Here is a 98,852-nt window from a genome sequence, read left to right as displayed (position 1 = left end):
CCAAACCTTTAGGATGGTGGCGGGGGGCCCCCCGCAATCTTTGGGCTTTTTCCTCTTCTTTTCGTTTGGGTCATGTCGGGGGTGTGGGGGGGGGGGGGCCCCCGCCCCGTCTGGTCGGCACCGACGCCTAAGGCGGGAACCGGTTAGGCCAGGACGCTGGTCTTAGTACGGATCAGGTCCAGGGCCTGACCGAGGTACCCCTTGAAAACCGGGTAGTTCTCGCTCATCGGGAAGTGCCCGATAGCCTTCATTTCGATGAACTCCGCGCCCGGGATCTGGCTGGCGGTGCGGGCTCCGTCTTCAGGGGTGGTGAGGTAGTCGTATTCGCCGGTCATCATGACCACTGCGCATTTGTCGGTCTGGATTCCGCCCAGTTTGCCGCGCAGGTCGTGGTCCACCGAGTAGAAGTACAGGTCACCCTTGAACGCCTCGGAACCCTGCGTGTAGTAGAACCACGTTTTCCAGCGGTCCGCCTCCGGCGATTGGGGGGCCATGAGGTCCCAGGTGCCGCTGCCGCACACCTGAGCGGCGTTGGCGTGCGGGTGCTGCCACCAGTCGAGGTAGAACCCCGGTGAGTAGTCTGCCCCCTCTACGGGGATGACGGCGGCGAACCTCTCCGGGGATCGGTGGGCGAGCTGCAGCGCGATGTTGCCGCCGAAGGAGGATCCCATGAAGATCGGGTCAACCAGTTCCAGTGCATCGACAAGAGCGATGATGAAGTTGGCGTAGTGGTCCGCGCTGAGCTGGTACTCCTCGGTCCACCACTCCGTGTTTTCAGGGGGGTCCGATTTGCCGTGGCGGGGAAGATCGTAGGCGATGACGCGGTAGTTGGCGGTGATCTCCGGGTCCTCCAGCAGGCCGCGCCACTGATGGTTGTGGGCTCCGGCGGTGTGCTGGCAGACCAGGGGCTGGCCTTGGCCGTTTTCGAGGTAGAAAACCTTGTATTCAAGGCCGTCCACGTCGACGGTGACGTAGTGGCCGGTGACGGGGGAAATTTTACTCATGTCAGTAACTCCTATGGTCTAGACGGGTGCGCCGGTGGAGCGCAGCAGTTCGATCTGGCGGGTGATGCAGCGCACGTTCTGCATCAGGACGAGGACCTCGCCTTCCAGCTTCATGTCCCGCTGGAAAGTGGCGGCCCAGATGCCGTGGTACATGGGAGCGGGGACGGCCTTGCCGAATTCACACCAGGTGTGGGCGCTGGCCCGGATGGCGAACTGGTAGGGCACCTCAATGGGTCCCGGGTCCACGGAAATCTGGGCGATGGTGCCAGATACCACCCGGACAACAAAGGTGTGTGTCTCCATGTCCAAGAGGTAGGAGCAGGTGAAGTACTTTCCGTGGGCCTGGATTTCCGGGTCCTGGTTGTTGGCCTCAGTGAAGCTCTGAACCCAGGATTCTACGGAAGGGGCACGTGTTGCGACCGTCATGTCATTGTTCCTCTCGTTGGACTCGCGGAGGGTCGGGCTTCTCTGCCCGAGCCTCGGAAGCGTGGTTCCTGGAGTGCTTGGTGGCTATCTCCGTTGGCAACCCTTCGCTGTTTCCATTGCAGCCCCCGCAACCCCGACCGGTCCAATACCTGTGCCCTATCCGTCAATAGGCCGAAACTATTGGACCCCGATTGTGGCGGAGCCTACAGTTGAACGATGCAGCAGCCACAGCTAGACCTGCGCGTACTGCAGTACTTCGTCGCCGTTGCGGAAGAACTGCATTTCGGGCGAGCCGCTGCGCGGCTCCATATCGCGCAGCCATCCCTCAGCGTGCAAATACGGAAGCTTGAACATGCCCTGGGCACTCCTCTGCTGCTCCGGACCAGCCGCAGCGTCTCCCTGACCAGTGCCGGGGATGTCCTGATGGGTGAAGCCAAGCGTCTTCTGGCCGCCGCCGAGCGTGCCGTTTCGCTGACGCGTGAGGTGGCCAGCGGGGTGCGGGGCACCCTCATAGTCGGCTTTCAGGCCAACGCGGCTGCCGAGCTCACGCCGCGGATCCTCTCCGCTTTCAAGAACAACCACCCGGAAATCCACGTCCAGATGAGGTCGTTCGATTTTGCCGACCCCACTGCGGGGTTGGCCGACGGAAGTGCCGACGTGGCATTTGTGCGGCCGCCCCTGCCCGCGGCTGACTGGCTCGCCATGGAGACACTGTTCATTGAGCCGCGCGTCCTCGTAGTTGCCAGCAGTTCCCGCTTTGCCGGGCTGTCCGAGGTTTCCGTGGAACAGGTCGTTGATGAGTCCTTCGTCGCCCGCAAGGCTCCGGAAAAATGGCGGGATTTCTGGCTCGCAACCCAGGCCCGCGGAGGACAGCCGGTCCGTATGGGCACGCAGGTCGCTACTGTTGACGAGTGTTTCGAAGCCATCATGGGTGAGCGGGGCATCGCATTCACGCAGGCATCCACCCAGCGTTTCTATGACCGTCCGGGGCTATCATTCATACCGGTCAGGGACGTCCCGCCTTCTCCGCTGTCCATTGCATGGCGCACGGATGTCAACGACGGGCTGGCACATGAGTTCGTGGAGACCGCCCGGACCTTGGCCTCCTTCGGAGGGGTACCGAACCTCGTCGACTCCCGTCGGGCTGCTTAGCTATCCTCTTCGCCCCAGTCCAATTGGCGCACTGACTGTGCCAATGCACAAGCCGCCCCCCGTCGTCCGCTGTTTTGTGTTACTTCGTGAGTGCATCTTCCAGCCAGGACCTCAGCACGGGGGCGGGAGCTGCCCCGGCCTGCCTTGCGACGATCTTGCCGTCGACGATGACTATCAATGTGGGCACCGCCTGTATGGCGAACCTGGCGGAGAGCTGCGGCGACTGGTCCACATCGACCTTTACGAGCTTGATTTGTCCGGCGCGTTCGTGCGCCAACTGGTCCAGCACGGGGCTCACCATCCGGCAGGGCCCGCACCAGACCGCCCAGAAGTCCACCATGACCGGAACGCCCGACCTTTCGGCGATTTCGCCGAAGTCGTCGTCGCCCGCTTCAACCACCCAGGGAAGCTCCCGGTGGCAATTCCCGCAGCGTGGCCGGCCCTCGGCGGCGGCTGGCACGCGGTTGGACTTGCCACAATGGGGACATTTGATGATGGCCTTGTTCATGCGGTTCCAGCCCCCTCCAGCTCCCTCTCGCTGTAGTCAACCACGAGTTCCCCTCCGGACGCGGTCACCGTGACCACTCCGCCTTCGGCGATACTGCCGCGCAGGAGGGCCCGGCCCACCTCCGTTTCCACCACACGGGAGATAAAGCGGCGCAGCGGTCGCGCCCCGTAGATCGGATCGAAGCCGCGTTCGGCTATCAGTTGGCGTGCCCCCTCGGTCAGGCGCAGCTCGATTTGCTGCTCGGCGAGCCGCTGCCGCAACTGGTGAAACTGCAGGTCAACGATGCGCTCGATTTGCGGCAGTCCCAAGGGTGCGAACAGGACGGTGTCGTCCACGCGGTTGAGGAACTCGGGACGGAAATGGCCCCCGAGCTCCCCCATCACCAGGCTCCGTGCCTGCTCGGTGACCGTTCCGCCCTCAGTGGAACCCTCAAGGAGATATTGGGAACCGATATTAGAGGTCATGATGATCACGGTATTGCGGAAATCAACGGTGCGGCCCTGCGAGTCGGTAACCCTGCCGTCGTCCAGGACCTGCAAAAGGGTGTTAAAGATGTCCGGGTGGGCCTTTTCCACCTCATCGAAAAGCACCACCGAGTACGGCTTGCGGCGCACGGCCTCGGTGAGCTGGCCACCCTCGTCGTAGCCGATATAGCCCGGAGGGGCACCCAATAGCCGGCTCACGGTGTGGCGCTCCTGGTACTCGCTCATGTCCAGCCGGATCATCGCGTTCTCACTGTCGAAAAGGGCAGCGGCAAGGGCCTTGGCGAGTTCAGTCTTCCCGACGCCGGTCGGCCCCAGGAAGATAAACGAGCCGATGGGCCGACGCGGATCCCGTATACCGGAACGTGCGCGGATGATGGCATCCGTAACCGCACTGATTGCTTCTTCCTGACCGATCACACGGGCGCGCAGGATCTCGTCCAAATGCAGGACTTTCTCACGTTCGCCCTGCTTCAACCGTGCCACCGGTATGCCTGTCCAGGCCGCGACGATGTCGGCGATCTCATCCTCCGTCACCACCTCGCGCAGCAGGCGTTTCTCCCCCTGTTTCGCGGTCAGCCGCTCCTCCTCAGCGGCCAACCGCCGCTCGAGGTCGGCAATCCTGCCGTAACGCAGTTCCGCCGCCCGGTTGAGGTCATAATTCCGCTCAGCTTCTTCAGCCTCCTGCCGCGCCCGCTCCAGTTCACTGCGGATTTCCTGCAGCTTGTGGATCGCCTGGCGCTCGGATTCCCATTGGGCCCGCTTCGCGTCGGCCTCCGCGCGCAGGTCCGCCAATTCACGCCTCAACTCCTCGAGCCGGGTCTTGCTTGCCGGATCGGTCTCCTTGGAGAGAGCCGCCTCTTCTATCTCAAGCCGTGTGACCCTCCGGGTTAGCTCATCCAGTTCCGCCGGCATCGAATCAATTTCCGTCCGCAGCCGGGCGCACGCCTCATCCACGAGATCGATGGCCTTGTCCGGAAGGAACCGGTCAGTGATGTACCGGTGGGAAAGGATGGCAGCAGCGACCAGAGCGCTGTCCTGGATCCTCACGCCGTGGAAGACCTCCAGCCGTTCCCGCAGCCCGCGAAGGATGGATATGGCATCCTCCACATCGGGCTCCTCAACGAGGACCGGCTGGAAGCGGCGTTCCAGGGCCGCGTCCGACTCGATGTGTTTACGGTATTCGTCGAGGGTGGTGGCTCCGATCATGTGCAGCTCCCCGCGGGCCAGCATTGGCTTGAGCATGTTCCCGGCGTCCATCGACCCCTCGGAGGCGCCTGCCCCGACGACGGTATGCAGCTCGTCCACGAAGAGCAGGATCCTGCCTTCTGCAGCCAGCACCTCGGCCAGCACCGCCTTCAGCCGCTCCTCGAACTCGCCACGGTACTTGGCACCAGCCACGAGGGCGCTCAGGTCGAGCGAAAAGATGGTCTTGTTCTTCAGCCCTTCCGGCACATCTTGCCGCACGATCCGCTGGGCCAGCCCCTCCACAATGGCGGTCTTGCCGACTCCGGGCTCGCCGATCAGCACCGGATTGTTTTTGGTTTTGCGCGAAAGTATCTGCACGACCCGTCGGATTTCCGCGTCTCGGCCGATAACCGGATCCAGCTTTCCGGTGCGGGCGTCCGCCACCAGATCGCGGCCGTACTTCTCCAGTGCCTCGTAGGTCTGCTCCGGCGTTGCCGAGGTGACGCGCTGGTTTCCCCTGACCTGGGTCAGGACCGACAGGAATGCCTCGCGGGTGATGCCGTGATCGGCCAGCACCCTGCCGGCCGCCGTGGACCGGCCTTCCTCCGCCAGCGCGACCAGCAGGTGTTCCACCGAGACGTACTCGTCCTTGAGGCGCTTGGCTTCACGTTCGGCGGTATCCAGGAGTGTGCCCAGCCTGCGGCTCACGTACACCTGGCCCGGTGCCGCCCCCGGGCCGGTGATCTTTGGCTTGCGCCTCAGCTCGGTTTCAACGGCAGCCCTCAACTCATCCACATCCACCTGCATGCCCACGAGCAGGCGCGGAACAAGGCCATTTTCCTGCTCCAGCAGGGCCAGCAGCAGGTGTTCGCCGTCGGTCTCAGTGTGCCCACTGCGTTGGGCTATCCGCTGAGCCTCTGCCAAGGCCTCCTGCGACTTTTGCGTCAAACTCTCCATGTTCATCGTGAACCGGTCCCTTCGACCTGCGTGATTTCAACCAGTCGTCGTTCAAGCGAGTCAACCCGCACCAACAGATCGAGTACCAACGGAATTGCCGCGTAGTTCAGCGACAGCTCTGAATGAAGTCTCATGACGCGGGCTATGAGCTCCGGAGCCCGAGGGCTGAACCAGGGCCCGCCCGAGGCATCGCCCAACGGCCGGATCAGATCCAGTTCTACGAATCGCATAACGACGTCGGGGTGTACGCCGCTGCTGCCTGCCACCGCCTCGAGATTCAGGCGCCACGGATAGGCGAGCGGATATTCTCGGCTCATAGAAGGCCCTCCCTCGGGTGAAAGTCGGATACATCGGCAAGCTGCTCGTATAGCTTGCGCACCTTACTGCTCAGCCGCGGGGGCACCATGACGCGGATCTCCGCGTAAAGGTTCCCCGGCTGGCCCCTCGGGTCGGGCATTCCCTGGCCTCGAAGCCGAAGTCTGCGCCCGCTGGAAGACCCCTCGGGAACGGTGATGGTGACCGGTCCCGCAGGCGCGTTGACCTTGATCTTGGCCCCCAGAGCTGCTTCCGACGGCGTGACGGGAAGGTCGAAGTGAATGTCCCGGCCCTCGAGCCGGTATCTGGCGTCCGGCTGGATGCGCACGGTCAGGAAGAGATCCCCCGGCGGACCTCCGTCACGGCCACCGGCGCCCTCCCCCGCCAAGCGGACACGCTGACCGTCCAGCACGCCGGGGGGCACCTCGACGTCATAGTTCCGCGTTTCGCCGCCCGGCTGGGCCAGGCGGACGGTGCGCCGTCCGCCACGAATCGCCTCTTCGAGGGTCAGCCGAAGCTCGGCTTCATGGTCAGCACCCTGGGCCCGGCCCCCTGCCTGTTGCCGGAACCAGCCTCCGAGCAGATCCTCCCAATCGACGTCGCCTCCCATATCGACGTCGGCGTTGCCGTACCCGCCGCGTCCCGGGTGCGGGCCAGGGCGCGGGCGGGGCCGCGGGCCGCCGGAACCCCACTGCCCGCCGCTGCCCCCCGGGCCGGAGCCGCTGCCGGCGTACTGCCGGTAGTCGGCGCCGAACCGGTCATAACGCGTCCTGGTCTCGGGATCCGACAAGGTGTCGTAGGCCTCGCCTATCTCCTTAAACTTGTCGGCGGCATCCGGCTCGCGGTTGACGTCCGGATGGTATTTTCTTGCGAGTTTGCGGTAGGCGCGCTGGATTTCGTCGGGCTTCGCTGTGCGCGGTACTCCGAGAACCGAGTAGTGATCCTTAGCCACGGTCCGGGGTCACCGCCCGGCTCACCACGACGGCGGCGGGCCGGAGAGCGTTTTCAGGGCCTCCGTAGCCAGGACGCAGCACGCTTACTAGGGTCCCGGGGGGAACGTCGTCAGTTTCCACCACGCTGACAACCTCATGGAAGCGGGGATCGAAGGGGACGTTCTCGGCGTCGATCCGGGGGTAACCCAAACGGGCCAAGGTATCGATGGCCTGTTTCCGGATGGAGGCTATGCCCTCCACGAGCGGGTCCTCCGCCCCCGCCGGTGCGTGGGCCAGGGCCAGTTCGAGATTGTCCAAAATCGGTAACCATGCCAAGGCAACCGCGGCGCGCTCCTGGGCCCGTTGCTGGGTGCCGTCGCGGACGGCGCGCTTCCGCAGGTTGTCGTTGTCGGCCAACGCGCGACGCCACTGGTCCTCCATCTTGGCCAGCGCTTCCGCCTGGGCTGCCGTTCCTGTTTCCTTTTCATCGGGTGCGGCCGCGGCTGCCGCGTCACTTCCTGGATGGGCCTGTTCAGCCGGCCCTGCCTGGTCGCTCATGACCACTCCTAGCCACGATCGAATTCTGCATCGACTATGTCATCGTCATCTACGGCGTTTGACGCTCCGGATTGAGATGCGGCTCCCTGGGCCGCCCCTGCACTGGCCGCGGAGGCAGCCGAGGCACTCAGCGCTGCCTGCAGTTGCTGAAGCTCGGAGATGAGTTCCCTCGCCGTGGACACCTCAGCCTGGTTGCTGACCGCATCGCGTGCCTGTCCGATCAGCAGTTCCGCCCGGGCTTTGTCGTGCGCCTGGAGTGCGTCACCGAGTTCGTTCACCGTCCGCTCAACGCGGTAGGCTACCGCATCGAGCTCGTTGAGGGTATCGATCCGCTCCCGGTTCTGCACATCCTCGTTCCTGTGGGAATCGGCCTCTGCAATCATGCGCTCGACTTCCTTGGCGTCGAGGTTGGAGCCTTCACTGATGGTGATGCCCTGCTCCTTGCCCGTGTCCTTGTCGCGCGCGGTGACGTTCAGGATGCCGTTGGCATCGACGTCGAACGTGACCTCCACTTGCGGTTCCCCGCGAGGCGCCGGCCGGATATCACTCAGCTGGAACCGTCCCAGCACCCGGTTATCCGCCGCCAGCTCACGCTCGCCCTGGAGGACCACTACGTCAACGGCGGGCTGGTTGTCCTCCGCTGTGGAGAAGACTTCACTGCGCCGGGCGGGGATGGTCGTGTTGCGTTCGATGATCTTGGTCATGACGCCGCCGCGGGTCTCCACACCCAGGGAAAGCGGTACAACATCCAGCAGCAGGACGTCGGACACCTCGCCCTTGAGCACGCCGGCCTGGATCGCCGCACCGATGGCCACGACTTCGTCCGGATTGACGCTCATATTCGGCTCTTTGCCGCCCGTCAGCCTCCGCACGAGGTTCTGTACCGCAGGAATGCGAGTGGAGCCGCCCACCAGAATCACTTCGTCGATGTCATTGGCCGTGACTTTGGCGTCCGTCATCGCCTGCTGCACCGGCCCCATCGTGCGCTCGACGAGGTCGTGGGTAAGGTCCTCGAAGACGGACCGCCGAATGGTGCTGGTCAGGTGCTTGGGGCCCGTCGCGTCAGCCGTAACAAAGGGAAGATTGACCTGCGTCTGGGCAACCGAACTGAGTTCAACCTTGGCCTTCTCGGCCGCTTCGAACAGGCGCTGCAATGCCTGGGGGTCCGTTCGGAGATCGATGCCGGACTCCTTCTGGAAGTCATCGGCGAGGTAGTCGACAAGCCGGCGGTCAAAATCGTCGCCACCGAGGTGTGAGTCGCCCGCGGTCGAGCGGACCTCCACTACCCCGTCGCCGACGTCCAAGAGGCTCACATCGAAGGTTCCGCCGCCCAGGTCGAACACCAGCACGGTCTCATGCTCACGCTTGTCAATGCCGTAGGCCAGGGCCGCGGCAGTGGGTTCGTTGATGATGCGCAGGACTTCCAACCCGGCAATCTTGCCCGCGTCCTTGGTCGCGGTGCGCTGTGCGTCGTTAAAGTACGCGGGAACCGTAATAACGGCCTCCGTTACCTTCTCGCCCAACTGCTTCGCGGCGTCGTCCACTAGCTTGCGGAGGACGAGCGCACTCACCTCTTCGGGTGCGACCTTCTTGCCCTGGACCTGAAAACGCGCCACGCCGTTGTCGTCCGCCACGACGTCGAAACTCACGGCCTTGGCTTCATCCGAGATCTCATCATAGTGCCGGCCGATAAACCGCTTGGCCGACGTGATGGTTCCCTTGGGGTTCAGAATCGCCTGCCGCCGGGCCAGTTGCCCCACAAGGCGTTCACCGCTGTCCGTGTACGCCACAACTGACGGAGTGGTCCGGGCTCCTTCCGCGTTGGGTATGACGCGGGCTTCCCCGCCTTCCCAGACGGCGATCACCGAGTTGGTTGTTCCAAGATCAATTCCTACTGCTTTGGCCATGACTCGCTCCGGTCCTAGAGGGCGCGTTCCTGTCCTGCGGCGACGAACGCCCGAAATTGCACTGCATGATTCCGCCCCCTGTCCTGGTGGGCCGTGAGGCTCAAGGGCTGTGTCATGGGGCCTTACAGGTTGAGTCTGCCCCGTGGAGGGGAGCGACGGCATGGCCCTCGAGGGTCCAAATATGCTCCAGGGCATTGACCTAGCAGGATAGTGTCCGCCGGCGTAGTGTCGAAGATAAGGGATCATCGGGGATCCGCCGCCGCCCATCTCGCCCACAGACGTGGCCCTCAGCTGCGGACATAGAACTGGCAGGTAACCTGGATGCTCGATCGACTAAGGGCCGAGGAGACTCTTGGCAAGGCCGTACGATCTGTTTCTGCACTGGAATTCTGCCATGTGGCCGCTTTCTATCTAGTGGTGGACGGTCATCTGCTTCCGGGCCCGAACCGGGCACCGCCCGCCCAGGACCCCGATGTCCGCCAGCTCGAAGGCAGCGCCGCCGAACTTCCCATCACGGGGCCGGGTTGGCGGTACGCGCTCTCGACCTTTGACGACGGCGGAGAACTGAACGGGTGCCTTGTCCTGCATGCCCGCACAGCTCCGAGTCCGGCGCAGATGATCGAGCTACGCGCAAAGGCCCGAGCAACTGCCCCTGGCGCAGTCGAGGAAGCGGCAGGAGCACACCACCAGGAGCACACGGCCCTGCTACCCGCCGCCCCGAGCGTGGACGATCGCCTGCGTATCCTCACCGCTACGGTACTGCAGCTCGAAACCCGAACGTCGATCCAGAACGCCCTCAATGGCACTCTTACAGCCCCCCTCGGACAAATGAGCTCCCGGGAGTCCCTTCTGGCAGAAGTGCTGTCAGTGCTGACGGGGCGCCCGGTCTGCACTGAGGACGGCTTCGGCAACATCCGCGCCGCCGCCGGTACCAAATCCGGGCATCCCTATTCCCGGCCCAGTGCGGCCGACAGGGCCCGGACGGTGCAGCTCTGGCACGCCTTCGGACTGCCGGTGCAAGAACCCAGAGGGCTCGTGGCGCTGGTTCTGCCTGACAAGGACGTGCTCGGGGCAGTGTGCTTGGTTGAGGACGGCAGGCCCTACACGGCCGACGACGTCTTCGCCCTGGAGTATGGAACGCGGCTCTTGCAGGTCGAGTTGTCGCACCGCCGCAGCGTGGCCCAGCTGGAACTGAAACTGGGCGGCGACCTGGTGCATGAACTGGTGTCGGGAATGGATGAAGAGACCGCAGCCGTGCGTGCCGGGGTGATGGGATACGACATCACAGGTCCGCAGCACGTCATCGTTGCTCAGTGGCAACCGCCAAGAACCGACGATACGATCGTGGTCGCCCTGCGCAGAGCGCTGCGGGAACTGCAGACGCCTGCCCTCGTTTCCCGGCGTTCGGACATAACAATTGCCGTGGCTACCGGAGATCCGCTCGATACAAAGCTCTTTACCGTTGCGGCAAGGACTCTGCATAGCGCCACCGGAGCAGTGGGCATCGGAGGTCCGAGCCACGACGTCACGCAGCTCCCACGCTCTTACGAGCAGGCCCTGCGTGCGCTGCAGATCCGGGTACATTCCATCGACCCCTACGGGTGCACGCGCTACGACCAGCTGGGGATCTACCGCATCCTTGACATGCCCGGCAGCGAAACTGAGCTCTCCGACTACGTCGCGGAGTGGCTAGGTGCACTGCAGAGCAACGACGCCCGCCGCAGCTCCGATCTGGTGCACACCTTGGCGCAGTACCTGGATCATGGCGGCAACTACGACGACACCGCCGACAGCCTTGCCATTCACCGGAGCACGCTGCGATACCGGCTAAAGTCCATCCGGCAGATCACCGGCTTAGACCTTGCTGACCCCGAGACCCGCCTCAACCTGCACGTTGCCACGCGTGCCTGGCGCCTACGATCCGCACGGCAGCGCTGACGGCTTGGATCACGCTGAAGCTGACGCGCGCACCAGCTGCCTGCGCTTGGACCTGGGGGACTCAAATTCGGGCAGTCTTTGGGCGTCGCGGGGCCATGCAGGCACAACGGCGGCGGAGGAGACTCAGACTGGTACATGTCGCCGTAGACATCCAGCGAAGGCAACGGGGATCCGATGAGTATGAGCAGAACAACAGCCGCCGAGGGCAGGGCCTCGCACCCGTCTCCAGGACGCAGGAGGGCGTGGGCCGCCATTCTCGGCACGGGGTTGCTTATATTCGGATCAGCGTGCACAGGGTCGCCCCCGGCTCCGGCATCACAATCCGCCAGCGCTGAGGGTTCCAATTCCACGGGGGACCTTTCAGCCGTTCCTGGGATAGTCAAAGAGGTCGAACCCTCTGTGGTCACGATCCAGACATCAGGCGGCGTCGGCAGCGGAGTGGTCTACCGCAGCGACGGCACCATTGTCACGGACGCCCACGTGGTGGAGGATCAGCAAAAGAAGCCGTTCAAAAGCATCCGGATCCGCTTCGCCGACGGATCTCAGGCTCAGGCCACCGTCATCGGAGTTGACGACCCAACCGATGTGGCGGTGGTGAAGGCTGACCGGGACAACCTTCCGGCCGCCAAGTTCTCGACGGCGCTTCCCGAAGCTGGACAGCTGGCGGTTGTTATTGGCAGTCCGCTGGGGCTGGAGCAGACCGTCACGGCGGGCATCGTTTCCGCACTTCACCGCAATATGCCACCGTCAGAGGGAGCACCGCAGGGGCTAGTCGACCTCATCCAGACGGACGCGCCCATCTCCCCGGGCAATTCCGGCGGAGCCGTGGTCAACAGCAACTCGGAGGTCATCGGGCTCTCAGAGGCCTATCTGCCGCCCAGTTCGGGCGCCGTCTCGATCGGGTTCGTAACTCCCACGGCGACCGTGATCGATGTAGCGGACCAGATACTGAAGAGCGGGGTGGCCACGCACGCGGTCCTTGGGATTATTCCGACCGACATCTCTCCTGAGGTCGCAAGACGCTTTGGCCTCGCCACGACATCGGGCGCGCTGGTCATCGAAGTCGCCCAAGGAGGACCGGCAGCCAAAGCAGGATTGCAACCCGGAGACATCATCACCCAGTTCGACGGGCAGAAGATCGACAGTGTGACCGACCTTCTGGCCGCCCTACGCAAAAAAGACCCGGGACAGCAGTCCGATGTCGAGTTCCAGCGCGGGAAAGACACAAAGACCGTGAAAGCCACTTTGGGGAGCACAGGAAAGGAATAGGGCTGTTCGTACAGCCCGACCATCAAAGTCACGAATAACCCATTTCCAGAAACAGAGGTCTGGCCATGTCTGACGCATTCACGAAAGAATTACATAAGGGATCAGGAAACACGTTGATTATCAGGGGCATCGCAGCCGTCCTGTTCGGAATTTTGGTTGTCGTCTGGCCCGGCGTCTCCATACTCGCACTGGTGATCCTCTTCGGAATATACGCATTCATTGACGGCATCACGAACATCGCGCACTACGTCAGGCACAAGGGGCGCCGGTCCGCTTGGCAAATAGTGGGCGCGGTCATTTCCGTGCTCGCAGGTCTCGCCGCCTTCTTCTGGCCGGGCATCACCGCCCTTTCGCTGGCGCTCATCATCGGCGCGTGGGCCGTCATTCTCGGTGTCTCCCAGATAGCACAGGCCTTCGAAGTAAAAAAGACCGACGAACAATGGTGGCTCTGGCTGATCACAGGCATCGTCACCACTCTCTTCGGCCTCTTCCTGGTCATTCTTCCCGGCGCAGGCATACTTGGTCTCCTGGGGCTGCTCGCTTCCTTCGCGATTCTGTTCGGAATACTTCTGATTGCCACCGGAATTGACCTGCGGAGGAGGGGTGAAAACCCCATGGGAAAGCTCGCTGCGGGCTAGAAGAATTCCCACGTCCAGTTTCACTACTTGGGCGCTTACGCCAGCGGATTACATTCCGGAACAACGACGACGGCCCAAGCGTCCCGCCGTCGGGTTACCTGCCCCGCGCGGGTCTGCCCAACACATCACTTCACTGGCAAACCAATGAGCCGGGTACATTGCCCGGTGCCCGGCTGCCCGCGCTGGTCCGGTGTTTTCAATTCCGCCGCACAATGCCGACGGCACACTCAGTGCGGGCTTTTCCGGAGGCCGATTTCACGGCCGGAGCGAGGTAGGAGCCAACATGATTCCTGGAATTCGTGATCCGCATCTCGGACAGATCCGTCCGGTTCGCGTGCGCACACCGCGGGGCTGCGAGGAATGCCTGGCTTTAGGCACTCCCTGGGTGCACCTGCGTTTGTGTCTGACCTGCGGCCACGTGGGGTGTTGTGATTCCTCACCCATGCGGCACGCCCGGGCTCACGCCACTGAATTGCATCCAATCGTTCGTTCCCTGGAGCCCGGCGAAGACTGGCGCTGGTGCTATCCCCATGAGGCATTTGTCTAGGACGCGGAAAGGTGGAGCCGACTGATGGAACCTGTCACGGACTCGACTCTGATCGAAACACCGGATATCTCCGGCGCCTATCCACGGCTCAGCCAGGCCCAGATCGAATTGCTTAGCCGTGCCGGCACCAGACGGGATACCTCCGCCGGGGAAGACGTCATACACGAAGGAAACATCGACGCTGACTTCTTCGTGATTCTGCAGGGTAAGGTACTGGTCGTGGAGGGGCTGCACGCCGACGGTGAAGGACAGCCTGCTGGGCCGGGCCGCGGGACGCGGATCCTCGAAGTTCACGGTCCCGGACGTTTCCTCGGGGAGCTGGGCCTGGTCGAGGGGCAGCCGGCCTTTGTCAGCGCAGTGGTAGCCGAGGCGGGAGAAGTGCTCCACATCAGCGGGGACGATCTGCGCCGCATGGTTTTAACGGACGCCACGGTTGGTGAGCCCATCCTGCGGGCATACCTTCAGCGCCGGATCCTCCTGATCAGCGCAGGCGCGGGCATCCGCATCGTCGGGTCCCGTTTCAGCCGTGACACCCTTCGGCTGCTGGATTTTGCAGCAGCCAACCGCCTGCCCCACCGCCTGGTCGATCTGGAGGATGACGAGCAGGCACAGGCGATCCTGGACCGGGCTGGGATCCTCGCCAGTGACCTGCCGGCGGTGGTGCTGAACGCTTCGCATGTCCTAAAGAACCCGTCCAAAGCGGAACTGGCCCTTGCCTTGGGCCTGCGGGCGGTGAAAGAGCATTCTGCCTCGTACGACCTTATGGTGATCGGGGCCGGTCCGGCCGGTCTGGCGGCCGCGGTGTACGCGGCGTCCGACGGCTTGTCGGTGGTCCTCAAGGAAGGGCATGCGATAGGTGGGCAAGCCGGCACGTCACCACGGATTGAGAACTTTCTCGGCTTTCCCTCCGGAATCTCGGGTGGGGAACTCACTGAAAGGGCGATCATGCAGGCCCGAAAGTTCAAAGTCCAGGTCAACGTCGGCTGCCAGGCACGCTCCATCACATTGCGGGACGGTGAATTTCGTGCCGAGTTCGACGAGAGCGGTCCTGCTTCATCACGTGCCGCGCTCCTCGCCACCGGGGTTCACTACCGCCGCCTGCCAGTCCCCCGGCTGGAGGAATACGAGGGAATCAGCGTCTTCTACGCCGCCACTGTCCATGAGGCCAGGCTCTGTGGAACGCAGCCCGTGGCCGTCGTCGGTGGCGGGAACTCCGCGGGCCAGGCCGCCCTTTTCCTGTCTGGTATGGGAACACAGGTGCGGCTGGTGGTGCGCGGGGAGGACCTCCGGGCGGACATGTCGGGGTACCTCGCGGATCGAATCGAAGAGCACCCCGGCGTAGAGGTACTGCTGGGGGCGAACATCGTGGGCCTGGTTGGTTCAGACACCCTCGAACGTATCGTCGTAGATCTGAATGACACGGGCGAACAACGGAGTTTCCCCTCGCGATACCTCTTCATTTTCATTGGAGCCAAGCCGCACACAGAATGGCTGCAGGATACCCTGGCCCTGGATGACCACGGCTTTGTTCTCACTGGGGCTGACCTCGAGGACTTTCCTGCCGGGTTCAGCCACCTGGGCCGCAGGCGGCTGCCCTTGGAAACCAGCGTGCCCGGCATGTTCGTGGCCGGCGATGTCCGGCATGGATCGGTGAAACGCGTAACGGCAGCCGCCGGTGAAGGCTCAACAGCAGTGGCAATGATCCACGAGCACCTGCGCCTCCTCCGGGATGGACCGTCCGGTGCGCGTCAGTGAAGGACAGCACGGCCCGGCCTTGACCGGCCGCATAGTTCACGTCGACGGCTGCATCCATTTTTGCCGGTCGAAGACCATAGACACATTGAACCGTAGGAGGCCGGGGTGCCAGAAAGTTCAGGTGACGCGCCTTCTTCCGGTGACCGCAAGTTGGGGGTGCTCGCAGAGCCGGAGGTCACCGCCGAGTTTGCCGAGCGTAACGGCCGCGAAGTGGGCCATCTGCTCAACCTTGCCGACGAACGCCACAACTGGTCCGTTGTGATCGAGTACCGGGACTTTACGGCTGGCAATGGGTTGACGCCGATGTTGGACTCTTTGGTGAAACACCGGGTCCGCCGTTCATGGGATGTCATGGTCTGCCTGACCGATCTTCCGATTCGTCTTGACGGCCGGACTGTGGTCGCGGAAGTTGCGCTTGGGGAGCCGATCTCCCTGGTTTCTTTGCCCGCGCTCGGCGCCGTCAACATCGACCGCCGGGTCCGCGCTGCCGTCACCGACCTCGGCTGGGCGATGCATCGCCACTTCGATCCCGAGGATGACGCCGGGGAGTTCGGTCCACCCTCACTGCACCAATCGCGGCGCGTTGAGACCGCGGTTCTTGATGAGGGGCCGATTGGGTTCCGCTACCTGTCAGCAACCCGTCTCGGGCGGGGTCGGTTGCTGGCAGGCATGCTGCGGGCGAACCATCCCTGGCGGCTGGTCTTCGGATTAAGGAGCGCAATGGCCGCAGCGATCGCCACAGGCGCCTTTGCACTTGTCACGGACACCATCTGGCAACTCGCGGACCTGCTGGGGGCGCCGAGATTGACGCTACTGACGGTCCTTTCGATCAGTACGATGGTGTTCTGGATCATCACCCAGCACGATCTTTGGGAAAGCGCGCGTCGAGACGGTCTCCTCGAGAGATACAAGGCTTCCCTCTACAACACCTCTACGGTGTGGTCCTTGACGATCGGCGTCGTTATCAGTTACGTCCTGCTATTCGTCGCCGTGCTGCTGGCAGCGGCCTTCACCATTGACGACGGTCTGTTGGCGCAGACCCTGCAACACCCAGTGTCCGTTTGGGACTTCGCGGAAGTCGCCTGGATGACGACATCGGCGGCGCTCATCGGTGGTGCGTTGGGCTCGGGATTCGAGTCAAAGGATGACATTCTTCGGGCGGCGTACGGCCAACGGGAACGTCATCGTCGCCAGTCTGTGGATGCAGGCGAATAGTCCGGCCTTCATGCGAACTGGGGGCGGCTCCGGTGGCCTTAAAGAGCATTTTCCGATGGGTGCATTTTAAACGTGATTTAACACCTCGGCGGCTCATGCCTGCCGTTTTAGCCTACACGCCGCGGAGGAAGGTTGGCCGATGCTCGAACCCATGGCTGGTGAGGCCGTAGAAAACGGGCAGGATCACGAAAATCACCGATGCGACCAGTGGATGGACGAGAACACCTACCGTTCCCGCCGCAAGGTACAGCACGACCCCGGCAAGGGCACGCGGTCGCTCGCGTGCGAAGTAGGAATCCTCCACCTCGTCCTCGGTGAGCTCGGGATGCCGGGCCAGGTGCGAGAAGAACACCAGCCACGACAGGCACAGCAGCGCCCCGACGAACGCGTACAGCGCGACCGCGACCCGTTCGTCGGCCAGATTGTCCGTCTTGGCGGTATCGATGATCACAGCTGTTGGCCACGGTAAAAGCGCGAGCGTGGCGAGGATTCCGAGGTTTGCCCAGTGCAGGCCGATGTCCATCTCCCGGATGCGGGAGAAGGCGGATTTATGGTTGAGCCAGATCACGGCCAGGTAGATGTAGGAGGCCGCATACGCCAGGTATGTCGGCCATTGACCCAGGAGCCCGGCCAGCAGCCCCCCGGGCTCGGTCTCCGGCGGCGTGAGCTCAAGGACCAGGAGCGTGATAACGATCGCGATAACGGCGTCGCTGAACGCCTCGGCACGGCTCGTGTCCCAACGTGTCACCGTCTGCTCCTACGCCTGCGCATGAGGTGGCCCTCCTGCCCGGCGCCCCGGGCTACCAGGCGACGTCTGAGGAAAGCCGTGGCCAAATATCGTGCCAGAGCCACGGGCGACAGACGGTAGATGGACGTGGGAAGGCAGCATCGTGGTGCTTTGACGGCGGGGTGGGAGACCTCTATCCGCTTTCACCGGGCAGCTTGTACGCGAGCACGTCGACGTGCTGTATGTTCGGTTCCGCGCTGAACAGCTCTCCTCCCTGAGCGGCAAGTGCTTGCCCGACGCCCCCTGATAGGTGGGTCCGGCGGGCGTCGTCATCGGGGAATACGTCGAATACCCCGAACGTCGACTCGTCGAACTGGAGGGCGAACCAGGCGCGCGTACCCTGCTCCTGTTCGACGACGGAGCGCGCGCTGCGGAGGAAATCCGCGACGTCCTTCTCCTTGCCGGGCTTGGCCTTCAAGATCACCGACAATGCAACCTCAATCATGCACCCTCACCCGGCCCGAATTGGCGGAGTTCATACTGCACGACAGTTTTCATGGCGAGTCCCCTTGGAACGGTACTGCGTTGGGATGGTGCGGACCGAACTGGCCTCGTGGCACCTCCTCAACCTATCGAGGGAGCGGCGCGACGCACTGCCCAGTCTCCCAGTGATCGCCGGTCACCACAAGAGACGATTCCTTCTGCCAGCGCCAGTGGATGAAGGCGACAGTGCCGAGGCACGGCACCTGGTGGGCAGGTGCTGTCGCACAAGGTTAACGGCGCGTGGCATCAAGGGACTCGATTGCAGCGGACAAAGTTTTTCGCCTATGGTGCCTGGCCAATCACCGGCAATGTCGATTCCCTTGCGCCGACACGGGGTCGATCCCCACTTCCCTGGAACTGGGAAGCCCCCGACCGAGATTTGTGCGTGGGTGGCCGAATCTTCCGCGTTCGCGAGGGCCGCACGCGTTCTCGACGCCGCCCGTTCCGCGCTGCGGCGGGCGGATCCGTTAGCCTGAGTGGGTGTGATCAGGATGCCGACGAGCGCTCGTTCTACGGCGTTGCGGGCGAAGGCCGGGGTGAGCAAGGATGTCGGCGCTGATGGCCGGGGTGTGAGGTTCCCCGTTGTGCGCCATTAACCAGTTCCGGGTTTCGGCTCTGATCAGGGGCCACCACCCTTGCATCTTCGCGGGTGCACCCTCCCACCTCTCCGGCGAGCGTCCCCTTGACTTTCCTGCTGACCGTCGTCAGTCTTGTCGACAACAGGAGGGGGCATCCGTCCGCTACTGCTCCAGTGGAGGAAACTGATGTTCCGTGCCAGGTCGCTGAAGCGCTCGGCGACCTCCGGAGAACCGGTCACGCGCATTGAGCTATTCTTCGATCTGGTCTTTGTCTTCGCGCTAGCGCAACTGTCCCATCATTTGCTGGAATATCCCTCCTGGGTGGGGGCCGCTGAGACATTTGTGCTTCTTCTTGCGGTCTACAAGGTGTGGGTGTACACGACCTGGTCGGCGACGTTGCTGGACACCTCGCGGCTTGAGGTGCAGTGGATGCTGCTGATCGTCATGCTTGTCACACTGTTCATGAACGCCTCAATCGGCTCGGCGTTTGGCGCCTTCGGATGGCTCTTCGCTGCGAGCTATCTCCTGGTCCAGCTGGGCCGGGGTGCGTGGATGCTCACTGCCGGACTTGACGGCACTACCCACAATCATTTCGTGCGCACGCTGATCTGGGGGTTTATGAGTGCACCGTTTTGGATTGCCGGCGTCTTCTTCGGTCCGGGGCCCCGCTTGGTGTTCTGGGGTGCAGCTGCCGCGATCGATCTGGGCGGCCATATGCTGGCGCACCGGTTGCCGGGCCGGAAAACCGAAGGAAGCCGGGTCCCGCTCCCGGGAGAGAGGATCTTTGAGCGGTTCGGGTTGTTCTACCTGATCGCGCTCGGCGAGACAATCCTTTCGACCGGCCTGGCGATTTCAGGCAATCTGGAGGACCCTTTGATATTTCTGACCGGGGCCATAAGTCTGGCCGGAAGCGTCGCGATCTGGTGGTGCTACTTCCATGGTCTCGAAAAGGAAATTTTGGAAAAGCTTGCTTCTGTCGATGATCAGTTCCGGCCCGGCATTTTGGCTGGCAACACGTTGGTTGTGTTGCTGGCGGGCCTGATCCTGGTGGCGGTTGGTGATCAGCTTGTGATCAGCGCGCCGGCCGCCCGCCCCGATGCGTCCACCATTCTACTTCTGTTCAGTGGGCCGGGTCTCTTCCTTGCCGGCCGGGGCTTCTTTATTCGACAGGTACTGGGCCTACGCCACCCATCTGATCTCATCGGCATTGGAGCCTTGCTGGTGTTCGCTGGTGTGAGCCTTCTCCTGCCCGCCTTCGTTGCCGCCATGGGGGCCGTTCTTCCACTCATCGGCGTGGCAGTTTCCGACACCGTGAACCGCCGCCGCCGAACGCAAGAGGCAGCACGCTGACGGACTATTGGATGCCAGGGGATTTACCCTGGGCCAGCTTTGACAGCCCACGCAACGGCATCACGCTTTGATTGGCATCGTGACCAGGCAAGCTCGCGAATACACTCCCAGGTCTGGTACGTCCAGCGTTGTCAACACGTTAAAGCAAAAAACCCTCTGACGAGGGAATATGCCGTGCCCGAGGTGGGACTCGAACGCGATTCCAGGCCTTGCTACTGCTGGGAAGTGCTGGAAACATGCGGAATCCGGGACAGTCCGGCCGCTGTACGGGCCAGTCCGCGGCGAAAGGTGTGCACTTTGTGCACACCTTCTTTTGGCCAAGGGGTTGGCCGTCGCGACCACATCTTCGACCGCGGGAAGCCAATACCCATTTGAGAAGGCGGCGCATACAGGTTGGCCGTCGGCAGCGTTGGTTAGAGCCGAGCAACACATCTTCACCAGACTCCCTCCTTTCGGACTTTCATCTCGGCTCGACGCAGAGCCAACATGACTTGGACAACCTACTCCGAGGAACTGCCCGATACGCCAGCGCCGGATTTTCCGCAATATTGACTCGGGAAGCTAGAGATGCGACAGAACCATATGCACCGCTGTGTCCCGCACTAACCATGGAGGATCCGAACCCGCTTACGGTGCATCTCATCGCCGCAATCGCTTCACCGCCTGTGCGTAATAGAGGTTGAGGACGTCAAATGTGATCAACCGCCCTGAGCCGCCCTACTTGCCATCGAAGCTTAGTAGTGGACCTTGTCCACGACGTTCATATCTTCCACCCCGCAGCTACGGTGATAAATAATAGGAACGCTGCGCCCAAGATTATCGATCGGCAGAAAGGTGCATTCCACCGTCATGCCAGTGAGGCGAATTGATTTAACGGTGAAGTTTGGACACGTGTTGATCACCTTATCTAATGTCCTTGCTATGAGCCAAGAGATATGGGGAAATTAGTTTTATCCTCCAGAAAGCGGCAGGACTTATTCACACCTAACCTTCCCCTATTTGCACAACCGTCTTAGACAAAGGCCAATCATGGCGGAGTAAATGAAAATCCCGGCCCGCTGGTTTGTTCGCCTATCTCCACCGGGGTTCTCTGCGTCTTACTTCGTCCACAGGCGCCGGTAATATAGCTTTCAACCAAGTTGCGCTGCTGGGGAAAGCTGGCTGGGCTCTTGTTCCTCGTTCTGCTTGCACCCTAAGGAAGCACGTCCATGCCTACCGAAACCACACCAGAAGTAAAACCTCCGGCCAGCCGGAACAAGTTGCTCATTATCATCGGCGGGGCCATCGTCGTCCTACTGGCCATCATCGCCATCGCCGTTTCATCCCAGGCCATCAGGGCGGGCAACGAGGCCGAAGCCAAGTCCAGCGCGGAAGCCAGCGCCAAAGCCATGCTTGCGGCGGCGGACGAGGCGCAGAAGGTTATTGACGACCAGCTGGCCGAGGATGCTAAGAGCGCCAATTACGTATGCGAGCAGCGGCTGTTGAAGGTTCACCCGACCGCCACCGTCCAGGCCGGCAAGACCAAGTCAACCTACAAGAAATCAGACGGCAGCTGTGACACCGTCGGCGCGTATACCGACGCCCCCAAGGGCAACACCATCCCGATGCAGTTCAAGTGCTCCTCCATCAAGCAGCCCAATAGCACGACTTGGAACGTCTTCTTGAGCAATGACGGACACGGCGACCGGATCCCGGGAACCTGATAAGTGAGACCGATGCGGGCCAAGTGGGCTGAACCAACCGTCCGGACTATCAAGATTCCAAGCGTTCAGACCCTGTTGTTGATTCTGCTTTTGGTGGGATCAATTGCAGCCATTGTTTGGGTGTCCATCGTCGTCCAGGGAGAGACGCTAAGTCCTCTTGCCAATCAACCGCCGGCGCAAGGACAGGAAGGGCCAGCGGCCTGGCTCAGCGCCTGGTCGACGTTCGCGGGGGCCGTGGCTACTACAGTGGGCGCCCTGCTGACCGGAGGGGCACTCCTAATTGCAGCTCTGACCTATCGCCGTCAGGTAGCGGATAAGCACCGGGAGGCAAAAGACAAACGTGAGGAACAGGCGGGAAAAATTATCGTCCGAGTGGTGCGGCGTATGAATGGCCAGTCCTTGGTAGATCTTAAGAATCCGACCAGCTTGCCGATCTTCAAATTAAACCTTTACGCGATTGATGAGGATGGGAAGGTCATCGACGCGCAGCCACTCTCTAAAGAGGTAGTTGTGGGAGACTACGAAGGCCACCTTTTCGACGACTGGTGTCGAGTTCAAAGCGCGTATGCGGAATTTACTGACAGTGGCGGGGTGGCATGGATTCGTACTTCCAAAGGGACGCTGGTAGAGAAAGGGAAGGAGCCAGAAGACTTCGACCCCAGGGAAATGTGGCAACCGGGTGATCTAATGCACACGTGGGAGACGTGGTACGGCCCTGCTGGCAAGTGACGGTCCAATTTGTCTCAGGCAACTGACTGGGTCAGTTGGGATCCAACGTCGCCGCGGCTAGGGGCACTTTGGGAGCCCACTTCCCGCCCCTTTCCTGATCGAAACATTCAGTGAGTCCGTCGCTCGATCCTTGCTGCCAACCCCTGAGACCTCCCGGCGGAAGAATGGATTCCCTGGGCGCGCGTGCATCGCTTGGAACGGGACAGAGTTCACACTTGGTCGGCAAACCTCGGGGCATGACGAACCAACCCGCACCTCTACCTACATCTGCGTGCAACCAGCCGCGCTCTGGGCAGGACATGGGCGGCGCCAGCAAGCTCGGGTTCTCCGCAAATTCCGATCCCCGCAGTAACCGACGCCAGTGCTTCCCGTCTCGCGGCAGTACTTATTCAGCTGTGGCTCGAAACTATTTTCGTCAACGCTCCAAATAGGAGGTTCAACTCATGACCAACAGTCTTTCTCTGGCGACCTTCGCTCGGGTCATTTCGTTGACGGAGTCGATGGGACGCCCTTTCCATCGTGCAGCCTGAGCACGAACCCTGTGTAGGGCCAGTTCTGTCCATCACTTACGTCAGAGGCGTTGAGCTATTCTCAGCAACGACAAGCCGCTTCGAAGGGGAGCCTCCGTCGTCGCGTATATTCCAGGACAAGGTGTTGTGAGTACAACGCACCGAGCAGAAACTATCAGCTCCCAAGCACATCGATTATCAACTTAGTCCAAGAATTGCTATAACTGACATATGGGGTCCAACTTACGATTTTCGAATACTCAATTGTGCCTGCACGACCTGTCCGCGACTGACAACACTCCCCGGGATGAGGCTTAGTGGTCACCGTTGACGAAATCTCCGTTTCTACCGGTCAGCTTGTCCGTATTCGAGCCATCATCGATGATCCGCATGGAGCCGTTATCGAATACGAGAACGGGCTCACAGGAAAAATATCCACGAAGGAGCCACTGCCGTATAAATCCGGCAGTATACTTCTTGTATCCGGAAACCAGGCCTCCCTCGTCCCTGAATCCGCATGGTCTGAATCCACAAGCATCGCGGTCGTGCGACGCATCCTAGATGATGATCGTGTACTCATCGACGCCAGCGGAAATCTCAAAGTCGTAGCAACAAGAGTTAGTGTCACTCCCGGAAACACCGTTGAGTTTGCACCGTTCAGTGGAATAACCAAGGTCCTTTCCGAGGATCCTATCCGAACTCAAGATACACTATTTGGCGATGATGCAGGTTCTAAGTACAGGTTGCCTACTGGCGACAGCTCACTGTCATTTGCCAAATTCGGTGGATACAAGCACGTCGTAGAGCGCGCAAAATTACTTATCGAAACTCAGCTCAACGACAAAGAGCGCTTGGAGAGTATCGGCGCTCGACCCATTAAGGGCGTGCTACTTACTGGGCCACCTGGTACCGGCAAGACTTATCTAGCCCGAATTATTGCCAAAGAGTCCGATGCGGCGTTCTACCTAATCAGTGGGCCGGCCGTACTCAGTAAGTACGTTGGCGACAGCGAAGACACTCTGCGGAGTATTTTTGAAGATGCCTCCCGTCAGGAAAAAGCCATCATCTTCTTCGACGAGATCGACAGCTTGGCTTCCCGTCGTTCCAGCAGTTCTCATGAGCACTCCAAGCAGCTCGTAGCTCAACTCCTCACGCTTCTCGACGGATTCGATAAGTCAGGCGGCAACATCGTGGTCATTGCCACTACCAATCGAGTCGACGACATCGACGAAGCGCTGCAGCGACCCGGGCGGTTCGACTGGGAGATTGAATTCGGTCTACCAACCCTTGAGGACCGCCGCGAGATCCTTCGCGTCGGGGCGGAGGATCTTCGAACCGCAGACAACCTGCCCTTGGAGGAGGTCGCTCTGCTTACTGAAGGATGGTCGGCCGCTCGCCTGTCCTCGCTTTGGAGTGAATCAGCGCTTCTCTCTGCAGCCGACATGCGCTCCAGGATTACGAGCGAAGACTTTGTAATCGGCTACGACCGCGTTGCATCACGCCCGGTCCGAACAGCAAAGGAAAGAGGTGACGGTAAGGATGCCTAGTCATAAGCCGCGGTGGATCAAGAGGGCATGGGCGTGGCTTTCTAGGCCGGCTGCCTCCTTATGGCGTTGGCTTTGGGCTTGGAAACGAAAGAACAAGAAGCACCCATCAAGCGTTCCGTTGCGCGAGTTTGTCTATCTCGATGAGATGACGCTCCGAAGCCTGCTCGCGTCCCAAGATGGTGAGGAAAAGGACCAGGTCACTCGGGCAGATACGTATGCCGAGCAGGTAGAACTGAATAGCAAGATCACCGGTTCGAACCTGGCGCTTAAGGCTGAGGTTGGCTCTCGCTTCCAGACGACGAGTACCCAGAATGTTCAGACCACGCGTAAAGCAATCGTGCAGTCACGATTCAGAGATTTTCTCGGGCTCGTTGAAGATCAGCTCGTGCTGTCGGTTGAATCCGGGCGGTCGAATGAAGTCCAAACGTCATCTGAGACGAAACTGATCAAGCACACAGCATCGCGGAAACCTGTCGCGCTCCCTCGTGGTTCACTTCTCGAAGTCGAAGTCGAGCTCTCCGCCGATCCCATCTACAAGATGAGCGCGATGTTCACAGAGATCGCCGAGATCTCCAAGGACTCTCCGGGGTTGGTTGCGAACCCCGGAACTGCAAAGACCATTGGCGAGATCGACCCTGCAAACAAGATCCTTCAGCGACTCCTCGTAGGACTCGTGCCCATCCGGGCCCACGTCGTAAGTCACGTCGTTGTTGTCGAAGATGGTGTTGAGCTGATCGTTCCCCGAAAGCTTGCCGAACACTCCAAGCTCCACGGCCTGCCCATCGAAGTCGTTGGAGTCACAGAACAGCAAAGCTACTGGAAAGACCTCCGTCGCGTCCTCTTTTCCAACTCCCGCTTTACGATGCTCTGTCGAGTCGGCAGGAGCGGGCTGCAGAATGAATGGATGCCTGTCAAGCTGCAAGGCCTTTTCCACGAGATCAGCCCAGAACTGTCCCGGCAGATCGGGGCGATTGGCAGTATCGACCTTGCAGCCTCACAACCGTCCGGTGACGCCACTGCGGCACACCGTATATTCAGTGCCGCCCTGACCAGTTACGCAAAACAGCTGCTCTTGCAGCACTGTCCGAATCTGAAGGCGCGCAAGACCACAGAAATGTACGACTTCGTAACAGCACTAGATGTCACCGATGTATCGGCATCTGCGCAGCGCTCTGCATTCAGAAGCATCGAAGACTATTTCAAGGACACTCTGGAGGTCAACATTCCGTCGGACGAGGCATCTGTCCATCGTGAACGCGTTCGAAGAGAGACCGGGCTTGGGCTGCTCGGGATTGATTCACCGGCCGCAACCAATCCTCCATCCATTGATCGGCCAGAGTCTTCTCGACTGCTCGACACGGAGATTATCGCCATCTACTGGTAGGGCCGTTCTCGCTTTGCCGCCGTCAGCTTTGCGAGCGGGAAAGCGAGGCACCCTGCCAAGAGTCACCCAGTATGACCAGTTTCAACGACACCCACCCTTGCAGGACATCTAGGTAGAGCCGCCAGCTCGAGTCTTTCAGCGCAGCTGGCGCCCAATCAGCCACGACAGATCCTCATGTTGTACAGACCAGAGGACTTCCCGAGCTTTGCCGAGTTCAAGAAGTACTTGAAACTCACCCATCCAGAAAGCCGGGCCTGGTCCATGTGCTCGGAATTCTCATAGTCATCCTCGACGCCGACGCGCAGCTAAGAATGACGTCTGACCCGGCGCGGACGAACTAGATCTCGGACACATTGAGCCGGGCCGCTGCCCTCCTTCGTTCGAACTATCCCCTGCCCCAAGAACAGAAGGTCCTGCGATCGCCAGAGACGGACTCCGCGGACCCATGCATGGGCCCACCCCGACCGCCGCCCGTTGACCGGCTGTCCGATCATCGCGGGGTGACGGGCGGCCAGTCCTTCAAACGTCCGCAGACCCCTCCTCGCAGACGGTTTGGTCTAGCCCACTGTCTAATGCCCGTTCGGTGGGGGTCTTCTCGATGCTCAGGACACGGCGGGACTGCAGGTAGCCTCTGGCAACGAACCGGACTAGTGGATTGCTGTCCTGGCTCAGGGCGCAAAGGACGTCCTGGGGGACGTCGGGGTTCATCGCTACCAGAACTGCGAGGTCGACTCTGTTGCCTGCAAGATCAATGAGTAGATCGGCTGGTGTGGCACCGTTGAAGGCGACTGCCTGACGGACCTGGTCGTTGTCGTCGCCGGCAAGTGCGCGCAAGACGGCGACAGGAGTGTTCGGGTTGGCCGCCACGGCGCTGCGCACATGGGAGCTCCTCAGTTCGCCCCCGAGCATCGTTAGCAGGTCGGCGTCGGCGGCCGGGCTGAACGCGACGCTCATGCGCACCTCCGCCTTCTTATGCGCGACTTTCTGCTCCAGAGCCGCACGACTTGGTCGGATCTGCTCCAGGGATCGTTCTTGTTCGGCTTTCACATCCCTTACGAGGTCCTCGGGCGCTGCAGGGTTTTCTAGGGCTGGAGTCCTGACACTGTCCACTGAGTCGTTGAGCAGGCGAACCAGGACGATTTGCGGAAGATTATGGTTCCCGGCCACCTTGGCTCGGACGCGCGGCTCCTGGTCGGAGGCAAGCCGTTCGAGAACCGGCATGGGCGTTCGCGGGTTGGCAGCTGCGGCCGCCCGCACGCTTGCCTCGGCGTCTCTTGCGAGCTGCTCTATCACGGCGTCAGAAGCGCTTGGATTTGATGCAACTTCCCGGCGAACGCTGTCATCCGTGCTTCGGCAGAGGCGTGTCAGAGTCTTCTCTCCCGCGCGTTCATCACCAGCGACCACCAGGCGCATGTCCGGGTCCCGCCGTCGACTCTTCGAGAGCCTGTCCAGGGCGCCTTCGACGACACTGTGCGGCACACCGATGTCCACCCGTTCACGTATAACTTCGAGCACTTCGTGCAGGTCCTCATCAAGGTCAGCCTGCAGCAGGGATTCGGAGACGGATCTGGCCAGTTCTTGGGTACTGGCAGGGTTCTTCAGTACCGCCAACTGCACGGCGCGCTGAGGGTCCCCTGCCAGGCGCACGAGGGCGGACGTCGGCGTCGCGTGATGCTGTGCTACCGCCACTCGGACCTCGGGATCTCTGTCCGATGCCAAGTCGTTCAAGGCCGTCGCAGGAGCGGAGTTCAGCGATGCGAGCATCGCACGGACCGACGCCGATCTCCTGGCCTGCAGTGATCCAACGAGTCGGTCCCGGTCCTCGGTCTTCAGGGTCGGGTTTTCAATTAGGCTGGCAATGACCTCTGGTCGTGAGTCGTCCATCAGGGGCAGCAGCGTGCTGTAGGGGGTCGCCGGGTGCACGGCAATGACACACAGTGTTTGGTGCTCGAACTCGGCCGCGGTGTATGGCCACTCACGCCGGGCGCCGAGCCCTGAGGTGCGGAACCGCAGCCTCTCTTCCCGGGATGCCCCGATGCCGGCGAGGAGTGCGGTCAGGTCTTCGCCTTCTGAGCTGCCCGAACGCTTGAGAGTTGACCAGCGAATCCCAGGATCGGGGTCGTTGAGCAGCTTTGACCGCATGACCGGGTCTGAGAGCGAAACTTCGCCTGCTGCCGCGCCCCGCACCCAGGCGGGGCGGTCCGGACGAAGCAGGTCGGTCAGGACGTCGTCAGGGAGACCGGCATGCATCCACTCCTCCACCCGGAGAGTACGGCCTGATTGCCAGCCCCAGCGATAGCTCTCCCGGGGTATCGGCAACTCGGGGTTTCCCCACACAACTGTGCGGAGAAAGTCCGAGAACCAGGGCGTTGCCAGGACGGATTCGTCCCGGTCTTGGTTGATGTGGACCCGGCTCGGGTCGAGCGCAGTGTCCGCTCGCATCTCAACATCCTCCGACCTGACTAGGGCGCTTGGAGCGTGAGCCGCCTTAAGATCCTTGTCGCCGTGTCCGCTAACGCCAGCCGTCACAGCCTTCAAGGGTGGCCGCGGAGCGCGGGGATTCGCTGCTGCGGCCCGTCTTACCGCGATGCTGCGATCCTGAGACAGGGCCTCCAGCACCTCCTCAGGCGCCTTCCTGTTGGTGGCAACCCCCTGGCGGACCTGCCAGCGGGCATCACTGGCCAGCATCCGTACGATGGGCTCGGGTGTTGACTCGTTCCGTCCCGTGCGTCGAAGGAGGTCCGGGTCCTCGTTCGATGCCAGGTTCTCCAGAATATGGAACGGCGTGTGGCGGTTATCGGCGAGATACTGGTGTAGGCGCCTCTCCGGTATCGGTTCATGCCAGGCAAGCTGCGTCTTTGCCGTCGCCTTGATGAACCCTTCCCGCAAGGATGGCAGCAATTCTCCAGCGTCCCCGCCCAGGAGGTGGGTGAGGCTCCACGTGGGCATCAGCCGCTGGCGTGGGAGCCAGATGCCGACGCTGCGGATTTCGAGGCTGTCATCGGTGTCGAGCATGACGTAGCCGAGCAGCTGGCGCAGGAAGTCCCTGAGCTTGCTGATCGTCAGGACGCTGTAGACCTTACAGTCGATGAGTGTCTGCCCGATCATCCAGTCGGCATCGGCGCCACCGACGAGACGGGAGCCAGCGAACTGCGGGTTGGGTTCGTAGCGGACGCCCGCGGCGATCTGCTCCTGCCAGGCTTCCAACTGGTCACCGTTCGAGGCCACCAACGATCTGAGGTTTGCCAGCAGGCCCGGATCCACGCCATCGGCCAATGCCTGTCCGTCGACGGCCCGGTCACATGCGCCTCCCAATGCGCCGTTGATTGCCGTGGCGCCCGTCCGCGCCACCTGCTCGCAGTGCGCCAGCAGAATTGCCGCCCTGTCAAGGTCCAGGTGGTTGGAGGGTTCCTGTAGCAGTGTGGTCGCCACATCGAAGGCTTGAGCAAGGACCCGAGTGCGGTGGCCGCCATTGTCGATGATGGGGGTTAGCACATCCAGAAGTGCAACGCCGTCGGCCGCCACGGACTGGCGGGGGTTGAAGCCGCCCAGCTCGATCCGGGCGCGGAAGTCGAAGGCAGTGCCGGCCAGCCGAGGCTCGGCCCCCGGGAACGGTGACACCACCGTCACGCTGCTGGCAAGCTGTGGCAAGCCAAGCGCCTCGGCGGCGGCACGGGCCCCGTCGCTGTGACCGCCCGAAGCTTCAAGGGCCGGTGAAATGCGGTCCAGGTAGGCACGCTCCGGCGACTGCGGGTCCCGGAGAAGGGAAGTAAGGCTCATCGTCTGACACTCTATCCGTGAACGGCACAGCCTCGGCGCACCGGATCCGCAGACCCGAACCAGCTCCAGGCCGCCTGACCGCCGCACTACGACGCCAAGGTCAGGATCGGTGCTCCTTGGCTTTCTCTTGTCCCTACAACCAGACACCATTGGGAACCCTGGCAGCTTATTTCCGCATCGTGAGGAGGACTTCGAACACGGCTGGATCCCTAATGAGGTCCAGACCATGCTGGGTTCAGGAGCCTCGGTTTCTGTGGACGACGGCGCGCAGGTGTCTGAGCTGGCGCAAACTGCGGAGACAGACATCGAGCTGATCCGGTTCACTTTCGCATCTGACTCTCCACGGACCTCGTTGCCTGGCACTATTAGGCTTCTGGGAAGTCGTCGATCACGACGCTCTTCTCGGGCCAGGCACGTTCGGACGAGACGGTCCCACCCCCGCTGTGATGTGTTTCGGAGCGTCCTGGGTGGGACACGAAGGTGGATCCGTCCAATGAATAGAATCCGAGGTAGGTGCGCCGCACTGGTATTCCATCCCGGGGCAGGCTGTAGTCGCGTTCGACTGTCTCCTTGGCCGCTCTGACGGTCCAAAAAAGCGCTTTGGAGTGTTGCTGAAGCATCGTGACCACGCTGGAGATCTTCATGTGCGCTGTGTTTGGGCCTTCGTTCCGGACGGAGAAGTTTTCAATGATGAAGCCGTCCGCCCTAGTCCCCCAACGGAACTCCTCTAGCTGCGCGACGCCAAGTAGTTTGCATATGGCCGTCGAGGGGATTATTCCGGACAGATGGCGGCTCTCTGACTGGTCCCACTCCCCGCTGGTGCCACTGTAATTAGTGGTGGTGATCTCGATCGGGACTGGGACCCTCCGACGATCCCATCCGTCGCGAGTGGATACTTCCGGCCACGCCGATCCGTAGGGGTGATCCGCCAAGAAAAGGCCGTATGGATCACTGCTTGTCGGCACATCCGCTTGGGAATCGAGGTTGGCGGCCCAGTCCAACAGCTCGGGCAGCTTCTCGGCGTCGATCAGGTACGAATCCACCTGAATCCAAATCTGATGCCGAGATGGTTCGAGCGCGGCCTCCTCCGGTGGCAGCGGCTGGGTCCAACTGAAATTTCCCTCCAACAGGATCCATTTGGTGCCGTCCTCGGGCCTTGTCACCATCATGAGGGTCTCAATGTTTGGCATGGACGCGTCGTCTACTGGCCACTGCGGGTCGAGGTATGACGGAAACTCAGGCGAAACAGGCGCGAACCAAGACTTCTCGCTATCCCTGAATGATCTATTTTCCTGGGCCTTGAGAAGAACGCTCGGGTCTATGTCGGGCGCCCGCACATCAATCGGACGCTGATACTCTGTCCGCTTGTCATCGTTTGATCGGGAGTCCAGCGGATAACGGTCGAGAATCCGTCCCAATGTTTCGAAGTACGCGATCCACTGGTACTTCTTTCCGATCCGTTCGATCCTGTTTTCAGACGAAGGCTGCCATGAGACGGCCTTGTCAAGTTCTAAGAAACGTTCTGGGGTCCACCCAAGGTCTAGCACCCGGTCGAAAATAAGCCGGGAAACAAGGCCGTTATCCACATCCGCTGGAAGATCAACATTCCTCAGGGACGTGTCAATGACGTACTTCCGGAAGTCGTCGAAGGACGACATCACGCCTATGGTGGAGTACGCGTAATCCGGGGGGCCCGTCATCTCTCTGATTTCTTCCGCCGATCGCACGGATGCCGGCCACTTGGACTCGTATGGCGGGCAAACCACGTCGCGGAGGGTAGTTTTCGGGGACTCCCAACCCAAGTCCAGAGCCCTATCCAAGACACGCCGGGCGTAGTCCCTCGAGAAGATATGCACGGGCCAATAGCCCCGTCCGACGGTGTAGTCGAATACTGCCTCAGCGACCAGAAAGACGGCCGCTGTCTCCCGAGTCCTCAGGCTTAGACCACAGGCTGCCGCCAACAGTCTCTCCTCAACGTATGGGTCATTGACGTCGCGGAAGGCGTTGAGAACGGTACCGACAAGGGCTGGGGCCGCCTCCAGCACCGAAAGAAGCGCTTTCGTGGCATTGTCCCGGGTCGGGCGATGGCTGGATACTAACGCCCAAGCCAGAACGTGGGCCGTGAGGAGCCTCGCGTCGTCGTCTGCTGATTTGGCAGCCGGCGACCAGGCCCACGAAATCAGTTTCTGCAGGGGTGCACGCTCGCCCGGCTCCGCGTTGCAGTATTGAGTCCACGTCGCATCCCGATCCGGAAGACCGCAATCGAACAGCACGTCATGAAGCCAAAGGGCATTGGTGGCATGGTCCGGAATCGTCGCCACTCGGAGCAGAGCAGTCATGGCTTCGTGCGAGTAAACCTCACTCTTCCACAGTGAAAGAGCGATTTCCCTGGTGCGCTCGTTTAGGGCGGACCGCGACCTCCACGCGAGGCTTTGCAGAAACCCTGTGCTCAGCTCGTATTGAATGGAGTTGGAAGTATCCTTCACGGCGTCCAACAGTTCAACACCGTGCACCTCAGGAAGGATCGTCGCCAGCGCATCCAGCTCCCCAGCGTGCGAGTACCACCGTGATGCCATTTTTTGGCACCGTTCAATGGTCTCAACGGAGTCGGCACTGCAAATCAGGCGCGCTATCGCAGTATCACCTAGACGTTCGTAGGCAAACCTGATCGAGGCCCCATCGCTCGATTGCGACTCAGTGAAGATTCCTTCGTGGAGTAATCCTCGTAGCAGGCTGCTGCTCCAGCTACGGTCTGGCAGGGAGGTCTCAATGATCTTGCTGGCGGTTGCCCTCGGCAGGAACCGTCCCTGATCGCGCATTGCGAGGGCAATATTCCTGACGGCCGCCTGGACGAGTGCGTCCTCGGAATCATAGTCGCAGCGATCCGGATTACTCAGGGTGCGATTAACCGACTCCAGCAGGATGTCGTAAGTCCAGCTCAGCCCGAGGCCCGTCCGAGGAAAACTTCTGGCACCGCTCCTTTGCAAGGCAGTACACAGCAACTTGAGGAAAAGAGGGTTGGTAAACTCGAGATCCAGCAGAGGGAACGACGGTACTTCAATGTCGTACCAGCCAAGGAACTCCACAATGGCGGTGTCAGCGACCTCAGCGAATCCTTCATGCACCTCGCTTGCCAGTTTCTCGAGGACATGCTCGGGAATGGTGTCCGCCAGGAACTCCGTGCGGCAAGACATTACGACCCTCAGATTGGGAAAAGCCCTGGCCCGGTCAAGGAAACTGGCCAGGTGCCGCGTCCAGATCCGGCGGTCTTCTGACTCATTGAGCGCATCGATGATTATGAACCCGACCTCCCCAAGAGATTCACATGCGACGCTAAATGTCGCGAGGAGCTGGCTCGCCGCCCCGTTGAACCCAACAATGCGTCCAAGCTCCGCCTCGACGGACCCTGATTGAAAGTGCTCGCCCAAAGCAATCAGCGTGGGCAGGCCCTTCTGCGTTCTCTGGCTCGCCAGATCGCACAAGAGATGGGTTTTGCCTGAACCCCCGGTACCCTCAATCAACAGCGTTGAGTCCGAGGAATGCTGCCACCCGCGGCTCCGGCTGAATCGTTCTATGCCCTGCAGCGCAGACGCTATTTCCCTGACTCGCGAGTGAAGACTCGCAGCCTTGTCATAGTAAAACCCGTCGCGTTCGGAATGCTCTGACAGCAACCGGGCCAGCGTCCACAGATGCGTCTTTGCGGCCTGAAGTGCGACACTGACATCGGGCAAGTTGATTTGAGGGTTAAGCGCAACATCTCGAGCAGTCTCCAGAAGCCCGTCAACGTGGTCCAGTGCGGCGTCCGCAAGTGTAATCGCGTCGCTGAACTCGTCCCGGTGTTCGTCAGGAATAGTGAAACCATTGCGGCGAGATCTGCGGAGGGCCGCGAGTTGCTCGCGGACTAGAGACTGAAGGCCTATTGTGCGGCCCAAGCCCTCGAACGCTTCAGACAGCGGCAGCACAACGTTGAGTTCGGGTGTGTAACGGGGACCAGCAGACGCCACGCATTCGGCTGCAATTCGCTCAAAGTCGAGCAGAGAGAAGCCATCAAGATCAAACCAGTACCGCAGGCGTCCGACCTGGTCGGGCTGGCTCAAGAAGTGATGGAGTTCCGACTCTCCAACGTATTCAAACAATACTTCGCGACCGATGGCCGCCGCGTCCGCAGTCCACTTCTCCACGTGCTCGCTCCACTTAGTGTGCGCGCTCTTCGACCGGGCGGTATCGCCTGCCGGCCGATCGTATGGCAAGACGACAAGATACTTCGTAAGGGTTGGCTCCCGATCGAGCGTCCGCTTGATAGATTCCCCAATGGCCGCGAACTCCGCAGAATCGAGTTGGAAGAAGAATTTGGTCTGCCATGCCCATATCTCGCCGTTGGGCAAGAGGGCTCGGCCTTCCCGACCGCCGTCCGGGTTGCCAAAGCGCTCAAATCGCGTCCCCGTCGGAAAGCCGATAAGGCCCTCACGCATTAGCTGCGAGACCAGTTCCTCAAAGCCTCCCGCTTGAGATGGCGGATTGCCCCAGGAACGGATATCACGGAAGTTGATGCCGGGTAGGAGCGCCATCCCCAAAATCCTCTCTGTACCCAGCGTTTCCAGGTGCCTCCCAAGAATATGTGGCGACGGACTCTGAACACCGGGCCGGTCGTTTTCGTCGATAGCGTGTCGAGAAATTGCCTCCGCATGGATGACGCCACGGAGAGCTTTGCAGCAGTGCTCTTGGAGTAACCGTCACTATGCCCCCTCAGCGGATTTCAGAGGCGACGGCCACACTAAAACTGGGGGTGTCCAACAACCCAACGGGCCCGTTCGCAAGCGCCGCATCAAGGTGACCGTAATGACTGCGCCCCGCTCCCAGGGTTTCGCTGCATCCTCGACGCTGGCACAACAATCGTCTCGCGCGCTCGAACCCAAAGTCGACGCAAACCGATCATGGTGAGGGTTAGGTCTAGCGTCCATGGATGGCTGAAGCCCTTAGCAGAGCGGGGCCTAACAGCAACAGCCAAAATGCAAGAGGAGACCTGACCATGAATGCGCTCACCATCAAGGACCCCGCCGACCTGCTCAGCTTCATCGGCCACACCCTCGGGTTCTGGCCACAAGAAAGCCTCGTCTGCATCACACTCGACAAAGAAAAAGTCGGCGCCACCCTCCGCATCGACCTCCCCAAACAACCAGGCCTGGAGGTCCACTTCGCCCGAACCGTCGCCGCCTATCTCACTAGCGACGAACGAGCCAACGGCATCGTCTTCGCCCTCTACACCAGTGAACGCCCAGAACCAGGCGAGGCAAGACCACACCGCGCCACCATCGCAGCCCTCACCGGAGTGCTCGCAGCCGAGGGCATCACCATCCGCGACGGCATCTACGTCACCAACACCACCTACTCCCCCTACGACACCCGCCCCGGTGAGAACATCGCCATCCCTGTCAGCAACACCGAATACTCACAGGTCAACGCAGAATTCATCTACCACGGCAGCAGCATCGCACCCACCAACCACATCACCCTCCCCACGGCGACCCACAGGCGGGAGGACGCGGCCGCCGTCGAACGCCACATGAAGGCCATCACGGACTGGCCGCCGGCGGCAGCCACCGAGGACGCGCACGAGCTCTGGAACGGCATGCTCAGAACCAAGGACTATCCCACCGATCAGGACGTCCTGAAGCTCATCGCCTACTATCAGTTCCCGCACATCCGGGACCAGCTCATGGCCGACATCCCCGGCATCGACGAACCACCCGAACACATCCTTTTCGCCCAAACCACCACCGCACCGGACTGGTCCAGGATCGGATGGGCCAAACAACTCCTCACCCACACCTACACCCTCACAGCCCCAGAGCACGCGGCACCTATCCTCACCGCCATCGGCTACATCAACTGGTGGGAAGGCCGAGGATCCAAAGCCCACCAATACCTCCAACTCGCCCTCGACGCCGACCCCGGCTATCGCTTCGCACGCCTCACCGACCACATGCTCGGCGCTGGCATCATCGCCGGCTGGAACACGAACAAAAACACCGCCTACCGAACCCACCTCGATATGCCCTGAATTGGGTGCACCTTCGAAACCATGCGGATTGCCGAGTGCCCCGGCATTCAGCCTTGGTCGAGCCGGCGAGGTGGCGCCGTCGACTCCCGCCAGACAACGGTCGTCAAAGTACCCTCGGGCTCAGGCAGCGCCCCAGAACGCATCAATACCAGGAGCTCACTCATGCCGCGGCTTCCGAGGCGTTCATGGTCCACAGCGACGGTGGTCAGGGACGGTGCCATGGCGGCGGCGACGCGGTTGTTATCCCAACCGGTAACACTGACGTCGTCCGGCACGCGCCACCCGCGGTCCAAGGCTCCGCGAATGGCACCGGCGGCGAGGACGTCATCGGCGCCGATGATTGCCGTTACCCCACTGTCCTCCGGGAGCTGGGCGACGGCACCCCGGGCGGCCTCCGCTGACCATTCGCAGTCCACCACTCCATAGCTTTCCAGCCCCATGGCCTTGATGGTGTCCTCGTAGGTGTCTCGTCGGCTGCGTGCGGATGTGTGGCGATAGTCGCCGCCCAGGTGCATGAACGTCCGGTGACCCATGGCCGCCAAGGCGGTGATGATGTCCGCAATGGTGGAGCCGTCGGCCAGTCCGCCGATGCTTCTCAGTTCGTGGTCATAAACGGGTAGAACTGTGATGGGGCTGCCTCCATCAGCAGCGTCGCCCAGATCGAGTGGCGTGAAGGACACCAGCCCATCGAACAGCCCGGAGTGGACGAGCTCGACGGCACGGTCCCTCCGCACATCCGGTACACCGTCGAGGATGATGACGTCGGCGACGTAGCCAGCTGCGTGGGCTGCGGACGTGGCTCCATGCAATACCTCCAGGGAGCTGATGGACGTGCCACTGGGCAGCAACACTCCAAGGCGTCCGGTGCGGCCACCTCGCATGGCCCGGGCTGCCAGATTCGGACGATAGTTGAGGTCCGCGACGGCGTCGCGGATCCGTTCCCGCGTCGCCTGCTTCATGCCGGCATTGGCGCGGAAGTAGCGGGAGACGGTTTGGTGGGAGACTCCCGCCATTTGGGCCACTTCCATGATGGTGGCCCTGCGCTTCGGTTGGGCTTCCCCCATGCCGCGCACCCCTCATTTCCTGGATCGTCAGTACGGACCATTCTGCCATCGATTCTCCACTGATCGGCCGAACGCTTCAAAGCCTGCCTTGAAAAGAAAGCGCACGTGCGCCAAGAAAAAAGTGAACGTGCGCTTGACGGGTGCTGCGGCTCACATTTACTCTGTGAGAAACCGCTTTCTAGCCTCGAAGAAAAGCCCCTACCCTAGGACAAACGATGGTGTTTCGCGCCCAAAAATCGATACTCAAACTCGCCGCCGCTGCCGCCGTCTTGGCGCTCGGCTTGACCGGTTGTGGAGGAGGATCTTCCCAGCCGGCCTCGGACGGATCGGTCACTTTGCGCATGTCGTGGTGGGGTTCGGACTCCCGCCACAAGATGACCCAGCAACTCATTGAAGAATTCGAGGCCGAGAACCCCAACATCAAGGTTGAGGGCGAATATGGCGACTGGTCCGGCTACTGGGACAAGCTGGCCACCCAAGTTGCGTCGCAGGCAGCGCCCGATGTCATTCAAATGGATGCCTCCTACCTCGGCGAGTACGCTGACCGCGGCGCCCTCCTGGACCTCAAGAGCGTGGACCAGTCGAAGTTCGACCAGGCCGTTGCCGATGCCGGCAAGATCGATGGCAAGCAATACGCCGTCACCGCAGGCATCAATGCCCAGGTCGTGCTGGCCAACCCTTCACTGTTCGCTGCCGCAGGTGTCTCGCTGCCGAATGACACGACATGGACTTGGGACGACTACGACAAGATTGCTGCCGACATCACCGCCAAAAGGGGCGGGAACGTTTACGGCTCCGGACCGTTGAGCCTGGATGCCCAGGTGAACCTGTGGCTGCGCCAGCACGGCAAAGCCCTTTTCACCGGCGACGGGAAGCTGGGCTTCGATGAGTCCGACCTCAAGCAATGGTTCGAGTACCAGGCCAAACTCCGCGATTCCAAGGCCGTTCCCCCGGCATCGGTCATGACCGAGGACGCCAGCGCCTCGGTGGACCAGCAGGGCTTGGCGACCAACCACTTCGCCATGGCCTTTTACTGGTCCAACCAGTTGGGCGCACTGAGCAAGGCTTCCGGGCAGAACCTGGAGATCCTCCGCCCACCGAGCACCAAGGGCAACGCCGCCGACGCTGAGCAGTATTACAAGTCCAGCCAATTCTGGTCCGCCAGCTCCCGAAGCAGGCACCCCGCCGAGGCACAAAAGCTCGTCGATTTCCTGGTCAACAACACCAACGCCGGCGAAATCGGGCTCGCGGACCGTGGCATCCCCGCCAACTCCGACGTCCGCGCGGCCATCACGCCCAAACTTAGCGCCGCCGATGCAGCAACCGCCAAATTCATCGACGAAATCTCCATGGAACTCGGCGACGCCGTTCCTGTTCCACCGGCAGGATCCAGTGCCGTCACCGAAGTCCTGACCCGTTACACCTCCGAAGTGCACTTCCAGCGCATGTCACCGCAGGACGCAGCCAAGAAAGCAGTCGACGAAGCCAAGAGCTCCCTATCCTGATCCACGACCGACGTCCTGAACCGGGCCTTCGCCTTGACCCACCACCAAGGCGGAGGCCCGCATTCTTGCCGGCAACGCCGTCGAGCCCCGACCCCTGCCACCACACCACCACAGCCAGACAACCACGGAGGAACAATGAAGTCCCCACTCACGGTTTTCAGGAAATGCGGCGCCGCCGCAGCCGCCACAGCCATCCTTGCCAGCACCATGGTGGCGTTCACCCCACCGGGCGCGGCCGCCGACGCGCCGCCCGTGCCGCCGTCGTTCGCGGGCTTCACCAGCAAGGCCGCCTTGCAGGCCGAGGGCCGCGCAATTTTTGCGGCAAAAGAACTCGCAGTAACGGACGCGGGCGCCCCGGCCGGCACCGGCGTCACCTATTACGTTGATTCCGCGGGCGGCAGCGACACCGCCACCGGAACCACACCGACCACTGCATGGAAAAGCTTCACGAACGTCAATACCAAAGCCTTCGCCCCGGGCGACCGGATCCTGCTCAGGGCCGGGAGCTCCTGGTCCGCCGAAGGGACCCAAGTGGCCAAGGAAGCGTACGACTACACCCAATGGGACAACGGCGTAGCCACCGACGTCGCCGGGCCGGCCCCGAGCTCGCTGCTCGCACCCAAGGGATCCGGCACCGCCGAGCACCCCATCGTTATTTCAAGCTACGGGACAGGGGCCGCGCCGGAACTGAATGGGCGCGGCGTGGTCAACGACGTGCTGCAGTTGACCAATCAGCAGCACTGGGACATCTCCAACCTCGAGATCAGCAACGTCACCGACGGGTTCAACGCCTCGAAGTTCGAACCAGGCGCCAACGCGGGACTCAAACCCGGCGAAGAGAACCCGAAGACCGGCGACCTGCGCGGGATCCACGTGCAGGCCGAAAACGCTGGAACCCTTAGCGGCTACGACATCCACAACGTCTTCATCCACGACGTCAGCGGCGTCATGTGGTCCATCGGCAACTCTGGACTCGACCGTTCCAAACGGACCGGCGGTATCCTCTTCGAAGGGCTCAAAGGCAACGCGACCACCGCGTCCCAGTACACGGATGTCTCGATCCGGAACAACTACGTCGCCAATACCGCGTTCGCGAACATCATGTTCAAGCAGTTCTCCGGCATGGGTGAAAACCGATACAAGGACGTCAAACCAGGCTGGGGTGACCGGGCTGCCGCCAAGGCCGCCGCCGATGGAACCATCACCGAAGACCCGGACTGGCGACCACACACCAACATCGACATCTCGGACAACTACCTGACCAACCGAAACACCCAATACGGCTGGGACTCCCTCTACCTGACCAGCGTCCAACGCGCCACGGTCAGCAACAACCTGATCGATGGCACCGGCGTCTCCGGCATCGAAATGTACTACGCGGATAACGTCGTCGTGCAAAACAACGAAGTCGCCGAAGTGGAAATGCGCGCCAACGCCGCCGACTCGAACGGCATCGACCCGGACCGCGGCACCTCCAACATCCTCATCCAAGGGAACTACGTCCACAACTCCGGCGAAGGCATCCTGCTCTGCGGCTTCAGCTTCAGCACCGCGATCGTCCGCTACAACGTCATCCAGGACGTCGACAAGAACTACATCAACCCCCACGGGGACTCCGGCGTGAACCTGATCTACAACAACCTCATGTACAACACCCAACAACCGGCAAAGAACAACACCGTCGGCTTCTTCGAATCCTCCGGCAGCGCCGCCAGCTACCTCGTGGAGAAGAACCCCCACTACGTCTTCAACAACGTCTTCTACAACACCCGCCAAGACATCAACGCAGCCGCCTTCCGCGCCGAATTCCCCGGCGTCCACTTCAGCAACAACTCCTACTACGGACCCAAAGTCACGCCCCCCGCCGCTGACGCCACCGCCACCACGAGCGACCCCAAGCTCGGCGGCAACCCCGCCGACGACATCCTCAACGCGGCCCCGGCATCGGGCGCTTCATCCCTGATCAGCGCCGGAAACCCGGTGGACGTCGCAGCCATCGCCAAGGGATTCGCCATCACCGGTAACGGTTCCGGAAGCCAACTCCCGATGGGCACGGATTTCTTCGGGCACAACATCACCACACGGCCAACCATCGGCCCCGCCTCGTACCAACCACCCCACGGCTCCGCCGTCGTGACAGGCATCATCGCCGACAGCTACGGCCAGGCCGTCCCCGGAGCCGCCGTTGCCTACGGATCCTCCACCGCTACCAGCGACAGCCGTGGCCGCTACGCCATCGAAGCATCCGCCGGCACCTACACCCTCACCCCATCAGCCAACGGATACTCCAACGGCACCCCGGTCACCGTCACACTCTCAGATCGCCAAACACTCAACGCACCCCTGACCCTCGGCGCCACGACCACCACAACCGGAACCCTCACTGGCACGGTCAAGACCTCACGCGCCGGTCTCACCGGTGCCACGGTCACCATCTCCAAAGGGACTGAACAACTGGCCCACACCACCACCGACACATCGGGCGTTTACGCAATCAACAACATTCCCGCCGGGAATGGCTACACCGTCACGGCCACCAAGGCAGGCTACGAAACGGCTACCCAGCCTGACGTGACCATCCAGGCGGCCCGGACCACAACCACCAACCTGACCCTCTCGGCCACCCCAGGCAACACCCACTACACGATCAACGAAACCTTCGACAACGAAACCACCGGCGCCTTCACCGGCACAGCCGACGGCGCGCTGCTGGCCAAAACGGCCGACGCCGCCGGAACCATCAGCATCGAAGAGGACCCCGCACGGTCGGGGAACAAATACCTCAAGATCGCCAAAACCAGCAGCACCTCGGCCACCCTCGCGGTGCACAACGCCATCGAGCAGAACCTCACCGGAACAGTCACCATCGAAGCCCGCGTCCAACGCACCTCGACCAACGGCACCCCGAATCAACTGGCTATGTACTCCTTCACGGAATCGAGCTGGAATGCCACCAACCCGGCCTCATCCACCAACCCGTCAGCCACCTTCGGATTTTCCAACGGCAAGATCATCACGCACAACGTGACCGGCTCCAGCTCCCTCAGGAACGTCGCAGACTACAAAACCGGCCAGTGGTACACCATCCGCAACGTCGTCAACCTCGACGCCGGAACCTTCGACTTCTACATCGACAACATGGACACCCCCGCCCTGACCAACCAGCCGCTGCGAACCCTGGTGGATGACCTGGACTACTTCAGCTTCTTCATCAACGGCACCAACGTCGGAAACCTGCTGCTGGACTACTTCCGCGTCAACACCGGCACCCCGTTCAACTACAGCGACACCTCGCTCGGCTCGGTAACGGCACAAACTCACGACGGCGACATCGGCCTGACTGCCTCGGCGGACGGCCACACGTACTCCGGAACAGTGGACCCTTACACCACCACCGTCTCCCTGTCCGCCAGCGCCGGAAGCGCCTTTGCAAAGACCGGAATCAACGGCACACCCACCAACCAAGCCGTCGAAGTCACCCTGAACGAGGGCTTACCCAATGATTCGGTCATCGGGACCAACGTGCCCGTGGTTGTCACTGCCGAAGACGGCACCACCGAGACCTACACGATCGCGATCTCACGGATCAACCGCAACCAATCTACGCAGCTAAGGAACTTGGCCGTCAGCGGGTATGAACTCAACCCCGGATTCACCCCCGAGCGGCAAGGCGACGACGTCCCCTATCAGCTCGGCACCGAACTGGAATCCTCTGTTCGCAGCATCAAACTGACCTGGCAGGCCGGCTGGACCGGCCAACAGGTCCAGGTCAACGGCACGGCTATTCCGGCAGGAACGACCGAAGCCACCGTGGACCTCCAAGACGGCGAGAACACCATCGACGTGGCAGCCAGCTCCTACCCCGGCGACTTCGGCAGCTACGTCATAAAGGTCACGCGGAAAGCGGCGCCCTGGATCCTGCAGGGCTTCACCGCACCCGTGGACATGGGCAACGTCTGGAACAGCGTCAAGGGCGGCAGCACCGTTCCCCTCAAGTTCAAAATGTTCGATCACGGCATCGAGATAACCGACCCCTCGAAGGTGAAGAGCTTCATCGCAACCCAGGTCCAATGCCCCGGCAACAGCGTTCTCGTCGAGGAGATTGAATTCCTGACCACCGGTGGGTCCCAGCTCAGCTACCAGGAAGGGCAGTTCATTCAGAAATGGCAAACCCCGAAGAAGCCGGGCAGCTGTCTGCAGGTCACCATGACCGCAGGCGACGGTTCGCAGCTCAAAGCCAACTTCATCATCAAATAGACGACGCCCAGCTGCCCGGAGCCATTTCCGAGCGGCTGGGCGTTCAGCACGACTCCGGGCGCACCAGTATGGCGGCATCGTCTGCCGGGCGTGGCTTCGCCGTGGGAATCTTATGGGTGTGTTGCTCCGTGTCTCTTAGGGAGGCCACCAGCCTGCTCCCACGGCCCTGCTGCCAGTTCCAGCAGTTTCACCAGCCCCCGATGATCGGACCCCGGCCAGTTCCAGTCACTCTCGAACGGACTCTCGTGATAATCCACATGATCGGTGAAAATCGCGGCAATATCCTGGGGTCGTTCCTCTCCCGTTCCACCCAGGCTCAATCAGGAAGGCCCCCAGCCCACCAGCTGTTCCCAACGGCATCGTCGAATTACCCGAGGTCGCTTTAGCCCGGTTGAGAGCGGTGTAGAGGCGGTCCTGAGCTTCCCGAGAGCCCGAGAAACAGGCTTGATGCTTTCAAATCGGTAGCACGGGATATGAGATCAGGGCTTCAGCCATGCGCGAGCAGTTCGAGGCCGACGACCGCCGCACCCAAGGCACATTCAGCCCCCAAAGCGATCAACCTCTGCCACCAGGACATCTTCACCCGACGAACCGCGAGGTAGCCGATTAGGACCAGAGACACGATCAGCGCGATGGTCGAGGCGCGCAACGCAGTTTCAATACTCCACCGGCCCACGGCCGCCACAGCAATAAAGATCAGCGGCAAAACGATCGCCCCAAACGCCCCAAAGCTGACACGCACCATCTTCGACAGTTCAGACCGGGTCGGCGTCTTTGCGTGCACGGCGAGGTAGGAGACAAGATCAGCAACGAATACCGCCAGCAGTGTGCCTACGACCGTGATGGCCAGCGTTGAGGCCGCTTCACCTGGCATGAGTGCTTCCGAGTGGGAGGCCAAGGCAAGAACAACGGCCAAACCTGTGAAGGTAACATATACCCGTTCTTTGAGGGCTTCGGCGCGGTGGCTCGCGCTTGATTGAACTCTGGAATTCACGCGATGAGACCTCCGATGGAAGGCGCTGAAGGCTCTGGCCACAGCGATAAGGGTATCGGCTTACGCCGCCGATCGTAGCGGAACTCGCTACATAAGGGGTGGACCCGACATTAGCCCGACCGCCGGGCCTTACCTGGCGGGGACAGCAGAAAACTAGCGACTCTATGGAACCCATGGCCGTGATGCGGCCTCATCCAGGCAAATTTCGGAGTGGCGGAGCTGACCCAACAGGCTGTGGCTCGTCCACTTGCAATGCCCGCAGGCCGCTGATGGTGGCGCGAACGAGGAATTCGAACTGCCTATCGTCGTAGGTGCTGAACCCGGACGCGTACAAATGGCGCAGTACCCTGAGTTTTTCGGTTCCGGAAACGTCCAGCACGCGGTGAAGTTCAGGCTGTTGTGGGTGGCCGTCGGGGTCGCTGTTGAGGATGACGTCCCGGGCGAATCCCATTTCAAGATTGGTCATCATCGACAAGGCGTGCCCGGCATCCTCCTCACGGAAGCCCACGTCGGTCATCTACTTAAGCACGACCTAGGCCGGCTCGACCATACCGAAGTCCGTTTTGCCCGCAAGCCGAAAGTAGCCCCCACTGAACCGGAGGCGATGAGGCTATTCGCTACGGAACTTGCGTATGCCGCCAGCGCCTCGTCCCAAGTTGCTCTTGGGGCGATGTTCGTGCTCCGGAAGCGAGTCTTGAACGCGTCGACGGGCAGCAAGGGAAGCATATGCTCGCGGTCTGTGACGTGGTAAGTGGTTGCCTTTCGATCGACGCCGAGTTCGGTTGCCACCGCTTGCATGGCCAACGAGCTCGGCTCGATCGTACGGGCCGCGGCGACGATGCGGTCTCGGGTGATTCCTGCAGCGGCCCTTCCTCCACTGACATTGCACCTCCGTTTGCTCTTGACATCCTTGCTCAACACAGCATACATTTCCCGAATGGGAATTTAATTCCCTTTCAGGAAATCACTTCAACGCAGAAGGACCCGCCATGGCAAAGACGCATGACATCCCGATCATTCCTCGGACGCCGCTGCCCATCACTGGCGAGGCAGCGTCGGTTACGGGCCAGCTTGCTCCGAGCGATGGTCCCACGACCATGCAGCGACGGCTGTGGTTCCTTCTCCCACTGGCGTTGCTGAGCGTATCGATCATCTGGGGCGGGGTACTTCAGGCGCTTCTTGCTCGGCAGGTCAATGCCTTTGTACCTGACGCGTCGGCGCAAGCAGGGACTCTTGGACTCGTTCTCACCATCGGCGCGATCTCCTCTGTCGTCTTCACTCCGATCGTCGGTCTGCTCTCCGACCGCACCCGTATCCGCTTCCTCGGGCGCCGCAACATCTGGATCCTAGGGGGCGCGATTGTGAGCGCGGTGACGCTACTCGCAACCGCCTTCGCACCCAACGCGATCGTCCTCACAATCGCGTGGGCTCTCGCCCTGATCCCGCTGAACGGCTACCAGGCGGCTGCGGCCGCTGTGGTACCGGAACGCGTTCCAGTGCGGATCCGCGCCCGTCTGACAGCGGTTAATGGAATGGCGGCATTGGTGGGCGTGGGAGTCGGCGCGGTCATCGGCAACCTGGCTGGCGTAAGCCTGGCTTACGTCATCTTTGCCCTGCAGCTCGTTGTGATCGGCGCCGTGTTCGCGTTCTTCACTCGAGACTTCACACCTCCCACGATCGTCAAAGGAGTCAAGGCAGAGAAGACAAGGCTGCCCGGGTTCCGGACCGCACCAGACTTCTGGTGGGTGTTCATTGGCCGCTTCCTTGCCTTCCTCGGCTACGGTCTCGCCACCGGGCTCGCACTTTATGCGCTGCGTGACTGGTTCAGGGTAGGCGAAGGTACCATCGACGCAGCAACGACGCTCAATGGAACGGTGATCGTACCGATCAGTACCCTGCTCCTGATCGTCTCCGCTATCACGGGCGGAATCCTCGCCGACAAGTTCCACCGGATGAAGCCGTTCGTGATCGGTTCCTCGCTGCTTTTCATCCCGGCTGCGCTGGTCCTGATGCTCGTTCCGAACGAGACGGGAGCAGTCATCGGAATGTGCCTGCTCGGCTTCGGCTTCGGCTCCTACGTTTCGGTAGATGGTGCGCTCGTGACGCTGGTGATCCCAAAGCTTGAGGACGCGGGGCGCGACCTCGGAATCCTCAATATCGCCAACGCCGGGCCGCAGGTCATCGCACCGGTCATCGCGGGCAGCGTCGTCGCCTTCGCAGGCTTCGGTTGGCTGTACGCACTGGTAATAGCCATCAGTAGCGCGGCATCCATCGCCGTTATGTTCGTCAAATCCGTACGATAAGTAAGAGAGCTTCAAAATGCTACGCACCTCCTTCAATGACGGTTGGACCGTCCACGCCGAGCACGACGCGGACGCTTTGCCGGTCGGTCCGGTCACCCTCCCGTACGACGCGATGCTGCACGAGTCCCGCGTCGCCGACACCCCCGCGGGCATGGGCACCGGCTTCTATCCCGGAGGGCGCTACCGCTACACCAAGTCGTTCCGGGCGCCGGAACAATGGCGCGACCGCTCCGTCCTGGTCGAATTCGAGGGTGTTTATCATCGTTCAAAGGTGTACCTGAACGGGGAGCTCATCGGGGGGCGTCGTTCCGGATACGCCGTCTTCCACGTCCCCCTCACCGCGCATTTGCGGTTCGATGACGAGAACACGCTGGAGGTGGTTGCCGACACCACAGATCAGCCGAACTCACGCTGGTACTCGGGCAGCGGGATCTACCGGCCCGTGAACGTGATGGTCGGTGACCTCGTGCACGTCCCTCCCTTTGGGGCGCGATTTGCCACCACCGACGTGGATTCGGAGGGCACAGCTAGTCTTGTCTCCACCGTCGACCTTGTTAACGACGATTCAAGGGAGCACGAGGTGCGGGTAGAGGTGAGTATCTCCGCGCTTGGCGGCAGGGAACTGGCCTTCGTCGCGGAGACCGTCACGCTCTCGCCAGGGGCGCAGACGTCCGTTCGGCTTCCGATATCCGTCGAGAACGCTGAACTGTGGTCGCCGGATTCCCCACGGCTACACCATGCGAGCGTTCGCATTACCGATGGCGGGGACCTGCTCGATGCCGTGGAGACGCAGATCGGGTTTCGGACGATCACGGTGGACTCCACTCATGGGTTCCGCATCAATGGCACCCCGTACAACCTCCGAGGCGCGTGCATTCACCATGACAATGGCGTGATTGGGGCCGTGGAGTTGGATGGGGCGGCGGACCGTCGTGTGCGAATCCTGAAGGCTGCGGGGTACAACGCGATCCGATCCTCACACAACCCGACCTCCCCGGCGATCCTGCGTGCCTGCGACAGGCATGGACTGATGGTCATGGACGAACTCAGCGACGCGTGGTACTTCCCGAAACTCAGCTACGACTACGGGCTCGACTTCGAAGCGGAATGGGAAAAGGATCTTGAGGCCATGGTCGCCCGCGGGTTCAACCACCCGTCGGTGGTGATGTGGTCCATCGGCAACGAGATCGCGGAAACCAGCCAGCCCAAAGGAATCGCCCTAGGCCACCGGATCGCAGGACGTACCCGAGAACTAGACCCCACCCGGCCGGTCACCAACGGTATCAACCTGCTGCTAAACACGGTCGCGCCCGACGACGTTAAGAAGGCCCAATCCGTTGCCAAAGCCCGCGAGAGCGGGCATAACGCCAGCAAGAACATGATCACCGTCTTGAACTTCGCGATGAGCGCGCTGGAGAAGGTGATGCCGCTGGTCGTGGCGGGAAAGCGAACCGACGCACGCACGAAGGACGCTTTTGCTGCCCTTGATGTAGCCGGCTACAACTACGGCGCCGGGCGCTACCGCAAGGACCACCAGACTCACCCGGACCGGGTCATCGTGGGGAGCGAGACAGTTCCTCCACAGCTGTTCAAGAACTGGTCGCTGGTGGACGAGCTGCCATGGGTGATCGGCGACTTCCAGTGGACGGGGTGGGACTATATCGGCGAGGCCGGCATCTCGGTCATCCGATACGGCGAACCCCGTAGGCTCTTCCTGCCGTACCCGGCGCTCCTCGCCGGCACACCCGTCGTCGACATCACCGGCCACCTGCAAACCCAGGCACACGTGAACCAGATCATCTGGGGGCTCCGCACCGGTCCAGTCATCGCCGTTCAGCCTGTCAACCATGCTGGCGAGAAGCAGAGCAAGACCGGGTGGCGCTCGACCAACTCCATCGCGTCATGGAGTTGGGAAGGGTCCGAAGGCACGAAGGCAGTGGTCGAAGTGTACGCGAACGCACACCGCATCGACCTGAACCTGAACGGCCGGACCATCGGATCACGGAGCATGACCGTCAAAGACCAATACCTCGCTACATTCGAGGTCCCATATGAACCGGGAGAACTGACCGCTATCAGCTACGACAGGTCCGGTCGGGAAATCGCCAGAGACTCGCTCAACAGCGCCGGGACGAGCCTACGAATCCAGCTATTGCCTGAGGCAGACACTGTCACATCTGGTGGAGAAGACCTGCTCTTCGTCCCCATCGCGTTCACCGATGAAGACGGGATCGTGCGGCCGCTCGCTGATCGCGAAGTAACGGTCCACGTCGAAGGGGTCGGGGAACTGCTCGGCAGCGGCAGCGCCAACCCTATCACCGCGGACGAGTTCAGTCGTGGCCAGTTCACCACCTTCCACGGTCGGGGATTGGCAGTTATCCGTCCCACCGCCGTCAGTGGGACCATCACCGTTACCGTGACCGCCTCGGGATGCAAACCCGCATCGGTAACCGTACCTGTCGCGAACGGAAACCCGTCGCGGACCGAGAACAGCCTCCCGGCAGGGGCGTCACGAACATCCAAGAAGGAGCCCATCCATGGCTAACACGACCCACCAGCCCAGTCGATTCCCATATCAGGACCCGGCGCTGTCCACTGACCAACGGGTTGAGGACTTGCTGGGTCGGATGGAACTGGCCGACAAAGCCGGCCTGATGTTCCAGCCCCTGGCAAGCATGGGAGACTTCGACGCGCCTGGCGCGTTCGGATCGCCCTCAACGCGCACGCTGTTTGACAAGCGAATCAATCACTTCAACATCCTGCAGGCACCGACAGCTGGCGCTCTCGCCCAGTGGGTCAACGCCGTTCAGGAGCATGTGCGTGCCCAGCCGTTGGGGATCCCGGTGACGGTGTCCACAGACCCGCGGCACTCGTTCGGCAACAACCCAGGCACCGCGATCATGGCTGGCCCCTTCTCACAGTGGCCCGAGATGCTTGGCTTCGGCGCACTCGATGACGCCGAGCTCGTTGAGCGGTTCGCGGATACGGTTCGCCGGGAATACTTGGCCGTGGGAATTCGGCTGGCGCTGCACCCCCAGATCGATCTCGCCACCGACCCGCGGTGGGCACGAGCCAGTGCCACCTTCGGCCAGGATGCTCAAATCACCGGCCGCCTCGGCGCGGCCTACGTGAAGGGTCTGCAGGGAGCGAGCCTTGGCCCCTCGTCGGTGTCGGCGATGGCCAAGCACTTCCCGGGCGGTGGCCCGCAGAAGGACGGCGAAGACCCGCACTTCGCCTATGGCCGCGAACAGGTGTACCCGGGTGGAAAGTTCGACCTGCACCTGCAGCCCTTCCGTGACGTTATCGCAGCCGGCGTCTCGCAGATGATGCCTTATTACGGTATGCCTATCGGAACCGGCTACGAGGAGGTCGGGTTTTCGTTCAACAAAGAGATCGTCACCACACTTCTGCGCGAGACCCTCGGATTCGACGGCATTGTCTGCACCGACTGGGGCGTCCTGTCCGCCACATTCTGGGGTGTCGAACATCTCTCCTATGAGGAGAGGATGCTCAAGGCGCTGGATGCCGGAATCGACCAGTTCGGCGGCGAGTTCGCCCCGGACGTGCTGATGGGACTCGTCCGCGGCGGGTCGCTCTCCGAGGCTCGACTCGACCTCTCGGTGCGACGCCTGCTGCGCGAGAAGTTCACTCTGGGCCTGTTCGATGACCCGTTCGTCGATGCCGACGCCGCTGTCAGCCTGATCGGCACCACGGAGGCTCGGGAAGAGGGGCTCGCCGCTCAGGCTGCCGCCACCACGCTGCTCCTAAACCCAGACGGAGCCGCGCACTTGCCGTTGGCGAAGAAGATCAAGGTCTACACCGAGGGTATGAACGTCGAGGCGTTCGCCGGCCGCGCCGACATCGTCGCAACCCCGGTCGAAGCCGATGTCGCCGTGCTGCGTCTTGTCGCACCGTGGGAGAAACGCGGCGCACCCGGTACGATCGAATTCTTCATGCATGCCGGACACCTGGACTTCACCGATGCGCAGGTCGCACACTTCCGCGACATCGCCGCCCAGGTCCCGACCGTGTTCGACGTATATCTGGACCGACCTGCGATCCTCACCCCATTGAAGGACCTCGGCGCCTCGTTGATCGTCAACTACGGCGCTACCGATGAGGCGTTCGCCCGGGTATTGTTCGGCGAAATGGAACCAAAAGGACGGCTGCCGTTCCAACTGCCGTCCTCGATGGCGGAGGTCGTAAAGAACCGGCCGGACGTACCCGGCGACACCGCGAACCCGGCGTTCGAGTTCGGAGAAGGGCTCCGCTACCAGAACTGGACCGCGTCGCCACCTCCCACCGACCACGACCGCGCCGCCACAACAGTACAGCGATCCAGCCGGTTCGATTTCACGATCGCCACTCTCGCGGACGTGATGGACGACCCTCAGGCCGGGCCGATACTCGCCGAGACGATTCCCGGCCTGGACCAATTGCCGATGCTGGACATGGTTCGGAACATGGCATTCACCAATGTCCTCGACATGGCCGCCGACAACCTTGGCGGCGACGCGATCGATGACCTGAAAGAGCGGCTTGCCGCCGTCTGATTCACCGCGGTTTCGTCCGGGCGGACCAGCTCCGCCCGGACGACACCCCCCTCCCCCACGGCGTCCATGGTGTCGTGTACACCCCGACGAGGAGTTGTACCGCTCACAGCCCAGAACGTGCGAATCACCACCGAACAGATGAGAAACCTCCCATGAGCAGAACCCGTCCAGTCAACACCTCTGCGGCTTCGGCGACGTTCGTGGACCGCCGCGTCGACGGACGTGACGGCGCTATTTCAATCCGTGATTATCTCCCCGTCGCAGTGGATTCCTCTGCCAGGCCCTTTCTCTGGGTGCACGGCGGCGGGTTCCAAAGTGGTGGTCTTGATCAGCCCGAATCGCACGCTACCGCTCTCGCCTTGGCATCGAAGGGGCGGTGGGTTCGCACTGTCGACTACCGGCTCGCTCCGCGCAGATGGCCGTGGTCGAAGGTCGAATTGACCGTGCGGCCGGGCCGATATCCCGCGGCTCTGCACGACGTTGTCGACGCGGCGCTCGACTTGACCAGGGTTACCGGTGCCATCACTATTGGCGGAGCCAGCGCCGGAGCGTGTCTGGCCGCAGGAGCGGTTCTCTATCTTCGTGACCATCAGGAACAACTCCCGCTCGGCGCTGTGCTGGCATATGGCACCTACCACGCTGAACTCCCCGCGAACCCCGCGCTTGAACTGGAACTCCACGGTATAGGACGACTGTTCTTTAGGTCGAGGATGGTACGGAACATGAACCTCAACTACGTCGGCGACTCTCAGCTCTTACTCCCTGGGTACGCGTTTCCAGGTGGTGCAGACCTGACCGGATTCCCACACACACTGCTGGTGGATGCGATGAACGACCGGCTGCGCGCTTCCGGCCAGGCCTTCGCCGCCGAACTGTCCGATGCCGGAGTGGACACCTCACACCACGTCCTCCCCCGATCGATGCATGCGTTCTTAAGCTCGCCCCGGTCCGACCATTTCGCCACGGCCGTCACGATGATAAGTGACTGGCTCGCCGACACCGACTCCCGTCAGTCCAGCCACCCCGCCTGACCGTCCCCGTCCCCTCACCGGTCGCTCGAAAGGAACGCCGTGAACTTCCCCCATTACAAGGACACACAAGACGACGCCATCGCGGACGAATTCATCTCATCCCGCGTCCGCATCTTCATCAAAGATGCGCGAAACCGAGACGAGGAGCTCAGCGACGCAGTCAACCGGCTCATACCCCTAGCTCTGGAAACCCGGCATGGCATCTTGGTCACCCAACACAGCCCATCGGTCTACACACTCGAAGTGCACCCGCCCACGCCCTTGGGAATGATCCGCGAGAAACGCCTAGAAGGGGCTGCAGAACTCTGCGCATCTGTCACGAGTTCAGCCGACCGGTTCTTAGATACGCAACCCCGCGCACGGCAGCGGTAACAGACACTCCAACGGCAACCGCGCGACAACACGCTGCGGACGACCATTCAAAAATACTCCAAGGAGAAATTCATGACTCAGACAACTGTCATTACCGGTGGAACCGGAGGAATGGGGCTCGCTACGGCTCGGATTCTTGGCCGGGACCATCGCATCGTCATCGCCGATCTCGATCAAGGTCGTATCGATCAGGCCGTGAGCGATCTGACCGGCCTCGGCATCGACGCCGTGGGCTTCGTCTGCGACATTACCGATAGCTCCGCGGCGAACCGGCTGTTCGAGAACGCCGAAGAGGGCGGCCATCACGTCCGCGCCGTCGTGCACACCGCTGGCATCAGCCCGCAGATGGGCACCCCCGACCGGATCGCGCGCATCAACGGCACCGGCACGGTCAACATCGCCCAAGCATTCCTGAAACGGGCGTCGGAGGGCGACGCCCTCGTGAACGTTGCTTCGACCGCCGGCCACGGGCTACCCAAAATACTTATACCGTTCCGAAGTTTTTCGCTGGCACAAACCGACCCCTCTAGGTTCGAACGGGTCATCGTCAAACGCGCCCGGGTCTTGGGCAAGAAGCTGCACGCCGGCGTCACTTATGGTCTAAGCAAGGCATTCGTGATCTGGTATACCCGCTCACTCGCGGGCGCGTTTGGCAGTAAGGGTGCCCGCGTCGTCTCGGTGTCGCCTGGAAGCTTCGACACGGCAATGGGAAAGCTTGAGAAAGACCACGGCGCTTCCGAATTTCTGAAAGTCTCGGCGATCAAACGCTTCGGACATCCGGACGAGATCGCCGCCGTCCTCGCCTTTTGTGCCACTGAAGCGCCTGGTTACCTCACGGGCACGGACATCCTCGTCGACGGTGGCACACGGGCCGGGCAAGAGTTCAAAAAGAAAAACTGAACCCGTCACGATTAGTGCTCCGCGTGGCGGGGTAGCTGGGCCCCCCGTCCTAGGCCCAGCTGCTCTGGGGCGCTCCTTGGCTGTTCCCACGGCTCTTGAAGGCTTCAACCTCGACGGGCTGTCAGCCCTGGAGCACCTTTCCAGGCCCCTCGAAATGAAAGGGTCGCCCGCTTCCTCGGGCCGGTCGCTGATCACCACCACATCGCCCGCCCGCCAGGAGGATCTTCTGGCAATTGATCTGTGGAGTGTCCGCCGTCCCGACCCGTGTGAAGCCATTTGAGGGGCAGCCGCGTGGAGTCTTAAGCCGCCTGCAGAAGTAGGAGGTTTGGTACATCCTGTCGCGGACTCTGCGGACACCATTCGGCCCGGAAAGGTCTTCATTAGTTGACAGCAGACCATGCCGGGACGCCACCAGCGATCAGCCTCGCTTGGACGTACGCCTTCGTTCGGGATGGCCCGCGATCTTTGCCGCTCGTGGCCGCTGCTGCCGTGCCCTCTCTTTCGGGACGACCGGCGGGTGGTTGAACGCGTCATTCTTCGGGATGCCGTATCTGTCGCAACCTCTGCCCGCACGTTGCCTTCCAGCGCAGATCGTACGTCGTGGTCTGCGCTTTCGGGCCCACGAGGACCGCGCCGAGTGCCTGTCCCTTTTGCGACGGGACAGGCCCCCATCATTGAATCCGGTAGCAACAGTCCCCGCTGCCTGGCCATAAAAACGAAGACCACTAGCTCCTTGGCCAGCGCATCCACGTCCAGACACCGGGAGTCACGTGCCCCATTCCCGCATTCACACTTAGGACCGGTCTCGACCACCAAACCCACCAGCCCGACCAACGGACCAAGGGCAAAAGCCGCCGTGGGCACCGCAGCGTTGTCCGTTTCCCGGAGCAAGGACACCTACCCGACAGCAAGTTACCGGCGCATCGCGGCGCACTCTGGAGGCCCGAGAGACTGCCTTGGCAGAACCTATGCGAGACACTGATTGCGGGGCCCTCCTGACCTCGCTGCGATGTCGGAGGATTTCGTGCCTGATCAACAACTGAGTCGATCTCACCGTCGTCGGCGGCTACGACGGCGACCATCTTGGTAAACGCTTCTGACGATCGACGGTTCCACCGTCTTCGGCACTTGAGTGATCTCAGCACGCCAAACCTGTGCCCAGCTCGGGCGGACGTTGTCTGCTCGACGCCGCCCACCCGGCAGGGCGACCTACCTCACGGGGATGCTTAAGGTTGCGTAGTTGAGGCTTGGTGCCGTGACAGTCATTGTCAGGGTGCCCGCTGACTTCGAAGGGCGAAGAACTGCGAGAGCCTGGCCATGCCAAGTGTGTCGGCGAGGACGCTGGAAACTGTCCACGTTGCGCGGGTTTCCGTTTCCAGCGCCGATCAGGTTGCCTGCCCCGCTGACGTAGAAAGCTACTTTTGTAACAGCATCGGGAACACGTCGGCCCTCCTTGTCGATGATCTCGACGAGCACGTGGGCGAGGTCATCGCGGCCCGTTGTGAGCGTCCGGACATCCGAAGTGAGGCGAAGCCCTGCCGGGGACCCGGTGGTGGTCAGTGTCTTGCGTGCGATTTCCAGCCCGTTGCGGCTGGCGATTGCGGTCAGCTGACCGGGCGCGTATGGGACGCTAAAGTTGGTCATTTGCTTGTCTGAGTCCTTCACTGTGTTACTGGCTATCAGCAGGCCGTTGAGAATCAGCTGCACCGTGTCGCCGCTGGTGTAAACCTGTACGTTCAGTGGCAGCGATTGCGGTTGGTCCCACGTCCAGCTTTCAAGAGCGTCGTACCAGGCGTAGTTCACGGCGATTTGTTGGGTGCCCGGCGGCGTCGGCCGGAGCACGACCATCTCAAGTGGGCTGTGACCGACGAACACTTCCCGGTAGAGATTCTGGGGCTTGCGCTGACCGATCAAGTCAATGTCACCGCAAAAGCCTTGGAAGTATGGGTACCCAACTGTCCCGACAAGGCCGCCGGCGGCCAGTGGCCCTGTGGTAGCTGTGGTGGCGCCGATGCCACCCTCCCCGATGTAGTCCCATCCGGCCCACACCAGGCTCCCGACATACCAGGGGCTTGCTTGGGCGAGCTTTGCGTTGTCGTAATTGCTGTTAAAGGGCACTTCGCTCTGGGTGATTGCTTTGTCCGGGTGCGCGGCGTGGTCTGTGGCCCCAGGATTGCCATGGAAGTCGAACACGTCAAGATAGGTCCATGGGTCGGGCCCGATTTTGAGGAGGTCAGCACCTCCGAGTGAGACGGGTCTGGTGGTGTCCAGTGACCGGATGTGGTCCGCGAGGCGGGGGCCATAAGCATTCGGATCAGCCGCGATCTCGTTGCCTATCGACCAGATAATCACACTGGGGTGGTTACGGTCCCGGCGGATAAATGTGGTGAGGTCACTTTGCCAATGCGTCGGGAAGTACAGGTGGTAGTCGTTCGCGGCTTTTGCGGGAAGGTCCCATATATCGAAAGGCTCGTTCCAAACGAGCATGCCCAATTTGTCGCAGGTATCCAGGAAATGAGGTGAGAACGGGGTGTGAGCGGGACGGACGGCATTGAAACCGGCCGCTTTGAGAATCTCGAGCTTACGTTCCTCTGAGCGGTCCAGGGAGATGGCTCCGAGAGGTCCGTGGTCGTGATGGACGTTGCCGCCGTTGAGCTTGATTCTCTTGCCGTTCAGCAGGAATCCGTCCGTGCCGTTCCACACCATGGAGCGGATTCCGAACGTTGTCGTGGTCGAGTCGATCACCCTTCCGCTCAGGAGCACCTCGGTGCGTGCCGTGTAAAGATTGGGCTTTTCCGGGTCCCACAGACGCGCACCGCTGACCCACTGACCAAACGAATATATTGTCTGGTCACCCGCGACGATGGAAACATTGCCCGAAGTTTGCGTCCCTACGACGTTGTTGCCCGGATCAAGCAGCGTCGTCCGCACCTGCGCAGTTGCAGTCTGGGTGCCATGGTTCCTGACTTCCACTGCTGTGTGAATGAGGGAGTTCGCGGCCACAACGGGCGTTGTTACCTGGACGCCGAATGAGGGGATGCAAACTTCGCTCGTGACCGTCAGCCACGTGTGCCGGTAGATTCCCGATCCGGAATACCAACGGCTGCTTTCGTTCGGGTTTTGGACTCGTACTGCCAGCACGTTTGGGCCGGAGAAATCCAGATGATCGGTCAAATCGAAAATCGCCGGCAGGTAACCATGCGCATTGAAGCCCAAGTGAAAGCCGTTGAGCCAGAAATCGGCCGTCTGGAAGACCCCGTCAAAACGCACCTCGACCCGGCGGTTGAGGGCTTCCTTCGGGACGGTGAAATGCTTGCGGTACCAGCCGATGCCGCCGACGGTGTAACCCTGGCCACGTCCACCAAGGGCCGCCGGTCCGTAGCCGCCAGGGAGGTCTGCGTTGGCATCAAAGGGCCCTATGACGGGAGGAACCCCCTGGATTAGCGAAGGGTCGTTGGGGACCAGATACGTCTGAGGGCTCGCCGTTGCCTCACCGTTCTCAGACGTTGCATAAGGTAGATCTTCAATTTGCCAGTCGTGCGGTACGTCCAGCACCCGCCAAGTGCTGTCGTCGAAGCCAATAGACTCGGCGCCTGCGGGGTCATCACGTAGGAAGCGCCAGTCAGCATCAAACGACGTCTGCGATCGGGTTAATGCACTGGCTGCGGACGCCGGGGCGGAGTCTAGGAGCACCGTGCTGACCCCAGCCGCCACCGCAGCAGCTGCCCCAATCCCGAGGACCTGACGCCGGCTGGGCGGGGCTGAGGAGGGTGTAGCTTCGAACTGCGCCATAGTATTGCTCCCTTGCAAGTGGTCCTCGTCCTGATCCACGAGCTTCGGTGCTCGCGGCCGGATTGTTAACGCTCACAATCTTGAAACAATTTGGCACCGGACACAATAGCCAGAGCCAATCCATGTCACATGTCCCTGAGAGATTGGCCCTAGATAGCTCTGGGCGCCACATTTCAGGTCGGTTAGGGAAGCACTCCTGACGTCGCCCTGGCGGAGGAAGGCTGAGAATCCGTGCAGTGTGCAGGTTCAGCGCGCCTCTGACATTGGGCGCGGCGGGACACACAGGCTGACGCCACGTTCATCGCCCTGCCGACGCGGCCACATACAACGCCCAACGCCCAAAAAAGCCGCTGCTCACGAAGTTCCTCAGCTGGTCCAGCTTCCATCATGCTGACGCGCACTGAAAGTCTGCGGGGCGCCAGCGGTGGCCCTGGAGCGGCGACTCACTCCTGTTCGTGGCCACCGTTCGCCAAGAGGTGTTCCAGTCCCCACAACAGGACATCCATGTCGTAGTCGAACCGCTGGTCATCGTAGGAGCTAAAGCCAACTTCTTCCAGGTGCCGCAGGGCTCCAAAACTCGATGAATCGACACCCTCAAGGGCCCGAACGAGTTCGGGCCCTTGAGGGTGCCCGCCCTCTCTGGCATTCATGACCAAGTCTCTCGCGCAGCTCATCGCCACGCCGACCGCCAGTGTCAGGGCCCTGGCGGCGTCACGTTCGCCGAACCCTGCTTCGATCATTTTTTCCAACACGATTTCGGCGGGCCTGATCATGCCCTCGCTCGCGGGTCCGCGAAGCTTGAAGTATGTAGCGAGAGAGCCAGACTCGACCAATGCGTCCTTCGTGCTTGCTGCAATCGTCCGTATGGCCAGCTTCCAGTCACCACTGGCAGGCAGCTCGGTGACTTGGAAGCGGGACGAGAACGCGTCCACGGCAAGGAGCTCCAATAGGCTGTCCCGATCGGTCACGTGATAAGTCACCGCCTTGCGATCGACCCCAAGCTCGTCCGCTACCGCCTGGATGGTGAGTGTCTCCGGGTCCAGGTCTCGAGCCGCAGCGACAATGCGCGTCGGGTTGATTCCCGCATTCTTTCCCCGCGTGCGGCGCACGGTGGGAACCGTTGTTTCTGAGGTCATGACGGCTCCTTGATGAGATCGGCGGTCGATCAACGATTATTCCTGATCGGGAATTAATGTACGAAAAAGGCTTGACGACCACCAGCCTACGGGATACGGTTCCCGAAAGGGAATTTAATTCCCGAAAAGGAATAGCGTAGTTCCTCAACTCGAAAGCAGACGACGGTGTCCTCAACCCCTCCAGAATCACTCACTGACCCAAGCACCCGCTCCGTACCGACGGGGCCACTCGCCATCATTTCCCGCGTCGGCCAAGGCCGGCTCCGGCTCGCCCTCTTTATCGTCGGATTCGGAACGATCTTTGCGAACACAGCGCTGAACAACGTGCTTCTCGCCGCTAAACTAGCAATCCTTGCACCTGAACAGAAAGTAGCGCTTCTCGGGCTCGCGACCGCGATCGCCGGACTCGTGTCGGGCATCTCAATCTTTGTCTGGGGCACCGTTTCGGACCGAATCCGGAGCCGGTTCGGCAAGCGCAGCCCCCTGATCGTCCTGGGCGGCATCGGCGCTGCCATCTTCATCGCGCTGGTCGGGCTGGCCCCGAACGCCGAGCTGCTGATCGCCGCTTACGTCGGTTACAACATCTTCCTGCCAGCATTGTCGGCCGCCGTGCTTGCCGTGTTCCCTGACCGTGTTCCCCGGGAAAAACGCGGCACGGCTTCTGCCTTCTACGGCGGGGCCCAAGTATTCGCGGGAGCCGTCGCCGGCATTGTCGCGTCCAACTTCATCTCAGCCCCAAACCTTTTGCTCGTGATCACCTCAATCGGCATTCTCGTACCGGCGGTCGCCTTCGTGCTTATCGCCCCTGATTTCTCCAACCGCCACGAGCCGATCGAAAAGCTGACCGCCCGCGAGGTGCTAACTGCTTTCAAACTTCCGAAGGGAGCACCTGATTTCTACTGGGCCTTCACCGGACGGTTCGTGATCTTCCTTGGCGCCTCGATGATCGTGGCCTTCCAGCTGTATATCCTCACGGATCACTACCACCTGGCGAACGAGTCCGCAGGTCGCATCATCGCAGTAACGGGTATCGCAACACTGCTGACCATTGTCGTCTCGACGGTCGTCGCTGGTCCGCTCTCGGACAAGATCGGCCGGCGCAGGATGCCCATCTTTATCGCATCACTCATCCTCACGGTCGCGCCTGCGTCGCTCCTGTTCATCCCTACGGGTGACGCTGTCATCGCGTACGGCGCGCTGTATGGCCTTGGGACGGGAATGTTCCTCTCCGTTGACGCTGCATTGATGACCGAAGTCCTCCCCGATCAGCTCTCACGGGGAAAAGATCTGGGGTTCCTCAATCTTGCCAACTATGTTCCTAACGTTATCGGCCCGCTGGTGACATCACTGCTGGTGAGCACCGGGCTCGGCTACACCCCCGTTTTCGTGATCTCGATCGGGCTTACGCTCCTCGGCGCCTTCAGCATCTTCAAAATCAAGGGCGTTCGATGAGCGCCCGCGGCCAAGCAGCGATGAAGGGCCAGCAGCTTCTTGGTCGGGCGCTGGGATCTTTGATGCGGACCCCGATGCGGATGCGCCGCGACCAGCTCACACGGTTACCATTGCCGGCCGGACGGGTGCTGTTCCTCGGCGACAGCATCACCGAGCAGGGGATGTGGCACGAGTGGTTCCCTGACGTTCCGACGCTCAACCGAGGCGTCGGTGGGGACACCGTTCAGGGAGTCCGGCAGCGACTCGATAGTGCGGTCAACCAACCACTGCTCATCTCGCTCCTAATCGGAACCAACGACCTCGGGGGCTTGGGCACCACACAACCAGCGGCCCTCGCCGCACAGTTCTCTGACCTGGTCGTCGAACTCCGGGCCCTGGCACCGGACGCGGTTCTCGTGATCAACAGCGTCATGCCTCGAACCCCGCACTTCGCCTCGACCATCCAAGACCTCAACGTCCGGTACCAGGACATAGCGGCAAGGGAAGGTGCAAGCTTCCTGAATCTATGGCCGATTCTAGCCAGCCCGGATGGCGGTCTCAGGTCTGAGTTCACCGCGGACAACCTGCACCTCAACGGCGCCGGATACGAGGCCTGGACCAAGACGCTCCTACCAAGCCTCGAATCCCTTCTCGGCACGGGCAGGAGTGTTCATCACAGAAGTCTTTGACGCGGGACCCCTCGCACCCCAGAGAGCGGCACTGGAAGCATTCTGGAGCGGACACGATCACGGGAACATCACCTTGACCGACGCTGCCGATGGCCGGGAGTCGACGAGCATCAAACACTGGCATCCCCGCAGTTTCCAGGATCACGCCAGCCACGACACCCGCACCCAACAAATTTGGACACGGTCCGTCTCTCGGCGTGCCGCGACACGTCACCCCACAATGGCCGTCGCGACTTCGCGAAAGTGGCTCTAGGCACGATCTCGATGATGGCCCGAGGACTTCTCCTAGGAGCGCACCGAGCTGGCTGATATCTCCGAGCGCCGCAACGGTAAAGGCGGGCTCCAGCTGCCAGCGCGGGCCGCGCTCTGGATTTTCCCTCGGCCGTTCGTCGGGCAACGTAGGCGATGGTGGGCCGCTCGGGATTGTCCCGTGCCACGATGATCTCCGCCGCGGTGTCGGCGCCGATCCCGTAGGCCTCCAGTAGCTGGGGCGCGGCGCGGGTGACGAGGCCCTCGATCATGTCGGCCAGCTCCTTGGCTTCGGCGTCCAGGTTCAGCCACCGCTTGGCGATCGATCCAAGGGTGAGGCGGATGGAGTCCTCGGGTGTGTCCAGTGCCCGGGGACGCAGCGCCGCCAGGTGCCGGGCGAGCATGATCTGTGTCTTGTCTGCGGTGTCCTGTCGTAGCTGTTCCGGGGCGTGCATGAGTATGGCTTTGAGCGTGACCATGGCCGCGGAGCGGTCCTTGACGGCGGTGTCGTGGGCGACCTTCAGCTGCCGCATCATCTCCACCAGGCCGTCTGCGGTTTTCGGGACCGTCGTAGCGAATCCGGCAAGAACCGCGCGGGCGGCGTTCTCCGCGTCCAGTGTGTCGGTCGGGGCGGTTCACTTCGACCACCTTGTGTCCATGCCGACGCACGAAAGAGGTCAGTCCGGCACCGTAGGAACCGGTGCCTTCGATCCCGAACGAGACGATCTGGCCGAAGGAGACGGCCCAGTCCAGCAGTTGCCGGAACCCACCGGAACCGGTGGCCACCGTCAGAGTGCCCAGGATTCAGCCGATCGAATTCATGACGGCTGCAACGTGCACCTGCTTGTGGGTGTCGACGCCGATAACGACGTGCCCGGATCATAGTTGAGCGGTTTGTTCTATGGTGTCTGAACCTTCCTGGCCGGATAACGTGGATGTCACGCTGTCGCCGGCGGGTGGACAGGACTGTCATGGGGACGCCGTCGAACGCTGGCTCCAGGCTCCTATCAGGTCACTCCCGGTCCGGCGGCAGTGCTTGCTGCGTGCCCGACCGCGGGGCTGACAGATCAACGCAAAGACACCCATGGCTCCAATCCAATATGGGTCAAGCCACCACGACCAGGACTTCCGAATCTACGGCTGATGATTCGACATGACCAGACTGACAGTCCCAGCACACCCCGACCTTGCCCATGGACTGGGTGACATCGTTCGTGGCGCACCAGTTCTGGAATTCGTCGGAGGTGTACTGGGTGCCCCGATCGGAGTGGAAAATTACAGAGGTTCCTTCGAGGTGGCCGTGGTTCCGGGCCATCTGTAGGGCTGCGGTGCACAGGCTCGCGCGCATGTGGGCGGCCATGGCCCAGCCGATGACCATGCCGGAAAACAGGTCGATGACGGTGGCCAGGTAGAGCCAGTCCTCACCGGTGCGCAGGTAGGTGATGTCACCGACCAGACGGGTCCCGGGCACTGTTGAGGTGAAGTCGCGGGTGCCCTCGGCGTCGAGCATGTGGTTTTCGATATGGGCGGTCTTGGCTTGCGGGTCCTGGACCGTGGTCCTTTTCCAGGTCTGGGTCCGCACGGCCCGCAACCCGTTCTTCCGCATGATCGCCCCGACGGTCGGGGCTGAGACCTTCACGCCTTTCTCGTTAAGCATCAAGGTCAGCTGGTCCCGCCCGGCACGACCTTCCTCAGCGGCATACAACGTCGTCACAGCGGTGACCAGTTCTTCGTGCCGTGCCGCCCGGGGCGATGGCACCGCAGGTGAACGCCACCGGTAGTACGAGGCACGGGAGACCTTCAACGCCCGGCACAGCCACACCGCCGAATGGTTGGCCTTCTCCGCTTCGATGAACTCGTAGAAGTCCTCTACTTTTGCTTCGCGGCAAAGAAGGCGCTGACTTTTCCCAGGAACTCGACCTCGGCCTTCAACCGTTCGTTCGCGGCCAAAGCCTTCTGGCGTTCTTCCCACGCGACCGGCCCACGATCTGGAACCGGGACTGGGGTAGGCCCGTCCGCTGAACGCTCACGGGCCCGCGCGAGCCAGTTCCCCAAAGTGCTTTCCTTGACCCCGATCTCCTCAGCGACTTGCTTCACCGAACGATCAGAGGACAAAACCAGCCGCACTGCTTCCTCACGGAAAGCGGCATCATATCTTCTTCTGGGCGTGGTCATCCGAAACGCAATCTCCCATCAAGCTGTCTCAGAAAACCATACGGCCGCATGGACGCTTCAAGGGTGAAAGGGGCATAGGCTCAAGAGGCTCCCACCATGATGGCTGCCATACGCCGCCGGAAGCCCCATTCGGTCACAGGCGTCTTCCGCTTCGCGGAGGGGGGCACGCGGCCATCCCGTGCCAAGCTGTTCGTACATGACTCTGCCGTCGGCTGTGGTCTCGCAGGGCCGCAAGGTGACATTGGCGGCTGTCCGAACTCCTACGCTTTTAGTCCGGCGAGCCTTATCGATTCGGCTGTTCAGGGATAGATCAAGGCGAATCGGTTAGCGCGTGATGATGACAGGCGGAAGACCGCTTTTGTCGCGATTCAGACGTTTGGTTGGATGTCCAGGCCACAACGGTTCCAACACCGTCAGCGATGTGCCGTAAGTCTATGGATGCGGTTACACGGTGCTGATGGACATCCCGTCATTCTTAGTGACCAGGATCCGCCCAATTCCATCGAGCCATACCCATATCAGTGTGGCGTCTTTTGAAACCTCGTCCACCGTTCCTGTACGGCTGATGCCCAGGGGGCACCGCACCACCACTCTTGTGCCGGCCGGCAACACAGACCAGGCCTTGATTGGCCCCGATGAATCGTCCTTGCCGGGCAGTTTTGCAGGTATATACGGCAGAGGGTCCGTCTGTTGGCGATAAGACCGGGAAATCTCCTCCAGGGTACGCGCGTTCATGCGAACTCGTTTCGGCGCTGCCGTATGTCATGCTCAACGATGGTCCCGAACGGAATCTCATCTGTCATCTGAACGGTAAAGTTTCGGTGATCGTGGCGCGTGACCAGGATCCCGCAGGCATGGCCTGCCCTTTTTTGTTGTATGGCCTTGCGAACCGCTAGCTGCAATTGCTTGTCAAGATCGCCGCGAGTGGCAACAAGGATGTCTGCCTCGTAAGGGAAGGTCATCTTCCTCTGCTCCTCATACGTTGATATGGCGCCGCACGTGTAGTCGGGCAAGAAGCGGCTGGGCGCTCACAGGCCGCCGGCCAGCTTGTAGTACGCGGCATTCCAGTTGAGTTCTTTCTTGAACTGTTTGATGGTGGTGCCTTCGTCGATGGTGAGGAGTTCGGTCTTGGCGATTTCGGCGAAGTCCTCGAACACGTCCAGGCCCACCTGCGTGGACAATACCGTGTGGTGCGCGGCTCCGGCGGTGAGCCACGCGGCGGCCGAGGTGGCGAAGTTGGGCTTCGGCTCCCAGAGCGCGCGGGCCACTGGGAGGTTGGGGAGCGGCTGGTCAAGGTCGACGACGTCCACGACGTTCGCCACCAAGCGGAAGCGATCGCGCATGTCGGACAGCGCGACGACGATGCCGGGGCCTGCGTCCGTGTCGAACACCATGCGGACAGGGTCTTCCTTGCCGCCGATACCCAGCGGGTGGATCTCGACGCGCGGCTTCCTGGCGGTCAGGGACGGGCAGACCTCCAGCATGTGCGCGCCCAGGATCTTCTCGCTGCCTGGTTCCAGGTGGTAGGTGTAGTCCTCCATGAGTGAGGCGCCGCCGGGCAGGTCTCCGCCCATGACTTTGGCGGCGCGGACCAGGATGGCGGTTTTCCAGTCGCCTTCGGCACCGAAGCCGTAGCCGTCGGCCATGAGGCGCTGGACGGCCATGCCGGGGAGCTGGCGCAGTTCGCCGAGGTCCTCGAAGGAGGTGGTGAAGGCTGCAGAGCCATTGGCTTCCAGGAAGCTGCGGAGTCCCAGTTCGATCTTGGCGCTGTACCGCAGCGACTCGTGGCGGGCGCCTCTTGCTTTCAGTTCCTCAGCCACGTCGTAAAGGCGCTCATACTCGGCAACCAAAGCGTCGACGTCGGTCTCGCTGGCGGTGTGGACCGCCTCGGCGAGTTCGTTGACGGACCAGGTGTTCACGGAGACGCCGAAGCGCAGTTCGGCTTCGGTCTTGTCGCCTTCGGTGACGGCGACGTTGCGCATGTTGTCGCCAAAGCGGGTCAGTTTCAGTGTCCGGACGGCGGCCCAACCGGCTGAGGCGCGCTGCCAGGCTCCCACTTGGCGGGCGACCTCAGGGTTGGATACATGCCCGACGACGGTCTTCCGCGGCACGCCGAGGCGCGACTGGATGTACCCGAATTCGCGGTCGCCGTGGGCTGCCTGGTTGAGGTTCATGAAGTCGAAGTCGATGTCCGCCCACGGCAGGTCCCGGTTGGCCTGGGTGTGCAGGTGGAGAAGGGGTTTGCGGAGGGCGTCGAGGCCCTGGATCCACATCTTGGCGGGGCTGAAGGTGTGCATCCAGGCGGTCACGCCGATCACGGAGTCGTCCGCGTTGGCTTCGAGGGCGGTGCGGCGGATGGCGTCCGAGTCAGTCAGCACGGGTTTCCATACGAGCTTGACCGGAACTTCGCTGGTGGCGTTGAGGGTGTTGGCGATCTCCTGTGACTGCGCGGCCACCTGCTTGAGGACGTCCTCGCCGTAGAGGTGCTGGCTGCCGGTGAGGAACCAGACCTCGTACTGGTCCAAGGAAGTGTTGTTGGCGGATGTGGTGGTGGCGCTGGGCATTCTCATGGCTCCTGGGTGTGGTGGCTGGGTGGCAGCGGAAGGGTGAAGTCCGGCCATTACCTGGTGGCTCGACGACTCACACGCCCCTGTTAGGCCCGGAGGTTCTGCCAATCAGCTGAATATAATTGTTAGCGCTAACAACCAGGCTGTCAAGCATCTTATGAACATCATTCTGCGGCTATGTCGAAATTGCGGCCGTGCTGGCGCGCTGGACTAATTCCGGGATGACGACAATCGAACGGCCTTGGCCCTGTCCCTGTATCTGCCGCAAGAGCGTGTCGACGCACCTGCGTCCCAGTTCCTCGAAGTCCTGCCGCACGGTGGTTAGGGGAGGGATGAAGTATCCGGCATCGGGTTGGTCGTCGAATCCAACCACTGAAATGTCTTCGGGCACTCGGATATTCCTTTCGGAGAAAGCGCGCAGGACGCCCAAGGCCATCTGGTCATTGCCCACAAACAGCGCGGTGAAGTCCGGCGGTTGGAGACGTAGCCCGATATTATAGCCACCCCCAGCGCTCCAGTCGCCTTCAATGATTGTGTGGTCCGGGAGGCCCGCGGCGCGTAAGGCTTCACGCCATCCCGCCGTACGCGCATCGCTATCAGTCCATCCGGACGGCCCGGAGACGTGGGCGATCAGCCGATGTCCTCGCTTAATAAGGTGGTCGACGGCGAGCCGGGCTCCGTATCGCTGGTCAACTGCCGCCCCTTGGACGGTGCTGTTGCCGAGCGAACCGGCCGCGACGACTGGGACGGCCACCGCCGTATCCTGTAAGGCAGTGATGCTCTCCGGTTGCCGTGCTAACAGAACAATCCCGTCAACGCCTTGGTCTATGAAGCGTCCCACCCCGTCCAGGAGGCTTTGGCGGGTGATCTTCCTCAGTGCGGCGATGCTGACGAAGTAGCCGGCATCCCTGGCCGCTTGCTCCACGCCCGCCGCGGTACTGGCAGGACCGTACTGGGACAATTCAGTGGCCAGCACGCCAATGGTGTGGGAGCGGCGTGTAACCAGCCTGCGGGCGGCAGTGTTCCTGCGGTATCCCATTGCGGCGATGATCGAGTTTACTCTTTCACGCGTGGGCGCGCTGACACTCGGATGGTTGTTGATGACGCGTGAGACAGTTTGATGTGAAACTCCCGCGGCACCCGCTACGTCTTCTAGGCGGGGCCTCCGACCTGGTTGTTTTGGCGCGCGCCCGTCGGCAGTCTCGGCAAAGTCGTCCGCGAAACAGGCGCGTGCCTCACCCGCCTCGCGGGGTGGCCCTGGTGGTTCGTTCAGTTCAGCGCTCCGGTCGGCTCTTGTCCGTAGACGTTCTGGTAGCGGTCGAAGAGGGAGTCGACAGCATCCGGAGCTATGACGTGAGGGTTTCCCAGCTGTTTTGAGAAAAGTACTGATCGGGCGACGTCTTCAACCATTACCGCTGCCTTGACTGCATCTTGAGCGTTCTTGCCGATAGTGAACGGTCCGTGGTTCTTCATTAGCACGGCCCGAGAGCGGTGTCCGCTGAGAGTTTCGACGATGCCTCGGCCGATGGCGTCATCTCCGATGACGGCGAAAGGGCCGATGGGGATTTCCCCGCCGAATTCGTCGGCCATTGCGGTGGTGACGCAGGGGATTGGTTCCCCGTGCGCGGCCCAAGCGACGGCGTAAGGTGAGTGGGTGTGCACAACTCCCCCGACTTCCGGCATGTGGCGGTAGACGTAAGCGTGCGCGGCCGTATCGCTGGATGGTGTCCTGTCGGAGCCCGTTGAGCCTGGGACAACCTGGCCGTCGAGTGAACAAAGAATCATGTTCTCGGGCGTCAGGTCCTCGTACAGGACGCCGCTGGGTTTGATGACGAAGAAGTCAGTGCCCGGTACGCGGCCGGAGACGTTGCCGCCCGTCCAGACGACCAAGTTGTAGCGGACTAGTTCTGCGTGCAGTTTCGAAACGGCAGCGCGCACCTCCAAGATGCGTTCCGCGACATCGGAGGTTATGGGGGTGCGAGTATGCTCGTCCCTGGGCTCAGTCATGGCTTGGATCCTTTTAGTGTGAGTGTGTCCACGGCGGCGCGTTGAACGACGAGGCCGGCAATGTATCGGTCGAGGTACGTGTGGAAGCCGGCTGTATCGGCGGGGTCGGGGTATGTGGTTTCGAAGGCAGCGCCGCCAAACACCCGATAGTGGAGGAACTCGTCGAGATCTTCGGAGGCATCTTTGACGAATGCCGCCAATACGGCAATCCCCCAGGCGCCCCCTTCAGAGGCAGATTCGGCTATAGAGACAGGCGTGTCCAAGGCGCCCGCCAGGAAACGTTGGGCTACACCCGCTGTTTTGAAGACGCCGCCATGAGCAAACATCCTGTCGATTGCGACGCTTTCGCCGGAAAGCACCCGCATGCCGAGGATCAGGGTGGCAAAAACGCCGTAGACCTGGGCTCTCATAAAGTTGGCCAAAGTGAGGGTACTGTCCGGTGAACGGATAAAGAGGGGACGTCCTTCGCTAAGACCGGCAATAGGCTCGCCGGCCAATTGGTTGTACGCGAGAAGTCCTCCCGCGTCCGGCTCGCCTTCCAAAGCCAGCTTCAGTAGCACGGCAAATGCGGTGTCGGACTCTAGCGGTTGGCCAGCGACATGGCTGAATTCGGTAAACAGTTGTGCCCACGTGGCGAGTTCGCTGGCACCGTTGTTGCAATGCACCATCGCCACCGGAGCGCCCGCCGGAGTGGCGACCAGATCTAGCTCGTGATGAACCTGCCTTAGGGGTCGTTCCAGCACAACCATGGCGAAGATGCTAGTTCCCGCGCTGATGTTCCCGGTTCTTGGCGCAACTGAACACGTGGCGACCATTCCGGTTCCCGCATCGCCTTCGGGCGGGCAAAAGACGGCCCCTGGACGGAGGCCGCCGGAAGGGTCGAGTAGCATGGCTCCGGAGTCGGTCAGTGTTCCCGCATTCTGGCCCGCTACCAATACCTCCGGCAGCAGGTTGGCCAGGTGGAGTCCTGGCGCCTCCTTGCCATAGGCGGCGTGATACCGATCCAACAGTGTGCCATCAAAGCCAAGGTTCTTTGATTCAATAGGGAACATTCCGGATGCGTCCCCAATACCAATGACCTTGCGGCCGGTCAGGCGCCAGTGAACATATCCTGCCAGAGTGGTGAGAAAGTCGACTCGGGAAACGTGATCCTCGCGGTCGATCACTGCCTGGTGGAAGTGTGCAATCGACCATCGCAGGGGAATATGGGTTTCGAACAGCTTGGTGAGTTCGTCCGATGCAGGACCAGTTGTGGTGTTACGCCAAGTCCGAAATGGTACGAGCAGCTGACCTTGGTCATCGAAGGCTAGGTAACCGTGCATCATTGCGGAAATACCTATGGCCTCTATGTTAGTTGGGCGCACTCCGTGACGGCGGACAGCGTCAGCGGCCAAGTCGGCGAAAGCGGCCTGCACGCCTGCCCACACGTCCTCCAACGAGTACGTCCACAACCCGTTTTCGAAAGAGTTCTCCCAAGTAAAGCTGCCAAGTGCAAAGACCACGCGGGGATCCTCCCCGATGAGACAAGCCTTGATCCGGGTGGAACCCAGTTCAATTCCAAGGCGAATACGTCCGGACTGGATGGCCTCAGCCGCGTCTCCGGTATAGGTAGTGTTGAACACAGAATCCTCAGATTGTTAGCGCTAACATTGTTGATGCAAAACTATACGCTTTCTTGGGTCCGACGTCCATGGCCAACCGGTCTTCGACCGTCGGCAATTTTAGAGACCTGCCCGGTCGACGCCGCCGGGGAAATGCTCCAAGAAACCACTCGCCGCCGGAACTCCGCCCCCTCCAGACCCGGCACCGGCGGACCAATCCGCTCCGACCGTTCACCGAACCCAGATAAAATGGATCTGCATGAACATGCTCAATTTGGGGGTCATCAGAACCGGCCAAATTGGCGGGGGCATCGCCGGAGACTTGAGGCCTGCCTGGAAGCATCTCCTCACGGCCCGCCCGATGCCGAGTCCGCCCGAATGTGTATGTCGTCTCAATCGACACAACACACGACACTCATCGAGCGGGCTTACCGCGACCCATGCCCAGAGGCCGATGAAACCCCTTGCCAGCACCCGACACCGCGGACCTCGCCGGGATCGTGCTGGCGGTCGGCGGCACAACTGAAGTGATGTTCTCGGTGTGGCGGTCGCCACTGTGTCGAGCGGCAGCGCGCAAACAGAGCTCTTTGATCGCCCCGCCCCTAAAGCCGAGCGCGTGAGCGACGGCCAGGGCGGAGAACACGATGAAATCAACTGAAATCGCACCTGATGGTCGTCGCGAATCGGCACTAAGACTTCGCACCCCCGTTAATGAAGGGCTTCAGTTCGGAGCGGCGGCGATCGACGCGAGTCCATTCACGATCACGGCCAAGGCGAAGATGAACTGCTCATGGGCGTAGGTGTCGATCTGCGCGTCCAGGATTCTCGTGAGGTTTGGGAACTCGTGCTCCGGAGAGGAGTTGGCGGATTGAGCGAAGGCTGCGCGGACGACATCGCTGCGGGGATGAGTTGCGAGGGTCCGTGCCATGACCATGTCCCTTGCATGAGCAATGCACAGGTTGGTGAGGATGACGGTGGCACGGAGTGCCTGCTCGTCGGTGAAGCCGGCGGCGACCAAAGTGCCGACGAAGTGCTCGGTCCGCAGAACGAAGCCTGTCAGCGGCGCCCCGCGAAGACTCAGATGATCAATCAGTGGCCCTACGGCAACCGCGGCATCGACGACGGCTTCTGCGTAGTCCGCGCATGCGGACTTCCAATCGGCAGATGCGGGCGCGTCGGCATCGAAATGTGCGGCGAAGGCGCGCCAAGCAAGCAACCCCATCAGCGTCTCACGATCGGCCACATGGTGATTTAGTGCCTTGTGGTCAACTCCCAAACGTGCCGCGACGCGGCGCATGGTTATTTCCGAGGGGTCCAGTGCACTCGCCGCGTCGACGATCCGATCCACATCGAGCCCCGCACGCTCGCCCTGTCTTCGCCCGCGCGCTGCATCGCTCCGCGCCGAACCTACTGACTCCATTGGGACCTCCCCGCGATTCACAAGGCCACGCTTGACGCCCCGACTTCTCGAGCGCTACTCTATCAACAATCTTATTCCCCATGGGGAATACCCGACTGACAAAGGAGTTCGGCGATGTCCACGTCCGCAACCGCCGCTTCCGAGATCCCGCGCACAGACCCGACGGCCATCGCGCGCACCGTGGCGACAGCACGGCGCGCATTCGACTCAGGCCGGACGCAATCGGTGTCATGGCGTCGCGTGCAGCTACAGGCGCTGATGCGGATGCTGTCGGAGTCTGCGGACGAGATTCGGGCCGCGGTGGCCGCCGATCTCGGCAAGGCGCCGGTGGAGGCTCACCTCAGCGAGGTGGGAGCGATCGTCGCCGAAACGAAATCCGCGATCAAGAACCTGCGGCGCTGGACCCGCGACCGACCGGTGGGCGGCTCACTCACTCGCATCGGACCCAGTCGCGCCACAATCCATAGGGAACCACTCGGAACGGTACTGATCATCGGGCCTTGGAACTACCCGCTTCACCTGCTGTTCATGCCGTTCATCGGGGCCCTCGCAGCGGGAAACTCGGTCGTGCTGAAGCCGAGCGAACTGGCTTCGCACTGCTCGGAGCTCGTCGCTCGGCTCGTGCCGCAGTACCTCGATCCGGAGGCCTTCCAAGTCGTCGAAGGCGGCGTCGCCGAGACCACGGAGCTCTTGGCCGAGCGCTTCGATCACATCTTCTATACGGGGAACGGCGCAGTCGGATCACTGGTCATGCAGGCTGCGGCGAAGACGCTGACGCCGGTGACTCTGGAACTCGGTGGCAAGTCGCCCGTGTGGGTCGACAACACCGCGAACATCGAGTCGGCAGCGGCGTCGATCGCGTGGGGTAAATTCTCCAACGCGGGGCAGACTTGCGTCGCCCCGGACTACGTGCTGACGACGGCCGATGTCGCGCCCAAACTCGCTGAGGCAATCGCGGCCCGTATCACGGCCATGTATGGCATCGACCCCAGCACGTCGCCGGACTTTGGGAGGATCATCAACGCCCGCCACACGCAACGTCTTGCAAAGTTGATCGACTCGGGCACAGTTGTCGCCGGGGGCAATGTCGACGTCTCGCAGCGCTATGTCGACCCCACGGTACTCACCGATGTGACCCTTGACTCGCCGGTGATGCAACAGGAGATCTTTGGCCCCATCCTGCCAATCGTCACAGTTGCCGGGCTGGACGAGGCAATCGCTGTAATCCGGTCAAATGACAAGCCTCTAGCTCTCTACGCGTTCACGAACAGCCGCGAGGCGCGGGAGAAAATTGGAGCTCGCACGTCGTCGGGCGGGCTGATGTTCGGCGGCGTCATGGTGCACCTGGGCGTGTCCACGTTGCCGTTCGGCGGCGTGGGCGGCAGTGGCATGGGCGCCTACCACGGCCAACACAGCGTCCGAACGTTCAGCCACGAACGCGCCATACTCCGCAAACTTCCCGGTCCAGACCTGACCCGATTCGCCTATCCGCCGTTCACGGCGAAGAAAGCGAAAATGCTCATCGGCTCTTGAGCCGCGTAACCTTCACCTGCCAACAGAGGAAAATCCTGCAATGACTGTCATCCAAGATAAAAAGGCTGCCGACGTGGTGGTCACGAAAGAACGGCTGTTCGGCTCCGAGCAGCGCTGGCGACGTTTCGGCGTTCCCACACCTGCGGGCGAGAGCCGTCGTGCGGACGGGGCTGTCGACTACGGTCTATTCGGGCCGGGATCGCTGGCCTGGGATATCATCCTGCATCCAGTGACGATCTTCCTGGAGACCGTCGCACAGGGGCAGGTGCAGACCACGTACAAACCCGTCGATGCGGGCGTCCGCGACAAAGATCCGATGACCCGCAAGGGTCTGCAGGGTACCCTGACAATCATGGACGCGTTCGACCGCGCCCAGCGCAACTCCGGCATTCACGCCCCCATGTGGCTCGCTGACACGGCCAGTGCCGAGCGAGTGGCGAAGCACCTGATCGCCATCCACGGCAAGGTCGTCAGTGACATCATCGATGTGGGCGAACCCGAACTGGGCGGATACGCGGCCAACGGCCCCCGCGACGCCATGTGGGCGGCGCTCACCGAAATGGAGTCGATGCTCTGGCTCTACGAAGGGTTGGCATTCCGCGACGGCAAACGCCCTCACTCGGTGACGCCTGCCCAGCGGGACGCGTACATCGCAGAGTTCGCAGCCTATGTGCGTCTATTCCCACATGCGGACGAGCCACCCACGTCACAGTCCCAGCTGGATGCACTGCATGAAAAGTATGCCGATCTCTTCCGACACAGCTCAAGCATGCACACGATGGTCGAGAACGGGGAGGACTACCAAGCGTTCCTCATGCGCAATTTCAAGAAGAACTTCCACCGCTCGCAGGTGCGCGTGTTGATGCCGATGGGCGTGCTGTTCGGCCTGTTTGGCAAAGCCGTCACCGGATGCTTTCCAGACCAGGTGCACCAGTCCATGGGGCTGACGCCCAAACAGAGTCGCGCTGCCCGCCGTGCCCGGAAGATGGCACTGCCACTGGTCTGGATCTTCCAGCAAGGCTTCGCGCAGCGCTACTGGATGCGCCTCATGTGGGGTCCTGATGGTGTCAAGCTCATAGAGCACGCCCGCAAGCTGCACGAGGCCGCCAAGCGCGAACGCGCCGCATCGGCTGCCTGACACCTCACCGCTGCAACATCGAAGGACGCGACCCATGGGGTCAATCACCATCGTCACCCGGGTTCTCTCGTTCTTCGATCCGCCGTTCAACGACGGCTGCCGGTTCGCTGTGGATCGCGCACTCAGCCAGCACGCACTATTTGCCGGATGACTTGCGGCGGGGCCCTCCTTCCGCAGCTCAGGCCTGAAGGAGGCTTCCGTCGAGATTCGCCGGTTGGCCCCAGGTGTTTGACGCCGGGCAGCACCATGGCGCGGTCGGCGACCCGGGCCTGTCAGAATCCGTTGGACAAACGTGCTGAAAGTCGATGGCGATCGAGGTGGGTTGGGGTCCATGCCCGGGTCATTCGCGGCTGGCTTTTAGTCTTTGAGGCAGTTCGGAAAATTTATGCAGGAGCGGTCATCCGCGGAAGGGTGGTCGACGCCGCAGGGCCAGCGAGCTGAGCCGCGAGACCGGCCACAGTGGTCCTGAGCACGAAGTCGAGCTGCGTATCGTCATATGGGGCGAAACCGGAGTTGTCGAGGTTGCGCAGGATGGTGAACTCGTCATTTCTGGACTCATCGAGGAGGCGGTGCAGTTCGGGCGACTGGGGGTGTCCACCGGGTTCTCCGTTAAGGTGAACATCCTGGGCGAAGCCCATCGCAAGATTTGTGACCATCGAGATCGCGCGGGCCGCAGAATCCTCCGTGAAACCGCCACGGATGAGAGATTCCAGAAGTGCCTCGGCCGGACGGACCGATTCGACGTCGGGCTCACCGGAAAGACGGAAGTACAAGGCCAGCGAGCCGGAAGCGATGATGCTCTTAGCGACCGCCACACCGTAGGCCAGAAGAGCGTGATCCCAAGCTGCACCCTCCGGGATTACGGTGCTCTTGAAGCGCGCCTGAAATGAATCCACGGCCAGCAGCGTTAGCAGCTCATCACGATCACTGACGTGATATGTAATCGCCTTGCGGTCGACTCCAAGATCATCGGCCACCGCCTGCATGGTCAGGGCATCTGGCCCGATAGTGCGTGCCGAAGCGACGATTCGCGCTCGTGTGATTCCCGCGCTGTTGCCCGGTCGCCGTCGGGGCTGCTTCTGATCCTTGGTCACGACGACCACTCCCTAACTTCCACGGTGATGAGTTGACATTCATCACACCATAGCGTACATTTCCCGAAAAGGAATTTAATTCCCTTTCGGGAAATCTATTCCAAATCGAATGTCAACGGGACCGCCCGCACCGGCGCAAGCGATGCCACTCGACGCGGAAGCCATCCGCTCTCGTGATAGGGCACCCACAAGTCATTCCTCCGCTCTACCCCACACGACAGAAACGACAAAGGAGTCAAAGATGACTGATCAGGTTCCACTCACTGCATCGGCGGTCGCCGTCCGCAAGCAACCCAACCCTTGGTGGGTGGCGGTCATCTGCGGTATGGCCGGTTACATCGACACCGGTATCGCCGGCGCGTTCGCCGTAGTTCTCGTGATCTACCAGAAGGCGATCGGTCTGCTGCCTGAACAGGTTGGACTCCTCACCGGATTGTTCGGCTTCGGTATCGCACTCGGGGCCATCGTCGGGGGGCGCCTCGGTGACACACTTGGCCGTCGCCGGGTGTTTACAGGAACCATGATTGTCATCATCGCCGGGGTGGCGGTACTGATGTTCTCGAACGCATTCCCCGTGTTGGTCGTGGGGGCGCTACTGATGGGACTCGGAACCGGCGCGGACATTCCAGTCGCGCTCACGACGATGACGGAAGCGGCTCGCACCGACAAGCAGCGAGGTCTCTTCATCGCATTCGGCGGCATCTTCGTCGCCCTCGGTGGGATCAGCGCCGCGATCGTCGGTGGAATCGTCGGGAACATGGGCCTCGTCGGTGCGCAGATCCTGCTCGGCCAGCTTGGCGCTATCACTCTCATTGTGCTCATCCTCCGCCTCACGATCCCCGAGTCCGCCAGTTGGCTGTTGGCGAAGGAGGAACGGCGTCGGGGCATCGATACCGTCCGAGCGGACCGATCGTCCGTCAAGGATCTTCTCCGTCCGCCATACCGTGTGCCGTTCTTCGGGCTGCTGGCCTTCTATGCGCTGGTCATGGCTTCCGCCGTTCCGATCGCCCAATACAGCACCTACCTTCTGGTCAACGTCGCGGGAGTGTCCATCGCCGACGCGTCGCTGACAGGTTTGTTCGCGATACCGATCGCGATCATCGCGATCACGTTGTCATTCTTCCAACTCAGCAACGCCAAATTCCGTTTTCCACTGTTCAGAGTCGGCGCCGTTCTCCTGGTTGTCACTCCCTTCATCCCGGTGGTGTTCGGGTTTTCTATGGTCACCTATTTGATCTTTTTCTTGCCTTCCGCGATCGGTTCGGCGCTGGCCAGCGAAGGCATCATGAAATTCTGGGCCGCCCGTTCGTTCCCGGTGCTACTTCGCAACACCGCTGTTGGCGTGATCTTGTCCGTGGGTCGGTTTGCTGTCGCTGGTTACGCAATCGTTGTCCCGTCGATGGTGGCGCTCGGGGTCGACGTTCTACTGATCTCCATGTCGATCGTGGCGCTCCTCGGGGTGTCGATCGCATGGTTCACTTTCCGAACGCGCGACAAGCACAGCGAGTTCGACACCGAGACGGTACTCGAGACCCGTGTCGCACTTGCCCACAACTGATCCCCACTAACCAAGAGCGGCCCACGTTTGCGTGGGTCGCCGGCGCGCAGACGAGAGACGATCCATGGTTCCCAAGAAGAAGACGCATTTCAGCTTTGACGACGGGGTACGCGCCGTTCGCGCGGGAGCACTGACACCTGCGGACGTCGCAGAGCGGCTCATCACGCAGATGACCGACAAAGAACTGCTGTGGATGCTGGATGGTGACGTGCCGCTACGTGCCATCATCACGCTTCCGGCCAAGATCAAGGCCGGTCCTATCGCCGCTGGTGCGATTCCACGGCTAGGTATCCCCGGCGTGCAATTCGTCGACGGGCCACGCGGGGTCGTGGCGGGTGCGTCCACGGCGTTTCCCGTCACGATCTCACGTGGTGCGTCCTGGGATCCGGAGCTGGAAGAAGCCATCGGTCTTGCCATGGGACTGGAGGGTCGCGCACAGGGCGCGAACTACTCGGGGGCGGTGTGCATCAACCTTATACGCCACCCAGCGTGGGGACGGGCGCAGGAATCCTATGGGGACGACCCAGTGCTTCTCGGTCAGATGGGCGCCGCTCTTACGCGGGGACTCCAACGCAACGTGATCGCCTGCGTAAAACACTTCGCCTTGAACTCCATGGAGAACGCACGGTTCAAAATCGACGTCACCGTTGACGAGCACGCCCTGCACGAGATCTACCTTCCGCACTTTAAGACCGTCATCGACGCGGGCGCCGAGTCCGTGATGAGCTCGTACAACTCCGTGAACGGCGAGTGGGCCGGCGATAACAAGGTGCTGCTGACCGACATTCTCCGGGACGAATGGGGATTCGACGGTTTCATCACAAGTGATTGGGCATCCGGCATCCACGACGCGGTTCGTAGTCTCCATGCTGGGCTCGATATAGAGATGCCGATGCGTATGCACAGAGCACGTGACCTGCCGAAAGCAATCATCGACGGAAGCTTAAGCAGGGAGTCCATCCTGCTGCCGGTGCGCCGCATCCTGTCGACCCTTGTGCGGCACGCCGCCGCGCGCGATCAGAGCACACCGCCGAGGTCAGTACTCGCGAGCCCCGCACACCGCGCCCTCGCACGCAGAGCCGGAGCGCGGGGAACGGTGCTTCTGAAGAACGAGCCCGTCGAAGGTGCAGCACTGCTGCCGTTGGACCCCTCGATTCGCCGGTTGGTTGTGATCGGAACCCTCGCAGTCGAGGCCAACATGGGCGACCACGGGTCGTCACTAGTCCACCCGCCGTCATCCTCATCCGCGCTCGACGGATTGCGCGAGGCGCTTCCCAGTGTAGTGATCACCCACGTCGACGGAACCGACCTCGCAGCTGCCCGCAAGGCGGCCGCGTCAGCTGACCTGGCAATCGTCGTCGCCGGTATGAGCTTCGACGACGAGGGTGAGCGGGTGGAGAATGAAGAACCCAGCGATGTGCCGATCTTCGGATGGCCGATGAACACCACCGTGGTCGGTTGGCTACTCAAGAAGATCGCCCGACTAATAAGCCAGTTCGGCAAGGGGGGCGACCGCACAACACTCACGCTGCACGAGCAGGACGAACAGCTCATTAAAGCTGTCGTCGAGACGAACCCCCGCACGATTCCCGTCATCATCGGTGGCAGCGCGATCATTATGGAGAACTGGCGCCACGAAGTCCCCGCGATCCTCATGGCTTGGTATCCCGGCATGGAGGGCGGACGCGCCATCGCGGATGTGCTTACCGGCGCCCAAGAGCCGGGAGGCCGGCTGCCGCTAGCTATTCCCAAGGACGTCGCACACCTGCCGTTCTTCGACGCCTCAGCCAGTGAAATCACCTACGACGCCTGGTGGGGTCAGCGCAAACTGGATCGCGACGGCAACAGAGCGGCATACCCCTTCGGCTATGGGCTCGGGTACACGACGTTCGAGATGGAACTCATCGAGCATCACGCGTCCGACGCCGGTGGCGTCGCCACCGTTCGGGTGCACAACACGGGCGCCCGCGCCGGGTCTACCGTCGTGCAGGTCTATGCTGTCGAGACGTCAGGCGCCAGCCGCGTTCCGCAACTGATCGGATTCCGCCGCGTGCGCCTAACCCCAGGCGCGGAGACCACTGTCGAGGTAGCGCTCGACCTCAGTCCCACACGCGAACGCGACCCCAGCTCCAAGACCTGGTCTCGGCGAAGAGGGAATTGGCAGCTGATCTGTGATGCTCACAGTCCGGCTGACTTCAACGCAGCCCGGCCCCTATACTCCGATGCGAGGTCTCGGTGAGCGTCGATGGCATCCATGTGACCGACTCGACCGTAGCAGGACGCACCGGCCATGTTATCCCCATACGGGACTATGCGCCGGACGAAGTACGACATACAGTCCCGCTCGTATGGGTGCACGGCGGGGGATTCATGGGAGGCGGACTCGATATGCCGGAGTCCGACGCGGTCGCCCGTGCGATTGCGCACAGCGGCCGGCACGTGCGTGCCGTCGACTATCGTCTCGTACCCATGATCAACTTCCGCGGCACCTTCCGTCCGAAGCCGTCCGCCAACAGGTACCCCGAACCGTTGTTCGATGTCCTCGACGCGTACAAGGACCTCGCCTCCACTCAGCCAAGTACACGTTCTCCTCTCCTAGGAGGAACAAGCGCCGGCGCGGGGCTCAGCCTGTCCGCCGCGACCAGGCTGCGGGACGGGGACGGGCCCCCGCCGAGCGGACTCGCTCTCATCTACGGCACATTCCATGGGCGACCGGTAACGGTGACCCGGGAGCTTCGCTCGAGGATTCGAATGAGCGACCGCGCGATGGGTATCTTCCTGGGTAAGGAATCACTGGAACGGATGAACATGAACTACGGCGGTTCCCCGGAAAGCCTCGACGATCACGCCGTCTTTCCCGGGGGAGGCGATCTGCGGGGATTGCCGCAGACTCTCGTCATGAACGCTGACCGGGACAGTCTCCGAGCCTCCGGCGATGCGCTCGCCCAGGAGCTCATTGACGCAGGCATCGAGACGACCACGCAGATCCTTCCCAACACGACCCATGGATTCCTCAACAAACCCAAAACCCGCCACTTCACAGACGGCACGCATGCGCTTGTCACATGGATGGACGATCAGAAAGCACACCAATGATTCGCCGATCCTTCAATGACAACTGGACTGTCGCGCCGAAGAAGACGCCGTTCGACAGTTTCACCGGAGGCGCCGATGCGCTGCCGGTGACGCCGCTGCCGGTCACGCTGCCACACGACGCGGTCCGTGACCTCCAACGCTCCCCGGATCACCCAGGTGGTTCGCACACAGGCTACTTCCCCGGCGGCTACTTCCGGTACGAGAAAGTCTTCGATGTACCCGCGGAGCACCGCGAAAAGGTCGTCGCCGTTGAGTTCGAAGGTGTCTATCGCGACGCGATGGTCTACATCAACGGGGACCTCGCGGCGCAGCGCCCCAACGGCTACGCCGGGTTCGTCGTCGACGCGAATCCCTATCTACGCTTCGGGCAACCGAACACGATCGCTGTGGAATGTCGATCCCACCAGGACTCACGCTGGTACACCGGCGCGGGCATCTACCGTGACACCCATCTCGCCGTGAGCGACCCCATTCATATTCCGCTCGACGGTGTACAGGTCAGCACCGAGTACGTGGAAGGCCTTCGCGCTGTACTAGCCGTCGCCGTGCTGGTGACGAACGAAACTCGCGCCACTCGCACAGTCCGGGTTGAAACCACCGTGACGGATGCCGACGGGGCAGTGGTCGCTGCCGGATCTTCACCCATCACCCTGTTGCCGAACACCTCCGGTGTGGCGCGCTTCAGATTGAACGTCGACGAAGCCCGGCTGTGGAGCACGGAGCTGCCCAACCTTTACGCAAACCACTCCGCAGTTCGCGACGGCGACGTCCAACTTGATGAGGACCGGACAGTCTTCGGCATCCGCGAGGTGCGCGTTGACGCGGTCGGCGGACTCCGCATCAACGGCGAGCAGGTGAAGCTCCGCGGCGCGTGCGTCCACCACGACAACGGACCTCTCGGTTCGGCCGCCATCGCTCGCGCGGAGGAGCGGCGCATCGAGATCCTGAAGGCATCCGGATTCAACGCGATCCGCAGTTCACATAACCCCACGAGCAAAGCCATGCTCGATGCGTGTGACCGCTTGGGCGTCCTCGTGATGGACGAGCTCACGGATGTTTGGACCGTCGCCAAGACAGGGTTCGACAGCTCACTTTCATTCCCGGAGTGGTGGGAACGCGACATCGAGGCGATGGTGCGCAAGGACTTCAACCACCCGAGCGTGATCTGCTATTCGATCGGCAACGAAATCTTCGAGACCGGAAGCTCGATCGGAAGCACCTGGGGACGGAAACTCGTCGAGAAGCTGCGAATCCTCGACACGACTCGATTCGTGACCAACGCCATCAACCCGACTGTCTCGGTCTTCGACACCATCGCAGCGATGATGTCGGCCGCCGGGCAGCAGCAGGACGTCAACACCGCGATGGGCAGTATGGGCGACGGACTCGCCCAGCTCGTAGTTTCGGACCTCGTCACCGGCGCGATCGAAGAAGCTGCAGCGCAAGTGGACGTCGTCGGGCTCAACTACGGCGATCAGCGGTACGAGCAAGATGCTGAGCTCTTCCCCCAACGAGTGCTCGTAGGCTCTGAGACCAATCCCGGTCACATCGACGATTTATGGCGGCTGGTGACCAAGCACGACCACGTCATCGGCGACTTCACCTGGGTCGGGTGGGACTATCTGGGCGAGAGCGGCATCGGCCGCGTGGACTACACGGATGAGCCTGGCTACAAGAACAGTGGCCTGAGCGCCGCCTACCCCTATCTCGTGGCATTCGCGGGCGACATCGACATCACCGGGCATCGCCGTCCGATGTCGTACTACCGCGAGACGGTGTTCGGTCTCGCCGCCGCACCATACATCGCTGTCCACCGGCCGCAGAACTATGGACGCTCCACCGCATCTTCCGGCTGGGCGTGGTCAGACTCCGTGTCGAGCTGGACATGGGCCGTCCCGGCCGGTTCACCTGTCGTCGTCGACGTCTACAGTTCCTGCGATGAGGTGGAACTCATTATCAATGATGAGGTCATCGCCCGGCATCGCGTCGGTGCGGAAAAGGCCTTCATCGCACGGTTCGACACTCACTACCGGGCCGGCGAGCTGACCGCGATCGCCTACCATGACGGCGTCGAGCAGAATCGGACCACCGTGGTAACTGCCGATGGTCCCGTCGCGATCGACGTGCGAGCCGACAAGGACACGGTCCGTGCCGACGACACCGACCTCGCCTACGTCGAGATCTCGCTCCGGGATCGCCACGGGACAGTCGTCAACAACGCCGACCGCGCGATCACCGTTACCGTCACGGGAGCCGGAAGCCTTGCCGGCCTAGGAACCGGGCGACCTTCGACGCAGGAGCGCTTCGATGCGGCGACGTGCACCACCTTCGACGGCCGAGCACTGGCCATCATTCGCCCGCACAGTCCCGGGAAGATCGACATCCAAGTCGAGGCCGACGGCTGCCCGCCGGCAAGTGCCTCAATCGAAGCCGAAGAACTGATACACACGTCAAGGAGAATCGCATGACGAAGACAAGTGCGTGATGGACCCCGTTTTGGAAGGTACCCCTCCGACGGCATCAGCGACCGTTGTGTTTGACCCTTGCACACACGGTCGTGCTTGAAGGCACCTTGGCGCAGGATTCCCGGATTCGATGCCGTCCCCTGACTGGTGGGCGAAAACTGTAAACCTCTATGGTCTGTGAGTCATGGTCCCGCGCCGATCCGTGTTTAGGATCATCTGCAGGAGTTGATTATCCCTGGCATGTTTGCCGCAAGCCTAGGGGTGCCTGGCCGCCACAGTCCGTCATAAGCCCGTTAGGCGAGCGCAGCATCCCTGAATGGCGGACGTCCCCAATGGAACGGGGCACTCCCCTATTCGACGAACCAGGTTTTCGCCCGTTCAACGAAAGCTGAAACCCCTCCCAAGTGTCAAAGATGTCTCCAATCCCGGGCGCTTTCGAAGACCAGAACGTCTGCATCCCGACATCAGATGCGCCGACCACCCCTGATGAGCTTAGACAGCAACGCGTGCGTCAAGTCGTTCGTTCACACCTCTGGCATCCAAGGCCCTCGGACCAAGGAATCATGATGAATGAGCCTGCAGACCGCATGAACTGGTATGAACAAGCAGAGCTCCGGACAGCGAGCACATATCGAGCCTAAAGACAGCGACCATCGCGCGGAGAGGCTCTTGACCGAGCTGCGATCGCAGTCCTCCGAGCTCGAGCGTTTACATGCCATCTACGACGAACTGGAAACCAGAAACGGCCTTCTCCACAACGAGGTCCTGCGGCTGAAACGTGCTCAGAGAACAAACGTTCAGGATCTCGCCCGTTTAGCAGCCGTTTTACTTCAAGTTTCGCGCACCAAAGGCATCGCCCTCGATCCAGTGACACTCGACATCATCCGTCGGCGAGGCTGGCTGCCCACGAAGAATCGTGCGGGAGCACCACGGCCATGACCATGTCCATCGCCAGGCTCTCCGTCCGCTCGGGGCTCAAGTACCTGTTCAAGTCCACGATGCTGGACGACGTCTACCCCACTCCCCCGAACACAATCAGCTACTACGTCAAAACGGGAACGCCCCAAGGCCGCTGGCTGGGCAACGGCCTCCGCGGCATCGCCCGCACATCAGGGGACACAGTCACCGAATCAGGCGCACGTTCGGTCTTCCAAGACGCAACCCATCCGGACACTCAGGTCCCACTGGGGCGGTCACACGGCCAGCCCGCAGTCGACCAAAAGGCTCCCGAACCCACATCGGGGAGGCACGCCGTCGCCGGCTTCGACCTCACGTTTAGTGTCCCGAAATCCGTCTCAGCGCTGTGGGCCCTCAGCCCTCGACTCCTCCAAGACCAGATGCTGCAGACACACCACGAAGCCATCGAAGCAACGCTGGCCTGGATGGAAGAGCAAGTCATCAACACGCGATCCGGTCGAAACGGGGTGGCGCACGTCGGCACTAGAGGAGTGATCGCAGCAGCATTCGACCATTGGGAATCCCGTGCCGGCGACCCTCAGCTCCACACCCACCTGGTCATCGCGAACAGAGTCCAGCGCATAACGGACGGCGCTTGGGTCACCTTGGACTCCAGATCCCTGTACAAAGCCGTCGTCGCCGCCAGCGAACACTACAACGGGCTCCTCTTCGATGCCCTGGAGACGACCCTCGGAACAGAAACCGACATTCGAGCCCCAGCACAAAACACCCATAACCCCAGCCAGCAACTCACTGGCGTCTCTGAAGCCCTTATCCGCGAATTCTCTAACCGCTCAAGGCTCATCGACATCGAGACCGATCGCCTGATCCAACAGTGGACAAGCGAACACGGAACTCCCCCGACAGCAACAACCACCATTAAATTCCGCCAACAAGCCACCCTTTCGACTCGCTCTCTCAAGGATGCATCGCCGTCACCGTTACGGATCCTCTCCGCACAGTGGCGCGACAGAGCAATGGCCAAGGGTTTTGATCCCGAATCCGTCGTAGCTTCCACCATTCGGCGCACCCGCTCACGTCCCTTCCGCGTTGGCGACTTTGCCCCGGACTGGATTGCCGCCGTCGGGCTTTTCACCCGACAGCGGGTGGCCGCAAAACGGTCAACCTGGAATCGCTGGAACTTGATCGCCGAAGGTGAGCGCGTGTGCGCTGAGATCCGCTGCGCTTCCCCAGCCGACCGCAACGCGCTGATCGATGCCGTGGCCACCGCGGCGGAGCGTCAGTCTGTGCCGCTCAACGAGTATAGGTACGGCGTCCCCGCGGAAGCGGCGGATGATCTGCGATTTGCCGGGCGCAGCGTCTTCGACTTCCACGGGTCGCGCCTCTACACGGATGAGTCGACGCTCGGCTTCGAGGACGAAATCCTGGCAGCGAAGAACGACGACGGCGGTCTGGCCTTGCCTGTTGAAATCACCTTCGCGGCGCTTACGGCCTACAGAAATGGTCAGGGGTCACCACTGCACGATGACCAACTGACGGCAGCGTCGAATGTCCTGATGAGCTCCAGCAGGCTCGACGCCATCGTCGGTCCCGCAGGAACCGGCAAGACGACGACGCTCGGCGCGGTGAAAGCAGCGTGGGAGGCAGCGCACGGAGTGGGCAGCGTAGTTGGGCTGGCGCCGGCTGCTGCGAGCGCCGAGGTTCTTGGCTCGGAGCTGCGGATGGTTACTGAGAACGTTGCCAAGTGGCTGCATGAATCGGCTGGTTCTGGTGCAGCCGAGCGGGCAGAGCGATTCTTTCAAGCGGACGATCGACTCCGCGGGGCAGCCGCTCCACACGGCCAATTCGCTAACCGGCTTCAACAAGAAGTCGCTCGGCTGGCCGCCGAGCAGTTCCAGTGGCAGTTTCGCCCCAACCAGCTCGTGATTATCGATGAAGCCTCCATGGTCTCAACATTCCAGCTCGCAGCCTTGGTGCGCCAGGCGAAGGAGGCGGGAGCCAAGATCCTCTTGGTTGGGGATCCAGCCCAGCTCGATTCCATCGATGCCGGCGGCGTGCTTGGTTGGCTTGATCGGCAGGGAAAGGCAGCCCGGTTGAGTACGATCTGGCGCTTCAAGGATCCGTGGGAACGCTCAGCCTCCCTGGGACTGCGTGATGGACGTCCGTCTGTGCTCACCGAGTATGAGGATCACGATCGCCTCAGACACGGCCACTACTCGGACATGGTCGACCGCGCCTACTCCGCGTGGCACTCGGATGTCTCAGCTGGCTGCGTCTCGGTTTTGATAGCTCCTGATAACGAGACCGTCCAGATGCTCAATGAACGCGCCCAGGCCGACCGGGTCAGTCTGGGTGCTGTGGACGCGGAACTCACCGCGATCCTTCGGGACGGGCTTCGGGCCGGTCGTGGCGACATCGTCATTGCCCGTCGAAATGACAGATCCATTCGCGATGATCGAGGTGAGTTCCTTCGCAATGGGACGCTCCTCGAGGTCACGGGAGTCGATAGATTCCACCGCGGTCTGCGGGCGGTACGTAGAGATAGTGGAGCCGGCGTAGCCATGCCGAGCACGTATGTTGAGTCGTCCCTGCAGCTGGGCTACGCCACCACAGCCCATCGCAGTCAAGGCCTCACAGTAGACACCGGCCACACCGTCGTTACCCCCGGCCGCCTCACGCGCGAGCTGCTCTATGTCAGCATGACACGGGGTCGGCACTCGAATACGGCCTATGTGAGCGAGAACGACCCTGACGAGGACGAGATCCTGGACCCAAGCGCCCATTCGGGTTGGCGGGTGATCCTCGGCGAGGTCCTAGCCGCTGAAGGTGCGGAACGAACCGCCCACGAGGTGCGGGACTTCGAACAGCAGCACGCCGACTGCCTTGAGCGCCTGAACCGCGAGTACGATTACCTGGCTCAAATCGCTGCGGGAGTGGAGCTGGCCAAGGCTATCGAAGGTCTAACGCCCGGCCACTCTGAGGAGATGCGCGAATCTCCAGCTTGGGGCGCCGCCGTTGCTGCCTGGCGCCGAGCCAACAACCTAAGCCGTGCAGGAGCTCTACGAACCTTGAACGAGGCTATGAGCTCCGATGCCAAGGCACGAGACCTAGCCGCAGTAGTCCACACCCGACTATGCAGGTTCTGTTCGGCGATGCCCCAGTCGCCTTTTGCTCCATTGACTGAGCGGTTGACGGTAGACCGGCCAGATTTGGCAGCGTTGCTGGACCAAGTACGACGTCGGATTGGGAACCGTGCGGAGCGCGTCGCTAAGGCAGCGCTACTTGATGAGCCTGAGTGGGCCACAGAATTGCTCAAAGACGTCAGGGCGGGTGCAGATCCGTTCGAGAGGACCGCGTTGATTCGCGATGTGGCCGTGTATCGAGATCGCTGGGGTGTGGGTAGCGCGACTCTACCCCTCGGTCCGGCTCCCGCGGACTGGGAATGGGAACAGCGCTCACAGTGGGACAAGCTGCGGCGAGCAGTTAGTCAGGCCGCCACACCACGTCCGGAGCCAGAAGTTGTCCACAACTCGTATGATGTCGACTCCCGAATAAGCCTGACAGGTGCTGGATGGCAGCTTTAGACTGGAAGCTGGAGCACTCATGCAGATCAACCCAGTCCTCACGCCGAGAGTAGCAACGCCCGCTCTGATTGTTGCGAGCGCAGTCGCGCTTGTGCTTGCCGCGATCCTAACGGTGCTGAGCTTCACGCTTTCCGGCACGGCCTGGTTGCTGGTCGCTCTCACGACTCCCTGTGTAGTGGTCCTGGTCTTCTGGGCTAAACGTCTCCAAAGCAAGCGGCAGTGGCAGACCGAAACAGCAGCTCAATGGAAACGCCTTGAAAGCCTAAAGAAGGCTAGCGGGACTACAAGCGAGGTCACCGTGCTGAGCGTTGACGCAGTGCAGCCGACTGGATCGTGGATCACGATTCGGTGGAATCGTTTCGACTACATCCAGCCGGCGTGGATCGAAGCGCTCGCCGAGCCCATCTGGCCTGGTTCTGTTCTGCTGATCCGGCCGGATCCCGCCCAGGTGCGGCCAGGAGCTCCGTGGCCGGAGACCTACCGCATCAGCGGCGGCCATGTCTTGGGGTGGGCCCCGCCTCTCTGACTTGCGAGTGGCACATGCAGCCTCAAGGTGGCTCCCACGGACCCACTACTTCAGGCCGAAAGCTGATTCCAGCAACTTCGCATATCCAAAGTAGAAGTGCGACATTCCAACTAAGGTATCGTGAAACTCAAATTCGGCGATTGCCGCTCCTCGCTCATCCTGGAAGAGTGCCGCGTGGTCGTTTCGTCTTTCGCCCCAGTGGATGTATTCGCCATAGTTAAAAAGTGCGATGAGTTCCAGCGGCGTGTGCCTCGAGCGGACCGCAAGTTCTTTGGGAGCGCCCAAGGCTTCCATGATCTTGGCTTGCCCACGGTCAGACAGCGAGCGTTCAAGCAAGGCGGCGCGGGTCCGATGCCACTGCTTCATTATGTCCAAACGGGCATCTCGTTGGTCGTCATCAGCATTGGCCGCTGCCTTACCCAGTATGCTGCGCACGGCCTTGTAGTTTGCATTTTCATTCCCCTCGGAATGAATCTGACGGAACAACACGACAAATCCACGTAGCGCCTCCTTGGGCGGACTGTCCGCTGTGATACGGTCTCCGCCGGGTCCAGATTCGAAAGTGATGCCACCTTTGTGATTCAGGAGGCTATAGGTGGCCAGCTCGCGACAGACACCCAAGTAGCGCAGAACAGCGTCCTTGTCATTGGATTCCAATTCCACATCCAAGGGCTGGAACTGGGCAGGATCGGACAGACCAAATACGAGTTGAAACTTCTGCCACTGGAAGTAGAAACCTTTTTCATCTAGGGCGTATTCCAGATAAGGCGGGGGAAAGCGAAGCGCCGCATCGGCCGCTATTCGGAACTGCTTTTCTTGGAAACTCAACTGGCGGGGCGACGTCATGAGGCCATACTAGCCAAATCAGCTTGAGTCCCTTCTTCGGTTTGCGCCAACCTAACATCGTCGACCTAAATGCTGCGCGATTACGCATCGTCTTGTTCCTATAGCGGCCGCCCCCTCCAAGAGTCCTGGTCAACGCGCTTGACCTGCCCAGCCGGGAACCACTCAACGTGATACACCCGCCGGTCGTCCACCCACTCGACCAGCCCAAAGGTCCTCGTGTATTTGATGGCCCGACCATAGATCTCCCCCACGCGAACCAGCGGCTGACTACCAAGTTCCAGCTCGATGATCTTCCCGTCGTCAGGTCTGGGGTGGCTGTTGTCGGCGTCTATCTGGGCCATCATGCGGGCGAAAGCGGTGGAGTCTTGCTTTGGTCTCATATCAACAAGACTAGAACATATATTCGAATGCGGATCCTGAGCACAGGGAAGAGCCCACGCCTCCATGGAGGGGCGTGGGCCTGAAGCGGCGAAGACGGATCAAATCGTCATGTCATTCACCCGAGCTCCGCCTAAAGGGGACACCACAACCGGCCCCTTCGTGGTCACGTTGTACGCGGGCCAGCCAGTCGCCGTCGTGGCTTCTGGCCCAGCAGCCCCCAGAGTCGCTTCGGGCTCGGCAGCTGCCCGCGCAGAACGTTGATACGTGGCCGTGCCAAAGCGAAGGTCCGGTCCAATGGTGTCAGCAATGATTCGCCGGGCTTCACGCCGTTCCCCGTCCTTGTCGTAAGCACGGAATTCAAGCTCACCCGACACCGTTACAGGGTCACCCTTCTTCAGGGAAGTAGAAGCGTTCTCCGCGAGCATCCGGAACGCAGACACGTTGTGAAAGACCGGCTCGCCATCTCGCCAGGTACCGTCCGGGTTTGGAATCCGCTGGTTCACAGCAACGCGGAGCTTTGCGTGCGGAGTTCCGGACTCCCCGATGATCAGTTCGGGATCTGCGACTAGGTTCCCCGTGATAGTGATCGGGATCTTCGTATTCATAATGGTTACCTTCCTTAGTCGACGGGCTTCTCCCGACGGACATCTGCGCGTTCAGGGACCAGCAATCTCAGGACCGTTCAACGACGCGTTCGGGCCAGGGACGCCGGCATATGTCGGATTGGCCATGAGAGTCCGGTCAGCACTGACGGCAGCGAACTTCCCTCCGAATCCAGGAGGATCCGAGACAGCCAGGATCCCTTTCGTTGCCGCAGTCACCCGCCCCAGCACTGACTTTGCGATGTCGACGCGCGACGTCGGCACCCAGCTTTCTGAGGAGTCATGCTTCAAGTCCTTCTCCGCACGGATCACTGCGTCGGCCCAGCCAGCCAGATAGGATGCTGACTGCGCTCCACGGTCGATTCCGTGGGCCCGCAGGACGGTATAGGCAACCGATTCAGCTTCCACTTCCGCCAGGCCTCGATGGTTCGCGCTGCTGCCATACAGTCGCCCAAGGCGGTCGTTCGGTCCGTGCAAAAGGACGTGGCCGAGTTCGTGGGCAAGAACCGCTACCCGCTCCTCGTCGTTCATCCAGGCACCAACTTGGATTCGACGAGCATCAAAGTCGGTATAGCCACTGGTGTAGCCCTGTTGAAATCCCGACACCTCAACCCGGAAGCTGTGTTCCTTCGCAACCTCCCGCAGGGAACTCCACAGGTCACCCACATCCGCCCCACCTTGAGCATCCGCGCGAGGCACCAGCAGCGGCGTGCCCTCCGTCTGAGTGACATCAAAAACGGCCTGCCCGCGCCAGCCAGTGATCACGTTCTTCTTGCCTCTGCTGATGGCATCATCGGGTGCAGCCTGATTCGCTGGCAGGAGCTTGCGCTGCCCGTCAGGCAAAATCAGTTCCTGCATCGAGGCCGTTCGCGGCGCGATGACCCAGAGCGCGTGCTCTCCCCGCAGAACCGTTCGCCCATGCCGGGCCCACTCTTTGTAGCCGGCCACAAGCGTCGGCTCCTGGGTACCGCGCTGTGCCATTTGCATCATCAGCAGGGCGACGTTGCCCCCGGAATAACGCCACAGGGTTGCGGAGGCGTCGAGCAGGACTTGCCAGCGCATGGGCGAATCGATGGCTTCCTCAAGTGCTGTGTGAAGTCCCCTCGTCAGGTCGGCTATGCGTTCCTCGGGCGAAAGGCGAACGTTTGACGGCGGCGGGGCGCCTTCTTCAGCCCCGCTTGCGTCAGCATTCAGTTCAGATGCAGAGGCCACGACAGCCATCCTTCGTGCTTCTAGACGGCCCCAAGAAGGGATCACCTATTTATGTCGAGCGACCGGAGCAACGGCATGACAAAATCAGCTGCGGGTCTGATGGGTACCCAGCTTCCAGTCCTCGAAGGCCGGTTCGGCCGACACAATCCTCACGACCGGTTCCTTGTGGCACTGCAGCCCGACGCACCCTGCGGTCCGCGTGTGGGTTCGGAGACGCTCCACGCCGTGTGGCAGCCTTTCGTGGAATGCGAGCGGCCCGAATCCCGAATCGTCTGACGTAAAAGATGCTGCTTCGGCCCGCTGAAGCGCATACAGCTCGGCCACGATCTCCGAGTGTCGCCACCAACAATCCGGCACCACCGACGTCGTCAGCTGATAAGTGGCAACGAACCAGCGCACCCAGTCAAAGAGGCTCTGCCACACCACTTCCGCCTGCGCCGATGACATGTCCCGCCAACGATGGGTCACACCCACGCTGCGCGGCGACGGCTGGAACGAGGAACGGAACAGTTCCGCCGTGAGTTCATCATCCAAGTCAGATACGCGCCCCACCTCGAAGTCAGAATCGTCCGCCTGGGTGCTCATGAATCAGCCTCGCTGTTCGCTTCCTGCCGGCTCAGGTGGCCAGCAGCCAGCTCCCGCTCCGTCTCCAGCTTCGACCTCCCCAGTTCAGCGGCGTCCTTGCGTCTATGCCAGTCACGTAGGTCCAAGAGGATGGGACGAGTTCGTCGGCCGAGCATGAGAGCCGTACCAACAGGAAGCCGCCGGATCTCATCTAGGCGGATCACCGGACTCTCCCTGATCTGCTCGCCGTCCTGACGGCCCTGAGACGACCAGGACCTGGTGTTGAGGATGAGGCTCCGCTCCCCCAGCAGTCCCGCCAGCGAGCGCAGATCACGCTCATCCGAGCCGCCACCGAAGATCACCTTGATGATCGCCGAGTCCCAGATGGTGGCAGCCTCTTCGATCGACCATCCGCTCCGCGCCTGCGAGAGCGATTGCAGAACCACGAGCGTAGAGATGCCAATACCACCACCATCAGAAAGCACTACGGGCAGACCAGGCCACGGTGAGAGATTCGCTATCTCGTCAAGGATCAGGGAAAGCGGTGGATCGAGTCGGCCTCCAGGTGCGACAAAGGCCAGCTCTCGCGCGGCGTTGTCGATGTCGTCGATCAGAGCGGACAGGTAGGGGCCAGCGGCCGCCGCTCCAGAGCGTGTACCAATAAGGTAGAGCGTCCCCCGTTGCCTGATGAACCTCTTGGGATCAAACTCTTGAGCTTCGTCCTGTGGGTTCAGCGCCGCCAATACCCTCGGAGATGAGAGTGGAGCCACTGCGGCTGAGACACCAATCCAAGAGTTGGAAGTGTTCCGGGGGTCGTCTTCCAAGATCCCCATCAGATCTGCCTGCCACCCCAATGCCGCACCAGGGCGCCCCAGAATATCCAGTGCCTCCCTGGCCAACACTGGACTGGAGGACCATCTGCGGAATGATGCGATGCCCTCCCCTGACAGCGCAGCGGCATGGAGGAGACATTGCAGCACGATCAGCGAGCGCTTTTGCCACGCGGCATTCTCACCCTTCATCTCTGTATCTGCGGTGATGACGAGTGCCCGTCGGGTTGCGATGTCCGGGTCACTACAACCACGTACCGGCGACCAGCGCAGAGTCGATGGCAGACCCGACATGCCCTGTGGGTCAAAGACTGTCACTGGCCGCCCATCGGACATCCGCGCTCGCATGGTGACCACCAGATTGTCGGCTCGAGTTGATGTGGTGACAACAGCACCGGGCGCATCCAGGATTGCGTTGATGACTACATACAGGCCCTTGCCCGACCTAGGGGCCCCCTGAATGACCATCGACTCTTCGGTGGAAACATGGATAGTCACCCCGCGGGAGCGCCCAAGTGTCCACGAAACATCGTGAATGCTCGGCTTGCTGAGGCCCGGGCGAGTGTATTGCCCACGCTTGCGAACCGCTCTGGCTCCGAAGTCCCGAAGTATCTCTGCCCGGCCAGCGACGCCATCCCTGCCCAGGATGTCCTGACGTAGCCACGCGCCGGACTGTTTCCAGGTTCTCCACGCCAGCGCCGACCCGGCTGCGAGCGCCGCAAGCAACGTGAGGACGACTCCCATAATCCACCAGACTGCCGCCATGTCTAAGGTGCAATTGCGGGAAGCACCAATAATCCAGTCCTGCCGACCAGCCAACAACCCAACGCCTGCAGCGGGGTTGAAGAACGACGGCGGCCTGCCGCCGCACCGCCTCGGCATGGTCACGGCGGTCGCAACCTGGACAAGGAAGCAAAAGGCCACATACCCAGCGACCAACCAAAGACCCACTGAGACCATCGGACTCGTGCTCCCCGCCCGCGTTTTCACAGGTGCATCCGGTCATCGGTGCCGAAGACTTCCAGCTCATCGGTAGTTACCCGGTTCGCCACTATGAACGAACGGTTCCCCACCTTCCAAAGCCCGACGCCCTTCGGCAGATTCTCCACGTGGTCGCATTCGGCCTCGGTGAGACCCAGGGCTTCCTTCGTTAGCCGCATCGCATCATGCTTCTGGCGGTAGATGATGCGGGTATCAGCCTCCGTTAGGAGGCCCAGTGCCTTCTGGCGATGACCGCTCGTACTGTCGCCAATCTCGTTGAGGTCCGCTACCTTGTGCATGATCAACAGGTTCGCGATCCCATAGGTCCGCGCTAGCCGCCACTGCTCGCTCATCTTCGCCAACATGTACGGATCGGCCAGCATCCGCCAACCCTCGTCGTACACCACAAGGCGCTTGCCGCCGTCGGGGTTTGTCACCGCAGCCTCAAGCCAGGTGGCGCTGCAGGCAGCAGCCAAGGACAGCGCCTGCTCGGAAGCACCTATCAAGGCAGAAGTGTCCATGACCATCATGGGAGCGTCGGCGTCGAACGCTACCGTGGAAGGCGCGTCGAACATGCCTTCCAGGTCGCCGGAAACTGTACGCCGGAGGGAGTGGCTGACGGCAACGCCGCCTTCCTTCCCCACCAGATCCAGCGTCTCTTTCGACGGGTTCAGCAGATGGTCGAGCACCATGGGAAGAGTCGGCGTTGAATTCTCGGCGGTCGTCTCCATCAAAGCCATGTCGAGGGCCGTGTGTTCAACGGGATGCAGCGGAGTGCCTTGACGCATCAGGGACACCAGTGCGACCAGCAGTTGCCGTCGACGCTGCCGCACCACCGCATGCCATTGCGTGTCGCTGAGTGAGCTCGGGCGGGGTCCGGCGTCGAGCGGGTTCACACGTGCGGCCCGTCCCGGTCCAACGGAGATGACTTTGCCACCTACAGCATTGGCGACGCCGACCCACTCGCCTTTCGGATCCGAGGCCACGGCGGCCTTGCGACCGAGGGTGATAGAGCGCGCGACCAGCGACTTCCCACACATGGACTTTCCTGTGCCGACCGTTCCGATGACGACGATGGACGGGCCGCTGATGATGCCCTTGTCATAGAGGATCCAGGGATCGTAGGAGAAGGCGCCGGATCCGAAAACGTCCGTTCCGATGTAGGTTCCCTCGTGGCCCAGGCCCGATTCCGTGATGAAAGGGTAGGCCGCGGCGAACGTCAGCGTCGACGCGCGGTGCGGCGCCGGCCGCAGACGATGAGGTCCCCATAGTGACTGAGCATCGCGACTCCCCCAGTCGCCCAAAAGGCGCTCGCGGTCACTCTGCCGCTCCAGTTCCGTTTCTCGCTGAGACCGAGGCATCCCACGGCGGGGCTTATTGCCTTTGGCTCGCCGTTCAGCCCGGCGGTCCGCGCGCGTGCCCGACGGCGTGTACGTCACCTCTTGGTTGTTGAGCCTCATCGCAATCCCCGTCCCAAGGGAAGTCCTCCGGCAATGAACCCAGCCCACTGCTGCCCCGCAAGCACCCGAAGCTCGACAAACGCGCCTGCGGCTGCTGATTCAAGTTCATGGCGGTGTCGGGCCAGGTCTTCCAGCGTCGAAGCGGTGATCGTGACGAACGCCGTCGGCCTGACATCACCATGACCTGCGACGATCTCTTCCTCCCTTTGAGATACTTCTTCCTCTTCGGCGCGTTGCTCACGGGTCGTCGGCCGATCGAAGCGGGCATTGATGCGCCGGCGGGTTTCATGGGCTTCCTGGGCAGAGCGGATGTCGCGCAGAGCTTCAAGGGTGGGAACGGCCCTGATGACCTGGGTGACCGTGTGCCGGAAGTCGCCCACATAGACGAGAGGATGGAGAAATCCCGGGTACACCTTCTGTCGTGGCCATTCAGCCACCCAGAACGTCTGGTGGAAGCCAGTGTCCGTTCGAAGGTAGGTCCAATGTTCCTCAGCAGCCATGGGCCCTGAGCTGTGTCGCAATGGACCGGCCGCATTGCTTGGCTCACCGTCTCTTTTCCTGCCTGACCGCTTCGATACAGTCTCCGGATCAAACGCACCCCTGAACACCTCGAGCAAGCCCGACTCAGACAACCACTCCTCAACTCTGACCCCATGACTGGATAGCGACGTTGTTATGGCAGCGACCTCAAGCCTCAGCAGGCGCTCAAGACCGTTCTTCTTTCCACCGGACTCCTTGATCCGCCGTCGGGACTTAGACGTGTCGACCACCAGCGACAGCAAGACATCGTGACTCATCGCTGACCCAGCCGCGGAGATCAGATCCTGGTAGGCCATCTGACCCCACGAGCTCCGCTCGCTGTCTACAGCTGGAACGGTCCGGTCATAGAAGTCCTGCAGCGCAGAGGACGGATAGGGAACGGTGTAGTCCTGGACTGTCATCCGCGCGATGTCCGACCGCTGAGCCAACCCGGCTTGCACCCTGGACCATGCCTGGGCCGCCCAAGCCTTGTCGTCATCGTCCAGCAATGCGAAGGAACGGGTGCTGCATCGGAGCACGATGACCGCTTCACGGCCCTGCGAATCGAGCACAACACATTCACCTCGGCTAAGCGGCTGCAGCCTGAGGTTGCCCAGACCCCCAGGAAGTGCGAGCTGGCCGGCCTTGATGGGGCGGTCGGGTCGGACGAGGTACGTGGTCTGCCCGAGAACGCTCCGAACGAAGAACAGCACGATCAACGTGGCCCAGATCGGGTAAGGAATCCTCGAGTACTGGAGAACGCCGACAAGGACCAGCGAAAGCCACACGGGAGCGGTGGCCGCGAGGCCTACTGGGCCGCCGCTCGCGGACGCGATGATGGCCGCCAGAATCCCCGTGGCCACCAATCCCAGTTGGTACCACTTCAGCCCCATGAAGATCCCACGGCGTTCGTACCTTGGAAATTTGACGGGCTCGAGCGCCCGAGTTTCGTCACTCATTGGATTTGTCCGGTGGTTGTGGGCGGTAAGTCTGTTGCCGCTTGATTGGCGGCAGGTCCGACGTCGGCAACGCGCTGCTCGGGTTTCGCACCTCAGGGACACGCGGCGGAGGCGGTGCTGATGTTCGACTGCTGGCGCGTGGACCGGCGCTGGATTGCGTTCCTTGGGCCGTTGTCGTTCGGCCGCCGACATTTGAAACAATTTGGCCTTGAAGGACGGCGCTGCGCGAGTCGGATCTCTCATGAGAAGCCAGCCGATCGGAACCAGTGCTGTTGCCACCAGAGGTTCCTACCGCCGTCGTGCTTGTCAACCTTCTTGGAACTGGAACGGAGGCCGGAAGGACTCGCGTTGGGATGTTTCGGCGACCGGACTGAATGGGCTTCGTAATCGCGGACCGGGCCATCAACGACGCGACCGTAAGCCTGCCGCCGAGCTGTCGGCTAATCTGGCGGGTGGCAATACTGCTGCCCCTCGCAATGATGTGTCCGCCGCCAGCGGCCTGAGCTGCCGCGGCCAGTTCTCCGCCTGCAAAGCTCACCAGTCGCAGCGCCATAAGGGGTGCTCCACAGGCCAAAACCATGCCAACCGTTCCCGCGGCCAGACCAGCGAAGGACTCGGAATCCGCAAACAGCTTGATGGCCGTCGCCAGGACCGTCGCGGCCAAAGGCTTGGCAAGGAGCAGCGCGACAACGATCTCACACCAGCGTCCGGCCCAGGCCTTGGATTTCTCCCAGGGCAGCATCATCAGCGCGACCGGAGCCACGGCCGCGAGTACTGCAAGGGCGAAAGTCCTGAAAATCATGGAACACATAAGGATGAACGCGAGGATCCACACCACGATGACGGCCATGGCGGTGACGATCGCTCCGCCGACGGCGCCTCCCTGGTTGCCCGGCGCGAGCGAGATGACGTTCCATTCGCGGTCTGATCCTGCGGGGGCTCGTTCGAACCCGAAGAGGCGCATGAACACTACGTAGGGATCTGTTCCGATGGATTCGAGGAGGGCATTCGAAGCCTCGTCGCTGACCCTCGTGAGCTGGCGGACGACGTAGACGGCCGCCGCTACAAGCGGCACAGCTGCCGCTCCCCCGATCACGGCCCGCAGCAAACGTCGCGGTTGCTGGCTGATCAGGCCCGAGAGCAACTGGAGGATCATCACGACGACCAGTGGTGTCAGCATGACGATGACCCACCAGTTGGTGAGTCCGCCGATGGCCGTCCACTGGGAGTCGTCGACGTCGGAGACTGTGAAAGCGCCGGTGATGAAGCCCCACATCCATGATGCTATGTTCTGAAGAACGTTCGCGAAGATAGCTGTGATGGAGCCCTGGACGCCGTCGTTCGCCTGGGACACGAGTCCGCATCCTGGCGGCCACCAGCCGTTGAGGTCGCAGTCGACTGGCATGGCTCAGAAACCGAGCGGGAAAGCCGTCTGCGACCAGAGAATGTAGCCGTTGATCCCGCCGAGGATGGCCGCGACGGGACCAGTCCACAGCAGGATCACTCCCCCGCCGGACGCGAGCCGTGAAGATTGGCTCAGCTTGCCGGCCAGGAGCATCGCGGCTCCGATGATCGCCACGATAGCGATAACGATGAAGGCACCGACGAGGATGCCCCCGCCGATCTGCTTCAACGACTCAAGGAAAGGGAAATTCGCGTTTGGTGTGATCCCAGGATCCACCGCTGCCAGAAACATCTGGTGCTCCATCCAGTCGTCTTCCAATGGAATGAGCTGATTGGGCTCACGACTTCATGGGTGTTGGCGCCACTAACGACATGATGGCAGGTCGAGCTGTGTTCATTGGAACAGGCTTCCACGCTTCACACGTCCTGCGCGGTTCCGCGTTCGTGGCGACGAACTCCGCAAAGAGTCTAGCGACGGACAACCACACGACTAACACTTAATCGCGTCGAGTACAACCACCTAAGCCGGGAGGCGGGGGGCGGGCGTCGATTTTGATCTATGATCTCATCGAGCCACAAGCTGTTGTCATCATACCGTTACGTCTAGCGTTGCTTGTCTCATACCGGACGCTTCGACCAGCATAGAGCTGGTATGGGATCGGCACAGGTAGACCAAGTCTGTGCCAGCAACAGCGGAACTACCGCACACGCCCCTCACCCGAGGTCGCCGATCGATGATGCGTGGACAAGCAGGCGGCCTAACGCGTGCGGTGCCCTATTACCTTTTCGTTATGCAGGGGGACCTTCTGGATCCGGTTCGGAGTCGTCCCCCTCAGAGGCTGAATCTTCTTCCCCCACCTCAATCGTTCCAAGGCAGAACTCGACTAGCTTGGATCGCACCATCATCCCATGCGCCATCTTCGCTTCCAGGTCAAGCAGGAACGGATCGCCAGGAAGGAGCTCTACCGCTTTGGCCAAGCTCACGGAGGCCGCCCCGTGATCGCCGTCAGCCCACAAACGGTAAGTCACGCCCAAACGCATGGCCGCGTCTACCCGCTCAGGTAATTCACTCAGTTTAGATCCCCCTCGTCTTAGTTCTGCTTCTCGAGCGTCGACCAATGAAAGATATTCTTCAGTGGACCATGGGGGCTGCCTTCCAACGAAAATGCCCACCACATAGGCGAAGATGCTCGGTGAATCAAGGTCATCTACAAATCTCTCGATGAATCTCGTCGCATTCGGACGCCGGTACTGTTCCGGCACCAAAGCATCCCAAAGAACGTATGCTGCGACTAAAGGAATTCTGCTCGACTGCTTCGCCTCTGAAGTGAGGAGCGCCTCAATGCGTTCCAGGGGTCGTGCCATGTCAACGATAGCTCCCTTCTCTCCGCGCTTCGCGGCGACAACCATTTCAAGAAGCGCGTTGAAAATACCTGGTCCACGACCCGCTGAGAATGAATCCGCACTGCCGACCCAAAGCTGGGGGGCAAGTCTCATTTTTATCTGCCCAGGCAAAAACTCTCTATACCTAGCTTTGAAGTCTTCGTCGACGCCCTTGGGAGCGCGCCTCACATACGTCCGGACGACATGCCGACTTAAGCGGTTTAATCCCTCTAACGTAAGGACTGTTTGGCCTTCGTGCCACATCGTGTCTTCGCCGTTGGCGATGCTCCATAACTCCGGGGCAAGCGTTCTTAGCGAGTGCATCGAGCGGGACCTGGTTTGGTATGCGAAGTCGAGAGCTTTCTCTAATTGTGGGGCCCGGATGGGCCGCACAGTCCCTCGTGCCTCGTCCCGATAGAATTCGGAAGTCACATGGTCCACGACAAATCCAATATATCTCCGGCGTAGAGACAACTGATCGATTTGGAGCACAGCTTGCTGAATTCGGCTGTGCGCTTCCTCTTGCAGCCCTTCGCAGGCAGCATCTATGATCTTTCGCCTTCTACCGTCATAGTCAGCCCAGGACTGAGGAACCGGCGATCCGTCCCCGGACAGAGACTCAAGAGCAGCCACGTAAAGGGTGTACGCCAGAGTAGGGTCACTCACCACCAACATAGACGCGTCCACGATACGGCGAATCGCCCGCATGGAGGCCTCGAACTTGTCCCGCCGAAGCTTCAGCAACTCGGTAGAAAATCGGTGGAGTTCCTCGAGCTCGGAGTCAGTCAGGAATCGTGAGGGTTCGAATGTACCTCGGAGTAAGCGCTGGGGACTACCTGGTGCTTGATAGCCGCCAGGATGGCCGACTAAACGGTCCGCCGTTTCCCGGCTCTTCGTGACAACGACGTTCCAGGCGAACGAAACTACGTACGCCACATCCTCAATTAGCTCGTCGCCACCTGTGGCAACATGCCACGCCTCCGTGCCGTCGGGGTTATACGCTTCAAGCCGGTCAGTGGCCTCAATGACGAGCGGCTTGTACCTCTCCTGCCCCGTCGAGAACCGGAGCGTACCGATGGGAAGTTCGACGTCATCGCCCAGTATTCGGAGCCCATTGCTGTAGGCGACACAACGGTGGAGGGTTTCGTAAAGGTCATTCGACGAAAAGTAGATGCCACTAGCGATTTGCAACATGGTTATTGCCCTTCTTCCGGAACCCGGCCGGACGGACCTTCACTTGCCCTGACCATACCCGAACCAATGGAGCTACGCATGACCTTGCAGCACGCTAGCAACTCCCAAAGGGTCACGTGATGTGAAAGTTTGAAGACAAGGACCAATTACCGCCGCGAGATCATGTTTTCACAAATGGTAAGGAAGCGATAGGCGGCCTCCGACGGAGTGACTTGCTCAATCCACGCATAAAGCAATGAACCTCCGATTTCCATTTGATGCGAGTTCTCCCAGCTTTACGGGGCCCTGCTAACCTCTTCGTCCAAACGAAGAATATCTTCGTATACACATGCCACTCTAACGGTCAGCGACGGCCGAGAATCGAACTTCTCCAATTCGCCAGGCGCCGAATTCACAGGCCCCTGGCTCTTTATGGCCGCAACAGCTTTGTCGAAGCCAAGCACCGTTTCAATGCCATCCGCAGAGAGGTGATATCGGTCTATTGACCACTTGCCACGGCTATCCTGACCAATTGGATACAACATGGCAATGAACGTAGCAGCATTCCAGCCCTTGTCTGCGTCAATGAGCTCCCAAACCAGCGCCCTCGCACTTTCAGGAGCGGTGAAGTCCCTCAATGCCCACACATTGCGGAGAGCTCGTTCTACCTCGCTATCGCTGTCATTAGGGTCTAGAGCTCGGAATTGGGCTTCGATGGCTGTTGCTGCCATATTCCTCGCCTCGGGAAGCCATTCCGGAGCGGCACCAGCCCGGGTCGTCTTGCCAAGATCGCGGAGGAGGTCGGCCACGAAGGCGATGCCAGATGAAGTTGTGCTGCACGCACTAAGGATTCTTATCGCCGGGTCGCCCTGCAGACC

Annotated in this window: 72 protein-coding genes and 1 pseudogene (1 of these 73 running past the window's edge); 33 read left to right on the top strand and 40 right to left on the bottom strand. The window is 61.5% G+C overall.

Going from position 1 to position 98,852, the window contains the following annotated elements:
- Positions 1–143: 143 nt before the first annotated feature.
- Both ACFVSJ_RS10045 and ACFVSJ_RS10040 read right to left on the bottom strand, forming a co-directional pair.
- Positions 144–1,004 (bottom strand): alpha/beta fold hydrolase, encoded by an 861-nt coding sequence (locus ACFVSJ_RS10045; protein ID WP_387436447.1) that lies wholly within the window; start codon positions 1,002–1,004, stop codon positions 144–146.
- Between the two features lie 18 nt (positions 1,005–1,022).
- Complete coding sequence (locus tag ACFVSJ_RS10040) at positions 1,023–1,430, bottom strand: hypothetical protein (protein WP_387436445.1); 408 nt, start codon at positions 1,428–1,430, stop codon at positions 1,023–1,025.
- Positions 1,431–1,646: 216 nt separating this feature from the next.
- Here ACFVSJ_RS10040 and ACFVSJ_RS10035 point away from each other — a divergent pair, with 216 nt between their 5' ends.
- Positions 1,647–2,582 (top strand): LysR substrate-binding domain-containing protein, encoded by a 936-nt coding sequence (locus tag ACFVSJ_RS10035; protein WP_387436443.1) that lies wholly within the window; start codon positions 1,647–1,649, stop codon positions 2,580–2,582.
- A 79-nt stretch (positions 2,583–2,661) separates the two neighbouring features.
- On the opposite strand, the gene trxA is transcribed toward ACFVSJ_RS10035, so the two are convergent.
- The 6 genes from trxA to dnaK are packed head-to-tail and all read right to left on the bottom strand — an operon-like array spanning position 2,662 to position 9,429.
- Entirely contained in the window at positions 2,662–3,090 is a 429-nt protein-coding gene (gene trxA, locus ACFVSJ_RS10030) for a thioredoxin (RefSeq protein WP_387436441.1), read from the bottom strand.
- Positions 3,087–5,723 (bottom strand): ATP-dependent chaperone ClpB, encoded by a 2,637-nt coding sequence (clpB, locus tag ACFVSJ_RS10025; protein WP_387436439.1) that lies wholly within the window; start codon positions 5,721–5,723, stop codon positions 3,087–3,089. The genes trxA and clpB overlap by 4 nt, the downstream gene beginning before the upstream one ends.
- The gene (locus ACFVSJ_RS10020) at positions 5,720–6,034 is read right to left on the bottom strand and encodes a chaperone modulator CbpM (protein WP_387436437.1); all 315 of its coding nucleotides are present in this window, start codon (positions 6,032–6,034) and stop codon (positions 5,720–5,722) included. Before ACFVSJ_RS10020 ends, clpB begins: the two co-directional genes overlap by 4 nt.
- On the bottom strand, positions 6,031–6,984 hold the full coding sequence (locus ACFVSJ_RS10015; RefSeq protein WP_387436435.1) for a DnaJ C-terminal domain-containing protein: 954 nt from the start codon (positions 6,982–6,984) through the stop codon (positions 6,031–6,033). Before ACFVSJ_RS10015 ends, ACFVSJ_RS10020 begins: the two co-directional genes overlap by 4 nt.
- On the bottom strand, positions 6,977–7,522 hold the full coding sequence (locus ACFVSJ_RS10010) for a nucleotide exchange factor GrpE (protein WP_387436433.1): 546 nt from the start codon (positions 7,520–7,522) through the stop codon (positions 6,977–6,979). The genes ACFVSJ_RS10015 and ACFVSJ_RS10010 overlap by 8 nt, the downstream gene beginning before the upstream one ends.
- Positions 7,523–7,530: 8 nt before the next feature.
- On the bottom strand, positions 7,531–9,429 hold the full coding sequence (gene dnaK / locus ACFVSJ_RS10005) for a molecular chaperone DnaK (RefSeq protein ID WP_387436431.1): 1,899 nt from the start codon (positions 9,427–9,429) through the stop codon (positions 7,531–7,533).
- A gap of 321 nt (positions 9,430–9,750) precedes the next feature.
- Here dnaK and ACFVSJ_RS10000 point away from each other — a divergent pair, with 321 nt between their 5' ends.
- From ACFVSJ_RS10000 to ACFVSJ_RS09975, 6 genes are all read left to right on the top strand, one after another.
- On the top strand, positions 9,751–11,367 hold the full coding sequence (locus ACFVSJ_RS10000) for a PucR family transcriptional regulator (protein WP_387436429.1): 1,617 nt from the start codon (positions 9,751–9,753) through the stop codon (positions 11,365–11,367).
- Between the two features lie 399 nt (positions 11,368–11,766).
- The gene (locus tag ACFVSJ_RS09995; protein ID WP_387436427.1) at positions 11,767–12,636 is read left to right on the top strand and encodes a S1C family serine protease; all 870 of its coding nucleotides are present in this window, start codon (positions 11,767–11,769) and stop codon (positions 12,634–12,636) included.
- A gap of 65 nt (positions 12,637–12,701) precedes the next feature.
- The gene (locus ACFVSJ_RS09990) at positions 12,702–13,274 is read left to right on the top strand and encodes an HdeD family acid-resistance protein (protein ID WP_387436425.1); all 573 of its coding nucleotides are present in this window, start codon (positions 12,702–12,704) and stop codon (positions 13,272–13,274) included.
- 283 nt (positions 13,275–13,557) lie between these two features.
- Positions 13,558–13,821 carry a UBP-type zinc finger domain-containing protein gene (locus tag ACFVSJ_RS09985; protein ID WP_387436423.1) on the top strand — a complete coding sequence of 88 codons (264 nt, stop codon included), beginning with the start codon at positions 13,558–13,560 and terminating at the stop codon, positions 13,819–13,821.
- 24 nt (positions 13,822–13,845) lie between these two features.
- Positions 13,846–15,576, top strand: coding sequence for an FAD-dependent oxidoreductase (locus tag ACFVSJ_RS09980; protein WP_387436421.1), 1,731 nt, complete (start codon positions 13,846–13,848; stop codon positions 15,574–15,576).
- A 105-nt stretch (positions 15,577–15,681) separates the two neighbouring features.
- Positions 15,682–16,791 carry a hypothetical protein gene (locus ACFVSJ_RS09975; protein WP_387436419.1) on the top strand — a complete coding sequence of 370 codons (1,110 nt, stop codon included), beginning with the start codon at positions 15,682–15,684 and terminating at the stop codon, positions 16,789–16,791.
- A 112-nt stretch (positions 16,792–16,903) separates the two neighbouring features.
- Here the strand turns inward: ACFVSJ_RS09975 and ACFVSJ_RS09970 are convergent, their stop codons facing one another.
- Together ACFVSJ_RS09970 and ACFVSJ_RS09965 are read right to left on the bottom strand one after the other, a co-directional pair.
- The gene (locus ACFVSJ_RS09970) at positions 16,904–17,539 is read right to left on the bottom strand and encodes a TMEM175 family protein (protein ID WP_387436417.1); all 636 of its coding nucleotides are present in this window, start codon (positions 17,537–17,539) and stop codon (positions 16,904–16,906) included.
- Between the two features lie 172 nt (positions 17,540–17,711).
- Positions 17,712–18,023 (bottom strand): putative quinol monooxygenase, encoded by a 312-nt coding sequence (locus ACFVSJ_RS09965; RefSeq protein WP_387436415.1) that lies wholly within the window; start codon positions 18,021–18,023, stop codon positions 17,712–17,714.
- A gap of 802 nt (positions 18,024–18,825) precedes the next feature.
- On the opposite strand from ACFVSJ_RS09965, the gene ACFVSJ_RS09960 reads away from it, so the two are divergent.
- The 5 genes from ACFVSJ_RS09960 to ACFVSJ_RS09940 all read left to right on the top strand — a co-directional run bounded on the left by ACFVSJ_RS09960 (position 18,826) and on the right by ACFVSJ_RS09940 (position 25,861).
- The gene (locus ACFVSJ_RS09960; protein WP_387436413.1) at positions 18,826–19,989 is read left to right on the top strand and encodes a low temperature requirement protein A; all 1,164 of its coding nucleotides are present in this window, start codon (positions 18,826–18,828) and stop codon (positions 19,987–19,989) included.
- Between the two features lie 1,208 nt (positions 19,990–21,197).
- Positions 21,198–21,692 carry a hypothetical protein gene (locus tag ACFVSJ_RS09955; RefSeq protein ID WP_387436411.1) on the top strand — a complete coding sequence of 165 codons (495 nt, stop codon included), beginning with the start codon at positions 21,198–21,200 and terminating at the stop codon, positions 21,690–21,692.
- A gap of 93 nt (positions 21,693–21,785) precedes the next feature.
- Positions 21,786–22,421, top strand: a complete 636-nt coding sequence (locus ACFVSJ_RS09950; protein ID WP_387436409.1) for a hypothetical protein — start codon at positions 21,786–21,788, stop codon at positions 22,419–22,421.
- Positions 22,422–23,247: 826 nt separating this feature from the next.
- The gene (locus ACFVSJ_RS09945; protein WP_387436407.1) at positions 23,248–24,477 is read left to right on the top strand and encodes an ATP-binding protein; all 1,230 of its coding nucleotides are present in this window, start codon (positions 23,248–23,250) and stop codon (positions 24,475–24,477) included.
- Positions 24,478–24,595: 118 nt separating this feature from the next.
- The gene (locus tag ACFVSJ_RS09940) at positions 24,596–25,861 is read left to right on the top strand and encodes a hypothetical protein (RefSeq protein WP_387436405.1); all 1,266 of its coding nucleotides are present in this window, start codon (positions 24,596–24,598) and stop codon (positions 25,859–25,861) included.
- A 519-nt stretch (positions 25,862–26,380) separates the two neighbouring features.
- Here ACFVSJ_RS09940 and ACFVSJ_RS09935 read toward each other — a convergent pair.
- On the bottom strand, positions 26,381–29,641 hold the full coding sequence (locus ACFVSJ_RS09935) for a hypothetical protein (protein WP_387436403.1): 3,261 nt from the start codon (positions 29,639–29,641) through the stop codon (positions 26,381–26,383).
- Positions 29,642–30,006: 365 nt separating this feature from the next.
- Positions 30,007–34,209: an NACHT domain-containing protein gene (locus ACFVSJ_RS09930; protein WP_387436401.1), complete on the bottom strand. Its 4,203-nt coding sequence runs from the start codon at positions 34,207–34,209 to the stop codon at positions 30,007–30,009.
- A gap of 461 nt (positions 34,210–34,670) precedes the next feature.
- On the opposite strand from ACFVSJ_RS09930, the gene ACFVSJ_RS09925 reads away from it, so the two are divergent.
- Positions 34,671–35,702, top strand: coding sequence for a DUF4192 domain-containing protein (locus ACFVSJ_RS09925; protein WP_387436399.1), 1,032 nt, complete (start codon positions 34,671–34,673; stop codon positions 35,700–35,702).
- A gap of 47 nt (positions 35,703–35,749) precedes the next feature.
- On the opposite strand, the gene ACFVSJ_RS09920 is transcribed toward ACFVSJ_RS09925, so the two are convergent.
- The gene (locus ACFVSJ_RS09920) at positions 35,750–36,766 is read right to left on the bottom strand and encodes a LacI family DNA-binding transcriptional regulator (RefSeq protein ID WP_387436397.1); all 1,017 of its coding nucleotides are present in this window, start codon (positions 36,764–36,766) and stop codon (positions 35,750–35,752) included.
- A 215-nt stretch (positions 36,767–36,981) separates the two neighbouring features.
- Between ACFVSJ_RS09920 and ACFVSJ_RS09915 the strand changes: the two genes are divergently transcribed.
- Positions 36,982–38,271: an ABC transporter substrate-binding protein gene (locus ACFVSJ_RS09915; protein ID WP_387436395.1), complete on the top strand. Its 1,290-nt coding sequence runs from the start codon at positions 36,982–36,984 to the stop codon at positions 38,269–38,271.
- A gap of 135 nt (positions 38,272–38,406) precedes the next feature.
- Positions 38,407–42,528, top strand: coding sequence for a PxKF domain-containing protein (locus tag ACFVSJ_RS09910; RefSeq protein WP_387436393.1), 4,122 nt, complete (start codon positions 38,407–38,409; stop codon positions 42,526–42,528).
- 487 nt (positions 42,529–43,015) lie between these two features.
- Here ACFVSJ_RS09910 and ACFVSJ_RS09905 read toward each other — a convergent pair whose 3' ends face one another.
- Both ACFVSJ_RS09905 and ACFVSJ_RS09900 read right to left on the bottom strand, forming a co-directional pair.
- Entirely contained in the window at positions 43,016–43,522 is a 507-nt protein-coding gene (locus tag ACFVSJ_RS09905) for a hypothetical protein (protein ID WP_387436391.1), read from the bottom strand.
- 190 nt (positions 43,523–43,712) lie between these two features.
- Positions 43,713–44,039 carry a hypothetical protein gene (locus ACFVSJ_RS09900; protein ID WP_387436389.1) on the bottom strand — a complete coding sequence of 109 codons (327 nt, stop codon included), beginning with the start codon at positions 44,037–44,039 and terminating at the stop codon, positions 43,713–43,715.
- A gap of 472 nt (positions 44,040–44,511) precedes the next feature.
- On the opposite strand from ACFVSJ_RS09900, the gene ACFVSJ_RS09895 reads away from it, so the two are divergent.
- From ACFVSJ_RS09895 to ACFVSJ_RS09870, 6 genes are all read left to right on the top strand, one after another.
- Positions 44,512–45,825: an MFS transporter gene (locus ACFVSJ_RS09895; protein ID WP_387436387.1), complete on the top strand. Its 1,314-nt coding sequence runs from the start codon at positions 44,512–44,514 to the stop codon at positions 45,823–45,825.
- A gap of 16 nt (positions 45,826–45,841) precedes the next feature.
- A complete protein-coding gene (locus tag ACFVSJ_RS09890; protein WP_387436385.1) occupies positions 45,842–48,370 on the top strand; it encodes a glycoside hydrolase family 2 TIM barrel-domain containing protein in 2,529 nt (842 codons plus the stop codon).
- Positions 48,363–50,378 (top strand): glycoside hydrolase family 3 protein, encoded by a 2,016-nt coding sequence (locus ACFVSJ_RS09885; RefSeq protein WP_387436383.1) that lies wholly within the window; start codon positions 48,363–48,365, stop codon positions 50,376–50,378. The genes ACFVSJ_RS09890 and ACFVSJ_RS09885 overlap by 8 nt, the downstream gene beginning before the upstream one ends.
- A 152-nt stretch (positions 50,379–50,530) precedes the next feature.
- Positions 50,531–51,409, top strand: coding sequence for an alpha/beta hydrolase (locus tag ACFVSJ_RS09880; protein WP_387436381.1), 879 nt, complete (start codon positions 50,531–50,533; stop codon positions 51,407–51,409).
- 39 nt (positions 51,410–51,448) lie between these two features.
- Positions 51,449–51,781, top strand: coding sequence for a hypothetical protein (locus tag ACFVSJ_RS09875; protein WP_387436379.1), 333 nt, complete (start codon positions 51,449–51,451; stop codon positions 51,779–51,781).
- 72 nt (positions 51,782–51,853) lie between these two features.
- A complete protein-coding gene (locus ACFVSJ_RS09870; protein WP_387436377.1) occupies positions 51,854–52,681 on the top strand; it encodes an SDR family NAD(P)-dependent oxidoreductase in 828 nt (275 codons plus the stop codon).
- A gap of 1,209 nt (positions 52,682–53,890) precedes the next feature.
- Here the strand turns inward: ACFVSJ_RS09870 and ACFVSJ_RS09865 are convergent.
- Positions 53,891–56,473 (bottom strand): glycoside hydrolase family 2 TIM barrel-domain containing protein, encoded by a 2,583-nt coding sequence (locus ACFVSJ_RS09865; RefSeq protein ID WP_387436375.1) that lies wholly within the window; start codon positions 56,471–56,473, stop codon positions 53,891–53,893.
- 443 nt (positions 56,474–56,916) lie between these two features.
- Complete coding sequence (locus ACFVSJ_RS09860; protein WP_387436373.1) at positions 56,917–57,609, bottom strand: TetR/AcrR family transcriptional regulator C-terminal domain-containing protein; 693 nt, start codon at positions 57,607–57,609, stop codon at positions 56,917–56,919.
- 165 nt (positions 57,610–57,774) lie between these two features.
- Between ACFVSJ_RS09860 and ACFVSJ_RS09855 the strand changes: the two genes are divergently transcribed.
- Positions 57,775–59,061, top strand: a complete 1,287-nt coding sequence (locus ACFVSJ_RS09855; RefSeq protein WP_387436371.1) for an MFS transporter — start codon at positions 57,775–57,777, stop codon at positions 59,059–59,061.
- Positions 59,058–59,729, top strand: a complete 672-nt coding sequence (locus ACFVSJ_RS09850) for a GDSL-type esterase/lipase family protein (RefSeq protein ID WP_387436369.1) — start codon at positions 59,058–59,060, stop codon at positions 59,727–59,729. Before ACFVSJ_RS09855 ends, ACFVSJ_RS09850 begins: the two co-directional genes overlap by 4 nt.
- Positions 59,730–59,839: 110 nt before the next feature.
- Here the strand turns inward: ACFVSJ_RS09850 and ACFVSJ_RS09845 are convergent, their stop codons facing one another.
- Positions 59,840–60,511, bottom strand: a complete 672-nt coding sequence (locus ACFVSJ_RS09845) for a hypothetical protein (protein ID WP_387436367.1) — start codon at positions 60,509–60,511, stop codon at positions 59,840–59,842.
- A gap of 124 nt (positions 60,512–60,635) precedes the next feature.
- Between ACFVSJ_RS09845 and ACFVSJ_RS09840 the strand changes: the two genes are divergently transcribed.
- Positions 60,636–60,863, top strand: a complete 228-nt coding sequence (locus ACFVSJ_RS09840; RefSeq protein ID WP_387436365.1) for a hypothetical protein — start codon at positions 60,636–60,638, stop codon at positions 60,861–60,863.
- Positions 60,864–61,083: 220 nt separating this feature from the next.
- On the opposite strand, the gene ACFVSJ_RS09835 is transcribed toward ACFVSJ_RS09840, so the two are convergent.
- The 9 genes and pseudogenes from ACFVSJ_RS09835 to ACFVSJ_RS09795 form a co-directional block, all read right to left on the bottom strand.
- Entirely contained in the window at positions 61,084–61,950 is an 867-nt protein-coding gene (locus tag ACFVSJ_RS09835; protein ID WP_387436363.1) for an IS3 family transposase, read from the bottom strand.
- A complete protein-coding gene (locus tag ACFVSJ_RS09830; RefSeq protein ID WP_387436361.1) occupies positions 61,848–62,153 on the bottom strand; it encodes a transposase in 306 nt (101 codons plus the stop codon). Before ACFVSJ_RS09830 ends, ACFVSJ_RS09835 begins: the two co-directional genes overlap by 103 nt.
- 444 nt (positions 62,154–62,597) lie before the next feature.
- Positions 62,598–62,888 carry a hypothetical protein gene (locus tag ACFVSJ_RS09825; RefSeq protein WP_387436359.1) on the bottom strand — a complete coding sequence of 97 codons (291 nt, stop codon included), beginning with the start codon at positions 62,886–62,888 and terminating at the stop codon, positions 62,598–62,600.
- Complete coding sequence (locus tag ACFVSJ_RS09820; RefSeq protein WP_387436357.1) at positions 62,885–63,115, bottom strand: hypothetical protein; 231 nt, start codon at positions 63,113–63,115, stop codon at positions 62,885–62,887. The genes ACFVSJ_RS09825 and ACFVSJ_RS09820 overlap by 4 nt, the downstream gene beginning before the upstream one ends.
- A gap of 66 nt (positions 63,116–63,181) precedes the next feature.
- Complete coding sequence (gene araA / locus ACFVSJ_RS09815) at positions 63,182–64,717, bottom strand: L-arabinose isomerase (RefSeq protein WP_387436355.1); 1,536 nt, start codon at positions 64,715–64,717, stop codon at positions 63,182–63,184.
- A gap of 178 nt (positions 64,718–64,895) precedes the next feature.
- Positions 64,896–65,894 (bottom strand): annotated as a pseudogene (locus ACFVSJ_RS09810) (LacI family DNA-binding transcriptional regulator); the annotation flags it as partial.
- Positions 65,895–65,989: 95 nt separating this feature from the next.
- Complete coding sequence (locus tag ACFVSJ_RS09805; protein WP_387436353.1) at positions 65,990–66,727, bottom strand: L-ribulose-5-phosphate 4-epimerase; 738 nt, start codon at positions 66,725–66,727, stop codon at positions 65,990–65,992.
- Positions 66,724–68,349, bottom strand: coding sequence for a xylulokinase (locus ACFVSJ_RS09800; RefSeq protein WP_387436351.1), 1,626 nt, complete (start codon positions 68,347–68,349; stop codon positions 66,724–66,726). Before ACFVSJ_RS09800 ends, ACFVSJ_RS09805 begins: the two co-directional genes overlap by 4 nt.
- A 700-nt stretch (positions 68,350–69,049) precedes the next feature.
- Positions 69,050–69,748, bottom strand: a complete 699-nt coding sequence (locus tag ACFVSJ_RS09795) for a TetR/AcrR family transcriptional regulator C-terminal domain-containing protein (RefSeq protein WP_387436349.1) — start codon at positions 69,746–69,748, stop codon at positions 69,050–69,052.
- Positions 69,749–69,862: 114 nt separating this feature from the next.
- On the opposite strand from ACFVSJ_RS09795, the gene ACFVSJ_RS09790 reads away from it, so the two are divergent.
- Complete coding sequence (locus ACFVSJ_RS09790) at positions 69,863–71,281, top strand: aldehyde dehydrogenase family protein (protein WP_387436347.1); 1,419 nt, start codon at positions 69,863–69,865, stop codon at positions 71,279–71,281.
- A 40-nt stretch (positions 71,282–71,321) separates the two neighbouring features.
- Positions 71,322–72,419 (top strand): oxygenase MpaB family protein, encoded by a 1,098-nt coding sequence (locus tag ACFVSJ_RS09785; protein WP_387436345.1) that lies wholly within the window; start codon positions 71,322–71,324, stop codon positions 72,417–72,419.
- Positions 72,420–72,802: 383 nt separating this feature from the next.
- Here ACFVSJ_RS09785 and ACFVSJ_RS09780 read toward each other — a convergent pair whose 3' ends face one another.
- Complete coding sequence (locus tag ACFVSJ_RS09780) at positions 72,803–73,513, bottom strand: TetR/AcrR family transcriptional regulator (RefSeq protein ID WP_387436343.1); 711 nt, start codon at positions 73,511–73,513, stop codon at positions 72,803–72,805.
- Between the two features lie 241 nt (positions 73,514–73,754).
- On the opposite strand from ACFVSJ_RS09780, the gene ACFVSJ_RS09775 reads away from it, so the two are divergent.
- The 7 genes from ACFVSJ_RS09775 to ACFVSJ_RS09745 all read left to right on the top strand — a co-directional run bounded on the left by ACFVSJ_RS09775 (position 73,755) and on the right by ACFVSJ_RS09745 (position 85,660).
- Entirely contained in the window at positions 73,755–75,071 is a 1,317-nt protein-coding gene (locus ACFVSJ_RS09775; protein WP_387436341.1) for an MFS transporter, read from the top strand.
- A 64-nt stretch (positions 75,072–75,135) separates the two neighbouring features.
- Positions 75,136–77,310, top strand: a complete 2,175-nt coding sequence (locus ACFVSJ_RS09770; RefSeq protein ID WP_387436339.1) for a glycoside hydrolase family 3 C-terminal domain-containing protein — start codon at positions 75,136–75,138, stop codon at positions 77,308–77,310.
- Entirely contained in the window at positions 77,307–78,167 is an 861-nt protein-coding gene (locus tag ACFVSJ_RS09765; protein WP_387436337.1) for an alpha/beta hydrolase fold domain-containing protein, read from the top strand. The genes ACFVSJ_RS09770 and ACFVSJ_RS09765 overlap by 4 nt, the downstream gene beginning before the upstream one ends.
- Positions 78,164–80,635: a glycoside hydrolase family 2 TIM barrel-domain containing protein gene (locus ACFVSJ_RS09760; protein ID WP_387436335.1), complete on the top strand. Its 2,472-nt coding sequence runs from the start codon at positions 78,164–78,166 to the stop codon at positions 80,633–80,635. Before ACFVSJ_RS09765 ends, ACFVSJ_RS09760 begins: the two co-directional genes overlap by 4 nt.
- Before the next feature lie 594 nt (positions 80,636–81,229).
- The gene (locus ACFVSJ_RS09755; RefSeq protein WP_387436333.1) at positions 81,230–81,571 is read left to right on the top strand and encodes a hypothetical protein; all 342 of its coding nucleotides are present in this window, start codon (positions 81,230–81,232) and stop codon (positions 81,569–81,571) included.
- Complete coding sequence (mobF, locus tag ACFVSJ_RS09750) at positions 81,568–85,134, top strand: MobF family relaxase (RefSeq protein ID WP_387436331.1); 3,567 nt, start codon at positions 81,568–81,570, stop codon at positions 85,132–85,134. Before ACFVSJ_RS09755 ends, mobF begins: the two co-directional genes overlap by 4 nt.
- A 19-nt stretch (positions 85,135–85,153) precedes the next feature.
- Positions 85,154–85,660, top strand: coding sequence for a hypothetical protein (locus tag ACFVSJ_RS09745; protein ID WP_387436329.1), 507 nt, complete (start codon positions 85,154–85,156; stop codon positions 85,658–85,660).
- A 45-nt stretch (positions 85,661–85,705) separates the two neighbouring features.
- Here the strand turns inward: ACFVSJ_RS09745 and ACFVSJ_RS09740 are convergent, their stop codons facing one another.
- From ACFVSJ_RS09740 to ACFVSJ_RS09685, 12 genes are all read right to left on the bottom strand, one after another.
- Positions 85,706–86,506 carry a hypothetical protein gene (locus tag ACFVSJ_RS09740; RefSeq protein WP_387436327.1) on the bottom strand — a complete coding sequence of 267 codons (801 nt, stop codon included), beginning with the start codon at positions 86,504–86,506 and terminating at the stop codon, positions 85,706–85,708.
- Positions 86,507–86,604: 98 nt separating this feature from the next.
- A complete protein-coding gene (locus ACFVSJ_RS09735) occupies positions 86,605–86,886 on the bottom strand; it encodes a hypothetical protein (protein ID WP_387436325.1) in 282 nt (93 codons plus the stop codon).
- A 99-nt stretch (positions 86,887–86,985) separates the two neighbouring features.
- Positions 86,986–87,492 (bottom strand): single-stranded DNA-binding protein, encoded by a 507-nt coding sequence (locus ACFVSJ_RS09730; protein WP_387436323.1) that lies wholly within the window; start codon positions 87,490–87,492, stop codon positions 86,986–86,988.
- A gap of 51 nt (positions 87,493–87,543) precedes the next feature.
- Positions 87,544–88,701, bottom strand: a complete 1,158-nt coding sequence (locus tag ACFVSJ_RS09725) for an ArdC-like ssDNA-binding domain-containing protein (RefSeq protein ID WP_387436321.1) — start codon at positions 88,699–88,701, stop codon at positions 87,544–87,546.
- Between the two features lie 84 nt (positions 88,702–88,785).
- Complete coding sequence (locus ACFVSJ_RS09720) at positions 88,786–89,286, bottom strand: hypothetical protein (RefSeq protein ID WP_387436319.1); 501 nt, start codon at positions 89,284–89,286, stop codon at positions 88,786–88,788.
- The gene (locus ACFVSJ_RS09715; protein WP_387436317.1) at positions 89,283–90,593 is read right to left on the bottom strand and encodes a type IV secretory system conjugative DNA transfer family protein; all 1,311 of its coding nucleotides are present in this window, start codon (positions 90,591–90,593) and stop codon (positions 89,283–89,285) included. The genes ACFVSJ_RS09720 and ACFVSJ_RS09715 overlap by 4 nt, the downstream gene beginning before the upstream one ends.
- A 488-nt stretch (positions 90,594–91,081) precedes the next feature.
- On the bottom strand, positions 91,082–92,536 hold the full coding sequence (locus tag ACFVSJ_RS09710) for an ATP-binding protein (RefSeq protein WP_387436315.1): 1,455 nt from the start codon (positions 92,534–92,536) through the stop codon (positions 91,082–91,084).
- The gene (locus ACFVSJ_RS09705; protein WP_387436313.1) at positions 92,533–94,014 is read right to left on the bottom strand and encodes an SCO6880 family protein; all 1,482 of its coding nucleotides are present in this window, start codon (positions 94,012–94,014) and stop codon (positions 92,533–92,535) included. The genes ACFVSJ_RS09710 and ACFVSJ_RS09705 overlap by 4 nt, the downstream gene beginning before the upstream one ends.
- Entirely contained in the window at positions 94,007–95,368 is a 1,362-nt protein-coding gene (locus ACFVSJ_RS09700; RefSeq protein WP_387436310.1) for a type IV secretion system protein, read from the bottom strand. The genes ACFVSJ_RS09705 and ACFVSJ_RS09700 overlap by 8 nt, the downstream gene beginning before the upstream one ends.
- Before the next feature lie 54 nt (positions 95,369–95,422).
- Positions 95,423–95,710, bottom strand: a complete 288-nt coding sequence (locus tag ACFVSJ_RS09695) for a hypothetical protein (RefSeq protein ID WP_157372120.1) — start codon at positions 95,708–95,710, stop codon at positions 95,423–95,425.
- A 497-nt stretch (positions 95,711–96,207) separates the two neighbouring features.
- On the bottom strand, positions 96,208–97,995 hold the full coding sequence (locus ACFVSJ_RS09690) for a hypothetical protein (protein ID WP_387436308.1): 1,788 nt from the start codon (positions 97,993–97,995) through the stop codon (positions 96,208–96,210).
- Positions 97,996–98,270: 275 nt separating this feature from the next.
- Positions 98,271–98,852: the 3' end of a P-loop NTPase fold protein gene (locus ACFVSJ_RS09685; protein WP_387436306.1), read on the bottom strand. 1,551 nt of this gene lie beyond the right edge of the window; the window shows 582 of its 2,133 coding nt (coding positions 1,552–2,133); its start codon lies off the right edge, out of view; its stop codon occupies positions 98,271–98,273.

The sequence above is a fragment of the Paenarthrobacter sp. NPDC058040 genome (genome assembly GCF_042885775.1).
Classification (GTDB): Bacteria; Actinomycetota; Actinomycetes; order Actinomycetales; family Micrococcaceae; genus Arthrobacter.
This window is presented reverse-complemented; position numbering and strand designations above follow the sequence as displayed.

What these genes read in the sequence shown, in the direction of transcription:
- ACFVSJ_RS09785 (WP_387436345.1), top strand. Translation starts at nt 71,322, where the DNA reads ATGACTGTCATCCAAGATAAAAAGGCTGCCGACGTGGTGGTCACGAAA.
- ACFVSJ_RS09695 (WP_157372120.1), bottom strand. Translation starts at nt 95,710, where the DNA reads ATGTTTCTGGCAGCGGTGGATCCTGGGATCACACCAAACGCGAATTTC.
- araA (WP_387436355.1), bottom strand. Translation starts at nt 64,717, where the DNA reads ATGCCCAGCGCCACCACCACATCCGCCAACAACACTTCCTTGGACCAG.
- ACFVSJ_RS10040 (WP_387436445.1), bottom strand. Translation starts at nt 1,430, where the DNA reads ATGACGGTCGCAACACGTGCCCCTTCCGTAGAATCCTGGGTTCAGAGC.
- ACFVSJ_RS09910 (WP_387436393.1), top strand. Translation starts at nt 38,407, where the DNA reads ATGAAGTCCCCACTCACGGTTTTCAGGAAATGCGGCGCCGCCGCAGCC.
- ACFVSJ_RS09805 (WP_387436353.1), bottom strand. Translation starts at nt 66,727, where the DNA reads ATGACTGAGCCCAGGGACGAGCATACTCGCACCCCCATAACCTCCGAT.
- ACFVSJ_RS09755 (WP_387436333.1), top strand. Translation starts at nt 81,230, where the DNA reads ATGAACAAGCAGAGCTCCGGACAGCGAGCACATATCGAGCCTAAAGAC.
- ACFVSJ_RS09825 (WP_387436359.1), bottom strand. Translation starts at nt 62,888, where the DNA reads ATGAACGCGCGTACCCTGGAGGAGATTTCCCGGTCTTATCGCCAACAG.
- ACFVSJ_RS09920 (WP_387436397.1), bottom strand. Translation starts at nt 36,766, where the DNA reads ATGGGGGAAGCCCAACCGAAGCGCAGGGCCACCATCATGGAAGTGGCC.
- ACFVSJ_RS09775 (WP_387436341.1), top strand. Translation starts at nt 73,755, where the DNA reads ATGACTGATCAGGTTCCACTCACTGCATCGGCGGTCGCCGTCCGCAAG.
- ACFVSJ_RS09850 (WP_387436369.1), top strand. Translation starts at nt 59,058, where the DNA reads ATGAGCGCCCGCGGCCAAGCAGCGATGAAGGGCCAGCAGCTTCTTGGT.
- ACFVSJ_RS09980 (WP_387436421.1), top strand. Translation starts at nt 13,846, where the DNA reads ATGGAACCTGTCACGGACTCGACTCTGATCGAAACACCGGATATCTCC.
- ACFVSJ_RS10000 (WP_387436429.1), top strand. Translation starts at nt 9,751, where the DNA reads ATGCTCGATCGACTAAGGGCCGAGGAGACTCTTGGCAAGGCCGTACGA.
- ACFVSJ_RS09930 (WP_387436401.1), bottom strand. Translation starts at nt 34,209, where the DNA reads ATGGCGCTCCTACCCGGCATCAACTTCCGTGATATCCGTTCCTGGGGC.
- ACFVSJ_RS09845 (WP_387436367.1), bottom strand. Translation starts at nt 60,511, where the DNA reads ATGCGGCAGCTGAAGGTCGCCCACGACACCGCCGTCAAGGACCGCTCC.
- ACFVSJ_RS09720 (WP_387436319.1), bottom strand. Translation starts at nt 89,286, where the DNA reads ATGAGCACCCAGGCGGACGATTCTGACTTCGAGGTGGGGCGCGTATCT.
- ACFVSJ_RS09935 (WP_387436403.1), bottom strand. Translation starts at nt 29,641, where the DNA reads ATGAGCCTTACTTCCCTTCTCCGGGACCCGCAGTCGCCGGAGCGTGCC.
- ACFVSJ_RS09790 (WP_387436347.1), top strand. Translation starts at nt 69,863, where the DNA reads ATGTCCACGTCCGCAACCGCCGCTTCCGAGATCCCGCGCACAGACCCG.
- ACFVSJ_RS09870 (WP_387436377.1), top strand. Translation starts at nt 51,854, where the DNA reads ATGACTCAGACAACTGTCATTACCGGTGGAACCGGAGGAATGGGGCTC.
- ACFVSJ_RS09900 (WP_387436389.1), bottom strand. Translation starts at nt 44,039, where the DNA reads ATGACCGACGTGGGCTTCCGTGAGGAGGATGCCGGGCACGCCTTGTCG.
- ACFVSJ_RS09925 (WP_387436399.1), top strand. Translation starts at nt 34,671, where the DNA reads ATGAATGCGCTCACCATCAAGGACCCCGCCGACCTGCTCAGCTTCATC.
- ACFVSJ_RS09890 (WP_387436385.1), top strand. Translation starts at nt 45,842, where the DNA reads ATGCTACGCACCTCCTTCAATGACGGTTGGACCGTCCACGCCGAGCAC.
- ACFVSJ_RS09860 (WP_387436373.1), bottom strand. Translation starts at nt 57,609, where the DNA reads ATGACCTCAGAAACAACGGTTCCCACCGTGCGCCGCACGCGGGGAAAG.
- ACFVSJ_RS09830 (WP_387436361.1), bottom strand. Translation starts at nt 62,153, where the DNA reads ATGACCACGCCCAGAAGAAGATATGATGCCGCTTTCCGTGAGGAAGCA.
- ACFVSJ_RS09880 (WP_387436381.1), top strand. Translation starts at nt 50,531, where the DNA reads ATGAGCAGAACCCGTCCAGTCAACACCTCTGCGGCTTCGGCGACGTTC.
- ACFVSJ_RS09730 (WP_387436323.1), bottom strand. Translation starts at nt 87,492, where the DNA reads ATGAATACGAAGATCCCGATCACTATCACGGGGAACCTAGTCGCAGAT.
- ACFVSJ_RS10045 (WP_387436447.1), bottom strand. Translation starts at nt 1,004, where the DNA reads ATGAGTAAAATTTCCCCCGTCACCGGCCACTACGTCACCGTCGACGTG.
- ACFVSJ_RS09705 (WP_387436313.1), bottom strand. Translation starts at nt 94,014, where the DNA reads ATGAGTGACGAAACTCGGGCGCTCGAGCCCGTCAAATTTCCAAGGTAC.
- mobF (WP_387436331.1), top strand. Translation starts at nt 81,568, where the DNA reads ATGACCATGTCCATCGCCAGGCTCTCCGTCCGCTCGGGGCTCAAGTAC.
- ACFVSJ_RS09915 (WP_387436395.1), top strand. Translation starts at nt 36,982, where the DNA reads ATGGTGTTTCGCGCCCAAAAATCGATACTCAAACTCGCCGCCGCTGCC.
- ACFVSJ_RS09960 (WP_387436413.1), top strand. Translation starts at nt 18,826, where the DNA reads ATGTTCCGTGCCAGGTCGCTGAAGCGCTCGGCGACCTCCGGAGAACCG.
- ACFVSJ_RS09865 (WP_387436375.1), bottom strand. Translation starts at nt 56,473, where the DNA reads ATGGCGCAGTTCGAAGCTACACCCTCCTCAGCCCCGCCCAGCCGGCGT.
- ACFVSJ_RS09990 (WP_387436425.1), top strand. Translation starts at nt 12,702, where the DNA reads ATGTCTGACGCATTCACGAAAGAATTACATAAGGGATCAGGAAACACG.
- ACFVSJ_RS10020 (WP_387436437.1), bottom strand. Translation starts at nt 6,034, where the DNA reads ATGAGCCGAGAATATCCGCTCGCCTATCCGTGGCGCCTGAATCTCGAG.
- ACFVSJ_RS09760 (WP_387436335.1), top strand. Translation starts at nt 78,164, where the DNA reads ATGATTCGCCGATCCTTCAATGACAACTGGACTGTCGCGCCGAAGAAG.
- ACFVSJ_RS09985 (WP_387436423.1), top strand. Translation starts at nt 13,558, where the DNA reads ATGATTCCTGGAATTCGTGATCCGCATCTCGGACAGATCCGTCCGGTT.
- ACFVSJ_RS09770 (WP_387436339.1), top strand. Translation starts at nt 75,136, where the DNA reads ATGGTTCCCAAGAAGAAGACGCATTTCAGCTTTGACGACGGGGTACGC.
- ACFVSJ_RS09885 (WP_387436383.1), top strand. Translation starts at nt 48,363, where the DNA reads ATGGCTAACACGACCCACCAGCCCAGTCGATTCCCATATCAGGACCCG.
- ACFVSJ_RS10035 (WP_387436443.1), top strand. Translation starts at nt 1,647, where the DNA reads ATGCAGCAGCCACAGCTAGACCTGCGCGTACTGCAGTACTTCGTCGCC.
- ACFVSJ_RS10010 (WP_387436433.1), bottom strand. Translation starts at nt 7,522, where the DNA reads ATGAGCGACCAGGCAGGGCCGGCTGAACAGGCCCATCCAGGAAGTGAC.
- ACFVSJ_RS09710 (WP_387436315.1), bottom strand. Translation starts at nt 92,536, where the DNA reads ATGAGGCTCAACAACCAAGAGGTGACGTACACGCCGTCGGGCACGCGC.
- ACFVSJ_RS09745 (WP_387436329.1), top strand. Translation starts at nt 85,154, where the DNA reads ATGCAGATCAACCCAGTCCTCACGCCGAGAGTAGCAACGCCCGCTCTG.
- ACFVSJ_RS09955 (WP_387436411.1), top strand. Translation starts at nt 21,198, where the DNA reads ATGCCTACCGAAACCACACCAGAAGTAAAACCTCCGGCCAGCCGGAAC.
- ACFVSJ_RS09840 (WP_387436365.1), top strand. Translation starts at nt 60,636, where the DNA reads ATGCCGACGCACGAAAGAGGTCAGTCCGGCACCGTAGGAACCGGTGCC.
- clpB (WP_387436439.1), bottom strand. Translation starts at nt 5,723, where the DNA reads ATGAACATGGAGAGTTTGACGCAAAAGTCGCAGGAGGCCTTGGCAGAG.
- trxA (WP_387436441.1), bottom strand. Translation starts at nt 3,090, where the DNA reads ATGAACAAGGCCATCATCAAATGTCCCCATTGTGGCAAGTCCAACCGC.
- ACFVSJ_RS09735 (WP_387436325.1), bottom strand. Translation starts at nt 86,886, where the DNA reads ATGAGACCAAAGCAAGACTCCACCGCTTTCGCCCGCATGATGGCCCAG.
- ACFVSJ_RS09895 (WP_387436387.1), top strand. Translation starts at nt 44,512, where the DNA reads ATGGCAAAGACGCATGACATCCCGATCATTCCTCGGACGCCGCTGCCC.
- dnaK (WP_387436431.1), bottom strand. Translation starts at nt 9,429, where the DNA reads ATGGCCAAAGCAGTAGGAATTGATCTTGGAACAACCAACTCGGTGATC.
- ACFVSJ_RS09690 (WP_387436308.1), bottom strand. Translation starts at nt 97,995, where the DNA reads ATGTTGCAAATCGCTAGTGGCATCTACTTTTCGTCGAATGACCTTTAC.
- ACFVSJ_RS09820 (WP_387436357.1), bottom strand. Translation starts at nt 63,115, where the DNA reads ATGACCTTCCCTTACGAGGCAGACATCCTTGTTGCCACTCGCGGCGAT.
- ACFVSJ_RS09965 (WP_387436415.1), bottom strand. Translation starts at nt 18,023, where the DNA reads ATGATTGAGGTTGCATTGTCGGTGATCTTGAAGGCCAAGCCCGGCAAG.
- ACFVSJ_RS09740 (WP_387436327.1), bottom strand. Translation starts at nt 86,506, where the DNA reads ATGACGTCGCCCCGCCAGTTGAGTTTCCAAGAAAAGCAGTTCCGAATA.
- ACFVSJ_RS09795 (WP_387436349.1), bottom strand. Translation starts at nt 69,748, where the DNA reads ATGGAGTCAGTAGGTTCGGCGCGGAGCGATGCAGCGCGCGGGCGAAGA.